Source organism: Chlamydia buteonis, assembly GCF_900634605.1.
GTDB lineage: Bacteria > Chlamydiota > Chlamydiia > Chlamydiales > Chlamydiaceae > Chlamydia > Chlamydia buteonis.
The window spans coordinates 634,385-749,727 of sequence record NZ_CAAAFM010000001.1 but is presented as its reverse complement, the minus strand read 5'-3'; the positions used below and the strand labels follow the sequence as shown (position 1 = coordinate 749,727).

Here is a 115,343-nt window from a genome sequence, read left to right as displayed (position 1 = left end):
AGCATATACAACAGTAACAAATTCAGCATCGGCTCAAACAGCAAATACAGGTCATAGGTACCTCTACGCAGATTGGACTCCAACAGGATACATTCCTAACCCAATATATCATGGGGATCTTGTCGCTAATGCCCTTTGGCAATCAACTTACAACGTTATCACAGGACTGCATACTTTAGAAAACTTCCCTAACGTAATACCAAATAGAGAAATCTCTGGGGGTGGTTTAGGGGCTTATGTCTCACAAAAGACACGCAACTCTCATGAGGGATTTCAGTTATTCTCTAGAGGGTATTCGACAAAAGCAGCAGGATCTACGGAAACAAAACATAATTTTGCTTTGAGCTTCGCTCAATTCTACAGCGAAATAAGAGAATCTAAACTCAAAAACAAAATCTCTTCCAACTGTTACTTTACTGGAGCGCAGTTGCAGATCCCTCTATTTGATGAAAGTATTCTCACATCTGCTTCCCTGGGTTATGCCTATTCTCATAGTCGCGTAAAAACAAAACACCAAACACTCAACACTGTTTCTGAAGGTCATTTCCATGGCCATACTATAGGAAGTGAAATCTGTTGCATGCTTCCAGAAGGTGATTTGTCTCATTTGCAATTCCGCCCCTTCATAAAAGCTCTTGGCATTCATGCTATTCAGGAAAGTTTTAAAGAAACTGGGGAGCAAATCCGTAGTTTTGAAACAAAACATCCTTTAATCAATGTTTCTCTTCCTATAGGCATCTATTGTCACGCACAACATGAAGCTAATCTAACAACTGATTGGAAATTTCAACTTGCTTATACACCAACAATCTACAGGCAAAAACCTAAAATTACCACGACACGATTGATAAGTAACGGCTCATGGACAACTTCTGGAACACCTGTAGATTACCATGCAGGCTCGGTAACAATAAACAACACCACAAGCTTCTTGAACAAGATCAGCTTGAGCATCAATTACCGAGGTGATTTTTCAAAATCTACATTATGCAACTTCTTAAACATAACAAGTGAATTACAATTTTAGACTTAGAAAATAAGTATCTCTATGGAAATCAAATCATCTACTCTCTTAAGCGCTTATCTTCTTTCCTCTCTCTTGTCTTGTTTACCGCTATCCTCAGAAGCCTATATAAAAGAACCGGATTTTTTGCTTCCCCGATGTTTCGGATACGAACAACTGCTCTCTCCGGACATATTTTCTGACACCCTAGAAGCAGAAAACACTCTAAATGGTCTAAGATATTCTTCTAGTGATTTTATCATTGAGAATTATAACAACATTACCTGTTCACAACAGATAAGAAGTTCAGACGGGGCGGTTTTTAATGGATCGTCTTTTACTTTAAAAAACAATAGCGGCGATATAAAATTTATTGATAACATTAGCAGTCAGAAAGGAGGTGTTATTTATACTACGGGGAACTGTAGTATTACTGAAAATACATCACGACAATTCTTCGTGAATAACCTAGCTTTACCTAAATCTGATGAGAATGATTTATCTTCAAATTTCGGTGGCGCTATATGTTGTAATAGATTTGAATTAACTAAAAATTGTGGTCCCATTTGCTTTGCCTATAATATAGCACGAATAAGAGGCGGGGCTATTTCTTCTAATTCCTCATTGAAAATAAGCGAAAACTCTTCGCCTATTTTATTCATGAATAATTTCTCTTTTTATCTCTCCGCAACCTCCACACAATCTCAAGGTGGCGCCTTCTACTGTCAAAATTGTGAAATCTCAGGAAACTCAGCCCCCCTATACCTAATTTCTAACTCTTCTACTCTTGGAGGTGCCTGTTATATCCACTCCACTTGTGAAATTAAAAACAACACGGATGTGATTTTCTTTGCGAATAACGCTAGTTCATGTGAAACCAATTACGACGGTCTCGATTTTAGCTCCGGGGGAGCGATTACTTGTATGACATTAAAAATAGTAGATAATCCTGGTCCTATTGGCTTCAGCAACAACACTGCAGACCGCAACGGCGGAGCTTTATGTTGTACTAATTTAACGATTAGAAATAGCGGCCCTATTCAATTTACTAATAATCAAAGTAAATGGGGGGGGGCTATACTCATCAGAAGAGACGGATCTTGCAATATATCAGCAGATAATGGTGATATTCTCTTTGCAAATAACTCTTGTATTGGTGACACGGAGTTGTTCAGGAACACTATACACTGCACCCCAGGGGTAACATTAAAAATGGGTGCAAAGAAAAACTATGCTCTGAAGCTCTATGACCCTATCGAATGCGGCTATACATCACCACAAGTGGTTTTCAATGAGCAAGATGACCAACAAGGAACTGTTCTCTTTTCATCAAAGTTCCTTCCCGATTCTCTCAGAGATAGAAAGAATTATACCAGCTACATATCCAATCCTCTAGAAATTAAAAACGGTATCTTGGCTGTTGAAGACGGCGCTTGTCTTGCCGTTTATAAAATTACTCAAGATAAAAGTATTTTACGTCTCGGCAATAACGCAGGAATCCAAACTAGTAAGGTAGCTACAAGTCAAGTGGGACTACGCCAAGCAGATCCAGGAGAAAGAGAATCCGAGGCTGGCTCGGGACCGACATCATCACCTCAGCCTCCTGCAGAACCAGAGCCACCACAAGAACCACCTCTACCACATGTGGGTTCTGACCTCCAAATTAAGAGTCTTGCTTTAAACCTCCCTTCGCTTTTACAAAAAGGTGCTCAAGCTCCAAAAATTTGGGTTTATCCTGTGGATACTGTTACAAACAATATAACCAAGTACTCTGAAGACCCAAGTTCCTCAGTAACGATTTCAGGGCCCTTGCTGCTTCTTGATAGTACTAATGAAGACCCTTACGACTCTCTAAATCTATCTAATGGGATCAACCGGATTCCTTTCTTGTATCTTTGCGATAACAAAGACAAGAAAATTACAATTACAGATTTGGACATCCAGGCTATTAATGAAAAACAACATTATGGCCATCAAGGGATCTGGTCCCCGTATTGGGAAGAATACACAACTGAAACAAACGGGACCTCTCCTGAAACCACGAATACAAGTCACCGATATCTTTATGCGGATTGGACCCCGACCGGCTATATCCCTAATCCCAAGTATACAACCCCGCTAATTGCTAACGCCCTCTGGGGAACTTTTTATACTACTGTTTCGGGACTACGTACCCTCCCTTCTCCAACTACAGGGCCTATTTATTCAGCACTGGGGGGTCAGGGCGTAGTCATGGCTATTCACCAAGACAACCGCTTAGGCGTTTCAGGATTCCGGATGGAATCCGCAGGATACTCTGCAGGGACAGTAGTAACAACAAAAAACAACCAGCAGATTGCCGTATCATTTGCTCAGCAATATGCTCATATAAAAGAAAAAAAGTCAGAAAATAAGCTCTCCTCGAAAAATTACTTCGGTGGAGCACTCATACGACTACCTTGGTTTGATGAGAGTATAATTACAACAGCCTCCCTAGCCTACAATTATGGGTCTCATACCGCGAAACATTGCTATGTGGAAGATAACAAAAACTCTGAAGGTGATTTCTATACTCACAGCTTTGCGGGAAGTGTACACTGCATCCTAAACCTCAACCCGATAAATAGAGACTTTTCCATAACTCCATTTATAGAAGTTCTTGCATTTAGAGCGACTTTATCTAGCTTCGTAGAACATGGAGATTTTCCAAGAGCATTCACCTTGAAGCGTCCATTGACGAATATCTCTCTACCCACAGGACTTATTATGCAATGGACACGTAACGCCCACCTTCCGACAATCTGGCAAGCTCAACTCGCTTATCAACCCGTCGTATTGAAACACTATCCCAAAGTATTAACAACACTCGTCGCAAGTAATGGGACCTGGCACTCCTTAGGCACTCCGACGACACGACATGCTTTTGCTTACAAACTAGGAAACGAAACTCAGATCTTCCCTTATCTGAAAATCTTTCTCAACTATCAAGGGGATATTTCCTCTTCTACTTTCTCTAATTACCTAAAAGTAGGAAGCTCTTTAATCTTTTAGAAATAAAAAAAATAAGGCTATAGACAAACTCTATAGCCTTATAGACATCTATTTGCGTCTGCTTCTTCTCCAGACACTCCCTAAACCATTTTGAAGCTGGCGCAGCAATTGCATAACCTGATTATTTCCATAAGGACTTGGGGGTGGTGTTTCAAGAGGAGGTAACGGCGGTAAAGGTCGATCCGCCATAGAGTGTCTCCCTTCTGCAATACCAAAATCTGCAGAACTAGCAGTTGTCCATACTCCTTCGCGAGTTCTGTCATTCTCCGCGATTAACATATCGAAATATGCTGCTGAGGAAACAGCAGCTAAAGCATTGCCAAATCCAGGAGTTACACCAAGAGCGTCACCCTCTCGCATAACATTCGGAATCATATAACCTTGCGCATCTTCTTCTGGAGCTCGGGTAGGAAAAGGCCTAGGAATATCATACAGACCCAAATCATTTCTTGGAGAGTCGTATATAGGAGAAGTTCGTGGCGTACTATATGACGACTCTTCCTGAGCATTGCCTTGTTGCCCACTCATATCCTCATAAACCGTATCTTCAACTAAAGGTACATTTTCAAGGCCCATAGGATGCATCGTTTGATAGACCAAATTCCCCTGCTGCGTTCTTGGTAGAAAATTTCTAGTGCTGATCTCCTCATACACATGTTCTACTACCTCTTCTTCTCGTTGATTCCTATCTTCTTCGAGTCCATTCCCAACACGAGTCATGTAGACAACTTCAGGACTTCCTGCCTCCCAAGCCTCTACTACACGCCTAGGGATAGCAACACTATCCTCATACGAATCTGAACTGCTCGAATCGGCATACTGACTAAGCAACTCTACTACTTCTTCAGGGAAATCATCATTGTTGACACGTACATGATAATGACCTTCTCTTAAAATGCCTTGACGCCTTACAAATTCGCCTAATGCTCTTAGACCAGTTCTTACTAAACGAGATAAACCAACTAAACTATTCCTGATCACAGTAAAGAGGTTTCTGATTCCTGAAAGGAGCATATCGAGAGCGCCACGAATGCGCTCTCTTAACTCGGGCGTTACATTTTCTGCAATCCCAGAATCAAACGTCAAACGCATATTATTTGCTTCTTCTAAGACTCTCTGTACTTCAGGGCTGACCTCGCCTAAAACACTATCGGCGTTATTTCCCGCGTCTATCATACTCAGAAGACATTCTTCAGACATTGGGGATAAGTCCTGATTACTATCTAAAAATCTAGCCTCTCCAAGTTGATCCGAATGTTTTGCCGAAGCCGTCGCATCAAAAGAACCACCCAGTAAGCTATATTTATCAGAAGGCGAAGTTGCTCCCGAAGCCATCATCTCCTTAATATAGCCTTCGTAAGTATCCCGATATTGCTTAAATAGAACACGCTCCTCTTCATTATCAGTGTCTTTCATCATCTTAGTAAACCTGTCAGCCATATCTCGCAATTCACCAAGACTCAAGCCGACTCTACCATCCACAGGCTCTTCTTGTTTCCTATTGGTGTAATCCCACCAACCACGAACACGCTTTGCTAATCCGTGAGTTCTTGAAGTCGTCGATGAAGATGCTAACTCTGAAGGACCCTCTACATCTACCAAATTCTCTGAAGCAACTTCTTCTAAATCTGCAATATCTGTGTCCCCTGAATCGATCCCTAACCCCAATCCCTGAGATTGAAAATGCGTTTGTACAGCTCTAGCCTCAGGAAGACGTTTACCATATTTTTTATAACCAGAAATGATCGGTTCAGAAATACCCATAACAGATTCCTTGCTTGATTTCCTTCCGAATATTCCCCTTACGGCACTCCACATACGTCCGAAGAACCCAGATTTGGTGCCGCCACTTTGTGAAACAGATGATCTCTCTTCGATTTCTTCAGGGCTGCGTACCTGAAAACCACTTTGCATTAATAATCGAGTTCTTTCTTCTATTGAGCTAGGGCCTGGTTCACCGGCATCATCTCCATCAACTATCTTATACCCTCCGAATTGACTCGAATCAGAACGCTTCTTATCATCATGATCAGGAGGAGGGATGTTTCTCGGTCCTCCACTACCTCCAATTCCGCTTACCCCCGCCATATGTACGCCTCTTTTAATATTAAAGATAAAAATAGATAATTATTATTCTAATTTTATCAACATTTAATTATTAAAAATAATAAATCGATGAATTTTCTTATAAATAGAAGAGAATGATCCATTTACAATACAATTAGATAAAGAGAAACTCGGGGGGAATTATACTAAAACCATATTTAGATAAGTATCTAGCTACCAAAAGCATTGTCAAAGGCATCTTCATCCCCTCCTCTATCCAAATCTATACCTAAATCTATATCATCTAAATTCGCATCGACGATGAGATCTCCTGTAGAAATCTGTATTTTTCCTGAGATATCGCTTAAATAGTCTCTGCGTGAGCGTAAACGCTCTCTTAACATCACCAGATGATTATAAAGCCATGCTGTGAACTTTTGTAAATACATAGCAACTCCTATTATCATCAAAGTAGATCCTATAGCCAATACTCCAGCAATAATCGGAGCTAAAGTGGGAATAAGAGTAAGAAGCATAATCCCTACCCCAGCAACGACAAAAATCCCAGCGACAATCACACTGTTTACACTGCGGCCTTTTTCAAAATTAGCGATTTCTTCACGGATAGCACGATCTGTCTCAAGGATTGTATCTTTTCCAACATGTACCCAAGCTTTATTAAGCTCTGCTTTAGAAAAACCTGCGCCACCAATTAGCTGTTTTTTAAATTGAGATTTTGCTTTGGCTTCTTTCCAACGGGCTTTAGCAATATGTAATCGGGTCTTGCATTGAAATACGTTATAAACCAAACCCGAAGAGGCCATGGGTAAAACAGTGGAAGCTACCGAAGATCCTACCGTAGCAATAAGGAGAACTTGTAATGCTGGCATACCTACAAATCCTGCAGCAACAACAGCGGCTAACCCAGCAAGCACTAGCAAAACAGAGAGAGCAAAAATCACTTTTTGTCTGGGAGTTAAAGATAAACGTTTATCTATTTCCTCAGCAGTAATTCTCTGATCCTCTATGATCTTTTCGGTTTTTACTAGGGTCGAGGACTCCTCTTCTATTTCTATATGTTTCTTGGTGATTTTTTCTAACGGCTCTTCGACAATCTCGTGAGTTCTAAGATCTTCATCACGAATATTCTTCAACCCTGTATCAAGGAAAAGCGCTTGATTTTTTTGAGAGTCTAAAAAATTCTTCCACTTTCCAATACTACTGTGCAATAACGTTTGTAAAACTAATCCTATTCCCATGGAAATCAAAGGAGGAGCAAGAACAATCAATGCTGTGGCAGGTGCACCTCCTAAAACTATAGTACCTACAATAGCAAGAGCAATCCCTAAAGCTGCAAAGCCAACACCCACGACTAAAAGACTCAGACTAATACGATGTAACTTCTTAGCCTCTTGCATAGTTTCTATACGTGTTAAAGGCTCTCCGGAAGCAGCCTTTTCAGAACGCGCAAATTTGATGTATAGATAATGTGTTAGGCTTGTAAAACCTGATTGGCTACCCTTAGAGTAGGCCGCTCCACCTAAGTTCCCTACAACGCCACCATAACCTCCCGGAATAAAATGAGCTCCTACCTTCATAGCTAATCCTAATCCGGTAAATCCCATTCCTATACCTGCGGCACTTTTTATCCTTTGTTTCTCGGACATTTTAGGAGCAAAAAGATCTCGAACCTTATTGACGATGTTTTTCATGACAGAAAAACCACCTAGAGAAACCCCAGCTAAAGCTATTGCCAATACAATACCCTGAGGCACTCCAGGAGCAATGCAAGTTAAAGCCACAACAACAATCACCATAGCTAACGCAAAGACCATCAATCCTGCTAATAACCCTACAGAATGAGAAAAACTCCTTTTATCTATAGCTACTTCATCAGAATGCAAAGCATCATGTAGAGGTACGCCTACCTGTTTATCCTGAGATATTTGAGAGAGACCTCTGGCCCCTAAAATCTCCAAACTTTTGTGATCATCGCCCGGAACTCTAGAAATCGACATAAATTAAAAAATAAAAATAAAATTCACTAATTAATTAATTATAATCACAAATCTAGATATCAAACATTGATCAATTTCATAAATAAATCGCAACAAAAATAAAGAAAATTATTTAAACATAATTAAATAGGGGATTGTTTATTTACAAAACCAACATAAAAAATCAAAGTTGCTAGTGGAGGAAGCTCGATATCCATCCCCCAAGAGAAGTGCTGATCCATACAAAGAACTGGCTGACGGTTGCCTTTCCCTGAACCCCCGAAGCTAATATCATCGCTATTAAAAAGGAGTTGGCAGGCATTAATGCCCTGACAATGTAGAACGTAAGAAGGAAAATATCCCGAACTAAAATGGTGGATACACAGTAAAGCGCTACTACGATCTTCTCCTGAAAATCTGTAGTAAGCTATGACATTATTTTCAGTATCTTTAAAGTCTACCCAAAGGAAAGACTCTTGCTTACCGTCTCCTTTCCAAAAATAAGGAAGGTCACAATATAAAGCGTTCATCCGTGCTACGCACCTGTGTAAAGAAGCGTGATAGGAGTTATCTAACAGATGCCAATCTAAAGAGCTATCCGGAGCCCATTCTTTTCCTTGAGCAAATTCCCCACCCATAAAAAGAAGTTTCTTCCCCGGCTGGCATATTTGATAGCTTAAAAGCAAACGCATGTGAGCAAACTTTGTCCATGCATCGCCAGGCATTTTTTGTAAAAGGCTACCTTTACCATGGACAACCTCATCATGAGAAAGAGGAAGTAGGTACCTTTCGTTAAAGGCATACCAAAGGGTAAAGGTCAGATCATTATGGTGATATGAACGAAACATAGGATCGACCTTAATATAACGAAAGGTATCGTGCATCCAACCTAAGTTCCATTTATAATCGAACCCTAACCCTCCTTGGGCTACCGCCTTGGTCACTTTCGGGAAATCTGTAGATTCCTCAGCAAATGTCAATACCCCGGGGAATTCCCTATGCACTACAGAATTAAAGTGTTTTATGAACTCGATAGCATGAAGATTCTCTCTACCTCCATGGATATTTGGAGACCACTCTCCTTCTTGACGGCCATAATCTAAATACAACATTGAGGTTACAGCATCGACACGTAAACCATCTATGTGCATTTTATCTAACCAAAATAGAGCGCTGCCTAAAAGGAAATTCACAACTTCATTGCAGCGATAATCAAAAGTATACGTATGCCAATGGGGATGCAATGGCTCCTTATGTTCTATAGATTCATACAGAGCTTCTCCATCGAAATGAGCTAAAGCAAAGCCATCCGTTGGGAAGTGCCCAGGCACCCAATCTAAAATCACCCCTATATTTTCACTATGGAGGTGGTCCACAAAAAACTGAAAATCTTCTGGTGATCCATACCGACATGTAGGTGCGTAGTATCCTGTTACTTGATATCCCCAAGATTCATTTAAAGGATGTTCTGTAACTGGTAATAGCTCAACATGCGTATAATGCATTTCTTTGCAATAGGAAGCGAGTTTCTTTGCTAACTCCCGATATCCTAAGGGTCTACCATCATGCCACTGCCATGAACCTACATGCACCTCATAAATTGCTAGGGGCTGGTCTTCTCTGTTTTTACGCTTTTCCATCCACTGGGCGTCATGCCATGTATAGCGATCACTATGCACAACGCGAGATGTTGCATGAGGAGGAGCATCAAAACTTTTCCCATAAGGGTCAGTTTTGATAAGCACCTCTCCAGAAGAGCTAACAATTTCCCATTTATAAAGAGTTCCTTCTTCAAGACCCGGGATAAATAACTCCCAAACTCCTAAATCAGAGACTTTGCGCAAAGGATTAACAAGACCATTCCAAAAATTAAAATCACCAACAACAGATACGCGTTGTGCATGCGGAGCCCAAACAACAAAAAGCACCCCCGAAATTCCCTGAACATCATAGGGAATCGCTCCCATACGTTCGTAAATCTTATAATGCGTGCCTTGATGAAATAAAAAAGAATCTACTTCTCCCCACAAAGGAGAAAACGCATAAGGATCGTGAGCTAATAGGCCATTTTGATGATAGATACGATAATCCTGAGGGAGAGTCCCCTTGGGAGCAGTTAAAGAAAATATCCCCGAATGATGGTGTTTTGCGTGCGCTATATTTCCCTGTAGTTCTACAACTACAGAATGGGCCCCAGGACGAAAAAGAATGATTCTATCCTGTGAGGAGTTTTCAGAAACAATCCCTAAAAACTTATGAGGATTACTCTGCCTTCCAGAAATTAATAAGGACACGTCTTCAGAGTTTAAAATCCTCTCGACCATTGAAAAACTATCTTATTTACGGAAACAATCCCATAAATACGTAGTTTGGTTTTTTATCTCCATACTTTCTCCTAAAGAAACTGTAGAAGACCCCACCAACTGTTTCTTTTCCCATTGGCGCAAACGACAACTAGATAACTCTGAAGAAAAACATAAAAGAAGCTCAGCTGTTTCCTCAGCGTGCAAACACACACGCCGTACTGTCTTCTTACTCCATTCTAATGAAATCTTTCCAATTCCCTTAAGGTGCACATTGATAAACCTCCCACAAGGAAATTCTGGAGGTAATGAAGGAAGGATCTCCACAATTTCTTTATCCCGCATAATAAAGAGATCACGCAACATAGCTAAACTGTAACTAAATAAAGAAAACGGTACCTTTTCTAGAACATCCTTGTTTGGAACTTCTTTAAGAATACCCTGGTATTCTGTATCGTAAATCCTAGGTAAGAGGTTCTCGGAAAATCCCGCAAAATATAAAGAAGATAGCGCAGAATAAATTTCTGTTTTTTTTCTTTCTTGAATCTTTTGGTATGCAGTAACGAGGAGTTTTCCACTCCCCTTTTTCAAACATTCTTCATCTTGTAAATCTGTGGGAACAAGAGCACTTAACCGCAACCATAAAGGAAGTATCTCTTTTAAATCCCTACGATAACGTATTTTATGCAAATCTGCATGTTTATGCACGCCTAAAGAAAGTAACGGCTCTGCAGAATCCGCAAAAGGTAACAGACCTTTCAAAGAATCTACTTTTTTCCCAGAGGGAAGAATGTAGTATTTGTATTGTTCACAAACAACAGCAAGACCTCCACGATGCAAATCTTGAAATACGGCAAAGCGCTTTAAAGGTCCTTGAGCGTCTACATAACCCTCATCAAGAAGTTCATGCGAAGCCGAAAATATGCGCCATACTGTAGGAAATACTTGAGCATATAATTCCGATGCAGGAATAGGGATGCACATTCCAGGAATTAACGTATACGGTCTAAAATTCTGTGTTATTTTAATCATACACGTTTTCCTTTCAGAATATCTTCTTCGACACTCTCGATACGCACATCGATTAATGTATTCACAGCAACATCAGGATCTGCAGGGAAACCTACCATATCAAAGTATGGAGAATGGCCATAGGCGAGTCCTCCATCAACTCTTTCAACAAGTACAGAAAGCGTGTCTCCTATACGTCGCATCTTCTCTCTATGAGCCACCTCTCGAGCCATATGAGCAAGATGCTTCTTCCGTTCGTTAATTACAGATACAGGCAGTTGAGAAGAAAAGGTATAGGCTTTTGTTCGTTCTCTAGGGCTAAAAGGAAAAATATGTACTTTAATAAAACTCACGTCTTCTACAATGCGCAAAGTCTCTTCAAAATCCTGATCTGTTTCCCCAGGGAAGCCCACTATGACATCTGTTGTGAAAGTATATTTAGGATCCACAGAACGTAAAGCATCGACACAATCTAAAAAATCTCCCCGTGAATACTTCCGATTCATCCTTTTTAAAATCGCATTAGAACCTGATTGCAAAACAAGATGCGAAGAATGACACGTATGCTTTCCTGATAATAATACGTCACGAAGGTCGTCCTGAACGTCCTCGGGATCTATAGAAGAAATCCGTATTCTTTCTATACCTGGGATCTCGTCTACCTGACTGATAAGATAAGCTAAGGATTTTCCCTGATCTTGATAATCGCCAACATTAATCCCAGCAATCACAACTTCACGATACCCCTGAGAAACAAGATCAGAAATCTCATCAAGAATTTCCTGAATGGGACGTGAACGCGACCTACCGCGTAAATAAGGGATAATACAATAAGAACAAAACGAGTTGCACCCATCCTGTACTTTGATAAAAGCTCGAGATTTCCCTGCAAAACTACGAATGCGAAATTCTGGAAGATCTTGAATCGAGGGAAAGATCTTTTCCATTAACAGATGCTTTTCTTTGTTAGAAACAAGAAGACATTGCCTGTCTAAAGAATTAAAAAATTCTTTATCAGCCTCTCCCAAACAACCAGTAACAACTAAAAAAGCATCGGGATTCTGTCGACAAACTTGACGTACAGCGTGACGTCCGGAGCTTTCCGCGGATCCGGTAACTGCACATGTATTCACAATACAAAGATCACACGGAACTTCAGGATCTGTGATTTCTCGGTATCCTAAGAAGTTTAACTGATCGCGATAACTCTGAATTTCATATTGATTTACACGACACCCTAAACAAACAAGTTTAAATGTTCCCTTTACTTCTATAACTGTCATAGGTTCTAATGAAATCTGAAAAAAACACGAAGACAGTATTCTAAAGTATCCCTACTTTTCCTCACTAATAAAGATTCTCTTTTTTCTTATTAGCTTGTAAAGGAATGCCCCAAACTAAAAACTAATCTTCTATTTGCTTTTGAGAAGAACGTTTACGCTCAATAAACTGCCGGTATTTTTTTTCCAGTTCTTTGGGTAAATAAGCTTCTACAATTAAAATATCATCTTTACGACGATGCGATAAGACCAAACCTGCATCATACAGCTCTGTAAATTTGCCATAATCCTTATAAGAAAATTTTAATGTAACTTCAGGAAAGCCTTCAGTAATGACATCAGTCATCGCCTCAAGAAGATTTTGAATTCCCTCTCCGGTTTTTGCAGAAATTAATACAGCGCGTGGTGAGAGCAAACGAAGCTTAGTAGATGCCTTACCGTTGGGAAGCTCATCGATCTTATTTAACACTGTGATGATTTTAGGATGGTCTACTCCTAATTCTTTTAAGATCTCTTGCGTGGTTTCTATATGCTCAAAAGCTAAGGGATGCGAAGCATCTACAACATGAAGTAAAATATCTTCATGTAACGCAGCTTCTAAAGTACTTTTAAATGCTGCAACAAGAGTGTGGGGCAATTTCCGGATAAACCCTACTGTATCTGTAACAAGAACACGTTGCCCACTAGGAAGAACACACCTACGTGTTTTAGGATCTAAAGTAGCAAAAAGTTTGTCCTCAACGTAAGTTTCCGCAGAAGTTAAAAGATTCAACAAAGTACTTTTCCCAGAATTGGTATAACCAATCAAAGCAAATGCAGGAATCCCCCGTTTTTCTTTAGCCTTGCGCTGCTCTTTTCTTTGCTTTTCTACTGATTTAAGATCCAAAGTTAATTTGTGAATTCTTTCACGAACCATCCTTCTATCCAGTTCGATTTGCTTCTCCCCTTCTCCCTTAACAAATCCTCCGCCACTGCCACCCCCTGATTTTTGACGCGATAAGTGACCCCACATCCTTTTTAAACGAGGGAGAAGGTAACGTGCTCGTGCTAATTCTACCTGAAGTCCTGCTTCTGCAGTAAAAGCTCGGTTAGCAAAAATCTCTAAGATTAACTCCGTACGATCTAAAACAACTAGTCCTAAACGCTTTTCTAGATTCCTCTGCTGCGAAGCGGTGATTTCTTCATCAACAATCAATGCGCCAATCGTAGGAAATACTTTTAAAATCTCTTCGATTTCTAAAAGCTTGCCTTCATTTAAATATGTCGAAGAAGATGGAGATCGCAAAATCCATGAACGTGTTTCTAAAACCGTAATATCGCAAGATTCTGCAAGAGAAACTAGCTCTTCACTATGTTCTTCCACACGCTGTTGATCTTCTTTACCTGAGTAAAAAGAAACTGCCAAAGCTTGGGAAGGATCTTGCTCTTCACGGGGAAGAGAAAAATGCCATCCTAAAGCACTCTCCCGACTCTTTTTCTCTTCTTTTATCTTTTTTTTCATTGTCTACCTAACGAACGACCAAGAAACTTCCATACCATCATAAGCCCACAACTTATTGGGATAATCTACCAGCTCTTTTTGCAGGTGATGGCTAATATGCGTAAAAATTAACTTTTTTGCGCCTACAAGAGAAGCGAAGTCCTCTGCTTGACTCATAGTCAAATGTGCATAACCTAGTCCAGAAAACGCTTTAAGAGGCCGCGCAGAAGAAACCGAGAGAATAAGAGTATCCACGCCAGAAAGATAACTAAAAATCTTATGATCATACCTACTCATATCAGTAAGGTACGCAAGATTCCCAAAACGGTACCCTATAACTTCACAGGACTTCTGATAATAGGTGACATAGGTAAAAGGGAGATCCAAAAATGTACTCTCACCATAATCTTCGTTTAAAATAGTAAAATTTAAAGCAGCAGAAAGCGAGGCGTCTCCGCCTGGAGGCGAAACAAGATGCTCACGCGCCTTGCAAAGATATTTATAGGTAAAAGCCGAAAGAACGACAGGGAGAGACTGCTGATGGAGTACATACCAAACACGCAAATCATCAATACCACCCATATGATCATAATGAGGATGGGTGAGAAATACACCATCAAGTTTCTCAATATTATTTTCCAACATTTGCTGACGAAAATCGGGACCGACATCAATAAGAAAATGCCTCCCAGCCCATTCAATCAGCACGGAAGAACGCAAACGCCGTATCTGTTTTCCTGTGCACATCTCACAGGGACAAAAAGCAACGGGAATCCCTTCAGGATTTCCTGAACCTAAAAAGGTTAATTTACCTGATGAAGCATCTCCGCCTACACCTTTTTCCACAGACAATCCCAAAACATGCTTAAAAATGAAATTGTAACTATCTTGAAAATTAAGAAAAAGAAGAAGCAGATTCTGCAGGAATAAGTTCAGGAATAGATAAGGGAAGAACAGATGGATGAAACTGCGGAGCCGCTAATATAGGATCTAATAAGTGACATGAAGGGGGAAATTCTGTAAGCACAACATATTTTTCTGTACCTCCTTGTACATGCACAAGCTCACAATGTTGCACATAATCTTGTGAAAGATTTAACCATTCCCGTACACGGGACTTTGAAAAGTAACTGAAAATGGCTCCTATCAAACATAGGATTAAACCAACTCCTAATAAAATTGCTGGGAAAAACCAATGATGCATACCAGGTATTACCGGGGAAGCAACAATTACACCAAGAATAACTCCTGAAAAAAATAGTATACCCGCTCCGATAAAATTCAACAAAGCACATATATCTAGGTTACGGACCCGAAAATATACGCTTTTCATCTTTTCATGTGTACGAACAGCCTCTTCATCCTTAGGATACAAACCCCATAATGTTGTTATTGGCCCGGAACAACACATTCCACTGATCAGATGACTCTGACATCGCAAAATAGGAGCAATACCAATAGCCTTCCCATCACTACCGACAACAAGAACAGAAACTTCTTTGGGTTGCACTACCCCTTTGCAACAAGAACAATAAAAATGCGTGTTTACATAGTTCGGGTTATCCTTGAAACCGGGGAAACAGGGAGATGATCCAAACATATCCGGCACCTTAAAATAATTAGAAAGAAAATAACAAAAGGAATAGAAAAGATCAAATTATAAAAGTCCATAAAAACAAACTGATTCTTAAGATAAAAGAAAATAATCTCATCTGTTTAAAAAACACCTATCGAAAAAATAGATAAAAAGAGTCTTCTTAATAAGAAGATGCTAAAAATCTTGTTTATCTAATCCCCATTTTTTTTCTAATTTTGCGATAGTTCCATCTGCCTGCAGCTCATCCAAAACGTTTTGAACTTCTTTCACGTGTTCAGGACGATCTTTCGCTATACCTAAGCCGCACCCTAAAACCCACTTATCTTCAGGTAAGTCGACGGTTGTCGTATATAAATCAGGGAACTCTTTCAGTACCACACGAGCAACAGAAGGCTCAAGAACAGCTATTGGGGACTTCTTACAACCCACCTCCATTAAAACCTCTAACGTGCTATCAAAAGAACGCACACAGACTCCTGGTAGAGATAACAGGTAATCCTCATGGAAAGTCCCCGTTTGTACAGCCACAGAAGAATATTTAGACAAAGGAAGAACGTCATCTTTATTTACAGGCTGTCTAGATACAACAGTTAGCTCACGGATCCCCTCTCCATGATATGGAATCATAGCAATTTCTTTTTGACGCGATTGCGTAATCGACATTCCTGACAAAATAGCATCTATGCGATGTTTCTTTAAATTTAAAATCAATGCGTCAAAAGAGAACTCCACAACCTTCAATTCTTTACCAAGTTTTTGGCTAATAGCTTCAGCAAGATCTATATCAAAACCAATGGTGTTTCCATTTTCATCAATAAATTCAAAGGGGGGATAGGTAGCATTTGTCCCTACTATCCAAATTTTATCTCTCTTAACAGAAGAACTGCAACCTACTAAGAATAAACAACATCCGAAAAACAAGATTCGAAGGCAAGAAATCAACTGTTTCATAAAAGCTATGCTATAATAACTAAAAGTATGGTATACTTTACATACACAATAATAAATCATCAAACTCGAAATAATGCTTTTAAATTAATTGACATCGAAAGCGAGTAAGTATGTGACTATATAAAAAAAATTCAATTATGTGCTCATCTTCTTTTACCCCTCCTTTCTGCCCTACTCCAGGAAGAAATAATCTTTACCATTTACAAGTCAATCCACAGGATCCCCCGTGTATTAGAGCCTTGAGGTTAGTTGCCTATGTGCTGTTGCATATCATTACCTTGGGCCTCCTGCTGCTCTTCCACTACTGTACTCGTCATACAACACAAACGACCACAACACCTATAATTCCTGTTGTACCACAGACTCCCAGTTCCCAACTCCCCTTACCACTTTTGCCCAGAACGCCTTCAGTGGACTCACCTGCACATCCTGCTGCTTCACGAAGAAGAGCTCCATTACAACCGTCACAACGTCCTACTACCCAAGCTCCTGTAGAGCTCCCTGCGGCTACACCTCACCCAACAGTTATAACACAGCCTCGTAAACAACCGATAGTCCCTCCCCCTGCTGCACCTACCCAACCCCCTCAGCCCAAAATAGAAACTCTACGGCCAGCTCGACCAGAAGTCCCCAGCCTACCTCAAGATCAACAACCTAGTACCAAAAGTGCATTAGATCTTCCTCCAACAGCCCCCCAACCACCAGTTACAACAGAACCTCGTAAACAGCCGACCATCCCTCCCCCTGCTGCACCTACCCAATTCCCTCTACCCAAAACAGCAATTCTACGACCATCCCGAGTGCAACAAAGACCTATACTTCCAGGATTGCCTAGTCTATCTGAAATTATAGAGCGCATACACAGCTTAGGGGTTTTACCACAAGGTGTGGATCGGAACTCTTTAGAAGCTATGGTTCATTTTAATGAACAAGGGTTAACTCCTAATAATGCACGTTTAACCATCACATCTACGCAAATCCTTAATCCTCTATTCGTTGCTACCTACCCTAAAAGCATTCGCTCGACGTTTCATTTAATCATGCAAAATCTCGAAACCATCATCCGCACAGGTAATGCTCAAGATGAAAACACTCGCGTCTCTCATTTGCTGTTATCACAGTTAACATACCTGAATGATAACTATTACGATGTTGATGTTCCCGGAGACGGAAACTGCTTTTACCGTTCTTTCCACATAGGTTGGATGTGTTCATTAATGCGTTCAGGAGATCCTCAAGCATTTGAGAAGGAAGCTCAGCGTATTATGAGATTACCTTTTGCCCAATCATCGGTGAGAAATCGTTTACTTACTGAACAAATGGTTACAGTTCTTAGACACTGTCAAACCCACAACAATTTGAAAAGTCTGTACGATGACGTTCTTCTTTCCCCAATACACACGCATAAAGCAATTTCTTATTTACGTAACCTCGCTCTTCACACTTTAGATGAAGCACGTTTAACAAATATGGGAGGAGAACAGAACGTTCGAGCTTTAATCTTAGGCCAGATGATCGATGCTCCGGAGATGTTAGCAGAAGCTCTGAGAAAGATCATTCAAACAGAACCGTCTAGTCCGATTTTACAACATATCTTCCGAGGCAATGTATTGCCTATAACTGGAGCTGCAAATCAATTAGAGCTGGTTTTAGAGTTCTTATCGCAAATGCTCCTCAGCAATCAAAAAATCCAACAGCTACCTCAGGAACAACAGCAAGAAGAAAGGCTATTTCAAACAACGCTAGATGAGTTACTCAGTACAGTGAATGTTACCCTGACTGCTGGAGATCTAACCGAGGAAAATACTATCCCAATCATCACCTCGCTCCCTCTAGAAATTCAAGGACATTATCAAAAATTCACCCAATCCCTACTGAGAACAAGGCCGGGCCAACAAATACCTACCCCCATAACTCTCCTTTCTTTCCTACTCTCTCATCCTTCATGCGCAACAAATAACGCGGTATGTCATGATTTCCTAACACACGCAAAAACGACACTAGCAGGGATTATAGGAAATAACTTAGACTTAACAGATGCTCTAGATTGGCACAGAGAGGTAGCAGACACTCTTAATACAAAACTGCAAGCCTCTTGGGCTCAAAAACAAGCTGGAAGCTTGATTGAAGTTGCTCTTTCACTTTGTGATGGGTTGAAATCTTCTAATATGATTTTACAACTAGGTCATACCTACAGGCTCATTGCTAAATTGATGCAAGCTACACCACAAAGTACTCCCGAAGCAGAATTACGCAACACTTTAGACACAATTTTATCTCATATCCAAAATAATCCTAATCAAGTAGCTTCCTATACAGAAATGATTAATTCTGAAATATTTAAGGGATTGCAATTGGAAGCTTCTACAAATGCTAAGGATAAAATTTATGCGGAAGGAATAAAAATGTTCTTCTTCCTTTTACAATATCCCTCCTTACTTACAAATCGAGTAACAGCGAATGCAGCGAAGAAAATCATGTTGTTGTACCAACCGCATTTACAACAAGCTTTAAGGAATAAACTCAACACTTACCGTGTATTGTCTTTGGGGGGAAGTATTTTTGGGGCCTTCTGCTGGCAACCACCTGCATGTGGAGATAATGTAACCACACAAACTATTGAATCCTTATTGTCCTTCCTATCTAGAGATCCTGCTGCTTTGTCTCTTTGCCCTAATATGAGAACCAAGTTCTTCCAAATCATGGATTCAGGAAATGCCGAGCAAACGGCCGCGTTACTTCAGGATACACGAACAGCATACCCTATTTTATGGGAAGAATTTATTTATCAACTGGATAAAGTAGGCCATAGAGCAACCCCGCAAAGAACGAGTAGGCCATTTAGTCAGTCTGTTCCCAACGACGTTTTACTTTACAGCTTCTTGCGAAAGCACTCACAGCTATTAGATGACAATACTGAGTTGGCAACTAGACTAAAGACTTATTCAACAGAACAAACTATCCGGATGAAAAGGGATATAACAGAAAATTTAGATACGTGGACTACATTATTCTGGACAAATGTTGACAGACTTACTACTTATAACAACCTACAACGAACGTTCCTCTTCTCTTTAGTACTTAGGAATAACCCACATCCTGAGGCGTACCAATCCTTCATTCATGATTTAAACACTATGGATATCCGAGAGCTTATGCACACCTTTAACTCTGTAAACACTCAGGCAGAAGATGAGCATATTAGCGCGATTTCTTCAGCCTTAGGCTCATTAGCTCTTTGCCAATACCTAGGAGATGCGAGTTTAACACAAACTGTAAGACAACTCAATGCTTTGGCGACTACTCAAGGATTCTTCCAAACGGACTATGTTCCGGAGCAACAGGCTACAATTTTTGTATTACGTGCAAACAACCATTACAACTGTTTGTTACCCAAGGATGCTCATGACACCTCAAGAGTAACAAACCAAGGAGCTGCGCAAAACCAACCATAACTTAAAGGATGCTTTCTTATTCTTACGACTACTTATCCTCTCCCACACGCGTTAAAACAATCTGCTAAGGATTCGAATTTTCTTCTCTCCCTATCTTCTGATATCGTCGTAGGGAAAGGTGATCCTCTTCTCATAGCAGGCCCCTGCACTCTAGAAAGCTACGAGCATACTGTGACTATCGGCCTTGCTGCCAAAGCAGCAGGAGCTACAGTACTGCGAGGATCTATAAGAAAACCTAGAACAAGCCCATTCACCTTTCAAGGCTGGGGGAAAGAAAAGGTGATTTGGCATAAAGAAGCTCAGCGTATTCACGGCCTACTTACGGAAACAGAAGTCTTAGATGTTCGTGATGTAGAAATTACAGCAGAAAACGTCGATATTCTTCGCATCGGAGCAAGGAATATGCAAAACTTTGTCCTGCTTCAAGAAGTCAGCCAAAGTCATCGCCCCGTTATTCTTAAACGTCACCCTTCCGCAACTATAGAAGAGTGGTTATCCTCTGCAGAATATCTTCTGAATTCTCCCACATGTCCCGGTGTAATTCTTTGCGAACGCGGTATACGCACTTTTGAAATGTCCACACGGTATACCCTAGACCTGAACACCGTGGCTTTACTTAAAGAAGTGAGTCCTCTTCCAGTGATTGTAGATCCTTCTCATGCTGCGGGGAAACGTTCTTTAGTGTCTCCTCTAGCAAAAGCTGCTATGGCCGCTGGTGCTGATGGCTTAATGATAGAAATACATGAGTCCCCAGAAAAAGCTCTCTGTGATGGGAAACAACACATCACACCCGAAGAACTTAGTGATCTATTCTCATCCATAAGAGAGAAACACTCTATCTGCCAAGAAATTGGTAGATAGAAATTTTCCAATGCAAAATCACAACCACGCAAAAACGTATAGTTGATCGTAAAGGCCATTTTACAATTAAAAATAATTAATCAATGGAAATATAAAAATCTTTAATAAAAATTTGTTGGATTTCTTAAAAAAATTATATTGCAAAGTTTTGCATGTTTAACTATTTGATTATCAAATAACAATGAAGGAATAAGAGTATTTTCTTCATGGAGGTATATGGTAAAACAAACATGCAAACTCTACCTTTTACAATGTCTATTTTATGCTTTATACTGGCTAATTTATTATTGTAGAAAAATACTCCAAGGCATCCCTAACCATCCCGACGAACCTTTATTCCAAGCCTTCTTATCTTCTTTTATAGAACTCCTTTCTAGTTTAAAACACCTTCCGAATCCTGACTTAAGACAACCTTAGCTATGAAACTCACCTTCTTGTGAAAAAACAAGAAGGTGAGCACAAACAACATGTGTACAGAAAAAGATTATCGAAATTGAAAACAGAGAATCAGACTTTCTCTTCAGAAAGCTTCCCGATGTACACGTATAAAATTTCGATAAAAATAAAAGCTGTAAGAGAGCTTAACCAAGCAATCAAATCCCTAGAGAAAGGAATTGTGATGAAATACCCACTGACATACACGCTCCCCCCTATTAGCACCGCTGCCCAAGCTGCAGGAGTGCTAGCTTGATAGCGAGTGAGAAGAGCCGCGCCTAGAGGAACAGAAAGACAACACACTGAGAGACCATAGCTTAGCATCAGCAAATCGACAATATTGCTAAAGCCTAAAGCAGCAACAGGAGCTAGTACCGCAATAATGCCAATAAGGTAACGGTAGTTTAACGAAGATATTTGAGGCACTTCTTCACTAATAAGCTGAGCAACAGCACTAATCAAAGAATCTGCTGTAGAAAGTATGGCCACACCAATGGCAGCTGCCATAATAGCTGCTAATGATGGTCCGCTTACATAAGCTACGGTATCAATAAGCACACAGCCTTGAGAAACCCCTAATTTTGCTCCTAGAGAACCTAAAAATAAGGGGATAAGATTAAACAAAAGAATTACGATCCCAGCAAATATTGCTGCCCATTGTAGTCTTCGCGGTGATGAAGCAGCAACACAACGTTGTGCCATATCTTGCTCGACAACCATAAAGACCATAGGCATGAAAATCCATCCGAGAAGGTTGCTCGTTGGTATGGGCTCAAAAACAGAGTTAGATAAGATTGGAGTAAACTCAGATGAGCCATACCAAACAGAAACAGCACAAGTAATCACAGCAATAAGAAGAAATAACGCCTGAACGATATCTGTTCTGACAACACCATGAAATCCTCCTGTAGAAGTATAAAATACTAGCGTGATCCAAAAAATAGCGGTGAGATATTTGCCATGAGTGAAAACGCCGAATAGCTTATCCAAAGCAACTATCTGCGCTACAAGAATAAAAAACAAAGATAGAGCTGAAAGAAGAAAGGCCATTTTACGTAGCTTTTTTGATTTATACACACTCTCAAAAAGCGTAACTACGGTAACAATCGATCCCAAAGCCAATTTCCTTCCGGGCCCTAGACCAAGAAATATCAAACCTAAAGCCACACCCAAAGGATACAAGATCACTCCATAACCGTAACGTGCAGCTTCTTCAGCTGCACCGAGTAGTACCCCACCGCCAATTTGTGTAGCGATAAACGTCATCGTTAAAGAAAACGTTTTTAAGCTCCTTCCTGCTAGGAAATACCCCTGACGATCCTGAACTGTAGAGCCGCCTCTACGACCTACAAATAAACACAAGGCCTGAACGCCAAGCAAACAACATAAAAATAATCCAAAATTCATTGCGAAACTCTTAACTGTAAAAATAAACAGGCCGAAGAACAACTGTCGGGAAAGACAGTGTTAACTAATATCCTCAGCAAAAAATTTACTTAAAAAACAGTTAGATTCGATGGAGATAGCGACCGGAATAACGAAAACTTAAAGAAAATAAGGAGGCGCGAAGCATTTTCAAAGAAAAAGGTAGTGTTAGCATATTTCAAAATCCCGCGCTTTAGACTTTCATACTAGATTAAAATAAGTGTTCTTAAAAATCTATAAAAACTACCAAGTTTCTTTTTTATATTAAAAAATTTATTGAAAAAACTCCTTTTTATTTTAAAAAGAAACTAACAAACAAAATAAATTAACTATGACAAATAAAAATACTGAAAAGAAGTCTACTATCTATTTAAAAAAATTTATTTATCACCTGGTCCGAATTGTCGATGAATTTTTAGAAGAATTAGAGAAACATTGTAAATCTTTATTTTCTAAAGAGGAGTGTGAGCAAGCCCTATCTGCATTAATTGAAGAATTAGAAAAGTACAGAAAGAATTTAGATAACCTTGCTATTGACCCCTCGCATCCATTAAACAATTTAGTCAAACTAAAAGAAACGGATCTACTTAAATAGAGCAAATAAAGCCCCTGCTGCTGCACAACGTAGCGAAGGGGTTTCATGGTAACAACATTCCAGAAGGAAATCCACACCCTCGGTATTTTCCGAAAAAGCGATACCTTCTAAAATAGCAAGTTTATCCTGCCAACGACTTTCAGGATAGAGCTGCATAGCTTGATGCAAAGATTCGCTATTTTTTTTCTGACACAATCTAGCTAAAGTTGACTCTAACTTAGAAGCAAAACTGTTATCTGCAGTCCATATCTGCGCCGTTTGCTCATCTCCTTCTTCCCAGAATAATCCTGAAAAAAAACTCCAGCCATGTTGTTGCCGATTAGAAAGAAAATCTCCCGTAACTTTTTTTACTTTACTATATTTTGATACAGCAAGCAAACGGATCAGCTTTCTCCCTATCTCTCTTTTTACCATATCAAAATAGAGAGGCAGGGAAGCACTTTTAGGATTCCATTGTGAACTCCAAAGAAACTGTTCTATAGCCCAGCACATCTCAGGATCACTGATAAAATCAGCTATAACATCACCAGCTCTTTCCACATGCGTACGACTTACAAGCAGCAAAATAGCGAGATTTGCCGCGGCTTTCCTAGAGACCACGATATTCAAATACCTATCAGCAAGATCTTTTCCACCTATTCCTAAAGAACATACGGCAGCAGACGCTGACTCACAAATCGAGGCGAGGGGAGAAAGTAAACCTTGTACTAGCAAATCTTCCCCTAAAGGATCTCCTTGAAGATAGAGAAGGGCTGCTGCTTGTAGACGTATTTTGGGGAATGGAGACGTTTGAGCAATGTAGTGCACTTGATCAGCAACTTTTTTTGATTCACAGCTCACCTCTCGTCCACAAGACAATGCTGCGCGTAATGCTGCTTCTTGAACTTCAGGGTACTGAATAGATAATAAATCCAAGAGAATACTCTCATCTTTTTCTTCCCCCAAATGATGCAGGAGTTCACAGGCAAATAAAGCCTGATCCATATCTTCTTGTACTCTAGATCTAGAAAGCAAATGTGGGGTAAGCATTAGAGAAGCTTTCCATGCCTCCCTACGTTCCTCCCCATCGACAAGTTTGTTATTCGCACGTTCTTGAAGATAAGGAAGGAGTTCTTCTATATCTAAAATCGCAGCAATTTGATATGCCATCATCCGCACTTGCATAGAATCATCGTGACGAGCAATTTTACAGACAGCATCTTTTAAACTCTTAGATCCATACTGCAAGACTACCTGTAGACCCAAGGTACGCACAATCACGCTATCATCGGATAGACTCGCTAAAACAAGAGGGACTAAACGAAAGTCTCTGGCTAAGCCTATCGAGAGTATACTCACTGCTCGTACAGTCATTGAAGGGTGGCGCATACCATCGGAAAGAACTTGTTGAGCAAAATCTTCTAAAGTATCACGATCTTTAGCAAGTTGCGGGTAGCATTTACGTGCTTTAGTAAACTCCTGATTCCAAGATTCGTAATCCTTCCCCTGTGCTAATGCTTTTAGGGCAAGTCGGGTTTCGGAGAGCGAACATTCGGAAGAGGACAAAATAGCCTTAGCTTCCTTAATAGCTCGAGGGAAATCACCAATAAGCAAATGCTGACGCAAAGATTGCGATCCATGAGCCACATTAGCTAAGAAGTAAAAAAAAATTAGGCAATAGCCCCCAATGAGCTTCCACCTAAAAGATGAATATGTAAATGGAATACGCTCTGTCCCCCGTCAACACCATTATTGATTACGACACGATATCCATCAGCAATACCAAAAGCTTCCGCTAATTGCTGAATAATTTTTCCTGCTTCAGCAAGTAAAGAAAAATCCTCTTCTTGCATATCTTGTAATTTTTCTATGTGTTTTTTAGGAATAATCAACAAATGAACAGCAGCCTGAGGGAAGCGATCTTTTATGGCTATAAAATTTTCATTTTCAAAAACTTTTTCACAATCTATCGAGCCTTCGATAATTTTTTCAAAAATGGTCATACTAATCCTCGATTTTCTAATACCAACTGCAAGGCTCGCCGACAATGTTCTTTGCTATCCCAAACAGACAAAAACAATCCCTTATGGCAAAAAATTGCTCCAGGAATACCACTGATTTCTTCGAGCTCTTTGCCAAGAAGTCCTGCCCAACTTTCTGGGAAGGGCACACGCACTTCCATACGCCTATCTAAAGTCGGAGGGATCCCCCTAAGAATCCATTGATCACAAGCAGGGAAACACACAAACGCTGCAGGGTGCTGCTCACCACCTAAAAAAAAGAAATTTTCTTGCCATGCCAACGGACGATCAAAAAATAAACAAAATTCATCTTTTTCCATGGCAGATCTGACAACATCTCTACACATGCGATCGTAGCGAAACTTATTTCTCAAACGCTTCAATAAGTCGATAGTAAATTTTAAAGAGAAAAAGAAATCCGTATCCGAAGCATTCCTTCCTTCTTCAGGATTATAGATTTTAATTATATCAGAAAAAGAACAAAAGCCTTCTTTTGAAAAAAACCTTCCATTATCTTGTTCATCGATGCCATGAATTAATGTATGATTTAGAAAATGATATTCTTCTAGATCAATAAGTCGTTGTTCCCTAAGATAATCCAATACCATTCCCGCGCTACTCCAGGGTCCTTCATAAGATACCTGGTGGTGGTCAAATCTTTTTTGATCTGGGGAATATACCCCACCGACATCACATACATATTCGCACTCTGCGAGCTTTTCAGGATTTCGCGTACGGATGATCTTCTCTTCATCAACAAGATCGAACAAAATAAGTAAAGCACACGCTGTAACCTCATCAGCATGAAAAGAACCGTCGTGTGTACCAACGCTTCTTGGAATTCGCATATTTCCCATCCTTCTTAAAAACCCTCCATTGTATCCAGAGAAAAATAATTCTCAATCGCAAAGACATTTCTTTGCATTTTCTTAAAAATCTTTTTCATCTAAAACAAGACTCGCAAGCTATAAAAGCCTATTTTTTTGGAGGATATATGTATAACTTATTCCACAGGAACCACGACGCAATTTCTCCTGATGGGTACCTTACCTCTCCCCTGAATATGCTATCGCCAAATACATACGAGGGGGAAATAGAAATACTAAATATCCCCGAGTACTTCTTGGGTTTTCATTTACCTAAGCATTGCTTACATCTCAATCTAAAAAGCTCACTAGCACAATTAGGGGTTGATGCAAAAATTAAAGAAATAGAATTAAGTAAAGAACGTTCCCGAGCACGTTTACTACTACAAATTAGCAGTCATGACCCTGTGGCTTCTGTGATGCTCACACTATTGGAACCTGGTGATTACATTGCAAAATTATTCGCTGCAGATGACCGTCGACTCGTACGCTCCCCACAATACCTAGAAAGAATGCTCAAACATACCGATAAAGCAGGAATGCCTTTGTTATGTTTTGGTAAGAAATTAGAACATCTAATTTCTTTAGATGTTATTGACGACCGCCTAGTCGTGACCCTTCCTACTCTTCCTGGAGTAATTCACTATGATCATAAGATTTATGGCCTCCTTCCTTTAATAGGAAAAGCATTAGGCCAGCCTAACATGAGAGTACGAAATTTCCTATCCCTGTATCAACATAAAATAGAACGTGAAAAACTGCCCCTTAGTGATCATATTTTACTTATAAAAACAGAGCCTTTACATATCCGTACGGTATTTGCTCGTGTTGTCGACTCTCTCCTCCCCAAAGGAATACAACATACCGCAGCGAATATTTTAGAGCCTACCACACAAGAATCCGGGGATATTTACGAATTTTATGGATCTTCCACAGTTCCCGTTGAGACTATTCCTTTAGAATTCTTCACTATAGAACCCTATAAAGAACACTCTTTCTTCTGTTATCGAGATTTCCTACAATCATCTTTAGAGTCCGAACAATGTCTTTTCAATATTTTTGAAACAACACCAGGCACCCAAGAAAAAGCTGCCACATTTATTTCCAAAGGTAGTGAAATTCTCGAGTTATCACAAAACTCTTGGTTGATAGGATCTGCCAAATCCCTATACGACAAAAAAAATCCTTATCCCGAAAACCTTCAAGAATATATCGAAGAACAACCCTGCTTCCCCTTCCTACAAGCTATGGAAACAGGACACATTACCAGCCAGGGAGTACTTTTCTCTCGTTATTTCCCTTCTTCGTGTCTCAAAGGTATGTTGCTTTCCTATCACGTCAACTACTATCTGAAACAAATCTATTTCCAAATACCCTCATACAATTACGGCGAGTATTTTTCTGAGCATGACCGCGCTTTACTTATGGATTTATACTTTGCAGGAATCCCTACGTTCTGGGTAGACAAAGTCTCCAAACACGTTTTGCAATACGTAAAACGTCGCGGAAAAGATTCAGGAATGTTCGTGCCTATAACACGTACCCAAGAGTTTCGCTCTGCTTACTTTATTGGAATCCATGGCTCTTGCATGATTTCAGAGGGGTATAAAGAAGAGCTAAAGGAATTATTACAAGGAATTCAAAATCTTATTCAAACACTCCCTATTCCTGGATTTCCTCCCCATACGCCCTTAGCCATCATAACTGGAGGAGGACCTGGAGCCATGGCCGTTGGCAACGAGGTTGCCACAGAACTCAACCTTCTTTCTTGTGGAAACATTATAGATTTTGAGCAGTCTCCAATGAAACACCAAGATACTAATCCCTACATACAAGCGAAAATGACCTACAGACTCTCCTCTTTAATTCAACGTCAAGAGCACTTTCATGTGGATCTCGCTTTATTTGTCACTGGAGGCATGGGAACAGATTTTGAATTTTGTCTCGAGCTTGTCAGTATAAAAACAGGGAAAAAACCTCCTGTTCCTATATTTTTAATTGGTCCTGCTGCTTATTGGAGGGAGAAAGTGACCCCCATCTACCAAACCAATTGCAAAACTGGAACCAACCGAGGTTCTGAATGGGTAAGCAATTGCGTATTTTGTATTTCTTCCCCTCAAGCTGGTATAGAAATTTTCCAAAGATATATCAACAACACACTACCTATAGGCCCCGAACATCCTCCTTATCCCGGTGGATTTTTAGAAGTGTGATTAGAATCCATAGGTTAAGCGAAAGCCGTAATAATTACACGGCTCTCGCACAAACTGACCCTCTTTAGAAAATCCTTGATGGTATTCGACAAATGCACGAATTTTTCTGCCAACATCACGAAATTTTGACCATTCCATACCTAAGATATAGGTCTGATCTATTCCAAAATGCTGTTCTTCCCAGAAGCGAAAATGCATAGCGAAAATCGGCTGAGCGTGTAAATTGCCCTCACGCAATCCAAAAGGACGTAATTCTGCTCCTGCTTCTATGTATAAAGGACGTTCAGGGAAAGTCAAATCTCTACTGATAATGTAACCTGCTCCGCCGTACAGACGTATCTGCGGGTTATAACGCAAGGAAACAAAAAAATCGATTCCCTCGTCACTGAGGTTAAATCTTGGGAAATCCGGATGGGTTAAAAGAAATTCATCTCCCAAATGCGAAGAAAGATGCCAAAGGCGTAAACGAAAACTCCATTTATCAACAGCAAACCCTAACAAACCCGCAACGAAAAAGTCAGAGTTGACCATGCAAGAATCCGGATGATCTAAATCAAAAACTGAAAAAACTCCCCCTTGAAGGCCAATATCTAAATCCCCATGAAAACGAGAAACATCGAAAAGACGTAGCAAAATAAAGTCCCCACCAAAAATAGCGGAACCTACTCGGTTACCGATAACCTTCTCATTAAAACGAATGCCCGCACTATTTGTTACCTGGCGAGGATCTGCAATTAACGGTGCAAAGAGTATGGTATTTTGTGGTAACCATATACCTTCTTTACCACAGACAATTTCCGTGCCTAAAGCCTTCTGCTTGGGTAATATAGGACGATTTTCTCCATAAATACTCCAACATTCTTGATAGGGGCTAGTGCAAATTTCTACAGAAGCAATAAACGGTAAATCTTTAATAAAATCTATAATCGCATTAGAAAGTACCGTATCGACAGGAAGGGCGAATACATAAGCAACGTTATCCTCAACAACAACCTGAGTACAGCTATCTAAAAAATGCATGTCTACGAGGGCTTGTACATACCCCGTAAGATAACAACCATTTTCAGATTCTTGAATATTTTCAGGTAGTTGATCCGAGCGATGAACAGCTTTTCTAAAGCTCTCACAATCAGGACAACGCCCAGCTTCCTGAGCTCCTGCAGTTACACAAGATGAAAAATAGCAAATAAATACTAAACTGCATAAACAGCAGCCATATCGTAACAGTCTTCCCATGGTATCCACAATCTATAAAAAGAGATGATTTATTTAGCAACACCTCCCACATAGATTGAGAAAAATCCCTATTGTATACGAATCTTCTTCCAAAATACCCTAAGAAGAATATGTAACTAATAACCAAAGACTCGAAAAGAATAAGAAGCAAGAAGAGGAACAGAGAACAACTCCCGCTTCTTAGCATCTAAAACTTCCACTATAAAGAAGATAAATACAGAAATAGATTTTCTTAATAGCCAGAAATAATTAGAACAAAAATTAATTAAATTAAAAAACAGAAGGACAAAAATAGGGGAATAATTATAAAGAGAAGTACGAGTTTGGAATACTTACATCGTAGGAACAGCCCGCCTGCGAACCCTCTATCACTCCTAAGCTTGTGATTCTAAATGTAAATTTAGTCGTCACGTAAAAAGAAAACTTTCCCTTTCCCATCCAGTTACCCCAGTTAACTGGGTGGGACCTTTTTATATAAAAAAACTGCACCTTAAAATATTAAAATGCAGTTCTTCTCTTCGAAATAAAAAATCAGTTCAAACCGAAAATCTATTGTTCAAGAGGCTTACCTTCCTGGTCTGCCCAACGAATTCTACCTCTCTTCTTACTAGTTTTAGGAGCCCCAGGTTGTTTAAGGATTCCCCTTGTCTTTTGATTTTCTTGACGCTGAGATTTTCTCACGCCCTCGTTTTGAGAACTAACATTAGCCCTGGGAAGTTTTACCCTATCTTTACCAGCTATGGCACCTAAATCCGGGCGAAAGGCTGTTGGTTTCTTCTTACCAGATTTCACATCAATTCTAGCTTTTTTCTCAGAATTCGATACACCTTCATCAAGACTTCTCTTATCTCCACCAGACACCCTCCCGACTTTAGCTGCAGCTTCTTGGGCTAAAGCTTTCATCTTTTCCTGTTCTGGAGTTATCTTATCTTGCTTACCCCCATCACCAGCCTTACTTTGCACCTTGCTTTGAATCTTACTTTTTAATTGCTGCGCCGTTTGCGTTAATATTTTTCCAGCTTTACCGGCAGCCTGACTAATAGCAGCGCTAGCTCTAGCTCCGCCTGCTTTAATTCTTGCACTAATTTCTTCCACCTTAGTGGCGGCTTTCCGAGCCTTTGCACTGCCCTGATGACCTACCTTAGATTCGAGATAGCTTTTATATCCACGCACACCTTTACCGGCGCGAACAGCTCCTCTTCTTGTGAACTTTCCCCCCACGCCACGTAGAGAATCGCCATTGCTACTACCGCTTTCTGCAGGACCTTGTGATGGTCTGGGAACTGAGCTCCCGTAAGGGTTAATTGGATTCATAATTAAACCTAAAATAATTAATTATTATTAAATTAATTATAAAACTTAATTTAAAATTAAACCCAAAACAAAAGCCGTTTATAAGAATGTATTTATCTTAGTGTTAAGAAATCTTTATTGCTTTACTAGACGAATGACTTCGTTTCCTCCCTAAAAGACTTTAAGGGAAAACCTGATTTTGTTTAGAAACAACAGAAAGGTATATAAAAAAAGCGGGGCCTTTCTTAAGATGTCTGGCATACGCTACAGACAATGAAAAAAACCGCAATGCGAAGAAACACGAACTTTTCAAATTTAGAAACCAACTATCTGTTTTCTGGTATTCGTCAAAAAATTCAAGCTTTCCGTGAAAAACACCCTGAGATCTCTATTATAGATCTATCTATCGGGAATACCTCGTACCCACTACACAAGTCAGTTACTCACACCTTTTCGCAATCTGTCGATAAGTTAGGGAATCCCAAAACTTACCGTGGATACGGTCCAGAATTGGGTCTTCCTTCTTTGAGAGAAAAACTTTCAGAAGTATTTTATCACGGTAAAGTGTCCCCTGAAGAGATTTTTATCTCAGATGGAGCCAAAATGGATATTTTCCGTGTACTTTCTTTATTTGGTCCGGGGAAAACCGTAGCCGTTCAGGATCCCTCTTACCCTGTCTATATTGATACGGCTCTCATTACAGGAGCTCGTAAAATCATCAAGCTTCCTTGTACAAAAGAATCCCATTTCTTTCCTGTACTTCCTGAAAGAGAAGTTATTGATATTTTCTGTTTATGTTCTCCTAATAACCCTACAGGGACTGTATTGAATAGAGAACAACTTAAAGAACTTGTCGACTATGCGAACGCCCATGGGAGCGTTATTTTGTTCGATGCCGCCTATAGCGCTTTTATCTCAGATCCTTCCTTACCAAGGAGTATTTTTGAAATCCCTGAAGCGCGCTCGTGTGCTATAGAAGTGAACTCCTTTTCCAAGTCCTTAGGTTTTTCAGGAGTGCGTTTGGGGTGGAATGTCGTTCCTAACGATCTTAAATATAGCAACGGTCTCCCTGTAATTCGCGATTGGGAACGTTTTCTATTTACGACATTTAATGGGACATGTTTACCAGTGCAAGAAGCTGCTATCTCAGGAATTTCTCTATTTCCTAATTTAGAAGCGATCTCACAATATCGCTACAACAGTTCTCTTTTACGTACAGCTCTACAAAAAGCTGAATTTTCGGTATACGGTGGTGAGCATGCTCCCTACCTATGGGTCGAAGTCCCTAATACTATCCCCGATGAAGATGCTTTTGACTTTTTCTTGCACCAGTACCATATTGCCATCACTCCTGGCAAAGGATTTGGCTCGTGCGGAGAAGGATATGTGCGCTTTTCTTCTTTAGGAAAAACAGAAGATATTGTTGCAGCTTGCCAACGTTTAACCCTAACATCTGTGTATGATACAATGGTGTTGTCACTATGATTCTTCGTAAAATTGCTCAATATATTTTCTTCTTTTCCATTATTTGCTCCTTTATTTCTGTAGTTATCTCCTCACCTAATCCTGAGCAAGACTCCCCCAAAGTTGCAGTGTTCTTATCTTTCTCCCACTCAATACTCGAAGATTGTAGTCAAAGTTGTATAGATGTTTTAAAGACATTCGAAAACTCCCCAGAAGTGTTTGTCGTTAATGCTGAAGATAGTGTGGTTAAAGCAAGGAAATTAGCTCGTACATTGCACAGCGATAAAAATATCGTGGCTATTGTTACATTAGGCTCAATAGCAACAAAAATCATGAGCCAAATCGAAACAAAAAAGCCAATTATCTATGCTGCTGTTCCCGAAGGAGAGACTCTAGTTTTCCCGAAAAAACAAACGAATATCTACGGTGTTAATGATTCCCTTGATATCAACCAATGTTGTTTTGCTATACAAGCTGTAAGAACAAACGCCGAGTCTTTGGTTTATATAAAACCTACTGAGCCTTTTCCATCAGCTCTACAACAAGAAATCGAAAAAAAACTCCATGCCTCAGGAATTTCCGTTACAGAAATTACCGTGACACCAGCAAATTTCAAAACACGTATTCAACAAGCAATAGACAAACGTCCCTCTGCAATTTTTATTCCTTTCTCTTCGCTAGCTCACAAGCTCGGAACAGCATTTATTGAAGAAATCCTTAAAGAAAAAATCCCTATAATTACCGATGACTTCTCTTTAGTTGCTGAAGGAGCCTGCGTCGCTTGTGGAGTAGATTTTAAAAAATCCGGCAAACAAGCTGCTCAAATGGTTTACCACCTACTTAACCAACATCAAGATATCGAAGGATTAAAAAAAATTATCGCCGAGCCACTACCACAAACAACAACATTTAATGAAGATGTCATCCGCCGTTTAGGTTTAAAAATCAACAGAACAGAACGCAAACAATTCCGTTCTATAATCTTTAAAGATAATAAAGATAAGAAAGCCGCTGTGAAAAGCGACAAACCAGAAACCGATAAAAACTACAGCCCTGCTTAAAATCCCTTTTCTCTCCAATGAGAGACAATCGATTCTGTAGCCTTCGGTAATAAGATTCTTTTTTTCTTGGAAGCATCTCCCGAAATTAACGTGATATCACGTTTAGGCAAAGACAATGTTTTGGCTAACAAAGCAATAACTGCTTCGTTAGCCTTTCCTTTTTCTGGGACCTCAGTAACACGTATTTTCAATACCTCACCTTCAAATCCCACAATTTTATTTTCTTTAGATTTTGGGGTGACCTTCACCTCTAAAATCCAATATTCTTCATTCAAAAGGTTACTCCTGAGATATTACAAGATAACCACGAGTTTCGCTTGCCCATGCAGCTAAAGAATGCAGACAAATTCTAGGAGCCCAGTCATGCTTTAAAACTGCTTGGGAAAATCCAGGGCCTGCAACATCATACTTTTCTTTTTCAAAATGCTTTGCAATACGAGAACGATCTAAATGAATAAAAGGTTGGCTACTCACAAATAAAATACGTTCCGAGCCATCTCCATGATAAGCGCGAAGTACTTTTAATGTATCATGACGTGTTCCATACTTCTGACCTTCTGCAGGCTCAGCAACTAAAAACTCTACTTCAATACCTCCTGAAGGATCTCTCCAAGAAGAAGGAACAACCATCTGTGTCCAAACAAATCGAGCAATTTCATCTTCTGAAGAAGGGAGCTTATGTTCGGCAGGATTCCAGCTTTCTTCTACAGGAAATGGGTTGTGACGATTATCATAAAATTGATCCGAATCTTCTACTTTTGCATAACGCTCTCTTCTCCCGGATAGGAAAATGATCTTTTTGAAACGCACTCCTCGATGCCATTCTCGAACAAGAAAATCTAAACGCTGACGAATAGTTGCGAGCGTACTGCCAAACACAACAGCACTACCATAGGTAGCTGCATAAGCAGGAACAACCTGTGTCATTCGCAATAAAGAAAGATCATTATAGAAAGCATGATCATCCTTTATTGGTAAAGAATCAAAATCAGCAGCCATACGCTGCTCCCGAGTCAAAAATAAATGCTTGGTTTCCTCTACTAATTCCTCAGGAGTTTCGACCTCAGGTAAATCACAAAGCTCTAAAAGATGACTTACAATGGGAAGATACTTTTTAGGAGAACAGCAGGAAGTATTTTTATCTGCAAAGGGACAACAACCCGTAATGAGCAGAAACACTACCCCGAAACACACTAACAGTGAGCGTTTTCTTTTGATATTCATAAATAAAGATGTCCTAAACAATCCATAGTAATAAGGGTGAACATACTAGAGAATTTCAAAAAAAACAACTCTCAAACAGATTGTAATAAGACTTATTTATTTATTTAATTTTAAAAGTCATCAAGAGAAATTCTGTTATTCTTTTCATCTTGATTATTAACATTTTGTGTATCCATGGTATTGTCTTCAGGACGCCGGATCATCTCCTCATCCGATAAATCCCCCCTTCCAGAAACCGAAGCTCTTAAAGAAGAAGTATTTTCACGAGACAAAGCGGTTCCTGAAGTGGACGCAAAAGGATTTTCAAATTGAGGATTTTTCTTATTCTCTGCCACTTCAGGAGATTCCTGGTTACCTTGAAGTTTTTTTCTAATCCACAATAGGAAAAAGAGTAGTTCTTGATAAAGAGTTTGAAACATCTGTACTAATGTGTTCCACAACGTTTTCAGCTTATTGATAATAGACTGAAAGCAAGAAGCTCCCGCCTCTGTCGCCGCTTGAATAAACTCTTCTTCTGTAGGAATAATCAGTTTTTCTAAAGCAATACGCTGATTCTGAATTGCTAAAGCTAACTGAGGAACAGCACCAGAGGAATCAATTGTCCAACCCTCGTTGCTATAGATCAATCCAAGTTTCTCTAAATACGAACGCACACTATCACTGTGATTTCCAAAAGTGTTACGAAATTCCTCTAAAGACATAGCCAGCAACCCATGGTGTACGTCTCCTAAAGAAGCTAATAACCTATGAGATAAGCTCTCTAACTCGTTTACTGTACCATTCAGTGATGCTAGTTCACAACGCATGTCAAGATACATCTCGTCTAAATCAAGACCTTCATTAAGTTGAGATTGTCTAAACACCTCGTTTGCATTAAGTTGCGTTTTCTGAAAATCCTCGACCCTTTTCTTGAAATCATCAACTAAAGCTTTACTGTATTGAACTCCAGCAAATAAATCTGCTACAGTTTCATCAATTTTATCAGAATCCTCTCTATCAAGGATCTCTTCATAAAAATTGTTTACTACTTCTGCAGATAAAGCAGCAGCCTCTGGTGAAGTGGGAGATAAACTCGAAGGAGCGCCCACAGCAATGACCGCACTGGCAACAGTCTGTATACCAGAGATCGCAGCATCTATATTCGACAACTCACCGGTAGATAAAACCTCGATACTCAGCCCTGTCTCAGTAACACCACTTCCTGCTTCCTCTTGATCTTTAGAGGTATCTGCTTGATCCAAACGACTATTGAAATCTTCTGGGATAGGGTTAGGACTCTGACCGGGATTTCCGCTTACTGACGCCATAGAATTACCAAATAAAAATAAAAAATCTTATTTTTAACTAATTATATTTATATATAATTGCTCATTTATTTTTTAAAACAAAAGATAAGTGTAAATAATATTAACTAAAGTCAATGTGTTACTGTTAACGCTAGTAATTGATCAAGAAAAGGCGCTATGTTAAGATTGGGCGGTTCGTAAAGACCAACGTATTTCGGTAAAGAAAATAATACCCACTTCGGTGTCTACCGGTTAAAAAACCAAAAATCTGCGATTGTCCGCCCCTATGAAAACTTCCCAGCTTTTTTACAAAACTTCTAAAAATGCCAATAAAGAAGCCTCTGTTTTATCTTACGAGCTGTTAGAAAAAGCTGGTTACATTTTCAAGACAGCAAAAGGGATCTACACTTACACTCCACTATTTTGGCGCGTCGCCCTCAAAATGATGGATATTATTCGTGAAGAACTCAATGCTATTGGAGGTCAAGAACTGGTTCTTCCTATCCTTCATCCTGCTGAACTTTGGCAAAAAACAGGACGCTGGGAAGCATTCCGCTCAGAAGGTCTTCTCTATACCCTAAAAGATAGAGAAGATAAGGAATTTTGTCTTGCACCCACCCACGAAGAAATCGTCTCTATGTTTGTTTCCCAATGGTTATCAGGAAGAAAACAATTACCCATCCATCTGTATCAAATTGCTACGAAATTCCGAGATGAGATTCGACCAAGATTCGGCTTAATGCGAGCTAAAGAATTCCTAATGGAGGATAGTTACACATTCTCGGATTCCCCTGAACAAATGAATGAACAATACGCTAAACTCAGACAAGCCTACCAAAATATCTTCGATAGATTAGAAATCCAATACGTTATTGTAGAGGCTGATGGAGGAAAAATCGGCAAAGGAAAGTCTGAAGAATTTCATGTTCTCAGCTCTTTAGGAGAAGACACAATTTGCGTTAGTGGTCATTACGGAGCCAATATCGAAGCAGCGGTTGCACAACCTCCTCAATATACTTACGATAAAGAATATCTGCCTATAGAAGAAGTATTCACACCTGATGTACGCACAATAGAAAATCTCCAAGACTTTTTCTCCGTCCCTCCACACCGGATCATTAAAACTCTCGTAGTTAAGCTCTCCTATGGAGAAAAGGATAAATTCGCAGCTATAGGAATCCGAGGAGATCGACAAATCAACCTGACTAAAATAGGTTCCAAACTTAATGCGGATGAATGTTCTCTAGCTTCAGATGAGGAAATACAAAAAAATCTGGGAGTAGAGAAGGGATTTATCGGTCCTTTAAACTGTCCTATTGACTTCTATGCTGATGAAACAACGCAATACATGACGAACTTCATCTGCGCAGGAAACGTCAAAGACAAACATTACAAAAACGTAAATTGGGATCGTGATATCCCTCGCCCCGAATATGCAGACTTTCTTCTTGCTGAAGCAGGAGATCTCTGCCCAGCAAACAACAATGCCCCCTATGAAATTTTTGAGGGAGTAGAAGTAGCCCATATTTTCAACCTAGGCACACGCTATACAGAGTGTTTTGAAGTTGTCTTTCAGGATGAGCAAGGCAAACCACAATCCTGTTGGATGGGGACTTACGGTATTGGTATCGGTAGAACCTTAGCTGCATGTATAGAACAACTTGCTGATGATCGGGGTATCGTCTGGCCTAAAGCTATCGCTCCTTTCGACATCACTATTCTCTACAATGGAGGCGATTCCTCCTGCGAAGAAGCTGCTGAAAAAATCTACAAAGAATTACAGTGTCACGGCTACTCCCCCCTATTAGATGATCGCAATGAAAGACTGGGGTTTAAATTAAAAGATAGCGATCTTATTGGGATTCCATATAAACTCATTCTCGGAAAAACTTTCCTTAACTCAGGGATGTTAGAAATCGAATCTCGATCCAGAGAAAAGTTTTCTGTTGAACCAAAAGATTTTTTCAATTGGTGCAAGAGTTATCTTCCAAGCCCTCGTGGTTTTCTCCCTATTCCCTAGAGACAAGTTAGCATTCTTCGGGGTTGAGTGCCAAATATCCTTGACCTCAGGAAACCATTTCTCTATAATGGTCTCCAGCGAACATAGTACTTATATTGGAAATCAGGCATGCCTAGGTCGTGGATCTCGAAACGGGAATCTAAGATTCTTTACATTCTCTTAACAACGACAGAACTGTATTTAAAAACAGGTCAACCCGTCGGATCAAAAACTCTGAAAGAATACGAGTGTGCAAATTTGAGCACCGCGACTATACGCAATTATTTCGCAGAATTAGAAGCTGAAGGTTTTCTAAAGAAAAATCACGTCTCGGGAGGAAGAATTCCAACAGACTTAGCATTTCGTTATTATGTAGACCATTGCGCTGATTTTACTCAGGACGATCTGCCAGAAACCACAACAAAACTGTTAAACCAACTCCCTGAAGAAAGTCAAAACATTGTTAAAGATTTACAAAAGGCATCAGAACTTTTAGGAGAAGCTTTACAGCTACCCACATGTTTCTCTTCTCCAAGATTTGAAAACGACTCTGTAACCAATATCCAACTTTCTTTGGTAGACGAACAACGCGTTGTTGTTATTCTATCTACGGAATTCGGTCAGATATTTACAGACACCCTCTGGTTAGCAGAAACATCAAATCACACGTCTTTAAAGCGTATTGAAACGTTTCTTCAAAGCTACCTGCGTAAGCAACCTCCCTCAGAGAATCTCTCACAAAAAGAAGAAGATCTTGGGATGACCCTATATAATGAAGTCGTAGTTCGCTACCTCACACGTTACTGTAATTTCAGCGAAGAAGATTTATACGAAACAGGATTATCTAAACTTCTGAAATACGACGCCTTCAAAGATCCCGATATGCTGGCTCTAGGGCTATCATTTTTCGAGAATCGTCGCCATATGTGCAAACTTTTAGATATTGGTATGCACAGAGACCGCCCCACGGCATTTATAGGAAGCGAGCTTTCCGATATTTTTGGTACTCCTAATCCACATTGTGCTGTTATCACGACTCCTTACTACATGAATCGCACTCCATTAGGAGCTTTTGGTGTGTTGGGGCCTATAAATCTTCCATACAAGGAGATTTATAAAACCCTCACAATATTTGCAGATAAAGTTAAAGAAAGCCTGACTCAAAGTTTTTATAAATTTAAATTATCCTTCAGAAGACCTTGCCCTTCCGATCCTAAACTCTCCAAAGAACCTACATTATTAGCAAGGTACTCTTCTATAAAACTATTACCCCCTAAGGAGACGTTATGACAGATTCCTCTAACGAACATGAGGCAGAAAATCCAACAGTTCCTACCCCCGATAACGAGATTCAGGATCTCCAAAAAGAAATAGCAACGCTAAAAGCTGAACTAAAAGAAAAAAATGATAAATACTTAATCGTTCTTGCGGAATCAGAAAATGCCCGAAAACGCTTGCAAAAAGAACGTCAAGAAATGATGCAATATGCTGTAGAAAATGCTCTCATAGATTTTTTAGTTCCTATCGAAAGTATGGAAAAAGCTTTAGGATTTGCCTCACAGATGTCAGACGAAGTTAAAAATTGGGCACTAGGATTTAACATGATCTTACAACAATTTAAACAGGTCTTTGAAGAGAAAGGCATAGTAGAATACTCTTCTGTAGGACAAAAATTTAATCCATTTTTACATGAAGCAGTAGAAACAGAAGAGACTACAAAAGTCCCTGAGGGCACCATCCTAGAAGAATTTTCTAAAGGCTACAAAATCGGAGATCGCCCTATACGCGTTGCGAAAGTCAAAGTAGCTAAAACACCCGCACCTCAAGGGAAAGAAGAAGAAATAGAAAATAACAACGAATAAACCCCCTAGAAATTAGGTAAGAATTATGAGCGAACAAAAAAAATCTAGTAAAATTATAGGGATAGACTTAGGAACCACCAACTCCTGCGTATCCGTAATGGAAGGCGGGCAAGCTAAAGTCATCGTCTCTTCAGAAGGAACACGTACAACACCATCTATCGTGGCATTCAAAGGAAGCGAAACCTTAGTAGGAATTCCTGCAAAAAGACAAGCGGTTACCAATCCTGCCAAAACCCTAGCTTCTACAAAACGTTTCATTGGAAGAAAATATTCTGAAGTGGAATCAGAAATTAAAACAGTTCCCTACCAAGTAGCTTCAGGATCTAATGGTGATGTTGTCTTCCCCATTGATGGGAAACAGTTCACACCCGAAGAAATCGGTGCTCAAGTGCTTATAAAAATGAAAGAGACCGCAGAAGCATATCTAGGAGAGCCTGTTACAGAAGCTGTGATTACTGTTCCAGCCTACTTCAATGACTCACAAAGAGCTTCTACAAAAGATGCCGGTCGTATCGCAGGCCTAGATGTCAAACGTATCATTCCTGAACCAACAGCTGCAGCTCTTGCCTATGGGATCGATAAAGCTGGTGATAAAAAAATCGCCGTTTTCGATCTTGGAGGAGGAACTTTTGATATCTCTATTTTAGAAATTGGCGATGGCGTATTCGAAGTGCTCTCTACAAATGGTGATACCCACTTAGGCGGAGACGACTTTGATGAAGTTATCATTAAATGGATGATCGAAGAATTCCAAAAACAAGAAGGCATCGATCTGAGCAAAGACAACATGGCTCTTCAAAGACTTAAAGATGCTGCTGAAAAAGCGAAAATCGAACTTTCTGGAATGTCTTCCACAGAAATTAACCAACCGTTCATCACTATGGATGCTAACGGACCTAAACACTTAACATTAACATTAACACGTGCGCACTTTGAAAAGCTCGCTTCTAGCCTTATTGAACGTACAAAAGCTCCATGCCAAAAAGCTTTAGCAGACGCTAAACTTTCCGCAAACGATATCGATGATGTATTGCTCGTTGGAGGTATGTCCAGGATGCCTGCAGTTCAAGAAATTGTAAAATCTATTTTCGGTAAAGAACCCAATAAAGGAGTAAATCCTGATGAAGTTGTCGCTATTGGAGCTGCAATTCAAGGTGGTGTGCTTGGCGGTGAAGTTAAAGATGTTTTACTACTCGACGTAATTCCTCTTTCCTTAGGTATCGAAACTCTCGGAGGTGTTATGACTCCCCTTGTAGAGAGAAATACTACGATTCCTACACAGAAAAAACAAATTTTCTCAACAGCTGCTGATAACCAACCTGCAGTGACTATTGTTGTCTTACAAGGGGAACGTCCTATGGCAAAAGACAACAAAGAAATTGGAAGATTTGATCTTACAGATATCCCACCAGCACCTCGAGGACATCCTCAAATCGAAGTGACCTTTGACATCGATGCTAATGGAATTCTTCACGTATCTGCAAAAGATGCTGCTAGTGGCCGTGAGCAAAAAATTCGTATCGAAGCAAGCTCTGGATTAAAAGAAGATGAAATCCAAAGAATGATCAACGATGCTGAGAAAAATAAAGAAGAAGATAAAAAACGCCGCGAAGCTTCTGATGTAAGAAACGAAGCTGACAGTATGATCTTCAGAGCTGAAAAGGCTATCAACGATTACAAAGAGAAGATACCTGAATCTCTAACAAAAGAAATCGAAGAGCGTATAGAAAAAGTACGCACGGCTCTTAAAGAAGATGCTCCTACAGAAAAAATCAAAGAAGCTTCTGAAGAACTTAGTCGTCACATGCAAAAGATCGGGGAAGCGATGCAGTCGCAATCCGCATCAGCTGCAGCAAATGCTCAAGGTGGGCCTAACATCAATACAGAAGATCTGAAGAAACATAGCTTCAGTACGAAACCACCAGCAGGAAACTCTTCTTCAAGTACTAATAACGAAAACATTGAAGAAGCGGATGTGGAAATCGTAGATAAACCTAACGATTAATACCCTGAAAATCTTATCTTTGATTCCCTATTTCTATAAGAGGGATAGGGAATTTCCTTTTTAATCCTATTCATAAAAATATCTTTAAATTAAAAACATCCAACAAAGGCTAGGTGAACCCATGAAAATCATAATACCAGAGGTGGAGCAGAGTTGGTGAAGAGAATCAGAAAAAAACGACCGCAAAGCTTTAGAAGAAACTCGAAACAAACATTAATTTCCGGTGTTCTATTTGTTCATGCGAAAAAAGGTTTCGGGTTTGTTACACCCGACCACCCCGAGGAATATCCTTTTGATATTTTTATTCCCGCAAGGGATCTTAAAGGAGCCTTAGATGGAGATCACGTTGTCGTCTCTCTTTTTCCCAATTCTAAAGAAGGAGAAAAAAGAAAAGGAGTAATTCACCAAGTCGTCTCTAGAGGAAAAACTGTTCTTGTAGGAACAATAACCTCGCTCATTGACGCCTCAACTGCGTTCGTCTGTGTTAATGCTTTGGGACCAGAAATCCCCGTAAAAGCACAACTTGTTCCTAAACGTGCTTATAAAATTGGCGATCGTTTACTACTAAGCACTCCTGCATGGAAGGCAAAACCTGAATCCAAAGAACCACCTCCGTTGGAAATGCTAGAATTTATTGGGAATATCTCCAACGCTAAGTCCGATTTCCCCTGCATAAAAGCTGAATATGGGATTGAAGAAGAGTTCCCAGAAGCTGTTATCGAAGAAACTAACCATTTCTCACAAAAACACATTAGCCAAGCACTACGATCACGAAAAGATCTTCGCGATCTCTTATGCTTTACTATTGACTCAATAACTGCAAAAGACTTCGATGATGCCGTATCCTTAACCTATGACAATAATGATAATTACATCCTTGGCGTCCATATTGCGGATGTCTCCCACTACGTAACACCTCACTCCGCTCTAGATCAAGAAGCTAGTAAAAGGTGTAACTCTATCTACTTTCCCGGGAAAGTGATTCCTATGCTACCCCCCGCACTTTCGGATAATCTCTGCAGCTTAAAACCTAACGTCGATAGACTCGCCGTTTCTGTGTTCATGACGTTTACAAAATCCGGTCATTTATCCGATTACGAAATATTCCGTAGTGTAATCCGTAGTAAATATCGCATGACCTATGATGAAGTGGACGAGATTATAGAAAATAAACAACCCCACCCCATATCAAAAACTCTTCTCGCTATGGCAGAACTAAGCGAAAAATTCTCTGATATCAGAGAAAAACGTGGGTGCATACGTCTTGTTCTTCCTTCATTCACCATGTCTCTAGATAACCTGCAAGAACCTGTTACTCTTATAGAAACACGACAAACGCTATCGCATAAACTAATCGAAGAGTTTATGCTCAAAGCTAATGAAGTCGTTGCTTATCATATTTCCCACCAAGGCGTTTCTCTTCCATTTAGAATTCATGAATCGCCTAGTGATGAGAGTTTGCTCTCTTTCCAAGAGGTCGCAAAATCTATGGGTTTTGATATTATCATGACCCCAGCTCAAGAACCTGATTTTCAATGTCTATTACAAGAGAGCTCTGTAGGACATCCTCTAGAATCAATTCTACATTCACAATTTGTTCGTAGTATGAAAACAGCCTCATACTCAACCGAAAATAAAGGTCACTACGGTCTTAAATTGGATTTCTACACCCACTTCACTAGCCCAATCCGTCGCTATATCGATCTTATTGTTCATAGGCTCCTTTTCCACCCCATGTCTATAGAAGAAACACGCCTAGAGCATATTGTAAGAGCATGCTCTACTCAAGAGCGTATAGCCGCAAAAGCTGAATTTGCTTTTGAAAACCTTAAAAAAAACCGTTTCTTATATAAGTTCTTAAAAGAACAACCCGACACAATTTATCAAGGTTACATCATCACAATAAATCCTGAAGGTCTCTCATTTACCGTTCCGGAATTTTGCCAAGAAGGATTTATTCCATCCGCACAATTACCTAAAGAATTCTCTTTGAAAAAGAAAACATCCCCCGATGATCTACCTCCTAAAATGCGTCCAGGAGCCCCCATAAAAGTAAAACTCTCTGAAGTAAATCTGCTCAATCAAGCGATTACTTGGTCATTGGCAACAAAAGCACCAAACACAATAAAAAAACAACCAACTAGAGAGAGAAAAACTAAGGACAAGAAACCTAGAACTAGAAAAAAAAGGAATACAGAATAATGCTTCCAGAGAGCTTCTTCTTAAACGATGATGTTCTGTATTTAGCAAAAGAACTCCTAGGTCATATTCTCATAACTCACCTAGAAGGACAAAGAACATCAGGAATTATCGTAGAAACTGAAGCTTATCGCGGGCCTGATGATAAAGCCTGTCATGCTTACAACTATAGAAAAACAAAAAGAAACAGCCCTATGTATAGCCGTGGGGGTATTGCTTATATTTACCGCTGCTATGGCATGCATTCCCTTTTCAATGTTGTAACCGGACATCAAGATCTTCCCCACGCCGTACTGATTCGCGCTATCCTTCCCCACGAAGGTGAAGATATCATGGTGCTAAGACGCCAATGGCAAAATAAACCAAAACACCTCCTCACTAATGGGCCAGGAAAAGTCTGCCAAGCTCTCAACCTTGCCCTGGAATACAACACTCATTCCCTTTCCTCTCCCCAGATTCACATTAGCAAAAAGAAATTTTCAGGAACAATTACCCAAAAACCACGTATAGGCATAGACTATGCTCAAGAATACCGCGATCTTCCTTGGAGGTTCCTATTAAACATAAAAAGTAAAAAATCTTTTTAGAAAAAGCGATGCAAATTGTTAAAAAAATTAAAAATAAGGAGTATAAATACTCTAGTTACTGAAATTACAGCAAAAATCTAATAAAATACTAAGGAGTCATATCGTAAACTCTGCTCGTATGTTAGATTCAACTAAGACTAACAATTCCCTAACACAACAATAGCGATTTATGAAAAAACACTTTATTACAGGCTTGGTTATTCTTCTCCCCTTAGCAATCACTCTTGCTATTGTCGGGATGATCATGAATTTCCTTACTCAACCATTCGTTGGTCTTGTTTCAGGATTTTTCGAACGTATTAGTTTTTATTCCAAACATAAAGCTCTGCTTAAATTCGTTTTACAAATCATCTTGCTATTCGGATTATTCTTCGCTACCGTCCTTTTAGGATTTCTTGCCCGCTTGATGATCTTTAAATCCCTACTCTCGATCTATGATAAAATCCTTCACAAAATCCCTATCATAAAAACTGTTTATAAAGCTGCTCAACAAGTAATGACAACTATCTTTGGATCTCAATCTGGATCCTTTAAACAAGTTGTTATGGTCCCCTTCCCTAACGCAGAAACACGCTGCATCGGCCTAGTTGCGGGGGACGCGCCTAATATTTGCTCCGATGATCCCAACGACCCTATGATCACCGTGTTCATCCCTACGACACCTAACCCCACTTCCGGTTTTCTAACCCTTTTTAAAAAATCTGATATCACTTTTTTGGATATGAAAATTGAGGACGCTTTCAAATATATTATCTCCTGTGGCGTGCTGACTTCAGGATCTAATACCTCTTGCTCCCCTATTGCCGAAGCTTTAAGTCAGAATCCCCAGGGATAAATGGGTCATTCTATTGAAAAAAAACGCTTCTTTGATTATTCTTTTTCTTAATTATAAATCTCCGACCTTCTTCTCAAACACTTCGGAGAATTAAAAAGTTAAATATCGAGTTATCTTATGACACGCATGAGTAAACAAGCTCGTCGAAGAGCAATGAGTCCAAAAAAACGCAAACCTGTTTATGCTATTGCTCATCCACAACCTGCTCCAAGAATCGCTTATAAAGCACACAAAAATGCGTTAAACAGTGAAAGCGTTTTTATTCCGCAAATTAGTTAATTACTAGAGTACCAGTTATGTCACGACATCGTAGTTACGGTAAATCCATTAAAGGAGAAACTAAAAGAAATGTTCTCAAGCGTTTTGAACGGATAGATCTTTTGCGTAAGTTAGGCCGTTGGAATGATGCCACAGCAAAAAAAGCTACCGGGCTTCCTAAGACTCCTGTAATAAAATAAAAAGTTTGCGTTGTCATCTTGAAAAAGGTTTCTTTACAAGTTTGTGTTTCTAACAAGCAATGTGATGTTCCTATTCGGATACAATCAGTAAAAAATTTGGTTCTTTGCTGCTTGCAATACTGGAAAGTTTCCACAGATCAAGTATATGTTTACTTTTTAGATGACGAAGCTTTAGCCAAGCTTCACGATGAGGTATTTTCAGATCCTTCATTAACGGATACTATCACATTACCTATAGATCCCCCGCAAAGTACTTCTCGCCCTCACATTCTTGGCGAAGCTTTCATTAGTCCTAAAGCAGCAATACGTTTTTTACAAGACCGTGCTGAAGATTCAGGCCTTCTATACGAAGAAATTTCTCGCTATGTTGTCCATTCTCTCTTACATATGCTCGGATATGATGATCAAACTCCCGAGGAAAGAAAAAAAATGAGAGGTAAAGAAAATCAAGCGCTATGTATGTTGAGAGAAAAACACGCGCTTTTATCAGATTAAAATGCTTCATTCCCTACTAGCAATCGCTATCCTCTTTCTTTTATTCTCCACGGCACTGTCTCAAAAATCTATCAGAACACAAGAAAACGATGACAAACTTCAGCGAGAGCCCGGTCAGTCTAATACCCCTGCTCTTCTGGCTTCCGTATTACTCAGTTTTTATGGAATTCTGGGCGTTGCCATCTACTCCCAACACACATGGAAAACCAAAAGTCTATCTTTGGTTTTTTGGGCAACGTATATACTTGCTGCACCCTTAGCTTACGGCTGTCTTCCCTATTGTATAAAACTTCACAAGGGGACTAGCTCAGCCCTGTGTTTTATCTCCTCGTTACTTCAGGCGTTTTTTCTACCCTTCCAACGTTATATTCACCACGGCGAGGATCATCCTAAAACGTGTAACTCAGAAATGGAAAATCAACTCTCTGAAGCCGTATCGTCATTTGATAAGTTGATTGTTCGAGAAATTATGATCCCCAAGGTAGATATCTTCGCCATTCAAGAGGACACCCCGATTCGTAACGCTTTTCCTGCAATCATAGAAGAAGGTTATAGCCGCATTCCTCTATACAAGAAAAACATTGATAATATCACCGGAGTACTCCTAGTCAAAGATCTACTAGCAATCTATCCTAAATCTGTAGACTCTTCACTACCAGTTTCTTCAGTTGCTAAACCTCCCATATATGCCCCTGAAATTAAAAAGGTTGCCTCATTACTCCAAGAATTTCGTCAAAAACATCGCCACCTAGCAATCATAGTAAACGAATACGGCGTTACTGAGGGAATCGTCAGCATGGAAGATATCGTTGAAGAAATTTTCGGAGAAATTGCCGATGAATATGATGTTCAAGAAGATACTCCCTATAAAAAAGTTGGGAACTCTTGGATCGTTGATGGGCGTATGAACATCTCTGATGCTGAAGAATACTTTAATCTAAAGATTCACCATGAAAATAGCTACGACACACTAGGAGGACACGTTTTTCATAAAGTCGGTGCTGTTCCACAAAAAGGTATGAAAATCCATCATGAAAACTTTGATATCGAGATTATCACCTGCTCAGAACGCAGCGTAGGTAAACTCAAAATCACTCCAAGAAAAAAGAAGTTATCTTCTCCGTAAACTCCTACAATATACAGAGAAACAAAAGAATAGAAAAATCTCTTTGCAAAAAAACCTAAAGATTTACCAGAGTTAGGTCTTGAGAAATCACCATAGGTTTGGGAGCATTATTGATAATGAATAACATCCAAAAAGAAGAGCACGGAACCACTGCTGTCTTACATCTTCAAGGAAAACTTGACGGGATCTCTTCTCCGGAAGTACAAGAAAACATCTCACAATCCATATCTTCAGGAATCAAAAATATCATTCTTGATTGCACGAACTTAGATTATATGTCCAGTGCGGGCATTCGTGTCCTTTTACAAAGTTACCATCAAGTAGGTAAACACTCAGGGAAAATCGTTCTTACTTGCGTTCCTAAAACAATAGAACAAACTTTATATGTTACCGGATTCCTCTCATATTTTAAAATGTTCAATACTGTGCAGGAAGCATTACAAGCATTAAGCAAAGACGAAGATTGAGAAAAACCTTTTCCTCGTGTATGCTAACACCTTTAGTTGATTCCAACCCGCTATGTTGTACTATGCGCAGATCTGTTTGTTATGTTAATCCTTCCGTAGCTAGAGCTGGGCAAATATCCACATGGAAGTTTCTTTACTCTTTAGTCGACTACCTCCCCGAAGGAACAAAACTGAAATTTGACTTAGGCTGTCAAGGTAGACCTATAGACTGGGAAATTCCCTCCACAGATCTCCAACAACCACGTAATACTATCTACTTAGAAACACCTAAAGGAGATGTTCTCACTGCTGTAGCCATTCCTATCCCACATAGTCCTGTTCCACAGTATGAATTTACCCTTCCCTACGAATTAGAAGCTGGAGAAACTCTCACGATTGTTCTCGGGCCCTCCCCAGATTACCCACAAACAGATGAAGCAGGAAATGGAGCACAACTATTTACTCAACGCCGTAAGCCATTCTATCTCTATGTAGATCCTGAAGGCAAGGGGAACTATGACGAACCTGATATCTTTTCCATGGATATTCGTGGTAACGTTCTTAAACATATTCAAATTTTTACCCCCTCTTACGTCGTAAAAAACAAACGTTTTGATATTACCATACGCTTTGAAGATGAGTTTAACAATCTCACAAACTTTTCCCCAGAAAATACACGCATCGAACTCTCTTACGAGCACCTAAGAGAAAACCTTAATTGGCAACTATTCATTCCTGAAACTGGATTCGTTATTCTTCCCAATCTATATTTCAATGAACCTGGGATCTATAGAATCCAATTGAAAAATCTTTTAACTAATGAGCTCTTCGTCTCCGCTCCCATAAAATGTTTTTCTGACACTGCACCAAACCTTATGTGGGGTCTACTTCACGGAGAATCAGAACGAGTGGATTCCGAAGAAAACATCGAAGCTTGTTTGCGACACTTCAGAGACGATTGCGCATTAAACTTTTATGCATCGTCATCTTTTGAAAATCAGGAAGGATTAACTCCTGATCTTTGGAAAATGATCAACCAAACTATCGGAGATTTTAACGAAGAAGACCGTTTCGTTTCCTTATCAGGAGTCCAGTACTGTGGAGAACCCGGGGAAGAAGGCCTTCGACAAATTCTCTATATCAAAGAAAATAAATTTTGTTCTAAACACAAAGATTGCAAGATTGCTTCTTTATCAAAACTCTATAAAAGTGCTTCTACTCACGAGATTATTTCGATACCATGTTTTACTGCTTCAAAACATTACGGTTTCAATTTTAACAATTTCCATCCGGAATTTGAACGTGTTGTCGAAATTTATAACTCTTGGGGTTGTTCAGAAAGAACAGAAAAAGAAGGGAATCTTTTCCCTATCAAAGGAAGTGATTCTGAAGTAGAATCCGGCACATTAGTAGAAGCATTAAAACGCAACCTACGCTTTGGTTTTGTTGCCGGAGGTTTGGACGATCGCGGTATCTATAGCAAGTTCTTCGATGCTAACCAACAGCAATATACTCCAGGTCTGACTGCTATTATATGTAATAAATATAGTCGAGAATCTCTCATAGAAGCGTTATATCAACGTCATTGCTATGCAACTACAGGACCAAGAATTATCGTTAGCTTTAACATTACCTCAGCTCCTATGGGTTCTGAGTTATCAACAACTACAAGACCTGGCCTTGCTGTAAATCGTCATATTTCAGGATACGTTGCAGGAACAGCTCAACTTAAAACTGTTGAGATCATCCGTAATGGGGAAGTCATCAAAACCTTCTTCCCTGATAGTAGTAACCTAGATTATGAATATGACGATATGCAACCTCTATCTGAAGTCACTCTTAAAGATCCCAAAGGAAAGATTCCTTTTGCTTTCTATTATCTGAGAGTAACTCAAGTAGACCAATCTATGGCATGGAGTTCGCCTATTTGGGTAGATCTTCATTAATATTACCGATTTTTCTCTAAGGCTGATCTTCTTATGATGACTCTTTTTCTTGTTATTTGCTGTGCTACAGCATTATTGGGAGTAGGCATAGTCATTTTACTCATAGGTTCTTATCTCTTGGGCAGACCTTTATCTAAAGGTTGTGGGAAATCAGACTGTTGCCGTAAAAAAGCATGCAATAAACAAACTCAATCTGATTCTACAACCAAGGCATCACTCCATGACGACGACACCCCCTCGCATTCTGCCTAAAAATTCTTGGATGAAACATTTATTCGATGATTACACGGAAGGAGCTCGTCTTTCTAAAGAAGATGCTCTGCGTCTACTCCTCTTAGAAGATGAAGTTGACCAGCGTGCTTTATGGGCTTTTGCTAATACAGTACGTCAAAAGTATGTTGGAGATGTTGTCTACTACTCTTCTACATTTTATTTATATCCTACCAACTTCTGTGAATTTAATTGCACGTTTTGTGCTTTTTACGCGAAACCAGGAGATGCTAAAGGATGGTTTCATACACCTGACCAACTCATAGAAAAAATCCTGGAATTAGAAGTCCCGATTACAGAAACACATATTGTTGGAGGATGCTTTCCAGATTGTAATTTAGACTACTACACAGAACTGTTTAGCAAAATTAAAACAAACTTCCCTCACATCCATATCAAAGCACTTACAGGAATAGAATATGCGTACTTGGCTAACCTTCACAATATTCCTGTTGTTGAGGTATTAAAAATCCTGAAAAATGCAGGATTAGATTCGATTCCCGGAGGAGGATTCGATATTCTGGTTGATGAAATACGTCAAATACTAGCTCCAGGGCGTTTATCTTCTCAAGAGTTCTTAGAAATTCATAAAACTGCACATAGTCTTAATATCCCAAGTAACAGTACAATGTTATGCTACCATAGGGAACGCCCCAAAGATATCGTCACACATATGGATAAATTACGTAACCTTCAAGACGATACTTTAGGTTTTAAAAACTTCGTATTATTGAAGTTCGCAACAGAAAATAATTCCCTAGGGAAAAGACTACGCAAATTAGGAACTTCTCATAATATCCCACCCGCATCTATCATTGCGGTTGCAAGACTCTTCCTGGATAATTTCAGAAATATAAAAGCCTTGTGGAATTACTTAGGAATCGAGCAAGCTTTACACTTGCTATCTTGTGGAGCAAACGATTTATCCTCCACACACATTGGAGAAAAGGTGTTTCAAATGGCCTCTTCTAACCAAAATATAAAAATGGATATTGAGGGAATGGCAAGCCTCATAAAAAAACTAGGACGCATACCATGTCTGACAAATTCGAAAGACGTATAACTTTAGGTTGTGTAAGCTACATCAATGCTTTCCCTTTTTCTTTAGAGCTTGCAAAAAGAAAGGATATTCTTCTTCATACCGCACCGCCATCAGATTTACTCGGGCAACTTCTCAATGGAGACTTACAATTTGCTCTTACCTCTGCAGTAGGGTTATTAACCCATCCATTAGGAACAGTTCCGGGATTTGGTATAGCTGCATATAAGAAAATCCTCAGTGTAAATCTTTACGCAGCCTCTACATTTTTCACCTCAGAAAAACCCCGTATTGCTGCTACAAAAGAAAGTCACTCTTCAATAATGCTATTCCATATCCTCTGCCGACATTTATGGAATACTCCTATGCCGGAAATTATCCAACTCCCGTCTGATGATGTTATAGAAAAAGCAGAAAATTACGACGGTCTACTCTTAATTGGCGATAAAGCCTTGCATCATCCTCACATTCCAGGGTTTGCAACATACGATCTTGCTCAGGGATGGTATGAACTTACCCAACTTCCTTTTGTCTTTGCTGTTGTTCTTTCTAATAATCCTGAAGGCAGCCATATCGTCCAAGAAGCTCTAGAAAACTCTCTAAGCCATTTTGAAGCCCATCCCGAAGCAGCTATAGCAAAAGCGGTAGAACGTACGCAGCTTTCTGAAGTTTTGATTAAGGATTACTACTCCTTATGCCGTTATCGCCTAAGAGAAGAAGATTACGAAGGCATAGAAAAATTCCGAGAATATCATGCTACCATCTACCAACAAGCCTAACCTGCAGGAGATGTTTGATTCTCTAGCTCCTAAATACGATAAGATAAATTCTATCTTATCTTTAGGAATGCATCATTTATGGAATCGTAAGTTTTCAAAAATGTTGGGAAAGTCTGATAACTTGATAGATCTTTGTTCTGGCACAGGAAAGGTTGCTTATAGGTATATCCGTGATTACCCGGGATCGAAAGCAACTCTCGTTGATTTTTCAGCAAACATGCTTCACATAGCCAAACAACGCTACCCTTCAGCTCCTTTTACTTTTATAGAAGGGGATATTGCTCAACTTCCTATAAATGAGGAGTCGCAAACACTAGCGTCTATGGCCTATGGATTAAGAAATCTCCCTAAACCTAAAGACATCCTAGAAAAAATCCATCGTATGTTAAAACACCAAGGTACTTTAGGAATTTTAGAGCTTACCTCTCCTCCCAATAATCATCCCCTGTATCTAGTACACCGACTATACCTAAAATCCATCATTCCGTGGGTAGGAAAACTTTACTCTAAAAATACACAAGCTTACGAGTACCTAGCAGAAAGCATTAGAAAACTACCTAGCGATCACTACCTAGAACAACTCTTCAGCAATGCTAAATTCCAAGTAAGAAAAAAAAGGAAGCTAGCTTTCGGAGTCGCGACTATTTGGATACTTAAAAAGATCTAGCCCGCTAGGATTTCTTACGACCGCGTTTAGCAGAAGTTTTACTACTCTTAGGTGCCGGCTTCTCGTCATCACTATCGTCGTCATCCCCGAAGAAATCCCCTGTAGACAGGGAGTCATAACCCAATTTCGCTGAAAGTTCTTTCAACGAAGCAAATCTCTCAGAAAGATTGGCAAGATTTAACTGATCTTCAACACGGCCTGAACCACGCAAATTAGCTAAGAATTCTTCTTCCGTGTCAAATTTCTCAGAAAATGTAATCGAAGATGCCGAAGTAATCTCCGGAAGGAAAAGGAAACGTCGCGCTACCGCTGGTACCTTAGTGTAAATATCACTCGATATTGTAGTCTCAGATTCCACTTTCGCTGACTGTTTCGGAGGACGCCCCCGTTTAGGACGAGGATTCAATGCTTCATTAGAGTAATAGACCTTAGCCTTGTTCACCAGCAACTGACGTGCTTGCGCAAGTTCTTTTGATACTTTAGTATCAAAAAGATGAATTTTAAATTGTTCTAAAATATGCTTTGAAAAGTCTAAATCTTCTTCGAAGACAAAATGAAATTTATTATTACGCAACCACTCAATAATACGTATACGAGAACGCTCTACATAAAATTGCTGCCACTTCTCCAACTCAGATTCATGATCGTAGATACACTCCAAAAACTGCTCACGAGCATTTTTGGACTGCAAAATTTCAAGAAATTTTTCCTTTGTATCAATATCATAAATTTTTTCATTGATAAACGTTTCCATGATTTTCTTTACTTCATAGAACGTTAACTTAGGAATTAGACAATAGCGTTCTGCATTCACCTCTAATTCTTCATAGATCTTATCTAGATCTTCTTGATCCTTATCTAAATCAATGTAGAGAATGAACCCTTCAACTCGGTCTAAATAAAAATCTCTCTCATCATCCGACTTAGAGAATGCATCCATAAGACGCAAAGCGCGTAATAAAAGAGGATTTTGTGGTACAGGATACGTAGTCATAAATCAAGATTATAAAAGAATTGGAGTTAGAGGGCAAGAGATCTATCCTTAAAAAAACCTCAAATCACTATTCCTTCCTTTAACCATTTTTGAATCTATTTTTATTCAAATACAATAGAAAAATTAGAAAAATTCTAGTGGTGCATTTCTTTATCAACAGGGCCCTCAAGATACACTCGATCGCCGTCTAAAGAAATTTTAATCAAAATGTCACTCCAGGTCCGTATATGTATTTGGGTATTGGATAAACCGTAACATTGTGCTACAACCAATGCCGCTGCAGTAGCTCCCGTACCACAAGCTAAAGACTCTCTTTCTAAACCACGTTCATAAGTGCGTATGTGAAATTCTCCGGTTTTTATCTCTTGGATAAAGTTGACATTAGTCCCTTGAGGTAAAAAATCTTCATGATAACGTAGAAAACTCCCCCACAAATCTACAGGAACACAAGATACATCTTCGACAAAAACAACAAGATGCGGCACACCTGTATTGATACTAAAAACTTTTTTAGGAACTTCGGGAAGTGTGTGTGAAAGGGTGTGACAAGTGTAGTTCCAATCCGGAAGAGTCATATCTACAACAACCCGATCCCAGGAATAAAACCTCCCAGAATATATACCCGAATCTGTCTCCACAGAGATTTCGTCTTTTTTCAATACCTCAGACAAATGAGCTACAACACAACGAAGACCATTCCCACACATATGAGGGCGAGAACCGTTATCATTAAAAATAATAAGTTTAGCATCAGCAATGGAAGAAGGAAGAACAAGTAAAAACCCATCTACTTGATATTCCTTACATAGACTAGGAATTACTGTAATATCGGGACAAGTTTCACTTAGGATAAAGCGATTCCCTGCCCCAGAATATAAGCCATGCTTACAAATCATTGAATGAGAAGAGGATACCATCTAATAAACCAAAATCCTTGGCTTCGTCCGCTGTCATCCATGTATCTCGATCGATTGCCTTTTCAATAACTTCTCGAGACTGCCCTGTAGCCTCTAAATAAACATCAACTATACGTTTCTTTGTTTTTAAAATTTCACGAGCATGAATATCTAAATCTGTAGCTTGTCCAGTAATTGGCCCCCCTATAGATGGCTGGTGAATCATGATACGCGAATGAGGAGTTGCAAAACGACGTCCTGGAGCTGCACATAAACTTAATACTGACCCCATAGAAGCAGCTAATCCTGTAACTACAGTAGTCACTGGGGATGTCATCATTTTTATCTGATCCCAAACTGCAAATCCTGCATCTACCGAACCTCCAGGGCTATTAATTACGAATACTATAGGTTGACCAGGATTGGTAAGTTCTAAGTACCATAATTTCTTAATAGCATCTGCTGCGCTCTTATCCGTTACAGGCTCAGAAAAAAATACCCGACGGGCATCTAAGATTTTTCTCTCTATAACATCTCGTAACTTATTCTCTACTTCCCCATCAGGCATAGAACAACACATCTCCTAACTAAACTAAAGTTTCCAGATCGATTTCAGGATAAAGCGGGAACCGCGATAATAAGTCTGCGACTCGAGCTCTTGCTTCTTCAGCAATGTTTTCCGGAAGCTCTCCTTTACTTTTACTAAAACTATCATCAGCATTACGTCTCAAAGTAATATTTCGCAATACTTTCACAATAATATTCGCAACTTCTTCCATTTCATCACTGCCCATACCTAGAGTTGTTAAAGCAGGTGTTCCCAAACGTATCCCTGAGGTGTCCCACTTCCCTGACGCATCCGATGGTATGGTATTGCGATTCACAGCAATACCTACAGAACTTAATATATCCTCACCAATACGTCCAGATATACCTAGAGAAGTTAGATCTATAATTAACATGTGGTTATCTGTACCGCCAGTAAGCAAGCGTAATCCCTGTTTTTGAAAATGCTCAGCTAAAGTTCTAGCGTTGTCCACAACCTGATGAGCATATTTTTTAAAGTCCACAGTTAGCGCTTCTTTTAACGCAACAGCCTTTGCTGCAATAACATGTGGCAAAGGTCCTCCCATCATTAAAGGACAAGCGCGATTAATCACTGCATCATATTCTTTGGATGCTAAAACTAAACCTCCACGAGGGCCTCGCAAAGTTTTATGAGTTGTCGTAGTAATAATGTCTGCAAACGGAATCGGATTTTCCTCTTCAATAAATACACCGCCAGCAACAAGACCAGCAAAATGCGCCATATCTACCCATAAAACGGCTCCACAATCATCAGCTATTTGTTTTAGGGTGGAAAAATTTAATCTTCTGGAATATGAAGAATACCCAGCAATGAGTACCGTAGGTTTATATGTTCGTACTAAACGTGCAATCTCCGAATAATCAAAACACTCCGTCTTTTTATTAACTTCATAAGGCACACAACGCATTAACTTGGACATCACGTTTAAACGTACGGCTCCATGTGTTAAATGCCCTCCTGAATTCAACGAAGGCCCTAAACAGACGTGAGAACCTATCTCAGCTTTTAATTCTGTATATTCTTTATCCGTAAGATCGTTAATCGTTTTATATCCCAAACGCTTAACGGCAGGTCCTTGAATTTTTTGAGTAATAATTGCCATGATGGCTAATAAATTCGCATCTGCACCCGAATGTGGTTGTACAAAAGCACTTTCCGCACCGAAAAGTTCTTTAGCCGTTTCAACACATTCCCACTCGATAACATCTACATTCTCGCAACCAGAATAGAACCGCTTAAAGGGGCTCCCCTCGCAATACTTATCTGTAAGCAAGTTCCCCATAGCAAGCTGAACTGAAATAGAAGCATAATTCTCAGAAGCAATCATCTTTAAGCGTGCACGTTGACTCTTCAATTCATCTATTATGCTTTTCCCAATCGAAGGAAAAGAGTGTAAAAGATGATCTAATGCAGCTAAGTATGCGGTAGAAGCTAGATCCTGTCCCTTCTTCCCCGAAGCATTTTCTAAAAATTTATGCAACAATGACACCATTGCCGAACCTCTATTATTAACTCTACGAATGAAAAACTATAATATAAAGCGAAGCTCTCTGCATCTAACCCAAGAAAAGTCAAGCACTCTTACTATTTTTTTCATTAGAGAAAAAGCTAAGATCCAAAAATGGAAATCCTAGCTTGCACATCGAAAAATGTCAATCAGCTCCTAATACAACCTAAATACTGCTAAAAACAAGTATTATACGTTTATATTTACTCTGTTATTACAGGAATTATTTTCTAGATGCGAAACAAACTCCCCCTATTTAAACTACGCTTATGTGATACATTCTAGAAAAAGATGATTCTCTATGACCATATACCTAGGATTAAATCAAGAAACAGCAAACAGATACCGCGCCCGCTTCATTCCAATTCTTGAGATTGCTCCATTTGCAAGAAGCTCTCCTCAACTACGCTACGCCCTGCGTTACCTAGAGAAAACTTCTCATATCCTTCTCACCAGTCCATCTTCAACATCACTATTTATTTCTAGAATGAGCAGAAAAAATTCCAAAAAGACGTTATCCACCAAACATTACCTTTGTTTAGGAGAAATCACAGCAAGTCGCCTTACAAGGCTTCTCCCAAAAGCACAATATTCCTTAGCTACTATTGAAACAGGAGAAGGTATGCTCCCAATGATATCCTCTTTACCTAAAAACGCTCATATCCTCTACCCACACTCAGTCTTGTCGCGTCCTGTAATTAAAGATTTTTTAAAAAAAGAAAACCGAAGCTTTTTTGCCTATTCCCACTACACCATTCGAGAACGTCAATTACATCCCTCTGTATTCAATCAATGCAGTCGTGTAATTTTAACCAGTCCCTCTGGAGTTAGGGCGTATGCTAAACTCTTCCCCCAGCTCCCAAGGAGAATACACATCTGCCAAGGCCCCATCACACTTAAAGAATTTAGGGAAATTTACAATCACCCCGGGGAACTTCTTCACAAGGACAACCCTACCGAAAGCTGATGACAAAAAACTGTTTCTACGAATAAAATTACTCAGAGTTGAAGCTTTTATTCTACAGTATCCTGCATGTTAATTTCAGAAACATTAGCACAAGGTTCCAAATTCGAAGAACCCTTGAACTTATTTTCTAAAGGAAGTGTCGAGAGAAGCAAACTTACCCATGTTATTGCCTACTGCATCATTCAAGTAATAATTATAATAATACTAATTGCCGGGATCACTGCTGCAGGCTGCTGCATCCATCCTGTGTTTTTTGCATTCCTATTAGCCATTGCCCCAGTATATATCTCCCTTAGACTCTTAGCTGGCGATAAACTTAGAGAATTATTTATCACATGTCGTGTTTATCCTACTGAAGATCAAATTCATAATATGATTTTGTTATAAGTTCAGGAAGAAGAAAAAATAAAACGTCTAGAAAAAGCCATTTATTTTTTATAAAATTAATTATCAAAACTAAATATAATTATCATTTATGGCTAACACGAACCCCCTGAGCAACCAAAGTACCACAGATTTAGGTCCCGTATTCTCACCAAGAGAAGTCTCCACAAAAAAATGGGATAAGATACTGAAAATCACTTCTTTATCTATTCTTTGCACACTAACGATTGGAACCGGAATAGCAGGTATTACCTTAGCTATTGTTTTAGGAATGCCAGCCTTGGCTTTACTGGCAGTATCCTCAGTGCTGTTGACTATAGTAACCATAGGGGTATACAAATACTTCCAACAAAAAGCCGACGGGGATTGGTCTGGAGCTCTAAACCAATACTTTAGAACACTCCCAGAGCAATCTGCACAAGCGAACTTCTTAGTTAGTCCGGGAGCACACCTATCTTTCCATCAAAACAAGAAAAATCCAGGGGTTAAACTAGGTATTCAGGAGAGCGTTACACCAGGATTTACCATCAAATTTCTTGCGCTCCCCAGATCCAACACATTTAAAACAGTCACAAGTCAAAGCGGAATAGCATTCAATGCTCTACTGCCTACTTCACAGACGTTAATCTTACAAAACTCAAATCAATCTCGACTATTCTTTAGAGAACTCCTAAACCTTGGTCAAACCTCCCAATGGAGTGCCTCCCAGTATCAAGGAGACACATCGATTAAACTCCCTTTCGGGCCTACTGAAGCGCGTTCTACAAAATTAAGCATAAAAGACAGCCCGACTATGACACATCCCAAAAAAGAAAATTTCCCAGAATACATAGGACATGTTCGTGGGCCACGGCTTGAAGAATTCTCTGGGGAAGATGATGAGGTCGTAAACAACTATTACAACCGAGCACTTTTTGCCTACGAGAACTGTTTAGAAGAGGCTATCAACCGAGGCTGTTCGATTGTTTCCGTTCCTCTTTTCTCCTCTGTTTATGAAATAGCGCTTAGAGATGAACAACCAAAACAAAATAGAAATTACGAATGGATTTTGAATTGTAATCAGCTGTGTAAGAAAGCATTAATTGAAGCCATTGATAAAACCGCTCGCTCTAACCCAAATTCTTTAAGACTCCTCGTCCTCTTACAAGATCCCTTTTCCCCCCTTGCTTAAAGCAGAGAGTAGAAAGAGGAGAATGTCTTATCAGGATCCTCTTCTATTTAAATACATAATTCTTAAAAAGAACCTTTTATTTTTTTCCTGACGTCATTACCCTAATTTTAGATTCGAATAAAACAACCTTGTGAACTACGTATTTAGGAAAGAAAAGTGTGAGGGTTTTGAAGTAGTGGACTACCTTATGATCAGGGGACAAATTCAAATCATCTTTTAAACTCGTTCTTGAGCTAGGACTGGTAAAAATTAATTCGCATACTAGTTACGGTGGTTAGACTTTTAACACTTCTTAAGTCTCTGTTCCTTAGGAATTTCTTTTATTGAAAAAAACGTTCTTTACTTCTTGCTAAAAAAGCAGTAAACTTGCTTTCTTCTTCAGATGTATTCATTCCTAAATTCTATGATTTCGCATCCGTGTTTAGGAACCACTAAGCCAAGCAAGGAATAGTTTTCATGCATGAAGCACTCCAGAGTATTTTAGCCATTCAAGAGCTCGATATTAAAATGATTCGTTTAATGCGAGTCAAGAAAGAGCATCAGAAAGAGCTTGCTAAAGTCCAATCTCTTAAATCTGACATTCGTCGAAAAGTTCAGGAGAAAGAGTTGGAGATGGAAAACTTAAAGAATCAGATTAGAGAAGGTGAGAATCGGATTCAAGAGATTTCTGATCAAATTAACAAATTAGAAGGTCAACAAGCAGCTGTGAAAAAGATGGATGAGTTTAATGCACTCACTCAAGAAATGACAGCAGCAAATAAAGAGCGCCGTGCGTTAGAGCACCAGCTTAGTGACCTTATGGACAAACAGGCAGGAAGTGAGGATCTGATTGTCTCTTTAAAAGAAAGTCTCACCTCAACAGAGAACAGTAGTTTTGCCATCGAAAAAGAAATCTGCGAAAGTATTAAAAAGATCAACGAAGAAGGCAGAGCCCTATTACAGCAACGTAGCGAATTAAAAGAAGCTACGGATCCAGAAATGTTCCTTATTTACGAACGTTTATTAAACAACAAAAAAGATCGTGTTGTTGTTCCAATAGATAATCGTGTCTGCAGCGGTTGTCATATTGTTCTTACTCCCCAACACGAAAACTTAGTCCGTAAAAAAGATCGACTTATTTTCTGCGAGCATTGTTCTAGAATTTTATACTGGCGAGAAGCAGACGCTCTTGCTAACGACAGCTCTGCAGCTAAACGTCGTCGCAGACGTGCCGCTGTATAAACAAGTTCATCGGAAGAGAAAGGCAACCGCTTCTTGTACCCTTTACTAAGGTATATTAAGAGGAAAGTCTGGACTTCATAAGAAAAGATACTGGAGAAACTCCAGGGGCCGTAAGGCTACGGAAAGTGCAACAGAAAACATTCCGCTATAAAAGGGTCTTTTTATAGACAGGCTGAAAATTCCTATTTTAAGAATAGGAGCTATTAAGGTGACTTAGTAGACATGCAAACCCTATCTGAAGCAAGAGAAAAAGTTTTTGTTTCTGCATAATGAGAGATGGCATCCCTCATAAACTTTTTCATAATCGCTTGAGGGATATAGTAATATATCCCCTAGATGAATGGTTGCCCTCAAGATGGGTTTTCCCATCTTGTAGACAGAATCCAGCTTACCCTCTCTTCCGATATTTTTTAGATGAGACCTGCTTTTGCCAAGGTATGCATCTGAAGCAATCCCACCACATACTTCTGATCCTTAGCATCTACAACAGGTAAAATGGTAACAGGACTCCCTGTTTCCATCGTTTGTAGGCCAAGAATCACATCAGCATCTTCACTAATCACTCGGGGATTTGGTGTCATGACATCTTTAAGTCTCTGAGAGAGAATATTGCCTCCATGACAAGCTAACGATCTACGTAAATCTCCATCTGTGAAGATTCCTAAGATTTCACACTTCTCATTCACTATACAAACACAACCACAACCATAAGAAGAAAAGATATCCAAAGAATCTGCGATTGTGTCCTCAGGAGAACAAAAAGGAACTTCTGTTTTTGGGAACATATAATCCCGAATTTTTCCGATAACCTTTAGACCGATCTGACCGCCTGGGTGATTCTTCCCATAATCAGCGAGAGAGATTTGCCTACTACGTAATAAGGTAATAGCTAAAAGATCACCAAAAAGTAGTTGGCATGTTGTTGATGTTGTAGGAACAAGATTAAAAGGATCTAATTCTTCGATCATAGGTAAGATAACTACGTGATCACAAAGAACTGCTAAACTCGAATAAGTAGAGGAGGTAATTCCTGCAATAAATACTCCTCGCTCCTTTAAATAAGGAATACATTCTAAAAGCTCGCGAGTTTCTCCACTCTTAGAGAAAAGACAGACGATATCCCCAGGACGGACAATGCCAAGATCCCCATGTAGGAGATCTCCAGAAGCTAGGAAAAGAGCGCTCTCTCCAAAAGACTGTAAAGTAGCGACTATTTTCCTTGCGATACAACCACTTTTTCCTACGCCAGAAAAAAATATCGAACCCTGGTGACTTAATATCTTCTCAGCTAATATCCAAGTATCCTCACACTGAAAAGCACCAAAAAAACGTTCTAAAGATTCCCTTTGCTTACTGACAATATCTTGGCATAGATCAATAGATGTTGTGGGAGAGCGCATCCCTTTAGTCCTCAGAAAAAAATCGTAGTGTGTTAGCTCATCGTAACAGACTCTAACCGATTTTTCAATGAGGTTAAAAATTCACTACCGTAAATACCATCAAGTACCCTGTGGTCAAAGGTTAGGGTAACATAGACCATTTTTCGAATAACTAAAGAATCGTCATCACGCACAACAACACGTTTTTGTATCGTTCCTATTCCTAAAATAGCTACTTCGGGATAACGAATTATCGGCATGCCAATTAAAGCTCCCGTCATACCAAAATTGGTAACCGTGACACTACCATCTTGAGTTTCTGAAGGATCCAGTTTATTTGCCCGAGATCTTGCAGAAAGATCAGCGAGAGTTTTCGCAATGCTTACTAAACCACGATCCTGACAATTACGAATAACAGGAACTACAACGCCCTCTTTATTCAAATTAACAGCAACACCCACATTGATTGATTTCTTCACAACAATTGTATCGCCATCTAAAGATCCATTCAATAACGGGAACTGCTCCAAAGCCTTCGCTAAACACTGGATAATGAAACTAGTAATTGTCAGTTTCACACCATGCGTTGCAAAAAATCTATCCTTCTCTTCAGAAATTAAATTCATCAAATCTGTGACATCAATATCCACAATAAGAGAAGCATGAGGCACTTCATCTGAAGATTTAGATAAAGAGGAAGCTATAGCTCTACGTAGTGGAGACATTAGGATGCGATTTTCATTCGCATTCGCAATATTTGGGCACGAGGGTTGGCGCATTTCAAGAATATAGTTTTCTAAATCCCTACGAGTGACACGACCGTCATTTCCTGTTCCAGAAATCTGTTGTAGTTGCTGGATAGAAATACCTTCACGGTGTGCCAAACTAAGAACTGCCGGAGAAAACCATGCCGAATTATTCCCAGAAGCTTCAGGGCAAGAAGCATTGGTTGACAGTTCTTCTACAACTACCTCTTCCTCGACAGCAGGCTCCGTATCTATTAAGGCTAAAACCTCTCCGGAAGCAACTTCATCACCTTCTTTTACGAGACAACGAATTAATTTCCCTGCTTTAGGGGAGGCTAACTCCGTAGCTATCTTGTCAGTAGATACTTCAATTACAGGTTCATCTTTTGCAATGTTTTCTCCCACCTGCTTGAGCCAACGAACTACAAACCCTCCAGAACCAGTCTCTCCTATTTTCGGAAATCGAAATTCAAACATGCGTCAACTCTCCTACACTGTCTCTGTACTCTCATCTTTTAAAGATACCTTTTTCTCCTCCAAAGGTGTGCACAACTCACCTTCTCCGGAAGCCACATAAACAGCTACTACAGCATCTCCGAGGATATTCATAGGAGTTCCTATGATGTCTCGCAACCTATCAATACCTGCTAAAACAGCAATGCCTTGAATGGGCAGCCCTACAGAGGCTAATACAGACCCCAGAGTAATCATTCCTCCCCCAGGCACTCCTGCACTACCCACCGCAGAGAAAGTCGCTGCGATAACGATTAACAACAAACTACTGAAAGGTAGTGGACAGTTATAGGCCTGAGCAATAAATACTGCAGCCATACCTTGAAATATCGCGGTACCATTCATATTGACAGTAGCACCTAAAGGCAAAACAAAACCAGAAACTTCCGAAGAAACTCCAAGATTTTTAGATACGCAACGCATAGTCACAGGCAGTGTTGCCGAACTACTAGAAGTTGATATTGCACAAGATATCGCATCCATCATTGCAGAAAGGAATTTAGGGAAGGACATCTTACAGCCCATACGGATGATACCACCAAAAACAAGCACAGCATGAAATAGACACGCAAGATAGTAGGCAAGAATAAATTTCCCTAATTGCCAGAGAATAACCAAACCGTGACTTCCAGAAATCCATGCCATACTTGCCCCGACACCGTAAGGCGCAAAGGTCATGATCATATTGATCATGCGCAACATAATTTCAGAAAAACCCTCAATAAATTTAGCTACTGGACGTCCTTGTTCTCCAGAAAGACGCATAGCTATTCCTAAGAAAATAGCAAAAACTATGATTTGTAAAATATTTCCCTCAACGAAAGATCTTACAGGATTTGAAGGAAAAATTTGAGAAATCAAAGACAAGAAATACGTACTACTTCTTTCAGGAGCTACTATATGCGTTTCAGTGACATTCTGCGACAGGTCACAGCCCTCTCCAGGACTGAAAAATTGAGCAAAACATAAGCCTATAATAATAGCTAGACATGTTGTCCCTAAATATAGGGCGACGCTTTTCATTCCTATGCGCCCCAGCTTCTTCATATCACTAATAGAAGCAATACCCAACACCATGGAACAAAATACCAGAGGGTAGACAACCATGCTCAATAGGTTTAAGAAAATATCTCCTATAGGTTTAAAAAAGATTGCTTTATCTTCTAAAATTAAACCTAGGGTAACCCCAACAAATAATCCTATAAAGATTTTCATCCATAGTTTCATTAGTTACCTCTTACGATTATGTATCCGATCTATTTTATCCAGTAAGGCGGCTGTAAAACTCTCCTGACGGGTAAAATCAAATTCCATTTGCACCTTACCAATCGGAAGAATCCCCGGCTCATGAATCAAATTTCCGAGTTTTATGCCATCCTTTTCTGTGCACAATATCCCCTCTCCCTGACGCATAGCTATCTTTGAAGAGAAGTAGTGCAATTCTTTTTTCGTTATTCCTGCGTGGTCAGGTAACAAATACGTTCCTAATATTTTCACTCCGGCACGTTTCAACATATCAAGAAAGCCCTGCGGGAATCCTAGACCACAGAATACACCGGCGGCTAGCCCAGACAGGCTATCCAAAGGAAATTTCTCCCCTCGCGAGTCCCAAAGTACTTGAGAAATGCGTGGTTCAACAAAAATTTTTGGCGACGTACACCAAGTATGCAAAAGCTTCTGGTTCTCTAAACAACAAGAACCATTAACTATGATAAAATCGGCCTCCTGCAATCTTTTAGGAGAATCTCGAAGTCGCCCTCGAGGGAAAAAGGCTCCTCCTCCTAAAGGGTCTTGACCGTTAACTACGACAATTTCCACGTCTTTGTGTAGTTTGTTATTTTGGAAACCATCGTCCAAAATCAAAATATCAAAATCCTTAGCGGCTTCCTTAGCCGCAAGTCTACGATCTTTGTGCACAAAAACAGCACCCTTGGAGAGTTTCCCCGCCATAAGCAACGGTTCGTCTCCTACATAAGCAGCGTTATGTATCTCAGGATCGACTATAGTGAACTTTCTCTGACGACTACATTTTCCTTTATATCCGCGAGAAAGGATAGCGCAGGAATATCCTCGCGTTTTTAGAACTTCAGCCAACCATAATACTGTAGGTGTCTTACCCGAACCACCGAGAACAATATTTCCCACACTAATTACGGTAGAAGACACGCGATAGGGAGCTGAAGAAAATAATTTTCGTCGAAAGCTTACGGTGCCGGCGAATATCCAAGAAAGGAGCTTCCCAAAACACCCCCAACCCAGGACCTTTCCAAAGCTAATAGCTACGGTTAAGCGGCGATAAAAAATAAAAAAGGGCGAAGGAAAGCGCGTTTTCATCGAACTTCGTTATAACTCACTGATCATCCCCTCAGAAAATTATGATTGTTTAAAAACCACAATCTCCGCCGCATCCTGGAATCATCTAGCATCTCATAAAAAACATTAAGAATCAAGTTTACATAGAAAAATTAAAAAAACCTTATATATAATTAATCACATCTATTTTTTATTCCTTTTCGCGTGATAAACAAAGTAAACTATTTTTGATTTTGTAAACGATGTTGTCTTCTGATTATCTACTAGACTAGGCTTCCCAACGTTGCCGAATAACTTCGTAAGCAACTGCGGATACGGCCGTAGATAAATTTAAAGAATCGGCTTGACCTAGCATGGGTAATGATATTTTTGAAAAATTTCCCCCGAGCCAAGATGAAGTGAGTCCGTCTTTTTCAGAACCAAAAACCAAAACTAGCGGTTGATTGTAATTTTCACAAAAATACATTGTACTTGCTCTAGGAGAGGTGACAAAGGCGTGCCATTTTTCCTCAAGAATGACTTGCAATACCTGATCCAAAGTGGCAGACCAAATAGGCAAGGTAAATACGGTGCCTAATGAAGAACGAATAACATTAGGATTATATAAATCGACGATAGGATCGCATAAAATCACTCCATCTGCCCCTACCCCATCGGCTATTCTAAGTATCGCACCCACATTTCCAGGTTTTTCTACCTGTTCTATAATTAAATAAAACGGCAGAGGATTTCTGTTCTGAGCTAAAAACTCTTCTTGAGACCACCACCGTTTCTTCATTACAGCAATAAAATTGTCGTGATGTTCTTTATAGGAAAGTTTGGAAAGAGTTTCTTCTAAACAGTAGACCTTCTCTAAAGGTAGTTTTTGGATGGTATTTAAAAAAGATTGTTCTTTTTCTGAGATGCGGGTTCCACAAAAAATCCGTTCACACTCATATCCCGAGGCTAGAGCTTTTTGAATCTCTCGAAAACCCTCTAAAAGAAAGAATGAGCCTTTACGAGAGCGGTTATGTTTTAACGCAACAGCTTCTTTTACCTTAGGGTTATTTTTTCCTATAAACTCCATTTAGCAAACACTCCTGAGGGTAAAGCTTGATCTCCTAAGCCGCAAAAACTTTCTCCTGAGGACCAAAACTGTCTATCTAAAGCAAAAGCACGTGTGGCTAAACTCTGCAAAAAAGCAGGAGTATGACCAGGAGTATGAGAAGTGATCAAAACATAAGAAGAAGAATCTGAAAGTAATTTTGAGCACAAAACTAATAATGAAAAGAAATCTTTGTCTATTTTAAAAATCTCTCCATTAGGTCCACGACCATAGGTTGGGGGATCAAGTAGAATGATATCGTACTTTTTCCCTTTACGTATTTCTTTTTGCAAAAAAGAAAACACATCTTCGACAACCCAAAATATTCTTTTCTCGGGCAATGCATTGTTTTCAACATTCTTTTGAGCCCACTTTATCGCGGGTTTCGAAGCATCTACGTGACAAACCTTTGCTCCACACTTTGCAGCAAATATAGATGTGGAACCGGTATAGGCAAATAAATTTAACACCCGGCATATAGAATGCCGTTCTATGCTCAATTTCAATTCTGGCCAAAACCCACTATGCTCTGGAAAAATCCCTACATGACCGAAAGAGGTAAGCTTTAGCGTGCAATCAACAATGTCAAGATCTATACGCCAACTTTCAGGAATAGAGACTGCACAACGCCATTGTCCCTCCTCTCCTGATCTTACATATTCCGCATGGGCCTTTTTCCATAAAGACGGTACAGTCTTCGGCCAAATTGCCGTACAAGAGGGACGGATAAGAGTTATAGAGCCAAAGCTTTCTAACTTTTTTCCTTCACCGCTATCTAGTAACTTATAAGTCATATATTTGTTTGTTCATCGAGGATATAAACGCCTTAACGTATCCACTTGTGTTTTGGTTGCCATATCTGGCTCTATATTTACTTTGGATCCTTCTCGTTTATATCCTAAGGTCGTTCGAGATAATGTTTCGGGGATCAATCCGACCGAACACACATCCTCTTCTACAGTGACAATAGTCAGACTAATGCCATCTATAGAAATAAATCCTTTTTCAAAAAGGTATATAGATAAGGAACTTGGCACACGAAAATAATACCGATTTTTCTCTATAAGCACAATCTCTCCGACACCACAAACATGACCAGAGACCATATGCCCACCAATTTCATCGCTCCCTTTTAAAGATCGTTCGACATTTACACGATCACTAATTACCTTCTCACCTATTGTAGTGCAGGCAAGAGTTTCAGGAATAATGTCGAAAAACATTTTACCACCCTCTTCAAGTTTAACTACAGTAAGACAAACGCCATCGATGGCAACACTACAGCCAATCTCGAGTCCTGAAATACATGAAGAAGAAGCTTCCACGCCTATAGTTAAACCTTCACCTCTCGGCTCTATACTAAATATTTTACCGACTTCTTGCACTATTCCAGAAAACATTCTTAAATCCTGAGCATCTAGTATTTACAATAAAACAGCTTTCCGACAAAATGCTGTCGTTTCGCAAAGGTCGCGAAACTATATCAAGCAATCTGTCTTTCGCGGTTTTTAATTTTATAAATTGGGAAAAAAAATTTGCAACTTATAGTCGCGTAGATTTATTCTGCACTAAAATTGTTATTTTCTTAGACTACCTTAACCTAAGGAGGTAGCTCCTGTGCAGTGTCCTTTTTGCAATCATGGGGAATTAAAAGTTATAGATTCAAGAAATGCACCAGAGGCTAACGCGATTAAACGCCGACGAGAATGCTTAAATTGTGGACAAAGATTTACAACCTTTGAAACCGTTGAGTTAACTTTGCAGGTACTAAAACGCGATGGTCGCTACGAGAATTTCCAAGAATCTAAACTAATTAATGGATTAAATGCCGCCTCTAGTCATACACGTATAGGTCAAGATCAAGTGCACGCAATAGCTTCTAATGTAAAATCTGAGTTATTAGGCAAACAAAATAGGGAAATCTCTACCAAAGAAATTGGCGAACTAGTAATGAAATATCTAAAAAAGGCAGACATGATTGCTTACATTAGATTTGCTTGCGTCTACAGAAGATTTAAAGATGTTGGCGAATTAATGGAAGTTTTGCTATCTGCAACTCCGGATATGGAAAAGTAGTTATTATTTTAAGGTTAAGGAGAAAAAACTATGCCGTTGTCTGAGGACGAAATAGCTAACTTTAAACAAAGGCTTCTAGAGATGAAATATAAGCTATCTCACACGTTAGAGGGAAATGCTCAAGAAGTCAAAAAACCTAACGAAGCTACTGGATATTCTCAACACCAAGCTGATCAGGGTACCGATACTTTCGATAGAACAATCAGCTTAGAAGTAACAACTAAAGAGTATGAGTTATTACGACAAATTAATCGAGCTTTAGAAAAAATTGAAGAGTCTTCCTACGGCATTTGTGATGTCAGTGGCGAAGAAATTCCTTTGGCTCGGTTAATGGCAATCCCCTATGCTACAATGACGGTCAAAGCTCAATCACAGTTTGAGAAAGGCCTACTTTATGGAAACTAATCCTAATGTCTAGTCGCTCCCGATCTACTTTCCTTGCTATTTCATTTTTTGTCCTTATTGATTGGGTGACTAAATTAGCTGTTTTGCTGTATCGAGGGAATCTTCCTGATGCTAATCCCATACTATATCAATATAGTTGGGGAAAGCTGCTTTTCTGCATTTGCCCTACTTTTAACGAGGGCGCAGCTTTTGGATTATTTTCAAAATATAAATATTTCTTATTCTTTATACGTATAGCAATTATTTTAGGTATTCTAGCCTTCCTTTTCTTAAGAAAGAAAAAAACCTCCTCTTCTATCCGTTTTTCCCTAATTCTCCTTTGTTCTGGAGCTATTGGCAACGTTGGAGATATTTTATTCTACAGACATGTCGTGGACTTTATTTCTATTGGTTATAAACGTTGGTTTTTCCCAACATTTAATTTTGCCGATATTTTTATCTCTTTAGGAACTTTAATCTTCATATATAAGCTTTATTTTCCTACTAAACAAAAGATAAAATAGAGATAATAGTTTCCCTATCTTCTTAATGAGGAGCTCTGTTTAAAATATTTAAAAAAATTTTTTTACAATGAATGCAATCCTGTCTTTACTAGCAGCCTTTGATGACTTCTTTTGGTCATATGTGGCTTTTCTTATGATTCTCTTATTGGGGGTAAGCTTTTCATGGAAATCTCGTTTTGCTCAATTCACTAAGTTTCCTCAATTCTGCAGGCTATTTTATCAATACTCTCAAGGGTCGTCTAAAAATAAGCCAGAAGAAAGAGGTGTGCATCCGTTAAAGGTATTTTTTGCATCTGCAAGTGGGAATATCGGTATTGGCAACGTTGTAGGAATTGTTACAGCTGCGTGTATTGGTGGTCCTGGAGCGTTGTTCTGGGTTTGGGTCGCTGGAATTTTAGGTTCTATAGTAAAATACTCTGAAGTGTATTTAGGAATTAAGTTTCGTAAAGTAGACAACGAAGGTATTTATCAGGGTGGGCCTATGTACTTCCTGGATAAAGCCTATGGAACAAAAATCATACCGATTATTGTAGCTATTTTACTCTGTATTTATGGCGTAGAGATTTATCAATTCTCTGTTATTTCTGACACGATTTCTCACTGCTGGAACATTCCGAAGTTATTTACTATTTTTGGTTTGCTATTTCTTGTTCTCTACGCAGTTCAAGGAGGATTACAACGTATTGGAAAAATCTGTGCTTGTGTGCTTCCATTTTTCCTTACCCTATACTGTGTGTTATCCCTATATATACTTGTGAAAGAGTTTCACCAGCTGCCTTCCCTATTTTCTGCAGTATTTTCATCAGCATTTACAGGACATGGTGCCATCGGAGGGTTTGCAGGATGTACTTTAGCAACCACTATCCACCAAGGGATCTCTAGAGCTGCTTATTCTGGAGATATCGGTATAGGATTTGACTCAATTATTCAAAGTGAAAGTTCTGTAAAAAAACCAGAAACGCAAGCTCAGCTCAGCATTATAGGTCTTGCCATAGACAATCTTATCTGTACTCTAAGCTTACTGATGGTTCTTGCATCAGGGGCCTGGTCTTTGGGTCTCGATAACGCTTCTCAAGCTGTGGAGCACGCCTTAGCGACCTACTTCCCTCTGGTAAAGATTCTACTCCCCACCTTCTTTTTCGTAACAGGCTATACGACAATTATTTCGTATTTCCTTGTAGGGAAAAAATGTGCAAAGTTTCTCTACGGAAAGGGAGGATCTAAAATCTACACGATTTATGGAGCTATTATATTGCCGGCATTTTGCTTTCTCTCGCAAAATACAGCTTTGTTGGTCATGTCGGTATCAGGAGCCCTTCTCCTATGCTTCAACCTATTTGGGGTCTTCCTAATGAGAAAAGAGGTAGAATTCCCAAGGTCGGATAAAGCTATAGAGCTCCCCTCCTCTGTAAAATAAGAATTTCCAGAGAGAACACTCTTTCCTTTTTCCGTATCGCGCTCATTACCAACCTCATATCCCTAATTCTTGTTAGGGATTTTCTTTTCTTTATCTTTAACTTATTTATTAAAAAGTATTTTCTTTAATTTTTTTTAAAATAAACAGAAAATAAAAAGTGAAATTAAATAATAAAAAATAAAATTGTTTGTTCGCTTTATATGAATACTTACCTCACGGGAGCGATAATTTTCTGTTGCGTCTTGCTATCCACGTGCATGGTAACAGTATTCGTTTTAACTATTAGCTTGTTACATAGACTGAATAAGATAGTTAAAAATATCAGTAAGATCACGACGATTTTAAATTTTGAAGCTAAGATCCTAGCGCCTTTATTATTAGGGAAAAAGCTTATTTTCGGTTGGTTACGCAAACGCAACAAGCATTTACCAAAAGATATTGAAGATTTCATCTGTGAGGGAAGTAAAAGCAACTGGATGGGAAAGATCTGCCGAGGAGCAAAGTGGGCAGCTGTTGCTATGCTTGTTTGGTGCATATTCCGCAAAAAAGATTAATCTGTCGTAGGGGGAAAAGAAGGTATGTTTAGAAATCACAAGCACAATAAGAAAAGTTGTAAACGTTGGCGTTGGCTCAGAGGCGTAATCTTCGGGGGGTTTATAGCTACATTGCTTACCTGTTTATTCACTCCAAAAAGTGGTGTGCAGTTAAGAAAAAAACTCTCAAGAGTAAAAACCTCAGGAACAAAAAAAGGCAAAACCCTGTTTAAACATTCTAAAGAACATACTAAAGCCTTTGCACAACAAACAAAAACCTTAGCGAAAAATCTAACTAAAGAAATCAAGGATTTCACAAAAGCAATGATCGAAGAAACGAAAGATTAATTTCGCTTTGTCTATCCCCTCTATAGCCTCTAAAGAGAATGCTATCAGCGTCTTTAGAGGCATATTCTCAAGATAGTTAACAAAATAAAATAGACTTTAACTATTCCATGCTTATTAACACATGCTTGGATCAATTTTTTATTTCGATGTATTTATTTTATTCTTCTATGTAAGTTAGATCTCTTACTCTAGACTGCGAAACGACTAGGATTCTGAAACATGAAGCAGACGTTCTTTTGGAAATTTGTATTTCTTTCTTCACTCGCACAAGTTACCCAATTATCAGCTACAGAAGTGGTTCTTCCTTTATCTGGAATACATACAGGTGGAGATCCTGAATTATTTACGATGTTAACTACATCGCCTCAAGGAACTCACTACACACTACGTGGTGAGTTTACCCTTAAAGATTTTCTAGGTCTCAGTATCCATAAACCTGGAGGAGCATTCCGCAACTTAGAAGGAAATCTGACATTTACAGGGAGCTCTCCCTTAGCAGTATTAAACTTCACTAATTTACAACTAGGGGGTCAGGGTGCTGGCGTATTTTCTAAATCCCTTCTTAACTTCGAAAATTTAAAAACCATACGCGTGCAAAACAATCAAAGTACCGGAGGAGTGATTACTTCTAGGCAAGATATGTTTTTCACCAAAAACACTCAACTCCTCTTTGAAAACAATGTAAGCTATGGTCCTGGAGGAGCGATCCTGCTTACAGGAACCCAACCAAATCGCGTAGTATTTAGTGAGCAACGTGGAGTGATTTCCTTTATCAATAACCAAGCAGAAGTAGTAAAAAATATCTCCCATTCAGGAAATGGTGGGGCGATTAGTAGCGAAGTCGCTGGATCTACTATTCTCTTCGACGGAAATCAGGAAATTCTATTTCAGAAAAACCAGGCAAAATTTGGTGGTGGAATTTACAACGCCCAAGGATCTGTAGAGTTTAGTAAGAACAGAAATACAATTACCTTCACAGAAAATCAAGCTTTAGAATCTGGGGGCGCTATTTATACGAATCTTTGTAGTATAAATAAACAATCTGCTCCGATGTGCTTCAGAAAAAATAGTGCTAACCACCTTGGCGGTGCTATTCATTCTCATCAGACGATCGTGAAAAATAATGACGCCGCTATTCTCTTTAGCCAAAACTCCGCAGAAGGAGGTGGAGCTATAACTGCGATAAGTTGTCACCTTATAGCTTCCCAACCAATTATCTTTTCTGAAAATTCTGCAGGGAATCTTGGAGGTGGCGCTATTTATTTAAGTGGTCCGCAACCTCAACTCTATTTACATGCACAAGCAGGAGACATTGTATTTACAGGCAATGTTGCTAAGATATCCACCAAGCACTCTTCAGTCATAAATAATAATGCGATTACGATCAAAGGTTCCCCGGAAAACATTCGGCTCATTGCCAACGAAAACCAATCCATTATTTTCTATGATCCCTTTCTCGCGACGTCACAAAGCTCACATCCTATAAATATCAACTCAGTTGACAATATTTTTCACTGTGGTTCTGTGATTTTCTCTGGAGAGAAACTCCCTTTAGATCGCCAAGATAAAATTAATAAGACGTCTATCTTGAATCAACCTGTCTATCTGCATAATGGGACTCTGTCCATTACAGGTGGTGCTATTCTTGCTGTTCAGGAATTCAAGCAATTCGGTGGAGTGTTAAACCTTAGCCCCGGGTCTATGTTAACAAGTTACAATAGTTTGGGCAAAGATGTAGTCATTTCCAACATTAGTTTTGGTTTAGATGCTGCCCACTCGCATCTTCCTGCTGAGATCCGCTCAGGAAATTCCGAAATCAAACTGTCGGGATCGCCGCAAATTCATGATCCTGACAATATATTCTATGACAACCATAGTTTGGCATCCCAGCCATATCAGATGGAAATCATTTTCAAATCTGACAAAAACATTCATACGGAAAAATTTGTTCCTGAAGAAATCGCCGTACAACAAAATACATATGGCTATCAAGGGGTATGGAAATTTAACTGGTCTGAAGAAGATTCAAAAAAACACAAAACATTAAGAGCATTATGGATCCCTACCGGGACGTTCATTTTAAATCCCGAAAAGGAAGGTTCTTTGGTTCCATCTTCTGTATGGTCAACATTTGCAGGTATGCACGCTTCCAATGATGCCATTCTTGATAACTACCTAAATAATAACACGCTGCTTCCCATAAAGCATATCTGTATTTTTGGCGGTATTGTCTCTAGCATTATGGAGCAAAATACTGATAACTATAACAACTTCTCTACGACACAGGCTGGTCATAATCTTGGGATTAAGCTCCCATTTTCTCCAAATACTGTTGTTTGTGCTACATTTTCACAACTTCACGGTTCCAGTTCTCAAGATAACATTCCGGGGAAAAGTCATTCGCATATGTTGATGGGTACAGTGGCAGCTTTTAAAAATTGGAAAGCTTTATCCTTTCGTTCTTCTGTAAGCTATGCGGAAGAGTCTCATGTTATGAAACATCGGTTTTCTAAAAAGGACATCACCCGTGGGTCGTGGAAAAACCAAGGAGTTCGTGGCAGTGTAGGTTTATCCTATGCCTACCCCAAGGGAATTCGCTGTCTTAAAATCACTCCTTTTGTCAATCTTGAATATACTACAATTAACCAAAATCCTTTCATAGAAACAGGATATGATCCTCGGTATTTTGCTTCTTCACGGTTAAGTAACCTTGCTCTTCCTACAGGGGTCTCTCTAGAACTACGTTTCTTCGGAGCCAAATATTCCCTTTTATCAGAATTTAGCATGGCCTATATTAAGGACTTATTCAGAGAAGATCCTTTAACTACAGCTTCATTAATACTGAATCAGCATTCCTGGAAAGTTGGCGGCGTCTTTATGGGGAAAGAAGCACTAAACCTGAAATTCCGTACCACCTTCAAATGTAAACTGGCTAAGGCGTATTTAGGAATCTCAACCATACAACGCGAAGGGAACACCTTCTCTGGCGATGCTTTTGGCGGTATATCTCTAAGTTTCTAATTTTTCCTTGACTATGAACTTTGTCAGAGATTATGAATAGCTTGCGTCAAGATATTACAGATGGGTTCCTGTCTCCCTAAAGCTTATCTCTAATATCTTGATCTTTCTTGCTCTCTTTTATTATCCCTTGCCTAATTTGCCTTTCTGATTTATCTAACACATATCTAGACAGTGAATATTCGCAGTAGGTTTTTGTTCTATGAAGTGGCTATCTGCTACAGCTGTTTTTGCTGCCGTACTCCCCTCGATTACAGTATTTGGTGAACCTCTTTCGAAAGAATTAAACTCCAGCTACAGAGGGTCGGGATCAAGTGCTTCGGATTCTTTATCAAAGAATTTCACGCAGCAAACACAAGATGACAGCGGAACAACATACACAATTACTGGGAACGTCTCTTTCACAACTTTCACTAATATTCCTGATCCTAAACCTAATCGAGTAGTAGAACCTGATTCTTCTCCACAAAGTAGTACGGGCTCAAGCAAACAAAAGAGTGAGAATAAGTTAAGTACGAGTACTTCAACAGGATATGAGAGTACTTTTACACAACCTCAAGAAAAGTTGTATCATAGCCCAGATGACCTGAATGTTACATCATTTGGTTCGTATGTGTTAGATGGGGATCAGGGAATTTTTGACATAGGGAAGTTCGCAGATAAAAAACCTAACCCTCTAGGTTTCTCATTATCTTCAGCATTTTCTACTGCCGTCTCTACCTCCACCACAGATGCGTCTACTTCTACTCCTACTCCTAAAGGCGGAGGTGCTTTTTACAATGACAAAATGGGTCCTATAACATTCATTACACATGCAGGAAACCCAGGGTCATTATCCTGCTCCCTAATTAAAATGACAGGACCAGGTGGGGCTATATACTCCAAAGGTCCTATATCTTTTGATGGTCTAGAAAACCTTACGTTCCAGGATAATCTATCCCAACAAGCTGGTGGTGCTTTATTTACCGACTCCACACTGACAATTAGGAATATCCTAAACTCTATTGAATTTACAAATAACGCTGCCCGCGTTCCTATCCCTCTGATTCCCCTTCTACCATCAACACCAGCAACTGGAGCTGGAGTTGGTGGTTTAGTTCCTTCTAAATTAAAGGGAACGAATCTATTTCCTAGATACTTCTCTCAAGAATTAATAGCACAAGATGCAGGGACTCAAACACCTACATTCCCAACCTACACGACAGAAACTGCAGGGAATGGAGGTGCCGCTTTTGCTAAAGGCGCTATTGTCATCTCTACTTACAAAGATATGACTTTCCGAGGAAACTCTGCAGAATTTCCTCCCATTATTGATGTAATTAAAGAACAAATCGATGCGCATAACAAAGCAGAAGCTGCAAAATCGGCCGTAGTCCCTGAAAAGGTTCAAGCCTCTGTAGGGGTAGCTAAACAGCAAGAAGAAGAGACTCCTTCTGTTATCAAAGGCTCTGGAGGAGCAATTTTTGGCTTGGATACTATTACCATTAGTGATGGTTCTGAAGACACTCTCTTTATATTAAATACTGCTACAGGAGCTGGAGGAGCCATTTATGGAGATAAAACCATCTCCCTTAATAACATTGCTAACTTAAGGTTCCAAAGCAACTCCGCAGATACGAGAGGCGGAGCAATTTATTCAAAAGGGAATCTTACAATACAAGATTCCACCGTACTCACACAATTTAATGCGAACAGTGGGAAAACAGGTGGTGGGGCTATCTATTGCCTAGGGGACGTAACCCTGACCAACCTTTCTCAAGTCCGTTTTGGTGTTAACAAAGCTGGAAACTACGATCTCAAAATTACTATTCCAAGCAAAGAACCACCTGTTGCTCAAGCACTGTCTTCCTCAGTAGCAGAACAACCAGCTCCCAAGCCTCTTGTACCTCCTTTAGGAAAAGGTGGGGGTATCTATGTTGAGAAAGCTTTCACAGTTTCTAATATTACTTCTATTTTAGAATTTATAAATAACCAAGCCACAGATCATGGTGGGGGTGCGTACGTCAAAGGGGCACTAAATTGTAGTAATTCTCACAGAATACAATTTACAACAAATACCTCAAAAAAATCTGGGGGCGGGTTGTATTGCGAAAGCGATGTTACCTTTACCAACCTCACAGGGAAAACACTCTTTCAAGGCAACACAGCTACAGAAAATGGTGGCGGTATCTGTCTAGCTGAAACCAAATCTCTAACCTTATCAAACTTAGAGAGTTTTTGTTTAGTCAACAATACCTCAAGCAAAAGTGGTGGTGGAGCATACATTCCTAAAGCGCTTTCTTTTACATTCCCCAATCCGAATACTTCCTCTTCTACAACACCAACTATAGTTCCTGTCTTTGGAAGTGCTGTTATCACCGGCAACAAAGCCACAGAAAATGGTGGCGGTGTCTACACAACGCAAGCTTCGTTGACTAACCTTGAATTAATCGATATCGGTCAAAACTCTGCTAAAAATGGTGCTGGGCTGTGTACGACAAGCATTCCAGCAGGTGTCTTAGCAATTGCGGCACAACCTGAAGAAGAGTTAGACTTTAAAGTTGATTACGTCATTACAGCCAACGTAACAAAAAACAATGCTACAGAAAGTGGTGGGGGCGTTTATGGGAAAAAAGGGAAGATCTCTCGTCTAGACCATCTAAATATTACCGGGAACTCTGCAGGGAAATCCGGTGGTGGGCTGTATTTCACAGAAGCATTGACTCTTGAAGGTATAGAAATTTCACAGATTTCAGATAATACCGCAAAAGAGTCCGGTGGGGCTATCTATGCCAAAGTACTTACCTGCACTAACCTTCCTGATGGATTAACTGTAAGCAATAACAAAGCCGAAGTTACCTCAACTACTAAATCAGATCCGCAGTCTAGTGTTCCTACAGACATTGCCGGTGGAGCTTTCTCTGCTGAAACCCTTACCTTAACAAATCTGAAAGGCAGTTGTACCTTCTCTGAGAACAAAGTTATTGATAATAACAAAACAGCAAGTTCTGATAGTCCTGCTGATCCTAATATTCAAGGTGGGGCTATCTATGCTAAGACCAAATTCACACTTCAAAATAGCTCAGGAAGTGTAACCTTCTCAGGAAACTCGGCGACAACACAACGATCTACTACAACAGGACAAATAGCCGGAGGGGCTATTTATTCTCCTACTGTGACAATTACCAATTGTTCACAACCCATAAATTTTGTAGGCAATTCTGCTTTATGCACTCCAGCAGAACAGCCTGCTGCAGAAGGTCGTGCAGGAGGTGGCTCGCCTAAAGCAACCTTTGGTGGAGCTATTGCAGGAACAACCAGTATTACATTTACAGGAAACCAAGCACTATTTTTCAAAGGAAACTCTGCGGATAATGGTTCAGCTATTGGATGTAAAAACGGTTCTTCCCAAAACGGTACAATAACATTCTCTGACTCTATGTTCTGCTCCTTTGAAGGGAATACAGCTAAGAATCGCGGTGTTATCTATGCGGATACGTTATCCATTCCTCAAGGACACATGAACTTCTCTAACAATAGCTCTGCTAACGACGGTAGTGCTATTTACTTCACAACAAAAGCGGATATCACAGCAGCTTCTTCTATTCTGTTCCTGGACAATAAGGTAACTCTAGCTCAAACTCCAGCACAACAACGCTCGCAGGTTAAAAACCTGGGTGCAGCGATCTACGGAGAAGGAAATAGCAGCACTGATGCTATACTAAACCTTACAGCCCTAGGCGGTAGCATTACATTTAAAAATAACCAATGCGTACCCATGGGACAAAAATCCATGCCTTCTTTCTGCAGTATTACAGGAAAAGTTAAACTCACTCTTAACGCTGCCGCAAATCAATCGATTAATTTCTATGATGCTGTAAGAACTCAAACAGTTAAGTCCTCCAATAATAGCTACGAAACTCTAGATATTAATAAAACATCAAATGGAGGTACTACTACCAAGTACACAGGAACTGTATTATTCTCTTCAGAATACCACGAGAATAAATCGGTCATTCCGCAAAAGGTTGTCTTACATGACGGGACCTTAGTCTTAGGGAAAAATACAGAGTTAAACGTTGTTTCCTTCGATCAAAAACCCGGCTCTTTACTTGTGATGGGACCCGGTGCGGTACTTTCTACTCAGCTAAAAAGTGGAGAACCATCAGCGGCAACCGGGGGCATAGCTATTAATAACCTCACTATTGATTTTAGTGATATTATCTCAGAAAATGGAGATGCTTCCCCTCCTGCTTTAAAATTAGGTGTATCACCTGTACCAGCGGCAGTGCATAGAGCTCATATTGCAAAAAACAACGCGCTGCCCAGAGCAGATGCATCCAGTCCCGACGTAACTCAGGAAAAAATCTATTTAACAGGCACTCTGACTCTTATCGACCCTTCAGGAACTTTTTACCAAAATCCATACTTAGGGGAAGATCGTCAGATCGAGTTGCTCAAGCTACCGACAGAAAGTAACAAAGTAGAGATCTCTGGCCTCACCTTAGCAGGAGATACAAAACCCCTAAAAGGGTATATTGGCTCTTGGACACTAGGACCAGGTGATCAAAACGGCACTCTCAAAGCCAATTGGAAGTTTGAGGAGTACCGCCGCTGGATCTACATCCCTCGAGACAACTACTTCTACGTGAACTCTATCCTCGGTTCTCAAAACTCCCTCATTGCTGTAAAGCAGGGTATTGTGAACAACATGCTGAACAATGCACGTTTTGATGATGCTGCTTACAATAACCTTTGGTTATGTGGTATAGGCTCGTTCTTGCAAAAAGAACAAGGAGAAGAATCAAGATCCTTCTCCTATCATAGCCGAGGGTATTCATTGGCTATTGATGCTAAACCACGCCCTGAATTTATCCTCGGAGCCTCATTTAGCCAGGTGTTCGGCCACGCTAAATCAGAAAAAGCTGTAGATAATTACAAACATAAAGGTTCTGACCACTCCTTCCAAGGGACATTATATGCCGGTAAAGCGTTCTATTTGCCTTATAAGCGCACGAAAGCCCCTCGACCCATACTGTTTCAAGGGATAATGACATATGGCTATATGAAGCACGATACAACTACCTATTACCCATCAATTCATGAGCGCAATATTGGAAATTGGGAAGATCTTGGTTGGCTGTTTGATATGCGTATGGTTCTCGACTTAAAAGAACCTACGCAAAACTCTACAACAAGATTCTCTTTCTACTCTGAAGCCGAGTATACAGGAGTACGCCAAAAGCAATTTACAGAGCTTGACTATGATCCTAGAACATTCGACTCCTTCGCCTACAGAAATCTTACCTTACCTTTAGGTTTCGTTATTGAGGGTGCACTAATGCAATATGATATTCTTATGTATAACAAGTTATCCCTTGCTTATGTACCTGTGGTTTATAGAAACAAGCCTAAATGTAATTACAGAGTTAACTCTACAGGGCAAACTGGGGAAATTTATGGTGTCATCCCAAGCAGAAATTCTGGAAGAGCTGAATATAGCTCGCAAATATATCTTGGCCCTTACTGGACGTTATATGGCACGTACACTGTAGAAGCAGGGATGTCTTCATTAGTCCAGATTGCCAACTGCGGCGCACGTATGATATTCTAAATAGCTAGTGCAGAGAAAACGTTCTTTTTCAGAGAACTTGTTTTGTAATTGAGAACCTAGATCTAGGTTTCTCAATTACAAAACTAAAAAATACCAAGTGTCTCTATTTCACTTAGGGTTTATCGATCGTAGTATTGACGCATCCTATTAAAGTCGGAAGCATACAACTCATCAAGAAGATAAGCCTTAAATAATCCGGGGCCTTCACAGCGCTCACGAGCCAGCATCCCGCAAAGAGTGAAATATTCTATACCTAATCTCGTGGCTTCAAAAGAATCGTCTATTACTGATCTAAATGCAGCCAGTACTCCTGTTAGAGAACAGCCCATGCCTACAACATAAGACATTAGCGGATCTCCAAGTTCTACAGTTGCGTTACGATTCCCGTCAGTAATAAAATCTATAGCTCCAGAAACGGCAATAGCACAACCGCACAAACACTCTTTAGCTAGAGCGGTGGCCACATCTTTAGCGTCTTGTGTAGAGTTAGTAGAATCTACACCAGGTGTTTTCATGGTGACATCGCCGAAAGAAAGGATCTCACTAGCATTTCCTCGAACAATTGTGGCGTGGGTAAGCAAGTGATGAGATACCTCTGTTCTAATCTTTGTAGCGCCTGAAGCGACTGGGTCAAAAATCACAGGTTTATTTTGTCTTACAGCAAGGTCTATAGCTCTGTAAGCTCTTTGAATGAATAAATGATCTAAAGTTCCGATATTAATATAAACAGCCGAGCTCAATTCTATTAACTCTTCTAACTCTAAATCGGAAACGCTCATAATAGGCGAAGCTCCGATGGCTAGAAAACAGTTCGCTAGGAAATCCATAGAAACGTAATTCGTGATGTTTAAAATTACGGGCTTTTCCTTTCTTAAGCATTGCAACGCTTCGTTCATTCGTTCTAACATCTCAGCCCTCTATCAACAATTTCCCTTAATGCTTTCGTTACTAGGCCTGGGTTTTGTGAACTGTGAAATACTCCTATAGCTGCTATACCCGCAGCGCCAGCTTCAATAACTTCAGATGCGTTGCTTTCGTCAATACCACCGATAGCGACAATAGGATGCTCACAAAGGGAAACAACTTGTTCTAAACCGGAAAAACCCCAAAGATTAGTTGCATCGGGTTTATTTTGAGAGGCAAACATTGCACTCAATCCCAAATAATCAATAGGCAAAGTATTAGCGTTTAGAAGTTGATCGAGAGTATTTACATTCCACCCTATGATTTTATCAGAACCTAGAAGTTCTCTAGCTTCGATAACATCACCGTCTGTTTGTCCTAGATGGACACCTGCAGCATCCAAATCCAAACACATCGATACACTGTCGCTTACAATTAAAGGTATCCCCAAAGGATCTAAAATGGACTTTAATGCTTCTCCAAAACCCAAAAATTCTCTGTACGACAGTTCCTTTTCACGAAGTTGAACAGAGGTTACTCCAGATTGTACGCAAGCGAAAACGAAATCGAGATACTCCTCTACCGAAACATTCTGTTTATTGGTGATTAGAATCAGTTTGAAAAAGTCTTCTTCCAAAGGTTTCTCCCCACATATGCACACGTTTACACAAGAGAGAAGAAGTTGTGGAATATCCCTAAAGAAAACCCTTAAGAACAAAAACGAACACAACTCTCTTGGCAAGTATTAACTTGAGCAGGTTCTAAGAACTTTTTTCATCTAAACAGCAAAGATGCATACGTTTAGAGGTTCTAGAGTATTAAAAAATCAGGATAAGTTAAAGTAAATATCCTTGTTACACAAGAATAAAAAATACGGAGGGATATTTCTCAACTTTTATTTTTACTTAACAAAACAAAAGGGCTAGGAAAAACAAGTTTTCAGGAAACTGGCGGAGAGAGTGGGATTCGAACCCACGGTACGCGTTAACGCACACACGCTTTCCAAGCGTGCTCCTTAAGCCACTCGGACATCTCTCCATTAGCCAGATTAAGGATATTCTTTAGAAAAACTCCCCTTGAAGATATCTCAATATATCCATTTTTATCAAGATTCGTCTGAACACAAAGGATTTTTAAAAAAAATCAACCAAATGACTTTGAATTCACTCTTTATTAAAATTACTGGTCAATAGGATAATGGTCGAATTCATTAATCTACCTAAATCATGCATAGAATATTCATCCTTCTTTTGTTCTTCTTTTCTTGTTCTCGTGCCTTTGGAGAATCTAAACCAGAACAAAAACACGTACTTGTCAGTATAGCCCCTTATAAATTTTTAGTTGAACAGATAGCAGAAAATACCTGCAAGGTATGTTCGATAGTTACCAATAACTATGACCCCCATACCTATGAGTTATCTCCACGACATATGGAAAAAATTCTTCGTGCACAATTATGGTTTCGTATGGGAGAAAACTTTGAAAAGTCTTGTGAAAAACATGTTTCTTGCCCCCAAGTAGATCTGACAAAAAATATAGACATCATTCCTGGACACACAGGATGTTCACACCGATTCCACAGTTTTGACACCCACACTTGGTTAAGTCCGAAAAATCTAAAAATACAAGTAATGGCTATCACAGAAGCGCTATGTCTGCATTTCCCAGAACATACTACGTTATATCAAAGCAATGGGGCAAAGCTACTCAAAACCTTAGAAAACTTAGATTTAGAAATTCAAAAAATTACAGCGGCTGCTAAACAACGTCATATTTTAGTCGCTCACGGAGCTTTTGCGTATTTCTGTAGGGATTACAATTTTTTCCAACATGTGGTTGAAAAAAGTAACCACACAGAGCCCTCCCCTAAAGATGTTGTCCGCGCTGCGCAAAGCATTCGCAAGCATGGGATTTCTTCTATGGTTTTGCTCCGTCATGCTGGGAAACGCAGTAGTGCTATGCTAGCAGAACGCTTCCATATGGATACAGTAAACTTAGATCCCTATGAAGAAAACGTGATATATAATCTAAAAACTATAGCAACCACTTTTGCTAATTTATGACAGTACAAATACTCGTTAAAGATCTTTCCTTTCGCTATGGACCGAAAAGCCCCTGGATTATCAATAAAGTGTCCTTTACGATTCATGAAGGAGACTTTATAGGCATTATAGGCCCCAACGGTGGGGGGAAAACAACTCTAGCTCTACTTGTATTAGGCTTATTGCAACCTACTGTAGGAACTTTAACAACGTTCCCCGCAAATGCAAAAAAATCACAACCTACCATTGGATGGGTCCCTCAGCACTTCTCTTATGATTTTTCGTTCCCTATCTCTGTGAAAGAGGTTGTGCTTTCTGGAAGATTGTCTTTTCTACGTTGGCATGGGAAATATTCTAAATATGACCATGCACTTGCTGAACAAGCTCTTGAAACCGTAGATCTTTTACATCACAAAGACACATGCTTTTCTCATCTATCCGGAGGACAAATACAAAGAGTTCTTTTAGCTAGAGCCCTGTCTTCACAACCTAAACTTCTTATCCTAGATGAACCCACAGCAAATATAGACCCAGAAAATCAACAACGCATTCTACAAATTCTAAAAGAACTGAATACTCAGTGTACTATCCTCATGATTACTCATGATTTACATCATACAACCAGCAACTTCAATAAAGTATTTTACATGAGCAGAACTTTAACCACACTAACGAATACACTGACGATACCCCAAGAGTTCTGTTGTGATTCCTTCGAAAAAAAGGCTGATCTATGATTTCTTTTTTTAATCACCTTCTACCTTCTCTACTCTTTCCCTCTTTACTTGCTGCTTTAGGAGCTTCTATTGCTGGCGGTGTTGTAGGTACATACATTGTCGTAAAACGCATTGTTTCCATTAGTGGAAGTATCTCCCACTCTATTTTAGGAGGGATTGGCCTGACCCTATGGATCCAGTACCGATTGAATATTGAGTTTCCCCCTATGTATGGTGCGATTATCGGAGCGATTATCCTCGCACTCTGTATTGGGAAAATCCATCTCAAATATCAAGAAAGAGAAGACGCTCTTATTGCTATGATTTGGTCTGTAGGTATGGCTATTGGTATTATCTTCATTTCGCAGCTTCCTGCTTTTAACTCAGAATTAGTCAATTTCCTTTTTGGCAATATTCTTTGGGTAACCACCCAAGATCTCTTTAGACTAGGAATTTTAGACGTTATTGTGCTTACAATTGTAGCACTTTGCCATACCCGTTTTCTTTCCTTATGTTTCGATGAAAAATATATGATGCTTAGCCGGTATTCTGTACAAACTTGGTACTTCCTTCTGCTTATCCTAGCAGCAATTACTATCGTAATGTTAATTTACATTATGGGCGTAATTTTAATGCTAAGCATGCTAGTTTTGCCTATATCGATAGCTTGCAGGTTTTCCTATAAAATGGTCCGGATTATGATGATTTCTGTTCTCTTGAACATCTTATGCTCATTTTCCGGGATTGTCATTGCCTATGCTTTAGATTTCCCTGCAGGACCAACAATTGCTATCTTGATGGGGATTGTTTATACGGCTAGTTTATTTGTGAAAAGACTATTAAGTAAGTCGACCCCTTCTCCAGTAAGTCCGGATACTAATACAAACTTCTCAGAAGGGAAGAGTTTTTGAAAACTTTCTAGACGTTCTTGCCTTTCATCGGGAAGAAGATCATCAATCTTGTTTAAAGCTATAATCCTATTCTTGTCTGCGAGATCTTCCCTATAATGTAAAAGCTCATCCATAAGAATACGTAGGTCTTCTTCTGGGGAGGATCTCTCGCATCCGCAAATATCAATAACAAACAACAATAATCTGGTACGCTCAATGTGTCTTAAGAAATCTAGCCCTAAGCCACGATTTTGGTGAGCTCCCTCTATGATTCCAGGAATATCTGCTATAATCCAGGGTTTCTGGTATAGTTTTTCCTGGCATGGAACAAGCCCCAATACAGGCTGAAGTGTAGTGAATGGATAAGCTCCTACCTTTACTTCTGTTCTTGCAAGAGTGTTAAATAATGTAGATTTTCCCGCATTAGGGAAACCCACAAGGCCAATATCGGCTATAAGCTTTAGCTCCAGCTCAACCTGGCGTATTTCTCCAGGCTTGCCGGGAGTTGCTTTCGTAGGAGCGCGGTTTGTGGATGTTTTGAAAAACGTATTCCCCTTACCTCCTTTACCTCCACGACAAACAACTAAACGCTCTCCGCTTTTAGCAAAGTCATATAGAATTTCTTTAGTGGCTACATCTCTTAGTAAAGTTCCTTCGGGAACGATTAAGACGAGGTCTTTACCGTTCTTCCCAGAACGGTTATTTGTGGCTCCCGGTCGCCCGTCTTCGGCTTTTAAAAAACGTATATTTCTATAGGATTCAAAAGAGTACACATGTGTAGCCGACTCTATAACAATAGATCCACCGACACCACCGTTACCGCCATAGGGGCCGCCTTTTGGCAGATATTTTTCCTTTCTCCAAGCGACAACACCGTTACCACCTTTTCCAGCACGCAACTCTATGGTAATCTGATCTAAAAACATTGTGTATTTATCCCCTAAATCGCAAACGCTGTTAAAAATAGAAAAGCCCCATTTTATGCATAAGCAAAAAATAGAGCTTCCTAGACAAACTTAGTTTTTGAAGAGTCCGTAAAACTTATTCTGGAAGAACAGAAATATATGTACGATCTGTCTTCCTAGTGACAACAATACCATCTATTAAAGCAAATAGAGTGTCATCACGACCTCTACCTACATTTTTCGAAGGATGCCACTTAGTGCCTCTTTGTCTTACAAGAATACTTCCCGTGGAAACCCTTTGCCCTGCGCCCACTTTCATACCGAGACGCTTTGACTCTGAATCGCGACCGTTACGGCTTGCTCCCTGACCTTTCTTATGTGCCATTTCAAAATCCTTTAGTTTTCCACTAGTCGATTAAATCACTAGATTGCTAATTTTTACCCTAAGATAGTTCTGACGGTGACCGATCTTACGATGATAATTTTTACGTCTTTTATACTTATAGGCGATGACCTTCTCTCCACGAACTTGAGATAACAATTCACCCTTTACTACAGCATTCTTTACTGTAGGAGTCCCTAAAGAAACTTTAGACCCATCAAAAGTAAACAACACTTGATCGAAAACAACTTCTTGTCCTTCGGAAACACCGTCTAATAATTCGACGTCAATTATATCTCCTTCGGAAACCTGATATTGCTTGCTTCCGGTCTGAATTATTGCGTAAGACTTCATTAAATCTTCCCTTATGATTCTTTATTCTGTGATCAGGACTCAATACTGCTAGATACTTTAGCAAACCGTGAAATTATAAAAAATACAAAGTCCTTAATTTTAGTTTTTCAAGACAAACTAGACACATTGAATTTTAACCGAGCATGGCCGGAGCCGGGGTCGAACCGACGACACAAGGATCTTCAATCCTCTGCTCTACCAACTGAGCTATCCAGCCATTTCAGTAGATTATCATAGGGAAACATTCGCTTTAAAGCAATGATATTTCTAAGAACATGAACTCTAATCAAAGAGTTTACGAAAAAGTGCGCTCAGAACGCTAGGGTGTTAATTATAGTAGATTTCAACGATGTGAGGAGCTGTCAAGTTCTGAAATTTGGTTTTCTACAATTACAACAATAGAGTGCAAATGTATACAAAAGTTTCAATGCTAGAGTCACGATACCTAGACCACAAAACTCCATTAATCCTGTAATAGTGTATACAAATATTTTTTTTATACTATCCTCTCTAAGATTAACAGACCACACACTAAACAGTTTAGTCAATCCCATGATAGAACCGACTAATGGAAATGCTGCCATCACAGAATTTCTACGGGCTATTGAGTTCTTGAGATTCCAGTCATAATGAATATCCCAAATGCCTTCATCATCTCTAGGGAATATCATCTGGAGCCTTGTTGGGCATACCTGACTGATCATTTGATCGAATTCTTCAGTTGTTTGGTATCTAATCTTCATGGTAAAACTCTTATTAAAAAGAAAAACTGTAATATAATTAACGATTTGAACTTAAAAAACAACTTGTTTTTTAATAAACGTTTTATCCTTATTGAAATAATGTTTTTATTCCCAGTTAATGTTGTTTAATAGAATAATTTTTATATATGTATAGGTGCGTGAATTCTAGTTATTTTGTATAGTGCTCAAAGAGATTTTCAACTGTGTTAAAATCTTGAAAATTAGGTATGCGTAAATGCATTAAATTCAAGGTGGTTGTTTCTCAATAAAAGAAATTAAAAACGGTACAACAAGTATGAACGCAGAAAATGACTTTTCCTTGCCTAAACCGCAGTGGATTTACCGTGTAGGAATCGGGCAAGATAGCCATCGTTTCCTCTCTGAAAGTTCTGCAAAACCCTGCATTTTAGCTGGAGTTATCTTTGAAAATAGTCCTGGTTTCCAAGCAAATTCCGACGGGGACATTATTTTCCATGCTATTTGCAATGCTATTTCTTCTGTCACTCATAGAATCATACTAGGAGAAGTTGCTGACGAGCTTTTCCACACTCGTGGCATTACAGACAGTAGCGTATATTTATCTGAAGCTATAAAGTCTTTAAAATCGAACCAAATGATTTCTCACGTGGCCATTACTATTGAAGGGAATCGCCCGAAATTCCTCCCAAAACTCTCTGCTATGCGACAAAGTATTGCTTCAGCTTTGAACATCCCCTTAGGATCTGTAGGCATTACTGCGACTTCAGGAGAGGGATTAAGTGATTTTGGTTGTGGTGATGGTGTTCAATGTTTTTGTGTACTTACAGTTATGGAATATTGCGGTTAATACACATCAGCAACATAACGGCGCTCTTCCTTCAATTGGGAGAGCTTATTCTTTCCTAGAATGTCTTCTAGCGTCTTTTTTACCTCGATTCCTAATAGCTTACTTCCACATACAAAGAAATAGGCACCCTCTTTATAAGCTTCTAGAACAAGGTCTGCTTGTTGTTTGAGTAAATCTTGCACATAAAGTTTATGATCGCCATCACGAGAAAACGCTAAAAATAGTTTTAATAACTTATTTTCGACGGCTTTTTTCCAGAAATCTTGGTAATAGAAATTTGCTTTTTCGAAACGTTCTCCAAAAAAGAGCATGTTCATACCAGAATCGTTATTGTAGATACGCTGTTGTACGAACGCTTTATAAGGAGCAATTCCTGTTCCTGAACCAATCATCACAATAGGTTTATTTTGTACATCATCCGCAATAGTAAAGTGCTTTGTCGGTTGTACAAATGCATTACAACTCTTGCCTAACTCTAATTCCTTACACAAAAAGAAAGAACAGACACCGTAGCGTTGCTCATATTCCCCTGAATAATTCACAAGCCTGACTAAGAGCTCTATCTTATTCTCATTAGGATTGGGAGCTGAAGCTATAGAATAAAATCGTGGCAATAAGGGCAAAACACTCTCTACAAACAATTCCACAGGAATATTGGGTTTGTATTTTCGTATCGCATCGTAGAAAGTCATAGCCTCTTCTAGATCAGGGAAAAAAGACTTAAGCTTTGGGGGAAGTTTATTTACATTAGTATGACATCTTAAGAAATTATAGAGGGAAATCTGAGAAGATTCTCGAGATTGTATTAGTTGTTTTGGAGAATAACTTAGGCACTCAAGGATCTCCTCAACAACATGCATGGGATTCTTTGGAAATACACCAAGAGAATCCCCCACCTTATAGGACAGATTAGAGCCTGTTGTGTTAAAGAACAATTGATAAACGTGACCTGCATCAGAAGAAGCAATAGCGGAATCGCAACAAGAAATGAGCTCTCTTGAGAGAAGAGACACTCTCTGAGCTTTAAATTTCTCTAACAAATGCATAGCCGAGTCAGATGAATTTATGCAGCTTTGATTTTGATATCAACTCCTGCTGGAAGAGCTAACATTTTTAAAGCATCTATAGTTTTTCCTGTAGGATCTAGGATATCTATTAAACGCTTATGAGTACGAATTTCAAACTGCTCTCTAGATTTTTTATCTACATGAGGAGAACGTAGCACAGTGTACACTTCCCTCTTTGTAGGCAATGGAATAGGACCTGCTACACGAGCGCCTGTTCTTTTAGCAGTCTCAACAATATCTGCAGTTGATCGATCTAGTTGCCCTTGATCAAATCCTTTCAGACGAATACGGATTTTCTGTTTTTGCTGCTTCATATATTCCTTACTTCTTAACAATCTCTTCTTGAATTTTTTGAGGAACCTTAGCAAAGAAGGCGGGTTCCATTGTTGATGTTGCTCTTCCGGAAGTCAAGGATCTTAAAGATGTTGTGTACCCAAACATTTCACTTAGGGGTACTTCGGCATTTACTTGTGCCATACCTCGAGAAGATTCTTGACCTAAGATTTTTCCACGACGACGATTTAAGTCTCCAATAACATCTCCTAGATGATCTTCAGGAGTAATTACTGCAATTTTCATAATAGGTTCTAGAATTACCGGAGCAGCTTTTCTACAAGCTTCTTTAACCGCCATTGAACCACATATCTTAAACGCCATCTCACTGGAATCCACTTCGTGATATGACCCGAATACAATGTTCACTTTAACATCAACCAAACCATAGCCGGCAAGAACGCCTGTATTTAACCCTTCTTCCACACCCTTCATAACGGCTGGAATATATTCTTTAGGAATGACGCCGCCAACAATTTTACTGACAACTTCATTCCCTTTGCCTGGTTCATTTGGTTCAATCTCAAGGCAAACGTGAGCATATTGACCACGACCGCCAGACTGTTTTACATACTTTGTTTCACTGCTGCTATTTGTAGTAATCGTTTCTTTATAAGATACTTGAGGTTTGCCAACATTAGCTTCTACTTTAAATTCGCGGATCATACGATCACGAAGAATATCTAAATGTAGCTCACCCATGCCGGAGATAATTGTCTGTCCAGTTTCTTCATTTGAAGTTACACGGAAAGTGGGGTCTTCTTCGGAAAGAGCATTTAATGCTTGAGCTAACTTCTCTCTATCTCCCTTGGACTTTGGCTCAATAGCCATGTCAATCACAGGCTCAGGGATTTCGATACGTTCAAGAACAATTTCTTGATTTTCTTCGCAAAGCGTATCCCCTGTTACTGAGTATTTTAAACCTACGCAAGCTCCAATATCACCAACTGTGAATTCGTCTCTATCTGTTCTCTCATTCGCGTGCATTTCCAACAAACGAGAAATGCGCTCTTTCTTATCTTTAGTAGAATTCAGTATTGCTGAACCTTTTTTAAGAGTGCCAGAGTAAATACGAATAAAGGTAATACGACCGACGTAAGGATCCGTCATAATTTTAAACGCAAGAGCGGCTAGCGGTCCGTCTTTTCTAGGTTCTAGATAGACTTCTTCATTATTTTTTAGGTTAATTCCATGAATTGTTCCGCGATCTTTAGGAGATGGCAACCATTTGACAATAACATTAAGGAGTTGTTGCACTCCTTTGTTTTTAAAAGCGGTCCCACACAATACGGGGTTGATTTTATTTTCAATAACCCCTTTTCTCATAACGCTATGAATTTCTTCTTCTGTAATAGCGTCTGGATCCTCAAGAACCTTCATCATGAAAGCCTCGTTGCTCTCATCTACCGTAGCAAGCTCTTCGAGAAGAGCGTAACGAAGTTCGGCACACTTTTCTTTAAGTTCTTCAGGAATTTCACGCTCTTCCCATTTAGCACCTAGAGTTTCATCTAAGAAGTAAAGAGCTTTTTGAGAAATAAGATCGACCATCCCAACAAACTGACTCTCTGAGCCAATAGGACAATGCACAGCAACAGCGTTAGCACCAAGCTTCTCTTTCATGGACTCTACGGCAGCAAAGTAATCTGCACCCATACGATCCATTTTATTTACAAAAGCAATCCGAGGAACACCGTATTTATTCGCCTGTCTCCACACAGTCTCTGACTGAGGCTCGACTCCTGACACTGCATCAAACACGGCTACAGCACCATCTAGAACGCGTAGAGATCGCTCAACCTCAATAGTAAAATCGACGTGGCCTGGAGTGTCGATAATATTAATTTTGCAGTCTAACCAAAAAACAGTCGTTGCAGCAGAGGTAATAGTAATACCTCTTTCTTGCTCCTGCTCCATCCAGTCCATGGTGGCCCCGCCTTCATGAACCTCACCTATTTTATGAGTTCTTCCAGCGTAATAAAGAATTCTTTCCGTAGTTGTCGTTTTTCCTGCATCGATATGCGCCATGATACCGATGTTTCTAATCTTGCTTAAATCGAATTCTTGATTACTCATGAACTTGTTACGCCTCTTCCGAACCGAGATTAAATATTATTTTACCACTTATAATGAGCAAACGCTTTATTTGCTTCAGCCATACGATGAGTATCTTCACGCTTCTTAATGGTAGCTCCTTGCTTATTGAAACAATCAACAAGCTCGGCAGCCAATCCTACTTCCATAGATTTCCCTGGCTTTGCTCTAGCAAATTTAATAATCCATTGCATAGCCAAGCAATCCCTACGACCCGCCGCAACTTCCACGGGAACCTGATATGTAGCCCCTCCAACACGACGAGACCGAACCTCAAGCAAAGGCTTTGCATTTTCTAAGGCTTCTTCAAAAGCTTCTAAAACATTCTCAGCGCCTACTTTCTTAGCAAATCTTTCCAAAGCATTGTAAACAATCTTTCTCGCAATGCTTTTTTTGCCGTGCACCATAACTTTATTAATGAACTTTTCCAGAGTCACACTTCCATAGATAGGATCTGCTGGGATTACTTTTTTCTCAGCGGCATGTCGTCTTGACATATAAATTAACCTCTAACTTCTCATTCCTAAATAAAGAATAGTCCTACTTAGGACGCTTTGCCCCGTATCGAGAACGGCTTTGTTTTCTATTTTTGACAGCAGCGCAATCTAGAGCCCCGCGAACGATGTGATAACGGACACCAGGCAAATCTTTAACCCTGCCACCTTGAACCAACACGATGCTGTGCTCTTGCAAGTTATGGCCCTCACCACCAATGTAGGCGATAACTTCTTGGCCATTAGACAAGCGCACCCAAGCAACTTTACGTAAAGCTGAGTTCGGCTTTTTAGGAGTCTTTGTCTTCACTTGTAGACACACACCACGTCGTTGTGGGCATTTCTGCAAGGCTGGAGATTTCTTTCTAGACGCGCTAGATTGACGCTTTTTACGTATTAATTGATTAATGGTTGGCATGTATCCTTCTCAATTCAACCTAACTACTATAAGGGGGAAAATATAGAGTAAGGATCCCTTTGTTTGCAAGGGGTTATTTTTAGAAGGTAATTAGAGTATAATCATCTGATATTCAAAAAAATCATTCTAATATGGAAAAGTTATTTTTCAGTTTTAGAATTACAAAAACAGCTTCCTGAACTTATGGAGAAGAAATTAGGCATTCTCTAATAAGAGATCCCCTACATGAAAACAATAATCTATTACATTATCGTTAATATAACCAAAGAGAAACGCTAAAACTATTTGTTGTAATTCCTGTGTAGAGGAATACACTGTTTCTTTACCATGTTGGATAAAATAGATCCGAGACTTCTCTTCTGATATATTTTGTACAAATACCGTCGGAATAATGTGGGAAAGCAAACGTCTACCTAAAATTGTGTTAGACATCCCTGTTAACGACTTCGTTGACTCTTCTGATAAAAAGAGAACGTCTATATAGGGAAACAAAGACCAAACGCGGTCTCTATATTGATGGACAATATGAGGATTGTTAAGATCAAGTAGGACTTTATGGTTGGGACTACCAGCTTTTTTCAAAAAACTTTCTATGTAGCAACCATAAATCAACAAATCGCTATCAATCAAAGTATGTCCCACATCCGGGGATAAAGATAGTCCTGGAAGGTATTTGGGAGTTTCTTCAAGAAAATAGCAGAAAGTATCTTCTTGATTTGGGCAACGAAGAATAAGTCGGAGATGATCCCATTCATTAAGTGCTGGCCCGTATTCTGTCTGTTTTGAGTAATTAAGATAAGGCGGCTTGTCAAGTAAACTGATAAAACCTAGATTAGCTAGCTGATCTTCTGTAAGGCTTAGCGGTTCTTTCCTTGTTACCTTGATAGGATTTTCGGGAAAGGTTTCTCTATACATCAAAAAAATCTTTTTTATATCCGAGCTGTTTATGTTTTGTATCTCACCTACTTTCACGTCACATTTTTCAATAAATTCCTTAGGGGCCTCGAGGATAACATCGATAAATGGGCTGCCGAGCACAGTAAGAGATTTAGGCGCGATCCAGGGGAAAACTTCATAGCAGGCAACAGGAGCAGCTCGACCTATTAAAATAGAAGTTATCAATACGAAAAAACAAAGATAATACATAAAAGAATCTAAGTCACAACAATAGATTAAAAACTTTTATTTAAGTGTTTTCTTATCCTTTTTTTTTTTATAATATTTTCTCTTTAAGTCCAAGAAAACCTATGACTACGGAAATTCCTGCAAGTTTTGTACACGGGCATTTTCAACAGCAAATGCACGTTTCTTCACGTAATGTTGTGATGATTGCAATGGCTACGGTGTTCTTTATTCTTGCTTTGCTTTTATCAGGATTAAGTTTCCTACCACAAGCAACACTACCTTTTTCAGGGGCCTATTTTATCATAGGTTCTTTCCTAGTTTTCATTGCAATAGGCATATTATTGATCAATGTACTTTGTGATATGAAAAATTTTTTATGTGCCCGATCCTTGGCATCTTAAGAAAGAATATTTTTCTTACCAACCTGTTTATTCTGAATAAGTTTTTCTTCGGAGCAAAAATCTTCGCTCAAGCCTGAGCATTTTATGTCGATGTTACAAATATCCACGATCAACAAAGATATTTGTAATGATAAAAATACTACGTCTTTGCGTTCTTGTTCTAACATGCTTTCCTAGTTTCTCTTTTGCATCTGAATTGCTTCATGAAGAAGATATACGAAAAACTGTTGATAAGCTGATTGAGTATCATATAGATATTCAAGATATCTCTTCAGATATTTTGGTACGTTCCTTACTAGGTTACTCTCAATCTTTTGATCCTCATAAAGCTTATCTTACAGAACAAGAGATAAATAATTTTATCCATTCTGCAGATATCAAAAAACGCCTGTTAAAAAATTATAAAACGAACAATTTTTCTGTTTATCAGAATTTGAATCGTGTAATTAAAGAAAGTATTGTTCGAGCACGTCAATGGCGAGCCGAATGGTTATCCAATCCTGAAGCTTTGGTCAAGGAAGCTTCTTCCCATTCTCTTATAAAGAAACCTAACCAATGGGCACACTCTATCGAAGAGGCAAAAGAGAGGCAACGTTCATTACTACTCTCTTATATTTCTATGTATTTATCGGATAGTTCTAAAGATAGGTACCTGAGGAAGGAAGCTTCTTTAACCCAACTCTGTGTACGTCAACTTGAAGCATATGAGAATCCTTATTTAGGCATTAATGATTATGGGCAACCTATGTTACCTCAAGAGGAATCCCATCACTTCCATGTTCGTGTAGTGAAAGCTATGGCCCATAGTTTAGATGCGCATACAACCTATTTTAGTAAGGAAGAAGCTCTAGCCATGCGTATTCAATTAGAAAAGGGTATGTGTGGGATTGGCGTCATCTTAAAAGAAGATATTGATGGGGTCATTGTAAAAGAGATTATTCCTGGAGGACCTGCGGAAAAAACAGGAGAATTACATGTTGATGATGTGATTTATCGTGTTGATGGTAGAAGCATAGACAATCTTCCCTTTAGAGCTGTGTTAGATTGTCTTAGAGGCTCTCAGGGCTCTGAAGTGATCTTAGACATCCATAGTAAAAGCGGAAATCGCACAGTAAAGTTAAAACGCGAAAAAATCAGTTTGGATGATCGTCGCGTTGATGTTTCTTATGAAGCTTATGGTGATGGAATCATTGGGAAGATTACTCTGCATTCTTTCTACGAAGGGGAAAATCAGATTTCAAGTGAACAAGATCTAAAACGCGCAATTCAAGGCTTACAGGAAAAGAACCTCCTAGGTTTAGTTTTAGATATCCGAGAAAACACGGGTGGTTTTCTCTCACAAGCTATTAAAGTCTCTGGGTTATTTATGACTAATGGTGTGGTTGTTGTATCACGTTATGCAGATGGGAGTATCAAACGTTACCGTACGATTTCTCCAAAAAAATTCTATGATGGACCATTAACCATCCTTGTTTCGAAAAGTTCTGCATCTGCAGCTGAAATTGTTGCGCAAACATTACAAGATTATGGTGTAGCTATCATTGTTGGTGATGAGCAAACTTATGGGAAAGGCACAATTCAACATCAAACGATTACAGCAGAGGCTGGTACAGAGGGATTTTTTAAAGTTACTGTGGGGAAATACTATTCGCCTTCTGGGAAATCGACACAACTTCGAGGTGTACGCTCCGACATTCATGTAGCTTCTCGCTATTTTGCAGAACCTTTAGGAGAACGTTATTTAGAACACCCTCTATCTTCGGATAGTTGTGACAATGTCATGAATGATAATTTAGGAGATCTAGATTCCCACATGCGTCCTTGGTTTCAAAAATACTATATACCTAATTTACAAAAAAAAGAGACTGTTTGGAGAGAGATGCTTCCTCAGCTTACCGAGAATAGTAGGCAGAGGTTAAGTGAAAATAAGAACTATCAAATCTTTTTAGAAGAACTAAAAGATCCTTCAGAAGCCATTCGTCCTTTTGGAAGCAACGACTTACAAATGGAAGAATCTGTAAACATTTTAAAAGACATGATCCTTTTAAGAGATCGTAAAGCGACTGTTTCTTTAGGAGGTTAAATACCTCCTAAATGTCTAAGATATTAAAAATTCATACGTCTCTATTCTACTATGATGCTGAAGCAGTTGTCGCCTCAGAACTTGCCATAGTAAAAATTATATTTGATTGGTTAATCTGACCATCATCTAAAATATCTTCAGTTGTTGCCAATAGACGTTTGCATAAACGCCATTTCTCTGGAGTACAAGGCTTTTCCATAAACACTGAAGTTGCTAGCAACTTAACCAAACCAATAACCGCAGGGATCAAGAATAAGAAAGCATTTCTTCCCAACTGCCCCTGCAATACAAATGTTAAAGCTAAACCAGCTATAAGTAAGATAATTCCAAGTACTATCATAGTAATTTGGAATGCTCTTGATCGTACGATTTTTGATGATTTTATTGGGTTTATTATGTGTATTCTACACCAACCTAGTACAGAATTAATCAAACTAACCTGCACCCCTTCATCTTGTATTACCTGATCTAATCCTGGTCGGATTAGATTTGTAACATCCCCATCTACACTATTTGCGTTGTCACCCGACATCCGAAAACTCCTTATCTAAACACATTAAGACGAAAGAGTTTAACCTACCCAGGTATTAATTAAAATTTTTAATTTAATTTTGTAATATTTCCTAGAATGGATCCACAGAAAATAGTAATGATGACAAAGAGAAACAAAAAAGCCGTCCTAGAAAATTCTAGGACGGCTTTTTCGTTTACAAATCCTTCAAAAAAGAAACTTAAAAGATTAATAAACGTGCGTATTTTCTGTATCGGCAACAGGTACCGTTAAGGTATCTGAAGAAAGAATAGCCTCTCCTCGTGCATCTCCTGGGGCAATCCCTTTTAATGTTACAGAAAACTCTACAGATTCCTTAGAACCTAATTTAGGCAGAGCATCAAATACTACTGTATTACCTGTAATGGTTCCTTTTGTTGGGCCTGAAGAAGAAACGGGTTGCAACTCCTTAGAAAACTTAAGGATTAACGAGACGTTAGTATCTTCTGCAGAACCGCGGTTTGTCACACAAATACGGTATACAGTATTTTCCCCTACGCAAATAGGATCATTAGTATCGATTACGCACATATGAGTAGCTGCAAGACCTTTCCAATGGGTTGTAGCTTCTGCACAAGAAGTGCAGGTTCCACAATCGGAGTTAGTTTTGACAACAACTTGATTTGTGAATTTACCTGGGCTTTGTGCTTTAGCAACAACTTTAAATTGAAGAGTCTCTCCTGGGCACATCTCTTTGATGCACCATACAGCTTTGTTACAGCAGATTTCAGCTCCAGCAGCTTCTAAAATTGTAGCTCCTGAAGGTGCGGTATCTTCTATAACCACATCATAAAGTTTAAGATCACCTGGGTTGGATACAACGATAGTGTATTCTACAGGCTTACATACATAAGACCAGTCAGCTCCAGAGATATTTACTTGTACGCATGGTTCGTTAACTACAGTAGTTACGTTGGAAGAACATTTATGTCCTCCGCAGTAAGATACAGTAGCAACGTTAGTAACTTTTCCTCTCTTTTGCGGGCAAAACTCCACACAGAAGCATTTAGAATCACCAGGACGCATATCTCCTAAGTTAAAGGAAAGAACGCGTTGTCCTGAAGCGTGAGTATAGCCATCAGGAACTGGATTATCGACAACAACATTACGGGCTATAGCAGAACCTGTGTTGCAAACTTCGATTTTGTAACAAACTGGGCAACGTAAGCAAGCACATTCAGGACCTTCTTGCTTAATACAAATAGCTGGTTGTCCGCATTTGGTATAAGAGCGAAGTTCTGGGCAAGCACATACAGTAGCAGCGGTAAAACAACAACCTTCTTTAAGAGGTTTTACCCAAACGGTAATTTTGCATTTTTCACCTTGACCTAAGCGATCAATTGTCCAGATTAATTTGCTATCCGAGGTAGGTGTTGTAGCAGGATCACTGCTGACAAACTCAACTTCGCAAGGAAGCTGTTGAGTAATAACAACATTAACACAATCTTTTTTACCTACAGCAAGAATTTCAATAGGATAAGGAGATCCTACTGTTGCATATTCAGGTACAGCTTGGCTAATTTCAACGTTACAGTCATCGTTAACACGGACACAATACATTTTGCCGTAGCAAGATTCTTGTGTAGTATCTACTGATTGGCACTGGCCACCTTCACAAGGATAAAATTCTTTATCACAGAAAGCACCAGTATGTTTTTGTTCTTGTCTTTGATTTTTGTTACGACCAAATCTAACTTTCTTGGCTGTTGTTTGCAAAACATTGTCATCTGAGTTTTCAGTACTAGCAATGAATCTTGTAGCAAGAGACTCTGCAGCAGCGGCCTCTATCTTCCCGCTGGCAAATGAACTCGCCATACTAGTTAGCGCGAGGACCGTAACTACTCGTCTGATGAGTTTGGACATAGGGATCTCCTATCGCGTGTGTTATTTTTTCTTCTGCCATCGGGTAGAAAGTTATGCACTCTTACCCTCAACATTTAAGTTTATTTTTCATAAAGGCAGTTAGCAGGGAAATAATTTACCTCCTAACTACCTAACCAATTTAAGTAAACAGATAAGAACTGTTACTTATTGTTTGCATCTACCGTCTAGAGATGTACAACCTTTAGCTTGAGGTCCTTGAACTCCTGAATTGCACTCAGAGCCACATGGCTTGGAGCAAGAAGGTGTATAGACGCCACAAGGGCTACAGCCTTTGTCTTTCTTGTTACCACAAGGATTGCATGGCTTAGGCGCACAAGGATCTTCAAAACAACAATCTACAATACGGCAACAACTAGTCAAGCCAACAACACCACAAAATACTGTAGCTAGTAAAACAGCTTTCTTCATAAGTTTATAACTCCTTTCTAATTAGAAAACTTAACGCGCTTGATTCCTTATTAAAAATCCTTTCAATTTTTAATAATTAATAAAGCACTTTCCCATGAACAATATTACAATAGAAAATAAAAATTTTATCAATTCTTTTTTCTATTTTATATTTTTTCTTAAACTAATTATTTTCCAGGTAGAAAAAATAAAACTAGGGTTAAACTAACACGATTGGTTAAAGAAAGTTGAATAGCTACAACTGTGCTATAAAGAAAGCCTGAAGAACTTGATTAATAAACCACTTGATCAAGTCATTTTGATGAAGAAGAACTTTTTCTCTTCTTAAATCATTGATATTCACAGATGTATGATTTTATTATAAAAGTCATACTGATAATTAATAGATAATAAAAAGAAAATTATTCTAACATTTAAACAAATAGGGAGTTGAGAAATGAGAAGATTTTCTTTTGTATATAGTATTTTCTTTTTATCTCTCTTTGTATCTAGCTGTTCCTACGCTCCCCCTCCTCGTAGCTATATTCTTGCACAAAGACGGGTCCCTCTAACTAAGCAAGCGAATTCCCTAGACTTTTCTCTAGCCAAGTCAATTTTTCACGCATCTTACCCAAAAAACATATAGTTCTGTTGCGTAAAATCTAAGCAGTGAGTGATTTTTAAGCAAAAAGTCTTAAAAATCGAAAACTTTACTTTCAAGATCTTCTTCTTTAAGAACTTTATCGATGGTCGTTTGAATTTTCTTAGGCACGCCCCCAAGGAGATTTTGTGCATGAACAAAACGCGCGCGTGTACGAGGCTTTCCTAATAACTCCATAGAGTCAAATAAAGGTAATCCCTGCTTTTTCCCTGTAATCGCTACATAAAGTAAAGGGATAACAACCTTCTTATGATGTACTTGGAAAGCTGATGATAGCCATTTTGATCCCTGATAAAACTGGTCTTTAACCCATAGATCAGATTTTTCTAAATATTTGACATAACTATAAAGAAGAATAGCAGCCTTCTCCTCAGAAATAGTTGCTGGCAAAAGCTCCTCTTTTGAATATTCAGGAAGAACGGAAAAGAAAAATCCGGTAAATCCTATGAATTCGGCAAGAGTAGTAATGCGAGATTGACATAGTGGAAGAATTTTTAAGAAAAATTCATCATTGATTAACCAATCTTTTAGCTTAGCTAACAGGCTTTCTGATGACCCTTCATGAGTAAGGTAATGCTTATTCATCCAATCCAGTTTTCGGGTATCGAAAACCGCTCCCGACTTTCCAATACGTCGAGGATCGAAGTTTGCGATAAGCTTCTCTAAAGAATAAATCTCCTCATCACCCTCCATACTATACCCCATCAGGGTAAGAAAGTTCATGAAGGCTTCTTTGATGTAACCAGCATCTCGATAATAGAATATCGATGTAGGATTTTTTCTTTTGGAAAGTTTTGTCCCGTCAGGATTAAGAAGTAATGGCATGTGGAGGAAAGTAGGAGCTTCCCAACCAAAAGCTTCGTAAAGAAGCAGGTGTTTAGGAGTAGAACTCAACCACTCCTCTCCACGAAGGACATGAGTAATGCCCATGAGATGATCATCCACAACATTAGCAAAGTGATATGTAGGGAAGCCATCGGATTTGATCAAAACCTGATCATCTACGTCTGCCCAAGGGAAAACCACCCTACCCTTGCAATAATCATCAAGAACGCATTCCCCAGTAAGGGGAACTTTCAACCGAATAGTATACGGTTGTCCTTCTCGGGTGCGAGCCTCTATCTCCTCAGAAGAAAGATAGCGGTACCTGCGATCATAGCCTCCGCGATACCCTAAAGTCGTGGCTACAGCTCGCATTTCCTCAAGTTCTTTAGGTGTAGCAAAACACTTGTAAGCGTAGTCTGTTTTTAAAAGGAGTTCAGCATATTTTCTATAGATTTCTGTACGTTCTGACTGCCTATAAGGGCCGTAGGGGCCACCTATATCAGGTCCTTCATCCCACTGAATCCCGCACCACTTAAGTGCGGAGAAAATATTTTTTTCATAATCATCACGGCTACGTGTTTGATCCGTATCTTCAATTCTTAGGATCATCTTCCCGTTGAATCGTTTTGCAAAGATTTCATTAAACAAAGCCATATAGGCTGTCCCTACGTGGGGATCCCCTGTAGGTGACGGCGCAACTCTAACACGTACGTTTTCCCAAGCCATTCTTATTTAATCCTAAGACGAAAGAGACTTGATACCTTGAACCTAGTTATTTCTTCAAGTGAAATCCTTTTCTAGGCTGTCTCAACAAAATGAGAGACGAAAAAACAAACTCTGCATCCCTAATCAAGCTACAGAGTTTTTATGAAAAATCACTCAGACCCGATTTATCTGCATCTAAACAGAAAAATTAAAAAAACACGAGATGTTAATAAGGCGAAAGAGATAAAAGCAGTAGCTAAGAAGCAGAAAAAGACAAATTATGAACTAGTTGTTCTCAAACAGGAGAGTCCCGGAAGAAACTGTTTCTTCTGGTTTCGCTGTAGCATGCTCAACAACTGCAACACCTTTGACTTTCTTTGCTGTTTGCTTATTCAAGTACTCGCTTTTGTATCTATCGATCTCTGATTGGCTAATAACCCAAGCAGCACCTTTACGCTCTCCGCGCATAGTCCCTGTACGTGTAGCATAGTATACTTTTTGCACCGGGATCCCTAACATATCTGCGACTTGGTTCACAGAATAACAACCCTTATCATTATCAAAGAGTAATTCACCTTGATAAAGCGACTTCTTTCTTGAATAACGATTACGTTTGTAGTCTTCCAAATCTTTTAGATCGATTTCCCACCGCGTTGTTTTAGAAGCCTTTAGTTTCTTTTGTTTGATTGCCACATAAATTGCTTGCCGTGTTACATTGTGCAATTTTGCAGCTTGTGTAATAGAAACCATCTCGGTTCCTTCCTGTTCCTTAAGTTGCTGCGCATCTTCTCTGTCGTCTACATCGAAACAGCTTTCATGTTGTATGCATTCCATACGTTAGCAAACCTCCCCCCTCAACATATTGTAAAATTAAAACAACCTTAATAGTTAGTAGTTCTTCCTTGTTTTTTAGAAATTTTTAAATAAGCATTTTCCTAAGAAAAGCTTTATTAATCAAGCTTTTTTGTTAATACAAAGTTGATGTTTTTGGTTTAAAACTTAATAAAACCAAACTACTCTATGTTTTATTAATATTTCTTAACATTAAAACCTGGGAGTTTTAACAAAATGAGTCCATTTGAGCGCAAACCCCTCATTCCAAACATCTTACAATGAAGCGATTTTAAAAAGCTTTGTGATTTCATTTTGATCTTTCCAAGCCAAAAGTTTTTATTTATTTAAAAAACTATTTCAACTGCTGAAAATTAAATAGCCGGATCAGAAATAACCCGATTGTATCGTAGTAATTTCAACTCTCTATTTTAAAATCCTATTTTAACTATGATAAAGTACTCTGAAGCGCTTTTTATAATGCTTTGACTACTTTATGCGAGTATTAGCACCTTAATTTTGAAGACAAATCTAGGGTAGGGACAACAGTGCCACAGAGAGCCTTTTACGTAAAAGATTCTCTATCCAGGCACAAATACGTTTTCGTGTAGTTGAAGTTAGCTCGCATCAACTGTTGTTTCGGTTAATTGGGTCTCCCGAATCAAAATGGTCCTTAATGTGTGCAACAATCTGTTGTATAGTGCTCTTATCAAGAGGACCTTGATGATGTAGAAGATGTTCTCCTACAGGGATCTTTCTACCAGGAAGAACAGGGGCACTAGGATCTAAAAATGGCGCTGCAAAACAATTATCCCTACTGAACACACCGTCCCCTATTAATTGTGATTCGAAACCTACTCCGTGTATAAATAATTCTGGGCAAACAAGAGATTCGCTTAACTTTGCAGAGTTTATCTCCCAGCCTAACAACTTAATCGACCACATTCCTAGTTTCCCCACCCATTGAAGTGCAATTGATGAAACTGACTTTGGCCCACGATCTTTGACGACAAACCAGCGAATACCATCACTTCCATCGGTGACTTCGCTACTCAGCGCTTGAGCCTGTACTAGGGTACCTAAAGAATATCCATAGGCAATAATTTGCGTTGCCCTTGGGCCATCGGGGTGATTGCGAAGATAATGAACACAAGCTTGGTAAGCTTTACCTAAAGAGCTGGGTGAAATATTCCCTCTACTATGCATCACTCCTGGATAGTTAAATACCAAAACATTGGATTGAGCTTGTTTGGCGATCTCTAGTATCCAATCATCATTACAATAAAGAATCGCTCTATTTTCAAAACACTCGCTATTCCCTAAAGAGGCAAGCATCCACCTATCTGTTTTGGCCTCTGGGAATGTGACTTTTATAGCATCAATAAATAAATCATCATGTTGAATAGGAACACGTGTCACGGAACTGGCATAACCATTATCTACCCAACGTTTCGTTTGAACATGAAAGGCCTCCTGTAATAACTTTCTGGGGCTACACAGCGGTACTACGAAGGCCCCACCTGCAGCAGGAAGCAAAACGTTCTGGCATATCTTTCCCAATACCCAAAGTAAACCTAGGGGAATGAATAAAATAACTCGAATAATTAACTTAACTATAGCCCAAATAACATCAAATAACTTGTAAATCACAGGACAGTGGGCCCTTCTCTGATATGCCTTACGATTGGCTTCGGAAGAAAATATAAGGATTTCAGGTTTGGGATTCACCGTAAACAAGGAATTACCTGTAACAGATGGTTGAGTGACTGAAAACATTTCTACTGACGAATATAAGAGTTAAAAGCAAGTATTTTAAAAAAAAATGTGGAATAAAACAAAGAAAATGTTCCTATTCATCTACTTAAATTAAGTATTTCTTATTAAGAAGAATGAATTTTAAAATAAAAATTATAAAAACTTTGCTTTAATTATCTTCAGAATTCCATAAAAAAACCCGGAAAATTACTCACAACAACCACTATTCAACCTTCCTAGACTTGCCTAGAACCCTAGATCACTTCATCTCTTGTTACGAGGTAATCAGCGAGAAAATGCTTACTTTGGATTATATTCAGAGATATTTTCGCTGATAAAAATATCAGGAGAGACAAACTTAGAGAGGTCCTGCCTTCAATAAAATTGGGTGAGTCATTTAAAACTAGGCTTCAGAAAAACTCAAGAAAAAAGCATTAAGAAACCCTCAAAACAAGGCACAGAAGTTTAATGTTCAAAAGATTAAAACTTTGCTGTTGTATCCTTGTAATTTAGTGGAAGAATATGAAAATCACGCACTAACAAATGAATTACTCCTCCGTTGGCAGATTGGGATAAACGTGGTGTATAGGCAAGTTCTAAAGGTTGATTCCAACTCGCTTTTAGGGCTTCTATTCTATCCCCTAATCCAAAAGCTATGCCTTCTAAATTTCTTTCTCCGTAATTAAGATAGAGTTTCAGATGATTACCTGGTAATAACTTCGGATAACGCACCTGATGTACTACGGTATAAAATATAGGTACAGGATTACCTTTGCCAAAAGGTTCGAACAGATCGATGGAGGAGAGTAAATCGTGATCTATCTCATCAAAATCAGCTCGAGCATCTAAGGGAAGGGTAACTACGGAGTTCTCCTTTTTTAATGAAGAATTCACAAGATGAATAAATTTTTTTCTAAAAGCTTCTATTCGGTCTTCATTAATGATAATGCCTGCCGCAAAATCATGCCCCCCATAAGATATGAACATAGGAGAGCACTTTTGTAATATTCCAAGAAGAGGGAAAGACCCTATTGTTCTTAACGATCCTTTCCCTACCCCTCCCTGATTAGAAATAATAGCTACGGGCTTATTATAAGCTTTAGCTAGGCGTGCTGAAATAATAGGAATGACTCTTGAATGCCAATCTTGTGATGATAGTACAATAGCTGCTTGTTTAATGATATCAGGCTGATTTTTTAAGATTTTTTGTACATCATGAAATACGTCTGCCTCTATTTTTTGGCGTTCTCTATTTATTTTGTCGAGATATTGAATTATTTCATCAGCAACTTTTGGATCTTTAGTAAGCAACAACTCAACGCCTTTAGACGCGTCGGCAAGCCTTCCCAAACTATTCAGTTTCGGAGAGATTTTCAAAACAATATCTGTAGAGGTAACTTCTGAAGGATTTACCCCTGAAAAAATGCATAATTTATGCAACCCCAACCGGGACCCTTTGGCGATTTCTTTAATGCCGTGGCGAACCATTGTACGATTCTCTCCTAAAAGGGTCCCCACATCCGTCACTGTCCCTAAAGTCACTAAATCTAATAAATGCTTAATATCTACTTTGAGTTTTGGATTGTTTTTCTGTAACGCGTCAACAACACCACGGGCGAGTTTAAAAGCGACACCTACACCAGTTAGATCTTTATTTGGATAAGCATGATCTCTGAGTTTCGGATTTAATGTTGCTACGCAATGAGGAATTTTACCTGTAGGCATGTGATGATCTGTAACAATGACATCAATGCCTTGCTTATTGATATCACTTACTTCTTTCCCTGCAGTAATCCCACAATCTACTGTAATCAGCAAAGTAACACCTTCTTCCTTCATCTTGGCAATCAACAAAGAAGGTTCGCCATAATGTTTGAGTAACGCTCCTAAGAAACAATAGCTAACCTTCATTTCTATAGATCTCAAAAACTCTACAAGAAGAGCCACTCCTGTTATACCATCAACATCACTATCCCCGTAGACCATGACATGCTCATTACGTTCTTTTGCAAGAAGCAAACGCTTTACAGCTTTTGACATATCAAGTAAAAGTTCGGGATCATGAAGGTTGGAGAGATGCACATAAAGAAAATTCCGGACTTCATCTACCGTTTGAAATCCTCGAGAAATAAAAGTCTGTGCAGCGATCGGATGAAGATGTAATTCCTTTATAATGAAAGAAAGTAGTGCAGGATCATGCTTAGGATATATCCAAGTAGGACTAGATACAGAAGAATTATCTTTACTTGCCATAGATGTTCGCGTCGTAAAAACTCTTTAAAAATCTATCTTTCTAAAGAGCATTTTCTCATCCTTCTGAACCAAAAACAACAATAACTCCAGGTTATTGTTGTTTTCTCTCCTCTTTACGAACCATAAATAGAAGAAGAGGCGGTGCTATGTATAGAGATGATAGTGTACCTAAAAGAATACCTATTGTCATGATGAAAGCAAAGTTAAAGATTGATCCTCCACCAACAAATAATAATATTAACAAGACCGATAGCGTTGTTGCTGTGGTCATTACTGTTCTTCCTAGAGTTTTTTGTAGAGCATCGTTAATTAAGATCGGCATGGGTGTAAATAATTTTTCCTGACGATCTTCACGAATACGATCAAATATGATTAGGGTATTATTTAATGAATACCCCAACACTGTCATTAAAGCGCCTACTGCTTGTAAATCAATTTGTATTTTTTGCAAGAAGAAGTGCGTAGCGATTAATACAGCACAAGTAGCAAGAAGATCGTGAATCAAAGCACAAATAGCACTAAATGCGTAACGCCATTCGAAACGCAGGCTGACATACAGTAATATGATTAATAAGGCACCCATCAATGCTATGAAAGCTTGTTGGCGCATCTTATTAGAAAACTGACCGCTAACTTTAAACCAAAAATTCTGAACATCTTTGAAACTTTCAGAAAAGATATCGATCCCCGTATCAGAAAGTATGTTCATAACGATAGATAGTTTAGGATCTGCCGCTTCCATAGCTGGTCTTTCTGGAGTCTGCACCCGAGTTAGTGCGTTCTGACTGAAATAAATTTTTATCTTCTCAGAAGAACCAAAAGTTTTGATTCTAAAGTCTCTCGGAGATAGCCCTACTTGCTTAAATTTATCTCCCAATTTGCTGCGGAACTGCGTAACATCTACAGATTTCTGATCAGCCATATTCAAGGTAAGGGCATAACCACCTTTAAAATCCATACCTAAAATAGAATTCCAAGCGCCAAAACCTAAAGCAACGCACCCTATAGCAATGACACTTCCGGAGACTATCCAGAGTTTTTTGCACTCTTTCAAGAAATCATGCTTGATGCCGATGAATTTATTCATCATGTGTAGCTGTGTTTCTTGAGTTTTATTCATCCACACCATGAAGAAAAACTTCGTCATAAATAAGGCTGTAAACATTGAGGAGAAAATTCCTAAGATTAAAGTAAGAGCAAACCCTTTAATCGGCCCTGTATCTAAAACTAAAAGAAGTAACGAAGCCAATACGGTCGTTAAATTGGAGTCAAAAATAGCTCCGAAAGCCTTCTTATACCCTGCCTCTACAGATTGAGTAAGACTTCGAGATAGTAAATACTCCTCTCGAATTCTTTCGAAAACAAGGACGTTAGCATCTACAGCCATCCCCATAGCAAGGACAATTCCTGCCAACCCAGTGAGGGTTAGTGGTGCATCGAGATATTGTAAAGCTGCCCAAATTAATAGAAGATTGAGAATAACAGCCCCGGAAGCAATGACACCGCCGAACTTGTAATAAACACTCATTAAAATTATCAAAACAGCAAGACCAAGGCATATGGAAATGATTCCCTGTGTACGCTGCTGTTTTCCTAATTCAGGAGAGATAACTTCCTCACTTAAAACTTCCGGAACAAAAGACATAGATCCTGATTTTAAATCCGTAGCTAAGCGGTTCACTTCACGATGGGAAAACTTCCCAGAGACGCTGGCTTGATCTTTCAAAGGAGCATTTAATACAGGATCACTAACTACGTAACCATCAAGTATAACAGCCATTCTCCACCCTCTACCTGAAGAATACTGACCATTCGCAGTTCCACTTATGCCTTCCTGACAGTAAGTAGAAGTCCATGCATGGAAACTCTCTGTCGGAGAAACATCGTGGGCTTTTTGAGTTATACCAGTATCTTTTACCGAGAAGTTTAAAATATAACCTTCGCCTACAGCAAATTCTGGCCGAATATTTTTTAACGAAGCTCCATCTAAAGCATAGTTACGAAAAACAATCATTAAGGGGTTTGCCTTACCCTCAATATCCTTTTCTATAGCGATCATTGAATAAGTAGTATCTAAATGCGATGAAGAAATCTCGCTATCAATTTTTGGGAAAGCAAGACCTTCCTGTTGCAGTTTGGCTACTGCTTCTTGAACACTAGAGGGTAAGCGGGAATTTGGATTGTTAAAAATATAACTCGCGAGCTTATTCACTGCTTCCGGGGAAGTAGCGTCTTGACTTTGTGCTGTAAACCATAAATAGTCTAAAAACCTTTGGACTTCATAACGCAGAGCAGAGTAAGGAGAGAACTTTTCATTTACTACGTGGAAAGTCATTTGAGAAGTTCCTATAATTTCCTCGGAAGAAATTTTGGTAAATCCAGGAACACTTAAATGTACGTTATCTCCTTCTCTGCGTATTTCTACTTCTGAAACCCCCAGCCGATTTAAACGCGCGTAAAGCTCATCTGAAACCTTAAGAATCCCTTCCTTATCTGTTAACTGCTTCCCTTGATGATCCTTGAAGGCTAAGCGGATCTGTTTCCCACCGATAAAATCAATCCCTAGACGAAGGACACTATCCCCTCGAGAGTATTTGCGTAGGTTAAGTTTAAGATTTTCAACAAAAGCACTTCGATGAGGTACGGCAGCACGTATACGCTGTTGAGGATCCATAGAACAACTGGACTGCTGGTATTGCTCGTGCCAACGTACCCACTCTTCTTGACGGCGCTTTTCAATACGATTTAGAGTTTCTAGACGATCGCGAATATCGCGCACTTCAAGGCTAGCAGTTTCACCTTCATGGGCAACTACAAAATTTTCTCCCCAAACATCAAAGTACCTTTGTAAAGGCTGTCGGATTTCTAAAACCTCATCCTCTCCGAGACTCCAGGGAGTGGCATCTGTATGAGCAAAACAATTGTATAAGTTTTGCAAATCCTTATCGAAAATCTTAGAGTCTTCTCCTGCCCCTTGCTCATATTTCGCTGCAACAGAGCGTAATCCCTTAAGCACTACATAGATAGACCCCTTAGAAAAATGCGAACAACTTTTCTCTGGCGAGAAAATAAAACAACCGTAAGCATCGCTTTCTTTGGGCAAACGACAATGTATGGGGAAATGCTCGCGAATAAGATCGCAAGATTGTGCTGGGGGTCTGTTCAAAGCTAGTGTAGCTAAATGCTCGACTATCCCCTGATAGATACGTCGTCCATGCAGCACGATTTTTCCGCTCGCATCTTTATCACTGAGATTAAACGCAAATCCTTGAACAGATTCTTGAGCAGGTCGTTGAAGCTTATGAGCCAATCTTTGTTTTTCTTTTGCCAACCACGAATCAAAATCTAGGCGCTGTTCTGCAGACAACTCATCACGTTTAGCAAGCACATTAGGATCGAGACAAAACACTAATTTTCTTTCCTTAGGAGAAAAATCTACGGAAGAAAAGAATGGAGATAGTGCGCTGCAATCTAAAGAATTATCCACTATACGCGTAAAAGCTTTTTTCCATCTTGGCGATCTCAACTTCAAATTTTGATACACTGATTGTAAAACAGATCGATGTTGTTCTGAAAGATCAGAATTCGTTGATAAATTTTCCAATCGTGATAAAAATGCAGAGTAATCCTTCTCAGAAGAGAAGAAGTAATTAAGTAGCGCTGTAGTCCTTGAATTCGGAAGAATTTCTAAACCTACTGAAAGGTTCTCTGCTAGTTGCACTACCTTAGCTGTAGATGCTGTATTCCAAATCGAGGTATAACCACAGGAACAAGAACGAACAGGAACTGGAGTAATCAAAGAAAGAGCAGCGTTTAAAATTTCCTTTTCTGGTTCCGCATCTTCTCGATTGTAGGGGACAAAAGAAAAATCATTTTCTGTTAAAGCCGTAGTTAAAGCTCCGGTAACTTGAACAACCCCGCCATCTTTATTGTCATACCCTAAAACATATAAACGTGAGGATTTTATAGGGACCGTAGGTTCGCCATAAATCATATTTTCAAGAAACGTATACACATCTGCATTATCTTTGAAGTGAATATTCACTACACCCGGGATACTTGGATGCTGTACAATATGTCCGCGTAATTTCAATGCAGAGAGTACAGAAGAAACTCTGGGAATAATATCGCTACGTACTTCAGCAACCTGATTCGTTAACTTACGAACTATTTGTTGAGCTTCTTTCTCATCGACTTTTTTATTTAGCGGTCGTGAGTAATACAGACATGTGGGCAACACATAGTACAGAGCTAATCCAAAAACAAAAATAATAATACTTAAATTGCGTCCAAATCTCTGTTTCATTGCGTGGCTCTTTTAAAATAGCGAATATTTTGAATAGAAATACTAATGAACTAAAATACCAATTGAAAATAATATCGTCAAATGAAGACCTGTTTAGAAATTTAAACAGATAATTTGTTGCGAAGAAAGCATTACATTCTTAAGGTTATAACTTATAAGTTGGAAACATCTCTTTTAGTTATGATTTCCTATAAACTTAAATTTCATAAAAAATCAATCTACCCCAAGAGACTATCTTTAGGGTAGATTAAATCACATGAGACCAGGCAGAACTTGACGGAGAAAAATCCGAGAAAGATAAACTTTCTCTACTTGGGAACATTAAATTAGTATCCACGGATCTTAATGGGGCGATGCTTTCAGGATCAACAAGAGCTATAGTTATTGGAAGTCTGGACTTACTTTCGGGGAGTACGGTTTCCATTGCTAAAGATTCTACAGCTTGAAGAAAAGCCGTTTTAGAAAGAGTTTTTGTAGCATGTAGAGCCTCTGGACTTAGACCTTTTACAACTCCCAAAGGAGAAACTAAAAGGCAAATCCCTTCCCTACTAACCACACGAGAAACTGTAACTCTTTCTATTGCTGCTTTGAAAGCTTCAATATATGTTTCTGTATATACTGGGAGCAAAGAAGTACACTCATGGGCTTCACCCTGTCGCAATCCGGGAATATGTGTATACAGCACTTCTTGAGGCGTAGGCCCTGGAGTGCAATCTGGCCATGGGGCAGCAACTATTTTTTCCTCAGAATAAGAAGTTTTTAAAAAACTTTTCACACCCTCTAGCATAGCCTTAGGCAGTTGAAAGACTTCCTGATATTGAGTTTCGGTTTCTAACTGATTGTGTCTAATTGCGTCTAAATCCAATTCCCGAATTAAAATCGTCCCGTTCTTTTTAGCAGACCTTTTTTCTAAAATTTTTTTTAGATTATCCTTAGTCCCCTCACAGATATAAATATTTCTATTTATTTGATGACAGTATACACCTGGAGACAGAAAACGCCACTTCCACAATAAAGAAAGGTATTCTCTCTCTGTTATCGAAGAAACGTTATGTTTTCGGTAACGCAATTTTGGAATTTCTATACGCGTCCACGCTTTTCCATATTGGCAATACGCAATGATAAACAAGAGAATTCCGAGGATTAATAATCCGATACATGGGAAAAAGGTCTGACACATACTCGCAGCCAGTATACTACAGGAAAACGCTGCTGTTCCCAAAACAGAAAAAATCCCCGAAACAACCTTTTTAGCTGCGTGGCGAGCAGTAGGAATGTAATGAACATTGCCTTTTTCTTTTGTACACATAAACGCAAGTTTCGGAACATACCCAAAACATATTCGAGGCAATTTCATTTAAAACACCTCATAAGTTTCTAGTATTAGTCTCATAACTGAAAAACAACTATTTCTAAAACGCAATTAAAGTATAACAAATCAAAGACATAAAAAACCTCCAGGAACTTTAAGTTAAAAAATTTATTGTCATTTTTTATAATTATTTAATTTTAAACATACTTTACATATATGTCTCTGGATGTTTGTTCTATAACAAAGAAGTAGAAAACAAAAAATTCCCTAGTCATATATTTTAGGGAATATGTTTACAAATGACTTCGGAATTTCTCTACTTTGCCAATGAAAAAATTAACTAACGCCTCCTAAATTCCCAAGCAAATTGTACTTGATCGAAATAAATAGAAATCTTCATTAAAATTGTCTCTGCAAGGCCTTATTGTACTCTTCAATATCTTTCGATTCAAGAATGTCAACTTGTCAAGATATGATGTTTCTTCTACTATGCCTCTCGGAGGTTCTAACTTTTTGAATTGTTTTCAGATGTTTTACATCCCGAAGAAAATGCAAAAACTCTTAGGCTTTTACTTTGGCTTAAGAAAAGGTTTCGCTGCTATTGTTCAGTCATAACTTATACTTCCACAACTAATGATGTAGATATGTCTCTCACCTTAAAACAGGCGGATCAAGCTAGTCTATCCATGCAGTCTCTACCGAAGCATGTTGCCATCATTATGGACGGTAATCGGCGTTGGTATCAACAACATCAAACGCAGTGCTCTGTTAAGCATTCTTCTGGGCATTACTATGGAGCTAAAGTTTTACCCAATATTATTGAGTCTGCTTTTTCCTTGGGTATAGAGGTCCTCACACTTTTCGCCTTCTCTACCGAGAATTTTCTAAGATCAGCTGAAGAAGTTGCAGAGCTTTTTTCACTCTTCCATTCTCAACTAGATGAACAGCTTCCCTACCTTATTGAAAACAAGATCCGGCTACGTTGTATAGGAAATTTGTTAGCCCTACCCCATTACTTGCAGCAACAAATTTCTAAAGTAACATCGGAAACCAGGGGACATGGGATTAGGGACCTTGTTTTAGCTATTAACTATGGTGGGAAAGATGAGTTGGTACGCGCATTTAAAAAACTACATCATGATTTAGTAAATAAAAAAATATCTTTAGACTCGGTTTCTGAAGAGTTAATCCAATTGTATTTAGACACTTCGGAAATTCCTGACCCAGATTTATTAATTCGCACTGGCGGCGAAATGCGTGTCAGTAATTTCCTCTTATGGCAAATAGCATATACAGAGCTATATGTAACCGATGTTTTATGGCCGGATTTTAAACCTTATCATCTTTTAGATGCCATTAAAGCTTACCAACACAGATCACGACGAGGAGGCAAATAGCCATGTTGAAACTGAATAAGTTCAAAACTCCCTTTTATGGAGATCTTTTTCAACGAGTTGTTGTACATTCGTTGGTTCTTACTTTCTTAGTACTGCTTCTTTATAGTTCTCTATTCCCTGTGACATCGTTCGCTTTAGGGTTTATCTCTGCGCTTTGTGGTGCTGTAGGGACGTATGAATACGGGACTATGGCTAAAGTAAAGATGCATTATGCATTCCGTTTATATAGTGCTATTGGATCTTTTATTTTTGTTTTAACCAGCTTTATTGCTATTCGCTGGCATCATGTACTTCCTGAATTTGTTTCAACACTCCCCTGGTGTTTCCTATTTGTTTGGATCGTCATTAACGTCTTTAGATCAAGAAAAAATACCTGTGGGCCCTTAGAAACCTCAGGAATCACCTTATTTTCTATGCTATACGTTGGTATTCCTATACGTCTGTTCTTGTATATACTGTATGGATTCATTCATACTAAGGAACCCTTTTTAGGGGTCTGGTGGGCAAGTTTCCTCATTGCCACAACAAAAGGAGCTGATATCTTCGGATATTTCTTCGGAAAAGCATTTGGTCAAAAGAAAATTACTCCTGAAATCAGTCCTCACAAGACTATTGTCGGTTTCGTCTCTGGATGTCTTGGAGCGACTTTAATTAGTATAGCATTCTTCTTACAAATTCCTGCTCGGTTTTCTGCTTTTATCACTATGCCCAGTATCTTGATTGCTTTGGGTGTGATTCTTGGAATTAGCGGATTTTTTGGCGATATTATAGAATCTATTTTTAAACGTGATGCTAAAATTAAAAATAGCAACCAATTAAAAGCAGTAGGAGGCACTTTAGATACTTTAGATTCTCTTCTACTTTCTACACCTATTGTGTATATTCTACTTTTGATTACGCAAAAATCTATGTTTCTCAGATGATTATTACAATAGATGGCCCCTCAGGAACAGGGAAAAGCACAATAGCAAAGGCTCTTGCAAAAGACTTAAACTTCAACTACTGCAATACAGGGGCGATGTATCGCACCCTGGCCTACACACACTTGTGTGAACCTTGGCAACACCTCTCGATTCAAGAACTTATTGACAACCCACCATTTTCTTTTTCATTTGTTTCCGGGCAACCCTTGGAAGCTTTTTTAGAGGGAAATCTTCTATCTGTAGAGCTAGGGACTCAAGAAGTTGCAAATGCTGCTTCAAAATTGTCTCAACTTCCTGAAGTACGTTTTTTCATGCACAAACTACAAAGAAAATATGCAGAATTAGGTAATTGTGTTTTCGAAGGAAGAGACATGGGTTCTAAGGTATTCCCTAATGCTGATGTAAAGATCTTTCTCACTGCGAGTGCTGAAGTGCGCGCTTCGCGAAGATTAAAAGATCTTCCCAATAATTCTCTTTCAAAAGAGGCTTTATATGCTCAACTAGTAAAACGTGATGAAACAGATAGCCAACGTACTCTCGATCCTCTAGTTATTCCGGAAGGAGCTGTTGTTTTAGATTCTTCAGATTTGACAATAAGCCAAGTTCTAGAGAAAATTTTAGCTTTAATTTCCCCGAAGTTGCCATGATATTTACAGTTTGTAAATTTCTTACTCGAGTTGTCTTTACCCTACTCTATAGACATAAAGTTTATGGAGTAAAAAAGAATCTTGTTAAAGGAGCCGCTATTATTGCTGCAAACCACAGTTCTTATTTGGATCCCATAGCTTTGCAATTATCTGTTCGTGGGTGTTTGCATCACCTAGCGCGTTCTACATTATTTAGTAATCGGTTTACTGGGTGGTTGCACCGAGAATGGGGGTCCTACCCTGTCAAAAAAGGGGGAGGAAATTCTGCAGCTTTTAAAGCTGCTTTCGAACTTTTTAAAAAGAAAAAAAAGCTCATTATTTATCCCGAAGGGGAGCGGAGCCCAACGGGAGAGCTACTTCCTGGAAAAGTTGGTGTTGGTTTAATAGCAATCAAAGCTCGCGTTCCCGTTATTCCTGTATATATTGGCGGGACCTATGATATTTTCAATCGTTATCGAAAATTTCCTAAAGTTTGGAAAACCGTGACCTGTGTTTTTGGCACGCCACTAATTTTTGACGATTTGATTAATAATAAAGCCATAAGTTCTAAAGAAGCTTACCAAATAGCCACAGATAGGATCATGAGCAAAATAGCAGAGCTAAAAACTTGGTATGAAAATGGTTGTATTGGAGAGGTTCCTTAAATGACTCT

At 39.2% G+C, this 115,343-nt stretch carries 101 protein-coding genes, 2 tRNA genes and 1 other RNA gene (2 of these 104 running past the window's edge); 51 read left to right on the top strand and 53 right to left on the bottom strand.

The features are described from left to right. Positions 1-1,027, top strand: the final stretch of a protein-coding gene (locus tag E1N70_RS03400) for a polymorphic outer membrane protein middle domain-containing protein (RefSeq protein WP_131744135.1). 1,850 nt of this gene lie to the left of the window's left edge; the window shows 1,027 of its 2,877 coding nt (coding positions 1,851-2,877); the start codon falls outside the window, past its left edge; the stop codon is at positions 1,025-1,027. A gap of 21 nt (positions 1,028-1,048) precedes the next feature. Beyond that, positions 1,049-4,033, top strand: a complete 2,985-nt coding sequence (locus tag E1N70_RS03395) for a polymorphic outer membrane protein middle domain-containing protein (RefSeq protein ID WP_131744134.1) — start codon at positions 1,049-1,051, stop codon at positions 4,031-4,033. A gap of 48 nt (positions 4,034-4,081) precedes the next feature. Here the strand turns inward: E1N70_RS03395 and E1N70_RS03390 are convergent, their stop codons facing one another. The 9 genes from E1N70_RS03390 to E1N70_RS03350 form a co-directional block, all read right to left on the bottom strand. Beyond that, the gene (locus E1N70_RS03390) at positions 4,082-6,121 is read right to left on the bottom strand and encodes a hypothetical protein (RefSeq protein ID WP_131744133.1); all 2,040 of its coding nucleotides are present in this window, start codon (positions 6,119-6,121) and stop codon (positions 4,082-4,084) included. A gap of 188 nt (positions 6,122-6,309) precedes the next feature. Beyond that, positions 6,310-8,097, bottom strand: coding sequence for a hypothetical protein (locus E1N70_RS03385; protein WP_131744132.1), 1,788 nt, complete (start codon positions 8,095-8,097; stop codon positions 6,310-6,312). A 122-nt stretch (positions 8,098-8,219) separates the two neighbouring features. Further along, positions 8,220-10,400, bottom strand: coding sequence for a 1,4-alpha-glucan branching protein GlgB (gene glgB / locus E1N70_RS03380; RefSeq protein WP_131744131.1), 2,181 nt, complete (start codon positions 10,398-10,400; stop codon positions 8,220-8,222). Between the two features lie 12 nt (positions 10,401-10,412). Beyond that, complete coding sequence (locus E1N70_RS03375; protein WP_131744130.1) at positions 10,413-11,411, bottom strand: hypothetical protein; 999 nt, start codon at positions 11,409-11,411, stop codon at positions 10,413-10,415. Beyond that, positions 11,408-12,673: a tRNA (N(6)-L-threonylcarbamoyladenosine(37)-C(2))-methylthiotransferase MtaB gene (mtaB, locus tag E1N70_RS03370; protein WP_131744129.1), complete on the bottom strand. Its 1,266-nt coding sequence runs from the start codon at positions 12,671-12,673 to the stop codon at positions 11,408-11,410. The genes E1N70_RS03375 and mtaB overlap by 4 nt, the downstream gene beginning before the upstream one ends. Before the next feature lie 121 nt (positions 12,674-12,794). After that, positions 12,795-14,171 carry a GTPase HflX gene (hflX, locus tag E1N70_RS03365; RefSeq protein ID WP_131744128.1) on the bottom strand — a complete coding sequence of 459 codons (1,377 nt, stop codon included), beginning with the start codon at positions 14,169-14,171 and terminating at the stop codon, positions 12,795-12,797. Positions 14,172-14,174: 3 nt separating this feature from the next. After that, a complete protein-coding gene (locus tag E1N70_RS03360) occupies positions 14,175-14,996 on the bottom strand; it encodes an MBL fold metallo-hydrolase (protein WP_131744127.1) in 822 nt (273 codons plus the stop codon). Between the two features lie 49 nt (positions 14,997-15,045). Next, complete coding sequence (locus E1N70_RS03355) at positions 15,046-15,750, bottom strand: hypothetical protein (protein WP_131744126.1); 705 nt, start codon at positions 15,748-15,750, stop codon at positions 15,046-15,048. Positions 15,751-15,921: 171 nt separating this feature from the next. After that, positions 15,922-16,698 carry a transporter substrate-binding domain-containing protein gene (locus tag E1N70_RS03350; protein ID WP_131744125.1) on the bottom strand — a complete coding sequence of 259 codons (777 nt, stop codon included), beginning with the start codon at positions 16,696-16,698 and terminating at the stop codon, positions 15,922-15,924. Between the two features lie 137 nt (positions 16,699-16,835). Here E1N70_RS03350 and E1N70_RS03345 point away from each other — a divergent pair, with 137 nt between their 5' ends. The 3 genes from E1N70_RS03345 to E1N70_RS03335 all read left to right on the top strand — a co-directional run bounded on the left by E1N70_RS03345 (position 16,836) and on the right by E1N70_RS03335 (position 21,431). After that, positions 16,836-20,153: an OTU domain-containing protein gene (locus tag E1N70_RS03345; protein ID WP_131744124.1), complete on the top strand. Its 3,318-nt coding sequence runs from the start codon at positions 16,836-16,838 to the stop codon at positions 20,151-20,153. A gap of 18 nt (positions 20,154-20,171) precedes the next feature. Continuing rightward, positions 20,172-21,014 carry a 3-deoxy-7-phosphoheptulonate synthase gene (gene aroF / locus E1N70_RS03340; protein WP_131744123.1) on the top strand — a complete coding sequence of 281 codons (843 nt, stop codon included), beginning with the start codon at positions 20,172-20,174 and terminating at the stop codon, positions 21,012-21,014. 216 nt (positions 21,015-21,230) lie between these two features. Next, positions 21,231-21,431: a hypothetical protein gene (locus E1N70_RS03335; RefSeq protein WP_131744122.1), complete on the top strand. Its 201-nt coding sequence runs from the start codon at positions 21,231-21,233 to the stop codon at positions 21,429-21,431. Positions 21,432-21,521: 90 nt separating this feature from the next. Here E1N70_RS03335 and E1N70_RS03330 read toward each other — a convergent pair whose 3' ends face one another. Then, positions 21,522-22,856, bottom strand: coding sequence for a sodium:solute symporter family protein (locus E1N70_RS03330; protein WP_131744121.1), 1,335 nt, complete (start codon positions 22,854-22,856; stop codon positions 21,522-21,524). Positions 22,857-23,205: 349 nt separating this feature from the next. On the opposite strand from E1N70_RS03330, the gene E1N70_RS03325 reads away from it, so the two are divergent. After that, positions 23,206-23,469 (top strand): hypothetical protein, encoded by a 264-nt coding sequence (locus E1N70_RS03325; protein ID WP_131744120.1) that lies wholly within the window; start codon positions 23,206-23,208, stop codon positions 23,467-23,469. Here E1N70_RS03325 and E1N70_RS03320 read toward each other — a convergent pair. Genes E1N70_RS03320 through E1N70_RS03310 form a run of 3 tightly spaced genes read right to left on the bottom strand, consistent with a single transcriptional unit; the run spans position 23,458 to position 26,317 of the window. Further along, a complete protein-coding gene (locus tag E1N70_RS03320; protein ID WP_131744157.1) occupies positions 23,458-25,074 on the bottom strand; it encodes a HEAT repeat domain-containing protein in 1,617 nt (538 codons plus the stop codon). The two genes, E1N70_RS03325 and E1N70_RS03320, sit on opposite strands and share 12 nt — an antisense overlap. Before the next feature lie 44 nt (positions 25,075-25,118). After that, positions 25,119-25,451 (bottom strand): histidine triad nucleotide-binding protein, encoded by a 333-nt coding sequence (locus tag E1N70_RS03315; RefSeq protein WP_131744119.1) that lies wholly within the window; start codon positions 25,449-25,451, stop codon positions 25,119-25,121. Beyond that, positions 25,448-26,317, bottom strand: coding sequence for an MYG1 family protein (locus E1N70_RS03310; protein WP_131744118.1), 870 nt, complete (start codon positions 26,315-26,317; stop codon positions 25,448-25,450). The genes E1N70_RS03315 and E1N70_RS03310 overlap by 4 nt, the downstream gene beginning before the upstream one ends. 146 nt (positions 26,318-26,463) lie before the next feature. Here E1N70_RS03310 and E1N70_RS03300 point away from each other — a divergent pair, with 146 nt between their 5' ends. Further along, a complete protein-coding gene (locus E1N70_RS03300; protein WP_131744117.1) occupies positions 26,464-28,548 on the top strand; it encodes an LOG family protein in 2,085 nt (694 codons plus the stop codon). Here E1N70_RS03300 and E1N70_RS03295 read toward each other — a convergent pair whose 3' ends face one another. Together E1N70_RS03295 and E1N70_RS03290 are read right to left on the bottom strand one after the other, a co-directional pair. Continuing rightward, positions 28,549-29,784: a DUF1207 domain-containing protein gene (locus tag E1N70_RS03295; RefSeq protein ID WP_208638295.1), complete on the bottom strand. Its 1,236-nt coding sequence runs from the start codon at positions 29,782-29,784 to the stop codon at positions 28,549-28,551. Positions 29,785-30,333: 549 nt separating this feature from the next. After that, on the bottom strand, positions 30,334-31,098 hold the full coding sequence (locus E1N70_RS03290; protein WP_131744115.1) for a hypothetical protein: 765 nt from the start codon (positions 31,096-31,098) through the stop codon (positions 30,334-30,336). 267 nt (positions 31,099-31,365) lie between these two features. On the opposite strand from E1N70_RS03290, the gene E1N70_RS03285 reads away from it, so the two are divergent. Together E1N70_RS03285 and E1N70_RS03280 are read left to right on the top strand one after the other, a co-directional pair. Beyond that, positions 31,366-32,562: an LL-diaminopimelate aminotransferase gene (locus tag E1N70_RS03285; protein ID WP_131744114.1), complete on the top strand. Its 1,197-nt coding sequence runs from the start codon at positions 31,366-31,368 to the stop codon at positions 32,560-32,562. Beyond that, positions 32,559-33,602, top strand: a complete 1,044-nt coding sequence (locus E1N70_RS03280; RefSeq protein WP_131744113.1) for an ABC transporter substrate-binding protein — start codon at positions 32,559-32,561, stop codon at positions 33,600-33,602. The genes E1N70_RS03285 and E1N70_RS03280 overlap by 4 nt, the downstream gene beginning before the upstream one ends. Here E1N70_RS03280 and E1N70_RS03275 read toward each other — a convergent pair. From E1N70_RS03275 to E1N70_RS03265, 3 genes are all read right to left on the bottom strand, one after another. Next, the gene (locus tag E1N70_RS03275; protein ID WP_014944839.1) at positions 33,599-33,877 is read right to left on the bottom strand and encodes a DUF167 domain-containing protein; all 279 of its coding nucleotides are present in this window, start codon (positions 33,875-33,877) and stop codon (positions 33,599-33,601) included. The genes E1N70_RS03280 and E1N70_RS03275 overlap by 4 nt on opposite strands. A gap of 4 nt (positions 33,878-33,881) precedes the next feature. Further along, complete coding sequence (locus E1N70_RS03270; RefSeq protein WP_131744112.1) at positions 33,882-34,826, bottom strand: hypothetical protein; 945 nt, start codon at positions 34,824-34,826, stop codon at positions 33,882-33,884. 110 nt (positions 34,827-34,936) lie between these two features. Continuing rightward, positions 34,937-36,133 carry a CT392 family protein gene (locus tag E1N70_RS03265; protein ID WP_131744111.1) on the bottom strand — a complete coding sequence of 399 codons (1,197 nt, stop codon included), beginning with the start codon at positions 36,131-36,133 and terminating at the stop codon, positions 34,937-34,939. A gap of 265 nt (positions 36,134-36,398) precedes the next feature. On the opposite strand from E1N70_RS03265, the gene E1N70_RS03260 reads away from it, so the two are divergent. The 17 genes from E1N70_RS03260 to ubiE all read left to right on the top strand — a co-directional run bounded on the left by E1N70_RS03260 (position 36,399) and on the right by ubiE (position 52,825). After that, positions 36,399-38,132 carry a proline--tRNA ligase gene (locus E1N70_RS03260; protein ID WP_131744110.1) on the top strand — a complete coding sequence of 578 codons (1,734 nt, stop codon included), beginning with the start codon at positions 36,399-36,401 and terminating at the stop codon, positions 38,130-38,132. Positions 38,133-38,240: 108 nt separating this feature from the next. Then, entirely contained in the window at positions 38,241-39,401 is a 1,161-nt protein-coding gene (hrcA, locus tag E1N70_RS03255) for a heat-inducible transcriptional repressor HrcA (RefSeq protein ID WP_131744109.1), read from the top strand. Continuing rightward, the gene (locus E1N70_RS03250; RefSeq protein WP_131744108.1) at positions 39,398-39,973 is read left to right on the top strand and encodes a nucleotide exchange factor GrpE; all 576 of its coding nucleotides are present in this window, start codon (positions 39,398-39,400) and stop codon (positions 39,971-39,973) included. Before hrcA ends, E1N70_RS03250 begins: the two co-directional genes overlap by 4 nt. Before the next feature lie 25 nt (positions 39,974-39,998). Beyond that, the gene (dnaK, locus tag E1N70_RS03245; protein WP_131744107.1) at positions 39,999-41,978 is read left to right on the top strand and encodes a molecular chaperone DnaK; all 1,980 of its coding nucleotides are present in this window, start codon (positions 39,999-40,001) and stop codon (positions 41,976-41,978) included. A 156-nt stretch (positions 41,979-42,134) separates the two neighbouring features. Then, a complete protein-coding gene (locus tag E1N70_RS03240) occupies positions 42,135-44,180 on the top strand; it encodes a ribonuclease R family protein (protein ID WP_208638294.1) in 2,046 nt (681 codons plus the stop codon). Then, positions 44,180-44,764, top strand: a complete 585-nt coding sequence (locus E1N70_RS03235; RefSeq protein ID WP_131744105.1) for a DNA-3-methyladenine glycosylase — start codon at positions 44,180-44,182, stop codon at positions 44,762-44,764. Before E1N70_RS03240 ends, E1N70_RS03235 begins: the two co-directional genes overlap by 1 nt. A 169-nt stretch (positions 44,765-44,933) precedes the next feature. After that, positions 44,934-45,599, top strand: a complete 666-nt coding sequence (locus tag E1N70_RS03230) for a DUF502 domain-containing protein (RefSeq protein ID WP_131744104.1) — start codon at positions 44,934-44,936, stop codon at positions 45,597-45,599. 117 nt (positions 45,600-45,716) lie between these two features. After that, positions 45,717-45,878, top strand: coding sequence for a hypothetical protein (locus tag E1N70_RS03225; RefSeq protein ID WP_131744103.1), 162 nt, complete (start codon positions 45,717-45,719; stop codon positions 45,876-45,878). A 17-nt stretch (positions 45,879-45,895) separates the two neighbouring features. Continuing rightward, on the top strand, positions 45,896-46,057 hold the full coding sequence (locus tag E1N70_RS03220; RefSeq protein ID WP_006342914.1) for a small basic protein: 162 nt from the start codon (positions 45,896-45,898) through the stop codon (positions 46,055-46,057). An 18-nt stretch (positions 46,058-46,075) separates the two neighbouring features. Next, positions 46,076-46,552 (top strand): rRNA maturation RNase YbeY, encoded by a 477-nt coding sequence (gene ybeY / locus E1N70_RS03215; protein WP_131744102.1) that lies wholly within the window; start codon positions 46,076-46,078, stop codon positions 46,550-46,552. A 1-nt stretch (position 46,553) separates the two neighbouring features. Beyond that, positions 46,554-47,678, top strand: coding sequence for a hemolysin family protein (locus tag E1N70_RS03210; protein WP_131744101.1), 1,125 nt, complete (start codon positions 46,554-46,556; stop codon positions 47,676-47,678). A gap of 116 nt (positions 47,679-47,794) precedes the next feature. Continuing rightward, entirely contained in the window at positions 47,795-48,145 is a 351-nt protein-coding gene (locus E1N70_RS03205) for an anti-sigma factor antagonist (RefSeq protein WP_131744100.1), read from the top strand. Between the two features lie 62 nt (positions 48,146-48,207). Further along, entirely contained in the window at positions 48,208-50,070 is a 1,863-nt protein-coding gene (locus tag E1N70_RS03200) for a DUF3604 domain-containing protein (protein WP_131744099.1), read from the top strand. A 33-nt stretch (positions 50,071-50,103) separates the two neighbouring features. Continuing rightward, the gene (locus E1N70_RS03195; RefSeq protein WP_131744098.1) at positions 50,104-50,322 is read left to right on the top strand and encodes a hypothetical protein; all 219 of its coding nucleotides are present in this window, start codon (positions 50,104-50,106) and stop codon (positions 50,320-50,322) included. Continuing rightward, complete coding sequence (locus E1N70_RS03190) at positions 50,291-51,403, top strand: CofH family radical SAM protein (RefSeq protein WP_131744097.1); 1,113 nt, start codon at positions 50,291-50,293, stop codon at positions 51,401-51,403. The genes E1N70_RS03195 and E1N70_RS03190 overlap by 32 nt, the downstream gene beginning before the upstream one ends. Beyond that, positions 51,376-52,158 (top strand): menaquinone biosynthesis protein, encoded by a 783-nt coding sequence (locus tag E1N70_RS03185; RefSeq protein WP_131744096.1) that lies wholly within the window; start codon positions 51,376-51,378, stop codon positions 52,156-52,158. Before E1N70_RS03190 ends, E1N70_RS03185 begins: the two co-directional genes overlap by 28 nt. Continuing rightward, positions 52,133-52,825, top strand: coding sequence for a bifunctional demethylmenaquinone methyltransferase/2-methoxy-6-polyprenyl-1,4-benzoquinol methylase UbiE (gene ubiE, locus E1N70_RS03180; RefSeq protein WP_131744095.1), 693 nt, complete (start codon positions 52,133-52,135; stop codon positions 52,823-52,825). The genes E1N70_RS03185 and ubiE overlap by 26 nt, the downstream gene beginning before the upstream one ends. A gap of 4 nt (positions 52,826-52,829) precedes the next feature. On the opposite strand, the gene E1N70_RS03175 is transcribed toward ubiE, so the two are convergent. The 4 genes from E1N70_RS03175 to E1N70_RS03160 form a co-directional block, all read right to left on the bottom strand. Beyond that, positions 52,830-53,819: a UPF0158 family protein gene (locus E1N70_RS03175; protein ID WP_131744094.1), complete on the bottom strand. Its 990-nt coding sequence runs from the start codon at positions 53,817-53,819 to the stop codon at positions 52,830-52,832. Between the two features lie 134 nt (positions 53,820-53,953). Then, positions 53,954-54,736 (bottom strand): bifunctional diaminopimelate epimerase/glutamate racemase, encoded by a 783-nt coding sequence (dapF, locus tag E1N70_RS03170; RefSeq protein WP_131744093.1) that lies wholly within the window; start codon positions 54,734-54,736, stop codon positions 53,954-53,956. Then, positions 54,705-55,283, bottom strand: a complete 579-nt coding sequence (locus E1N70_RS03165) for an ATP-dependent Clp protease proteolytic subunit (protein ID WP_014944817.1) — start codon at positions 55,281-55,283, stop codon at positions 54,705-54,707. Before E1N70_RS03165 ends, dapF begins: the two co-directional genes overlap by 32 nt. 19 nt (positions 55,284-55,302) lie before the next feature. Further along, complete coding sequence (locus tag E1N70_RS03160; protein ID WP_131744092.1) at positions 55,303-56,796, bottom strand: glycine hydroxymethyltransferase; 1,494 nt, start codon at positions 56,794-56,796, stop codon at positions 55,303-55,305. Positions 56,797-57,112: 316 nt separating this feature from the next. Here E1N70_RS03160 and E1N70_RS03155 point away from each other — a divergent pair, with 316 nt between their 5' ends. The 5 genes from E1N70_RS03155 to rnpB all read left to right on the top strand — a co-directional run bounded on the left by E1N70_RS03155 (position 57,113) and on the right by rnpB (position 60,961). Beyond that, positions 57,113-57,778 carry a uroporphyrinogen-III synthase gene (locus tag E1N70_RS03155; protein ID WP_131744091.1) on the top strand — a complete coding sequence of 222 codons (666 nt, stop codon included), beginning with the start codon at positions 57,113-57,115 and terminating at the stop codon, positions 57,776-57,778. A gap of 66 nt (positions 57,779-57,844) precedes the next feature. After that, a complete protein-coding gene (locus E1N70_RS05165; RefSeq protein ID WP_131744090.1) occupies positions 57,845-58,165 on the top strand; it encodes a hypothetical protein in 321 nt (106 codons plus the stop codon). Between the two features lie 88 nt (positions 58,166-58,253). Further along, positions 58,254-59,333: a macro domain-containing protein gene (locus E1N70_RS03145; protein WP_131744089.1), complete on the top strand. Its 1,080-nt coding sequence runs from the start codon at positions 58,254-58,256 to the stop codon at positions 59,331-59,333. Positions 59,334-59,789: 456 nt separating this feature from the next. Beyond that, complete coding sequence (cdsZ, locus tag E1N70_RS03140) at positions 59,790-60,554, top strand: zinc ribbon domain regulatory protein CdsZ (RefSeq protein WP_131744088.1); 765 nt, start codon at positions 59,790-59,792, stop codon at positions 60,552-60,554. Between the two features lie 10 nt (positions 60,555-60,564). Further along, positions 60,565-60,961: RNase P RNA component class A (gene rnpB / locus E1N70_RS03135), an RNA gene on the top strand. Between the two features lie 3 nt (positions 60,962-60,964). Here the strand turns inward: rnpB and E1N70_RS03130 are convergent. The 7 genes from E1N70_RS03130 to E1N70_RS03100 all read right to left on the bottom strand — a co-directional run bounded on the left by E1N70_RS03130 (position 60,965) and on the right by E1N70_RS03100 (position 67,989). Further along, positions 60,965-61,954: a KpsF/GutQ family sugar-phosphate isomerase gene (locus E1N70_RS03130; RefSeq protein ID WP_131744087.1), complete on the bottom strand. Its 990-nt coding sequence runs from the start codon at positions 61,952-61,954 to the stop codon at positions 60,965-60,967. 32 nt (positions 61,955-61,986) lie between these two features. Continuing rightward, positions 61,987-63,156, bottom strand: a complete 1,170-nt coding sequence (locus E1N70_RS03125) for a dihydrolipoamide acetyltransferase family protein (protein ID WP_131744086.1) — start codon at positions 63,154-63,156, stop codon at positions 61,987-61,989. 12 nt (positions 63,157-63,168) lie between these two features. Next, positions 63,169-64,419: a dicarboxylate/amino acid:cation symporter gene (locus E1N70_RS03120; protein ID WP_131744085.1), complete on the bottom strand. Its 1,251-nt coding sequence runs from the start codon at positions 64,417-64,419 to the stop codon at positions 63,169-63,171. A 3-nt stretch (positions 64,420-64,422) separates the two neighbouring features. Next, complete coding sequence (gene lpxK / locus E1N70_RS03115; RefSeq protein WP_131744084.1) at positions 64,423-65,526, bottom strand: tetraacyldisaccharide 4'-kinase; 1,104 nt, start codon at positions 65,524-65,526, stop codon at positions 64,423-64,425. Positions 65,527-65,773: 247 nt separating this feature from the next. Beyond that, the gene (locus tag E1N70_RS03110; protein ID WP_131744083.1) at positions 65,774-66,571 is read right to left on the bottom strand and encodes an RNA methyltransferase; all 798 of its coding nucleotides are present in this window, start codon (positions 66,569-66,571) and stop codon (positions 65,774-65,776) included. Next, positions 66,559-67,383, bottom strand: coding sequence for an RsmD family RNA methyltransferase (locus E1N70_RS03105; RefSeq protein WP_131744082.1), 825 nt, complete (start codon positions 67,381-67,383; stop codon positions 66,559-66,561). The genes E1N70_RS03110 and E1N70_RS03105 overlap by 13 nt, the downstream gene beginning before the upstream one ends. Before the next feature lie 12 nt (positions 67,384-67,395). Beyond that, positions 67,396-67,989 carry a riboflavin synthase subunit alpha gene (locus E1N70_RS03100; protein WP_131744081.1) on the bottom strand — a complete coding sequence of 198 codons (594 nt, stop codon included), beginning with the start codon at positions 67,987-67,989 and terminating at the stop codon, positions 67,396-67,398. A gap of 217 nt (positions 67,990-68,206) precedes the next feature. Between E1N70_RS03100 and nrdR the strand changes: the two genes are divergently transcribed. The 8 genes from nrdR to E1N70_RS03060 all read left to right on the top strand — a co-directional run bounded on the left by nrdR (position 68,207) and on the right by E1N70_RS03060 (position 80,482). Beyond that, positions 68,207-68,665: a transcriptional regulator NrdR gene (nrdR, locus tag E1N70_RS03095; RefSeq protein WP_006342890.1), complete on the top strand. Its 459-nt coding sequence runs from the start codon at positions 68,207-68,209 to the stop codon at positions 68,663-68,665. A gap of 30 nt (positions 68,666-68,695) precedes the next feature. Beyond that, positions 68,696-69,070 carry a TraR/DksA family transcriptional regulator gene (locus E1N70_RS03090; RefSeq protein WP_006342889.1) on the top strand — a complete coding sequence of 125 codons (375 nt, stop codon included), beginning with the start codon at positions 68,696-68,698 and terminating at the stop codon, positions 69,068-69,070. Between the two features lie 5 nt (positions 69,071-69,075). Next, positions 69,076-69,573: a signal peptidase II gene (lspA, locus tag E1N70_RS03085; protein WP_131744080.1), complete on the top strand. Its 498-nt coding sequence runs from the start codon at positions 69,076-69,078 to the stop codon at positions 69,571-69,573. A gap of 67 nt (positions 69,574-69,640) precedes the next feature. Next, positions 69,641-70,990, top strand: coding sequence for an amino acid carrier protein (locus E1N70_RS03080; protein ID WP_131744079.1), 1,350 nt, complete (start codon positions 69,641-69,643; stop codon positions 70,988-70,990). Positions 70,991-71,190: 200 nt separating this feature from the next. Then, positions 71,191-71,544, top strand: a complete 354-nt coding sequence (locus E1N70_RS03075) for a hypothetical protein (RefSeq protein WP_131744078.1) — start codon at positions 71,191-71,193, stop codon at positions 71,542-71,544. Between the two features lie 24 nt (positions 71,545-71,568). After that, a complete protein-coding gene (locus E1N70_RS03070; protein WP_131744077.1) occupies positions 71,569-71,871 on the top strand; it encodes a YtxH domain-containing protein in 303 nt (100 codons plus the stop codon). Positions 71,872-72,090: 219 nt separating this feature from the next. Then, positions 72,091-74,892 (top strand): polymorphic outer membrane protein middle domain-containing protein, encoded by a 2,802-nt coding sequence (locus E1N70_RS03065; RefSeq protein WP_131744076.1) that lies wholly within the window; start codon positions 72,091-72,093, stop codon positions 74,890-74,892. 199 nt (positions 74,893-75,091) lie between these two features. Further along, a complete protein-coding gene (locus E1N70_RS03060; protein ID WP_131744075.1) occupies positions 75,092-80,482 on the top strand; it encodes a polymorphic outer membrane protein middle domain-containing protein in 5,391 nt (1,796 codons plus the stop codon). Between the two features lie 119 nt (positions 80,483-80,601). Here the strand turns inward: E1N70_RS03060 and thiM are convergent, their stop codons facing one another. The 3 genes from thiM to E1N70_RS03045 all read right to left on the bottom strand — a co-directional run bounded on the left by thiM (position 80,602) and on the right by E1N70_RS03045 (position 82,423). Further along, positions 80,602-81,390, bottom strand: coding sequence for a hydroxyethylthiazole kinase (gene thiM / locus E1N70_RS03055; protein WP_131744074.1), 789 nt, complete (start codon positions 81,388-81,390; stop codon positions 80,602-80,604). Next, positions 81,384-82,022, bottom strand: coding sequence for a thiamine phosphate synthase (thiE, locus tag E1N70_RS03050; RefSeq protein WP_131744073.1), 639 nt, complete (start codon positions 82,020-82,022; stop codon positions 81,384-81,386). The genes thiM and thiE overlap by 7 nt, the downstream gene beginning before the upstream one ends. Positions 82,023-82,333: 311 nt before the next feature. Beyond that, a tRNA-Ser gene (locus E1N70_RS03045) sits at positions 82,334-82,423 on the bottom strand. Positions 82,424-82,611: 188 nt separating this feature from the next. Here E1N70_RS03045 and E1N70_RS03040 point away from each other — a divergent pair. Genes E1N70_RS03040 through E1N70_RS03030 form a run of 3 tightly spaced genes read left to right on the top strand, consistent with a single transcriptional unit; the run spans position 82,612 to position 85,054 of the window. Next, entirely contained in the window at positions 82,612-83,448 is an 837-nt protein-coding gene (locus tag E1N70_RS03040) for a metal ABC transporter solute-binding protein, Zn/Mn family (RefSeq protein ID WP_131744072.1), read from the top strand. Beyond that, on the top strand, positions 83,445-84,164 hold the full coding sequence (locus E1N70_RS03035; protein WP_131744071.1) for an ATP-binding cassette domain-containing protein: 720 nt from the start codon (positions 83,445-83,447) through the stop codon (positions 84,162-84,164). Before E1N70_RS03040 ends, E1N70_RS03035 begins: the two co-directional genes overlap by 4 nt. After that, a complete protein-coding gene (locus E1N70_RS03030) occupies positions 84,161-85,054 on the top strand; it encodes a metal ABC transporter permease (RefSeq protein WP_131744070.1) in 894 nt (297 codons plus the stop codon). Before E1N70_RS03035 ends, E1N70_RS03030 begins: the two co-directional genes overlap by 4 nt. Here the strand turns inward: E1N70_RS03030 and obgE are convergent. From obgE to E1N70_RS03005, 5 genes are all read right to left on the bottom strand, one after another. Then, the gene (gene obgE / locus E1N70_RS03025; protein WP_131744069.1) at positions 84,952-85,959 is read right to left on the bottom strand and encodes a GTPase ObgE; all 1,008 of its coding nucleotides are present in this window, start codon (positions 85,957-85,959) and stop codon (positions 84,952-84,954) included. The two genes, E1N70_RS03030 and obgE, sit on opposite strands and share 103 nt — an antisense overlap. Positions 85,960-86,074: 115 nt before the next feature. Beyond that, positions 86,075-86,323, bottom strand: coding sequence for a 50S ribosomal protein L27 (rpmA, locus tag E1N70_RS03020; protein WP_006342876.1), 249 nt, complete (start codon positions 86,321-86,323; stop codon positions 86,075-86,077). Between the two features lie 30 nt (positions 86,324-86,353). Continuing rightward, positions 86,354-86,674 carry a 50S ribosomal protein L21 gene (rplU, locus tag E1N70_RS03015; protein ID WP_131744068.1) on the bottom strand — a complete coding sequence of 107 codons (321 nt, stop codon included), beginning with the start codon at positions 86,672-86,674 and terminating at the stop codon, positions 86,354-86,356. Between the two features lie 144 nt (positions 86,675-86,818). Then, positions 86,819-86,891: transfer RNA gene (locus E1N70_RS03010), tRNA-Phe, on the bottom strand. Between the two features lie 145 nt (positions 86,892-87,036). Further along, positions 87,037-87,417, bottom strand: a complete 381-nt coding sequence (locus E1N70_RS03005; protein WP_244201096.1) for a hypothetical protein — start codon at positions 87,415-87,417, stop codon at positions 87,037-87,039. Positions 87,418-87,712: 295 nt separating this feature from the next. Here E1N70_RS03005 and ispF point away from each other — a divergent pair, with 295 nt between their 5' ends. After that, entirely contained in the window at positions 87,713-88,243 is a 531-nt protein-coding gene (gene ispF, locus E1N70_RS03000; protein ID WP_131744067.1) for a 2-C-methyl-D-erythritol 2,4-cyclodiphosphate synthase, read from the top strand. Here the strand turns inward: ispF and E1N70_RS02995 are convergent. The 6 genes from E1N70_RS02995 to E1N70_RS02970 all read right to left on the bottom strand — a co-directional run bounded on the left by E1N70_RS02995 (position 88,240) and on the right by E1N70_RS02970 (position 93,792). Continuing rightward, positions 88,240-89,289, bottom strand: a complete 1,050-nt coding sequence (locus E1N70_RS02995; protein ID WP_131744066.1) for a ferredoxin reductase domain-containing protein — start codon at positions 89,287-89,289, stop codon at positions 88,240-88,242. The genes ispF and E1N70_RS02995 overlap by 4 nt on opposite strands. A 17-nt stretch (positions 89,290-89,306) precedes the next feature. Next, entirely contained in the window at positions 89,307-89,624 is a 318-nt protein-coding gene (gene rpsJ / locus E1N70_RS02990) for a 30S ribosomal protein S10 (protein ID WP_006342871.1), read from the bottom strand. Positions 89,625-89,631: 7 nt separating this feature from the next. Continuing rightward, positions 89,632-91,716: an elongation factor G gene (gene fusA / locus E1N70_RS02985; RefSeq protein ID WP_131744065.1), complete on the bottom strand. Its 2,085-nt coding sequence runs from the start codon at positions 91,714-91,716 to the stop codon at positions 89,632-89,634. Positions 91,717-91,757: 41 nt separating this feature from the next. Beyond that, positions 91,758-92,231 carry a 30S ribosomal protein S7 gene (rpsG, locus tag E1N70_RS02980; protein ID WP_131744064.1) on the bottom strand — a complete coding sequence of 158 codons (474 nt, stop codon included), beginning with the start codon at positions 92,229-92,231 and terminating at the stop codon, positions 91,758-91,760. 43 nt (positions 92,232-92,274) lie between these two features. Then, entirely contained in the window at positions 92,275-92,646 is a 372-nt protein-coding gene (gene rpsL, locus E1N70_RS02975) for a 30S ribosomal protein S12 (protein WP_006342868.1), read from the bottom strand. Positions 92,647-92,841: 195 nt separating this feature from the next. After that, entirely contained in the window at positions 92,842-93,792 is a 951-nt protein-coding gene (locus E1N70_RS02970) for a carbohydrate kinase family protein (protein WP_131744063.1), read from the bottom strand. A gap of 101 nt (positions 93,793-93,893) precedes the next feature. Here E1N70_RS02970 and E1N70_RS02965 point away from each other — a divergent pair, with 101 nt between their 5' ends. Next, the gene (locus E1N70_RS02965) at positions 93,894-94,172 is read left to right on the top strand and encodes a hypothetical protein (protein ID WP_131744062.1); all 279 of its coding nucleotides are present in this window, start codon (positions 93,894-93,896) and stop codon (positions 94,170-94,172) included. Here E1N70_RS02965 and E1N70_RS05120 read toward each other — a convergent pair. After that, a complete protein-coding gene (locus E1N70_RS05120; RefSeq protein WP_165478213.1) occupies positions 94,169-94,339 on the bottom strand; it encodes a hypothetical protein in 171 nt (56 codons plus the stop codon). The genes E1N70_RS02965 and E1N70_RS05120 overlap by 4 nt on opposite strands. Here E1N70_RS05120 and tsp point away from each other — a divergent pair. Then, positions 94,300-96,255: a tail-specific protease Tsp gene (gene tsp, locus E1N70_RS02960; protein ID WP_131744061.1), complete on the top strand. Its 1,956-nt coding sequence runs from the start codon at positions 94,300-94,302 to the stop codon at positions 96,253-96,255. The two genes, E1N70_RS05120 and tsp, sit on opposite strands and share 40 nt — an antisense overlap. Positions 96,256-96,304: 49 nt before the next feature. Here the strand turns inward: tsp and E1N70_RS02955 are convergent, their stop codons facing one another. From E1N70_RS02955 to E1N70_RS02945, 3 genes are all read right to left on the bottom strand, one after another. Next, positions 96,305-96,787, bottom strand: a complete 483-nt coding sequence (locus tag E1N70_RS02955) for a cysteine-rich outer membrane protein (RefSeq protein ID WP_131744060.1) — start codon at positions 96,785-96,787, stop codon at positions 96,305-96,307. Between the two features lie 207 nt (positions 96,788-96,994). After that, entirely contained in the window at positions 96,995-98,668 is a 1,674-nt protein-coding gene (omcB, locus tag E1N70_RS02950; RefSeq protein WP_131744059.1) for an outer membrane complex protein OmcB, read from the bottom strand. A 165-nt stretch (positions 98,669-98,833) separates the two neighbouring features. Beyond that, a complete protein-coding gene (locus E1N70_RS02945; RefSeq protein WP_131744058.1) occupies positions 98,834-99,097 on the bottom strand; it encodes a small cysteine-rich outer membrane protein in 264 nt (87 codons plus the stop codon). 436 nt (positions 99,098-99,533) lie between these two features. Here E1N70_RS02945 and E1N70_RS05260 point away from each other — a divergent pair, with 436 nt between their 5' ends. After that, a complete protein-coding gene (locus E1N70_RS05260; RefSeq protein WP_131744057.1) occupies positions 99,534-99,722 on the top strand; it encodes a hypothetical protein in 189 nt (62 codons plus the stop codon). Positions 99,723-99,770: 48 nt separating this feature from the next. Here the strand turns inward: E1N70_RS05260 and gltX are convergent, their stop codons facing one another. The 6 genes from gltX to E1N70_RS02910 form a co-directional block, all read right to left on the bottom strand. Beyond that, complete coding sequence (gene gltX, locus E1N70_RS02935) at positions 99,771-101,288, bottom strand: glutamate--tRNA ligase (protein WP_131744056.1); 1,518 nt, start codon at positions 101,286-101,288, stop codon at positions 99,771-99,773. Positions 101,289-101,552: 264 nt separating this feature from the next. Continuing rightward, positions 101,553-102,101: a helix-turn-helix domain-containing protein gene (locus E1N70_RS02930; RefSeq protein ID WP_131744055.1), complete on the bottom strand. Its 549-nt coding sequence runs from the start codon at positions 102,099-102,101 to the stop codon at positions 101,553-101,555. A gap of 624 nt (positions 102,102-102,725) precedes the next feature. Beyond that, the gene (locus E1N70_RS02925; protein WP_131744054.1) at positions 102,726-103,874 is read right to left on the bottom strand and encodes a CPn0927/CPn0928 family alpha/beta hydrolase fold protein; all 1,149 of its coding nucleotides are present in this window, start codon (positions 103,872-103,874) and stop codon (positions 102,726-102,728) included. A 459-nt stretch (positions 103,875-104,333) separates the two neighbouring features. Beyond that, positions 104,334-106,106: a single-stranded-DNA-specific exonuclease RecJ gene (gene recJ / locus E1N70_RS02920; protein ID WP_131744053.1), complete on the bottom strand. Its 1,773-nt coding sequence runs from the start codon at positions 106,104-106,106 to the stop codon at positions 104,334-104,336. Positions 106,107-106,197: 91 nt separating this feature from the next. Then, a complete protein-coding gene (gene secD / locus E1N70_RS02915; protein ID WP_131744052.1) occupies positions 106,198-110,412 on the bottom strand; it encodes a protein translocase subunit SecD in 4,215 nt (1,404 codons plus the stop codon). Between the two features lie 247 nt (positions 110,413-110,659). Then, a complete protein-coding gene (locus E1N70_RS02910) occupies positions 110,660-111,769 on the bottom strand; it encodes a hypothetical protein (protein WP_131744051.1) in 1,110 nt (369 codons plus the stop codon). A 599-nt stretch (positions 111,770-112,368) separates the two neighbouring features. On the opposite strand from E1N70_RS02910, the gene E1N70_RS02905 reads away from it, so the two are divergent. The 5 genes in view from E1N70_RS02905 to argS are tightly spaced (at most 2 nt apart) and all read left to right on the top strand, a layout consistent with a single transcriptional unit that may run on beyond the window. Continuing rightward, entirely contained in the window at positions 112,369-113,121 is a 753-nt protein-coding gene (locus tag E1N70_RS02905; protein ID WP_131744050.1) for an isoprenyl transferase, read from the top strand. A 2-nt stretch (positions 113,122-113,123) separates the two neighbouring features. Continuing rightward, positions 113,124-114,044, top strand: a complete 921-nt coding sequence (locus E1N70_RS02900; RefSeq protein WP_131744049.1) for a phosphatidate cytidylyltransferase — start codon at positions 113,124-113,126, stop codon at positions 114,042-114,044. Continuing rightward, the gene (gene cmk / locus E1N70_RS02895; RefSeq protein WP_131744048.1) at positions 114,041-114,691 is read left to right on the top strand and encodes a (d)CMP kinase; all 651 of its coding nucleotides are present in this window, start codon (positions 114,041-114,043) and stop codon (positions 114,689-114,691) included. Before E1N70_RS02900 ends, cmk begins: the two co-directional genes overlap by 4 nt. Then, a complete protein-coding gene (locus E1N70_RS02890; RefSeq protein WP_131744047.1) occupies positions 114,688-115,335 on the top strand; it encodes a lysophospholipid acyltransferase family protein in 648 nt (215 codons plus the stop codon). Before cmk ends, E1N70_RS02890 begins: the two co-directional genes overlap by 4 nt. Further along, positions 115,336-115,343: the beginning of an arginine--tRNA ligase gene (gene argS, locus E1N70_RS02885; RefSeq protein ID WP_131744046.1), read on the top strand. 1,681 nt of this gene lie beyond the right edge of the window; the window shows 8 of its 1,689 coding nt (coding positions 1-8); it begins with the start codon at positions 115,336-115,338; the stop codon falls past the right edge of the window.

Excerpts from the sequence above, each read along its gene's own strand:
- E1N70_RS03315 (WP_131744119.1), bottom strand. The coding sequence starts at position 25,451 with ATGACCATTTTTGAAAAAATTATCGAAGGCTCGATAGATTGTGAAAAA.
- rpsL (WP_006342868.1), bottom strand. The coding sequence starts at position 92,646 with ATGCCAACCATTAATCAATTAATACGTAAAAAGCGTCAATCTAGCGCG.
- E1N70_RS03205 (WP_131744100.1), top strand. The coding sequence starts at position 47,795 with ATGAATAACATCCAAAAAGAAGAGCACGGAACCACTGCTGTCTTACAT.
- E1N70_RS03120 (WP_131744085.1), bottom strand. The coding sequence starts at position 64,419 with ATGAAACTATGGATGAAAATCTTTATAGGATTATTTGTTGGGGTTACC.
- E1N70_RS03130 (WP_131744087.1), bottom strand. The coding sequence starts at position 61,954 with ATGCGCTCTCCCACAACATCTATTGATCTATGCCAAGATATTGTCAGT.
- E1N70_RS03285 (WP_131744114.1), top strand. The coding sequence starts at position 31,366 with ATGCGAAGAAACACGAACTTTTCAAATTTAGAAACCAACTATCTGTTT.
- E1N70_RS03325 (WP_131744120.1), top strand. The coding sequence starts at position 23,206 with ATGACAAATAAAAATACTGAAAAGAAGTCTACTATCTATTTAAAAAAA.
- E1N70_RS03160 (WP_131744092.1), bottom strand. The coding sequence starts at position 56,796 with ATGGTGTCATTGTTGCATAAATTTTTAGAAAATGCTTCGGGGAAGAAG.
- E1N70_RS02930 (WP_131744055.1), bottom strand. The coding sequence starts at position 102,101 with ATGGAATGCATACAACATGAAAGCTGTTTCGATGTAGACGACAGAGAA.
- E1N70_RS03300 (WP_131744117.1), top strand. The coding sequence starts at position 26,464 with ATGTATAACTTATTCCACAGGAACCACGACGCAATTTCTCCTGATGGG.
- E1N70_RS05120 (WP_165478213.1), bottom strand. The coding sequence starts at position 94,339 with ATGTTAGAACAAGAACGCAAAGACGTAGTATTTTTATCATTACAAATA.
- dapF (WP_131744093.1), bottom strand. The coding sequence starts at position 54,736 with ATGGTATCCTCTTCTCATTCAATGATTTGTAAGCATGGCTTATATTCT.
- E1N70_RS02900 (WP_131744049.1), top strand. The coding sequence starts at position 113,124 with ATGTTGAAACTGAATAAGTTCAAAACTCCCTTTTATGGAGATCTTTTT.
- E1N70_RS02890 (WP_131744047.1), top strand. The coding sequence starts at position 114,688 with ATGATATTTACAGTTTGTAAATTTCTTACTCGAGTTGTCTTTACCCTA.
- E1N70_RS03230 (WP_131744104.1), top strand. The coding sequence starts at position 44,934 with ATGAAAAAACACTTTATTACAGGCTTGGTTATTCTTCTCCCCTTAGCA.
- E1N70_RS03155 (WP_131744091.1), top strand. The coding sequence starts at position 57,113 with ATGACCATATACCTAGGATTAAATCAAGAAACAGCAAACAGATACCGC.
- E1N70_RS03270 (WP_131744112.1), bottom strand. The coding sequence starts at position 34,826 with ATGAATATCAAAAGAAAACGCTCACTGTTAGTGTGTTTCGGGGTAGTG.
- E1N70_RS03200 (WP_131744099.1), top strand. The coding sequence starts at position 48,208 with ATGCGCAGATCTGTTTGTTATGTTAATCCTTCCGTAGCTAGAGCTGGG.
- E1N70_RS03355 (WP_131744126.1), bottom strand. The coding sequence starts at position 15,750 with ATGTTTGGATCATCTCCCTGTTTCCCCGGTTTCAAGGATAACCCGAAC.
- E1N70_RS03165 (WP_014944817.1), bottom strand. The coding sequence starts at position 55,283 with ATGCCTGATGGGGAAGTAGAGAATAAGTTACGAGATGTTATAGAGAGA.
- E1N70_RS03280 (WP_131744113.1), top strand. The coding sequence starts at position 32,559 with ATGATTCTTCGTAAAATTGCTCAATATATTTTCTTCTTTTCCATTATT.
- secD (WP_131744052.1), bottom strand. The coding sequence starts at position 110,412 with ATGAAACAGAGATTTGGACGCAATTTAAGTATTATTATTTTTGTTTTT.
- E1N70_RS02945 (WP_131744058.1), bottom strand. The coding sequence starts at position 99,097 with ATGAAGAAAGCTGTTTTACTAGCTACAGTATTTTGTGGTGTTGTTGGC.
- E1N70_RS03175 (WP_131744094.1), bottom strand. The coding sequence starts at position 53,819 with ATGACTACGTATCCTGTACCACAAAATCCTCTTTTATTACGCGCTTTG.
- E1N70_RS03330 (WP_131744121.1), bottom strand. The coding sequence starts at position 22,856 with ATGAATTTTGGATTATTTTTATGTTGTTTGCTTGGCGTTCAGGCCTTG.
- E1N70_RS02965 (WP_131744062.1), top strand. The coding sequence starts at position 93,894 with ATGACTACGGAAATTCCTGCAAGTTTTGTACACGGGCATTTTCAACAG.
- cdsZ (WP_131744088.1), top strand. The coding sequence starts at position 59,790 with ATGCATGAAGCACTCCAGAGTATTTTAGCCATTCAAGAGCTCGATATT.
- dnaK (WP_131744107.1), top strand. The coding sequence starts at position 39,999 with ATGAGCGAACAAAAAAAATCTAGTAAAATTATAGGGATAGACTTAGGA.
- E1N70_RS03075 (WP_131744078.1), top strand. The coding sequence starts at position 71,191 with ATGAATACTTACCTCACGGGAGCGATAATTTTCTGTTGCGTCTTGCTA.
- ispF (WP_131744067.1), top strand. The coding sequence starts at position 87,713 with ATGAACGCAGAAAATGACTTTTCCTTGCCTAAACCGCAGTGGATTTAC.
- E1N70_RS03375 (WP_131744130.1), bottom strand. The coding sequence starts at position 11,411 with ATGATTAAAATAACACAGAATTTTAGACCGTATACGTTAATTCCTGGA.
- E1N70_RS02970 (WP_131744063.1), bottom strand. The coding sequence starts at position 93,792 with ATGTATTATCTTTGTTTTTTCGTATTGATAACTTCTATTTTAATAGGT.
- E1N70_RS03145 (WP_131744089.1), top strand. The coding sequence starts at position 58,254 with ATGGCTAACACGAACCCCCTGAGCAACCAAAGTACCACAGATTTAGGT.
- E1N70_RS03190 (WP_131744097.1), top strand. The coding sequence starts at position 50,291 with ATGACGACGACACCCCCTCGCATTCTGCCTAAAAATTCTTGGATGAAA.
- E1N70_RS03310 (WP_131744118.1), bottom strand. The coding sequence starts at position 26,317 with ATGCGAATTCCAAGAAGCGTTGGTACACACGACGGTTCTTTTCATGCT.
- glgB (WP_131744131.1), bottom strand. The coding sequence starts at position 10,400 with ATGGTCGAGAGGATTTTAAACTCTGAAGACGTGTCCTTATTAATTTCT.
- omcB (WP_131744059.1), bottom strand. The coding sequence starts at position 98,668 with ATGTCCAAACTCATCAGACGAGTAGTTACGGTCCTCGCGCTAACTAGT.
- rpsG (WP_131744064.1), bottom strand. The coding sequence starts at position 92,231 with ATGTCAAGACGACATGCCGCTGAGAAAAAAGTAATCCCAGCAGATCCT.
- E1N70_RS03350 (WP_131744125.1), bottom strand. The coding sequence starts at position 16,698 with ATGAAACAGTTGATTTCTTGCCTTCGAATCTTGTTTTTCGGATGTTGT.
- obgE (WP_131744069.1), bottom strand. The coding sequence starts at position 85,959 with ATGTTTTTAGATCAGATTACCATAGAGTTGCGTGCTGGAAAAGGTGGT.
- hrcA (WP_131744109.1), top strand. The coding sequence starts at position 38,241 with ATGCCTAGGTCGTGGATCTCGAAACGGGAATCTAAGATTCTTTACATT.
- E1N70_RS03030 (WP_131744070.1), top strand. The coding sequence starts at position 84,161 with ATGATTTCTTTTTTTAATCACCTTCTACCTTCTCTACTCTTTCCCTCT.
- E1N70_RS03345 (WP_131744124.1), top strand. The coding sequence starts at position 16,836 with ATGTGCTCATCTTCTTTTACCCCTCCTTTCTGCCCTACTCCAGGAAGA.
- E1N70_RS02925 (WP_131744054.1), bottom strand. The coding sequence starts at position 103,874 with ATGTTTTCAGTCACTCAACCATCTGTTACAGGTAATTCCTTGTTTACG.
- E1N70_RS03260 (WP_131744110.1), top strand. The coding sequence starts at position 36,399 with ATGAAAACTTCCCAGCTTTTTTACAAAACTTCTAAAAATGCCAATAAA.
- E1N70_RS03210 (WP_131744101.1), top strand. The coding sequence starts at position 46,554 with ATGCTTCATTCCCTACTAGCAATCGCTATCCTCTTTCTTTTATTCTCC.
- E1N70_RS03290 (WP_131744115.1), bottom strand. The coding sequence starts at position 31,098 with ATGAATCCAATTAACCCTTACGGGAGCTCAGTTCCCAGACCATCACAA.
- rpmA (WP_006342876.1), bottom strand. The coding sequence starts at position 86,323 with ATGGCACATAAGAAAGGTCAGGGAGCAAGCCGTAACGGTCGCGATTCA.
- lpxK (WP_131744084.1), bottom strand. The coding sequence starts at position 65,526 with ATGAAAACGCGCTTTCCTTCGCCCTTTTTTATTTTTTATCGCCGCTTA.
- E1N70_RS03100 (WP_131744081.1), bottom strand. The coding sequence starts at position 67,989 with ATGTTTTCTGGAATAGTGCAAGAAGTCGGTAAAATATTTAGTATAGAG.
- E1N70_RS02955 (WP_131744060.1), bottom strand. The coding sequence starts at position 96,787 with ATGTCGGGTGACAACGCAAATAGTGTAGATGGGGATGTTACAAATCTA.
- rplU (WP_131744068.1), bottom strand. The coding sequence starts at position 86,674 with ATGAAGTCTTACGCAATAATTCAGACCGGAAGCAAGCAATATCAGGTT.
- tsp (WP_131744061.1), top strand. The coding sequence starts at position 94,300 with ATGATAAAAATACTACGTCTTTGCGTTCTTGTTCTAACATGCTTTCCT.
- E1N70_RS03040 (WP_131744072.1), top strand. The coding sequence starts at position 82,612 with ATGCATAGAATATTCATCCTTCTTTTGTTCTTCTTTTCTTGTTCTCGT.
- fusA (WP_131744065.1), bottom strand. The coding sequence starts at position 91,716 with ATGAGTAATCAAGAATTCGATTTAAGCAAGATTAGAAACATCGGTATC.
- E1N70_RS03080 (WP_131744079.1), top strand. The coding sequence starts at position 69,641 with ATGAATGCAATCCTGTCTTTACTAGCAGCCTTTGATGACTTCTTTTGG.
- lspA (WP_131744080.1), top strand. The coding sequence starts at position 69,076 with ATGTCTAGTCGCTCCCGATCTACTTTCCTTGCTATTTCATTTTTTGTC.
- E1N70_RS03220 (WP_006342914.1), top strand. The coding sequence starts at position 45,896 with ATGTCACGACATCGTAGTTACGGTAAATCCATTAAAGGAGAAACTAAA.
- E1N70_RS03335 (WP_131744122.1), top strand. The coding sequence starts at position 21,231 with ATGGTAAAACAAACATGCAAACTCTACCTTTTACAATGTCTATTTTAT.
- gltX (WP_131744056.1), bottom strand. The coding sequence starts at position 101,288 with ATGGCTTGGGAAAACGTACGTGTTAGAGTTGCGCCGTCACCTACAGGG.
- E1N70_RS03225 (WP_131744103.1), top strand. The coding sequence starts at position 45,717 with ATGACACGCATGAGTAAACAAGCTCGTCGAAGAGCAATGAGTCCAAAA.
- E1N70_RS03035 (WP_131744071.1), top strand. The coding sequence starts at position 83,445 with ATGACAGTACAAATACTCGTTAAAGATCTTTCCTTTCGCTATGGACCG.
- cmk (WP_131744048.1), top strand. The coding sequence starts at position 114,041 with ATGATTATTACAATAGATGGCCCCTCAGGAACAGGGAAAAGCACAATA.
- ubiE (WP_131744095.1), top strand. The coding sequence starts at position 52,133 with ATGCTACCATCTACCAACAAGCCTAACCTGCAGGAGATGTTTGATTCT.
- rpsJ (WP_006342871.1), bottom strand. The coding sequence starts at position 89,624 with ATGAAGCAGCAAAAACAGAAAATCCGTATTCGTCTGAAAGGATTTGAT.
- E1N70_RS05165 (WP_131744090.1), top strand. The coding sequence starts at position 57,845 with ATGTTAATTTCAGAAACATTAGCACAAGGTTCCAAATTCGAAGAACCC.
- E1N70_RS05260 (WP_131744057.1), top strand. The coding sequence starts at position 99,534 with ATGAGAAGATTTTCTTTTGTATATAGTATTTTCTTTTTATCTCTCTTT.
- E1N70_RS03295 (WP_208638295.1), bottom strand. The coding sequence starts at position 29,784 with ATGGGAAGACTGTTACGATATGGCTGCTGTTTATGCAGTTTAGTATTT.
- E1N70_RS03105 (WP_131744082.1), bottom strand. The coding sequence starts at position 67,383 with ATGACTTATAAGTTACTAGATAGCGGTGAAGGAAAAAAGTTAGAAAGC.
- E1N70_RS03185 (WP_131744096.1), top strand. The coding sequence starts at position 51,376 with ATGTCTGACAAATTCGAAAGACGTATAACTTTAGGTTGTGTAAGCTAC.
- E1N70_RS03125 (WP_131744086.1), bottom strand. The coding sequence starts at position 63,156 with ATGTTTGAATTTCGATTTCCGAAAATAGGAGAGACTGGTTCTGGAGGG.
- E1N70_RS03005 (WP_244201096.1), bottom strand. The coding sequence starts at position 87,417 with ATGAAGATTAGATACCAAACAACTGAAGAATTCGATCAAATGATCAGT.
- E1N70_RS02995 (WP_131744066.1), bottom strand. The coding sequence starts at position 89,289 with ATGCATTTGTTAGAGAAATTTAAAGCTCAGAGAGTGTCTCTTCTCTCA.
- recJ (WP_131744053.1), bottom strand. The coding sequence starts at position 106,106 with ATGGCAAGTAAAGATAATTCTTCTGTATCTAGTCCTACTTGGATATAT.
- E1N70_RS03065 (WP_131744076.1), top strand. The coding sequence starts at position 72,091 with ATGAAGCAGACGTTCTTTTGGAAATTTGTATTTCTTTCTTCACTCGCA.
- mtaB (WP_131744129.1), bottom strand. The coding sequence starts at position 12,673 with ATGACAGTTATAGAAGTAAAGGGAACATTTAAACTTGTTTGTTTAGGG.
- E1N70_RS03385 (WP_131744132.1), bottom strand. The coding sequence starts at position 8,097 with ATGTCGATTTCTAGAGTTCCGGGCGATGATCACAAAAGTTTGGAGATT.
- E1N70_RS02910 (WP_131744051.1), bottom strand. The coding sequence starts at position 111,769 with ATGAAATTGCCTCGAATATGTTTTGGGTATGTTCCGAAACTTGCGTTT.
- E1N70_RS03235 (WP_131744105.1), top strand. The coding sequence starts at position 44,180 with ATGCTTCCAGAGAGCTTCTTCTTAAACGATGATGTTCTGTATTTAGCA.
- E1N70_RS03250 (WP_131744108.1), top strand. The coding sequence starts at position 39,398 with ATGACAGATTCCTCTAACGAACATGAGGCAGAAAATCCAACAGTTCCT.
- E1N70_RS02905 (WP_131744050.1), top strand. The coding sequence starts at position 112,369 with ATGTCTCTCACCTTAAAACAGGCGGATCAAGCTAGTCTATCCATGCAG.
- thiM (WP_131744074.1), bottom strand. The coding sequence starts at position 81,390 with ATGTTAGAACGAATGAACGAAGCGTTGCAATGCTTAAGAAAGGAAAAG.
- E1N70_RS03195 (WP_131744098.1), top strand. The coding sequence starts at position 50,104 with ATGATGACTCTTTTTCTTGTTATTTGCTGTGCTACAGCATTATTGGGA.
- E1N70_RS03070 (WP_131744077.1), top strand. The coding sequence starts at position 71,569 with ATGTTTAGAAATCACAAGCACAATAAGAAAAGTTGTAAACGTTGGCGT.
- E1N70_RS03395 (WP_131744134.1), top strand. The coding sequence starts at position 1,049 with ATGGAAATCAAATCATCTACTCTCTTAAGCGCTTATCTTCTTTCCTCT.
- E1N70_RS03390 (WP_131744133.1), bottom strand. The coding sequence starts at position 6,121 with ATGGCGGGGGTAAGCGGAATTGGAGGTAGTGGAGGACCGAGAAACATC.
- E1N70_RS03060 (WP_131744075.1), top strand. The coding sequence starts at position 75,092 with ATGAAGTGGCTATCTGCTACAGCTGTTTTTGCTGCCGTACTCCCCTCG.
- E1N70_RS03090 (WP_006342889.1), top strand. The coding sequence starts at position 68,696 with ATGCCGTTGTCTGAGGACGAAATAGCTAACTTTAAACAAAGGCTTCTA.
- hflX (WP_131744128.1), bottom strand. The coding sequence starts at position 14,171 with ATGAAAAAAAAGATAAAAGAAGAGAAAAAGAGTCGGGAGAGTGCTTTA.
- E1N70_RS03110 (WP_131744083.1), bottom strand. The coding sequence starts at position 66,571 with ATGGAGTTTATAGGAAAAAATAACCCTAAGGTAAAAGAAGCTGTTGCG.
- E1N70_RS03265 (WP_131744111.1), bottom strand. The coding sequence starts at position 36,133 with ATGGCGTCAGTAAGCGGAAATCCCGGTCAGAGTCCTAACCCTATCCCA.